The organism is Flavobacterium sp. WC2409 (assembly GCF_041200085.1).
Taxonomy (GTDB): Bacteria; Bacteroidota; Bacteroidia; order Flavobacteriales; family Flavobacteriaceae; genus Flavobacterium.
In genome coordinates this window covers 2,992,198-3,107,540 of sequence record NZ_CP165625.1, presented here as the reverse complement: position 1 = coordinate 3,107,540, position 115,343 = coordinate 2,992,198, and the positions used below count along the sequence as shown (strand labels likewise).

Annotated in this window: 89 protein-coding genes and 1 tRNA gene (2 of these 90 only partly in view); 51 read left to right on the top strand and 39 right to left on the bottom strand. The window is 34.5% G+C overall.

Annotated features, from left to right (window positions below; all coding sequences use genetic code 11):
- From AB3G34_RS13340 to AB3G34_RS13300, 9 genes are all read left to right on the top strand, one after another.
- Window positions 1–2,371 carry the 3' portion of a DUF4982 domain-containing protein gene (locus tag AB3G34_RS13340; RefSeq protein WP_369752710.1) on the top strand. Its footprint begins 71 nt before the window's first position, so only the last 2,371 of its 2,442 coding nucleotides appear in the window; the start codon falls outside the window, past its left edge; the stop codon is at window positions 2,369–2,371.
- 115 nt (window positions 2,372–2,486) lie between these two features.
- On the top strand, window positions 2,487–3,656 hold the full coding sequence (gene galK / locus AB3G34_RS13335; RefSeq protein WP_369752709.1) for a galactokinase: 1,170 nt from the start codon (window positions 2,487–2,489) through the stop codon (window positions 3,654–3,656).
- Window position 3,657: 1 nt separating this feature from the next.
- Entirely contained in the window at window positions 3,658–4,710 is a 1,053-nt protein-coding gene (galT, locus tag AB3G34_RS13330; protein WP_367772432.1) for a galactose-1-phosphate uridylyltransferase, read from the top strand.
- Between the two features lie 160 nt (window positions 4,711–4,870).
- Complete coding sequence (locus AB3G34_RS13325; protein ID WP_367772430.1) at window positions 4,871–7,945, top strand: SusC/RagA family TonB-linked outer membrane protein; 3,075 nt, start codon at window positions 4,871–4,873, stop codon at window positions 7,943–7,945.
- Window positions 7,946–7,955: 10 nt separating this feature from the next.
- The gene (locus tag AB3G34_RS13320; RefSeq protein ID WP_369752708.1) at window positions 7,956–9,473 is read left to right on the top strand and encodes a RagB/SusD family nutrient uptake outer membrane protein; all 1,518 of its coding nucleotides are present in this window, start codon (window positions 7,956–7,958) and stop codon (window positions 9,471–9,473) included.
- 382 nt (window positions 9,474–9,855) lie between these two features.
- Window positions 9,856–12,990 carry a glycoside hydrolase family 2 TIM barrel-domain containing protein gene (locus tag AB3G34_RS13315; protein WP_369752707.1) on the top strand — a complete coding sequence of 1,045 codons (3,135 nt, stop codon included), beginning with the start codon at window positions 9,856–9,858 and terminating at the stop codon, window positions 12,988–12,990.
- A gap of 90 nt (window positions 12,991–13,080) precedes the next feature.
- Window positions 13,081–15,303, top strand: a complete 2,223-nt coding sequence (locus AB3G34_RS13310; RefSeq protein ID WP_367772425.1) for an alpha-galactosidase — start codon at window positions 13,081–13,083, stop codon at window positions 15,301–15,303.
- A gap of 34 nt (window positions 15,304–15,337) precedes the next feature.
- Window positions 15,338–16,357, top strand: coding sequence for a UDP-glucose 4-epimerase GalE (galE, locus tag AB3G34_RS13305; protein WP_369752706.1), 1,020 nt, complete (start codon window positions 15,338–15,340; stop codon window positions 16,355–16,357).
- Between the two features lie 367 nt (window positions 16,358–16,724).
- On the top strand, window positions 16,725–18,410 hold the full coding sequence (locus AB3G34_RS13300) for a sodium/sugar symporter (protein ID WP_367772421.1): 1,686 nt from the start codon (window positions 16,725–16,727) through the stop codon (window positions 18,408–18,410).
- A gap of 57 nt (window positions 18,411–18,467) precedes the next feature.
- On the opposite strand, the gene AB3G34_RS13295 is transcribed toward AB3G34_RS13300, so the two are convergent.
- The 3 genes from AB3G34_RS13295 to AB3G34_RS13285 all read right to left on the bottom strand — a co-directional run bounded on the left by AB3G34_RS13295 (window position 18,468) and on the right by AB3G34_RS13285 (window position 20,996).
- Complete coding sequence (locus AB3G34_RS13295) at window positions 18,468–18,908, bottom strand: LexA family protein (RefSeq protein ID WP_367772419.1); 441 nt, start codon at window positions 18,906–18,908, stop codon at window positions 18,468–18,470.
- Window positions 18,899–20,173, bottom strand: a complete 1,275-nt coding sequence (locus AB3G34_RS13290) for a Y-family DNA polymerase (RefSeq protein ID WP_369752705.1) — start codon at window positions 20,171–20,173, stop codon at window positions 18,899–18,901. The genes AB3G34_RS13295 and AB3G34_RS13290 overlap by 10 nt, the downstream gene beginning before the upstream one ends.
- Window positions 20,174–20,276: 103 nt before the next feature.
- On the bottom strand, window positions 20,277–20,996 hold the full coding sequence (locus AB3G34_RS13285) for an NUDIX domain-containing protein (protein WP_367755736.1): 720 nt from the start codon (window positions 20,994–20,996) through the stop codon (window positions 20,277–20,279).
- A 338-nt stretch (window positions 20,997–21,334) separates the two neighbouring features.
- Here AB3G34_RS13285 and AB3G34_RS13280 point away from each other — a divergent pair, with 338 nt between their 5' ends.
- Both AB3G34_RS13280 and xylA read left to right on the top strand, forming a co-directional pair.
- Entirely contained in the window at window positions 21,335–22,837 is a 1,503-nt protein-coding gene (locus AB3G34_RS13280) for a xylulokinase (protein WP_369752704.1), read from the top strand.
- Window positions 22,837–24,159 carry a xylose isomerase gene (xylA, locus tag AB3G34_RS13275; protein ID WP_369752703.1) on the top strand — a complete coding sequence of 441 codons (1,323 nt, stop codon included), beginning with the start codon at window positions 22,837–22,839 and terminating at the stop codon, window positions 24,157–24,159. Before AB3G34_RS13280 ends, xylA begins: the two co-directional genes overlap by 1 nt.
- 169 nt (window positions 24,160–24,328) lie before the next feature.
- Here the strand turns inward: xylA and AB3G34_RS13270 are convergent, their stop codons facing one another.
- Window positions 24,329–25,201, bottom strand: a complete 873-nt coding sequence (locus AB3G34_RS13270; protein ID WP_367755730.1) for an AraC family transcriptional regulator — start codon at window positions 25,199–25,201, stop codon at window positions 24,329–24,331.
- A 186-nt stretch (window positions 25,202–25,387) separates the two neighbouring features.
- Here AB3G34_RS13270 and AB3G34_RS13265 point away from each other — a divergent pair, with 186 nt between their 5' ends.
- Window positions 25,388–25,984 carry a T9SS type A sorting domain-containing protein gene (locus AB3G34_RS13265; RefSeq protein WP_369752702.1) on the top strand — a complete coding sequence of 199 codons (597 nt, stop codon included), beginning with the start codon at window positions 25,388–25,390 and terminating at the stop codon, window positions 25,982–25,984.
- 49 nt (window positions 25,985–26,033) lie between these two features.
- Here the strand turns inward: AB3G34_RS13265 and AB3G34_RS13260 are convergent, their stop codons facing one another.
- The 3 genes from AB3G34_RS13260 to AB3G34_RS13250 form a co-directional block, all read right to left on the bottom strand.
- Entirely contained in the window at window positions 26,034–27,020 is a 987-nt protein-coding gene (locus AB3G34_RS13260) for a Gfo/Idh/MocA family protein (RefSeq protein WP_369752701.1), read from the bottom strand.
- 35 nt (window positions 27,021–27,055) lie between these two features.
- On the bottom strand, window positions 27,056–27,772 hold the full coding sequence (locus AB3G34_RS13255) for a DsbA family protein (protein ID WP_369752700.1): 717 nt from the start codon (window positions 27,770–27,772) through the stop codon (window positions 27,056–27,058).
- Between the two features lie 267 nt (window positions 27,773–28,039).
- Window positions 28,040–28,627, bottom strand: coding sequence for a riboflavin synthase (locus tag AB3G34_RS13250; protein WP_369752699.1), 588 nt, complete (start codon window positions 28,625–28,627; stop codon window positions 28,040–28,042).
- Between the two features lie 58 nt (window positions 28,628–28,685).
- On the opposite strand from AB3G34_RS13250, the gene pdxA reads away from it, so the two are divergent.
- The 6 genes from pdxA (at window position 28,686) to accC (ending at window position 33,679) form a co-directional block, all read left to right on the top strand.
- Complete coding sequence (gene pdxA / locus AB3G34_RS13245; RefSeq protein ID WP_369752698.1) at window positions 28,686–29,732, top strand: 4-hydroxythreonine-4-phosphate dehydrogenase PdxA; 1,047 nt, start codon at window positions 28,686–28,688, stop codon at window positions 29,730–29,732.
- An 87-nt stretch (window positions 29,733–29,819) separates the two neighbouring features.
- Complete coding sequence (locus tag AB3G34_RS13240; protein ID WP_369752697.1) at window positions 29,820–30,365, top strand: DUF177 domain-containing protein; 546 nt, start codon at window positions 29,820–29,822, stop codon at window positions 30,363–30,365.
- Window positions 30,366–30,374: 9 nt separating this feature from the next.
- The gene (gene rpmF / locus AB3G34_RS13235) at window positions 30,375–30,569 is read left to right on the top strand and encodes a 50S ribosomal protein L32 (protein ID WP_007137315.1); all 195 of its coding nucleotides are present in this window, start codon (window positions 30,375–30,377) and stop codon (window positions 30,567–30,569) included.
- Window positions 30,570–30,743: 174 nt separating this feature from the next.
- Window positions 30,744–31,742 (top strand): beta-ketoacyl-ACP synthase III, encoded by a 999-nt coding sequence (locus tag AB3G34_RS13230; RefSeq protein WP_369754105.1) that lies wholly within the window; start codon window positions 30,744–30,746, stop codon window positions 31,740–31,742.
- Between the two features lie 23 nt (window positions 31,743–31,765).
- Window positions 31,766–32,242: an acetyl-CoA carboxylase biotin carboxyl carrier protein gene (gene accB / locus AB3G34_RS13225; protein WP_367755714.1), complete on the top strand. Its 477-nt coding sequence runs from the start codon at window positions 31,766–31,768 to the stop codon at window positions 32,240–32,242.
- 90 nt (window positions 32,243–32,332) lie between these two features.
- Complete coding sequence (gene accC / locus AB3G34_RS13220; RefSeq protein WP_367755712.1) at window positions 32,333–33,679, top strand: acetyl-CoA carboxylase biotin carboxylase subunit; 1,347 nt, start codon at window positions 32,333–32,335, stop codon at window positions 33,677–33,679.
- Window positions 33,680–33,765: 86 nt separating this feature from the next.
- Here accC and AB3G34_RS13215 read toward each other — a convergent pair whose 3' ends face one another.
- On the bottom strand, window positions 33,766–34,962 hold the full coding sequence (locus tag AB3G34_RS13215) for an aminopeptidase C (RefSeq protein WP_369752696.1): 1,197 nt from the start codon (window positions 34,960–34,962) through the stop codon (window positions 33,766–33,768).
- Between the two features lie 78 nt (window positions 34,963–35,040).
- On the bottom strand, window positions 35,041–36,942 hold the full coding sequence (locus AB3G34_RS13210) for an alpha/beta fold hydrolase (protein ID WP_369752695.1): 1,902 nt from the start codon (window positions 36,940–36,942) through the stop codon (window positions 35,041–35,043).
- A 156-nt stretch (window positions 36,943–37,098) separates the two neighbouring features.
- Between AB3G34_RS13210 and AB3G34_RS13205 the strand changes: the two genes are divergently transcribed.
- From AB3G34_RS13205 to AB3G34_RS13195, 3 genes are read left to right on the top strand one after another with little or no spacing between them, the layout of a single operon-like run.
- A complete protein-coding gene (locus AB3G34_RS13205) occupies window positions 37,099–38,211 on the top strand; it encodes an NAD(P)/FAD-dependent oxidoreductase (protein WP_369752694.1) in 1,113 nt (370 codons plus the stop codon).
- Window positions 38,211–38,954, top strand: a complete 744-nt coding sequence (gene mtgA, locus AB3G34_RS13200) for a monofunctional biosynthetic peptidoglycan transglycosylase (protein ID WP_369752693.1) — start codon at window positions 38,211–38,213, stop codon at window positions 38,952–38,954. The genes AB3G34_RS13205 and mtgA overlap by 1 nt, the downstream gene beginning before the upstream one ends.
- Window positions 38,955–39,890 carry a lipid A deacylase LpxR family protein gene (locus AB3G34_RS13195; protein ID WP_369752692.1) on the top strand — a complete coding sequence of 312 codons (936 nt, stop codon included), beginning with the start codon at window positions 38,955–38,957 and terminating at the stop codon, window positions 39,888–39,890. It begins immediately after the preceding gene.
- A 92-nt stretch (window positions 39,891–39,982) separates the two neighbouring features.
- Here the strand turns inward: AB3G34_RS13195 and AB3G34_RS13190 are convergent, their stop codons facing one another.
- Both AB3G34_RS13190 and AB3G34_RS13185 read right to left on the bottom strand, forming a co-directional pair.
- Window positions 39,983–40,231, bottom strand: a complete 249-nt coding sequence (locus AB3G34_RS13190; protein ID WP_367772392.1) for a GIY-YIG nuclease family protein — start codon at window positions 40,229–40,231, stop codon at window positions 39,983–39,985.
- Between the two features lie 43 nt (window positions 40,232–40,274).
- Window positions 40,275–40,348 (bottom strand) — tRNA-Ala (locus tag AB3G34_RS13185).
- A gap of 124 nt (window positions 40,349–40,472) precedes the next feature.
- On the opposite strand from AB3G34_RS13185, the gene AB3G34_RS13180 reads away from it, so the two are divergent.
- From AB3G34_RS13180 to AB3G34_RS13170, 3 genes are all read left to right on the top strand, one after another.
- Window positions 40,473–41,246: an enoyl-CoA hydratase/isomerase family protein gene (locus AB3G34_RS13180; RefSeq protein ID WP_369752691.1), complete on the top strand. Its 774-nt coding sequence runs from the start codon at window positions 40,473–40,475 to the stop codon at window positions 41,244–41,246.
- Window positions 41,247–41,453: 207 nt separating this feature from the next.
- Window positions 41,454–41,906, top strand: a complete 453-nt coding sequence (locus AB3G34_RS13175) for a 6-pyruvoyl tetrahydropterin synthase family protein (protein ID WP_367755698.1) — start codon at window positions 41,454–41,456, stop codon at window positions 41,904–41,906.
- 23 nt (window positions 41,907–41,929) lie between these two features.
- Complete coding sequence (locus AB3G34_RS13170) at window positions 41,930–42,688, top strand: UDP-2,3-diacylglucosamine diphosphatase (RefSeq protein ID WP_369752690.1); 759 nt, start codon at window positions 41,930–41,932, stop codon at window positions 42,686–42,688.
- Here the strand turns inward: AB3G34_RS13170 and AB3G34_RS13165 are convergent.
- The 6 genes from AB3G34_RS13165 to AB3G34_RS13140 all read right to left on the bottom strand — a co-directional run bounded on the left by AB3G34_RS13165 (window position 42,685) and on the right by AB3G34_RS13140 (window position 48,372).
- On the bottom strand, window positions 42,685–43,041 hold the full coding sequence (locus AB3G34_RS13165) for a hypothetical protein (protein WP_369752689.1): 357 nt from the start codon (window positions 43,039–43,041) through the stop codon (window positions 42,685–42,687). The genes AB3G34_RS13170 and AB3G34_RS13165 overlap by 4 nt on opposite strands.
- Window positions 43,042–43,174: 133 nt before the next feature.
- A complete protein-coding gene (locus AB3G34_RS13160) occupies window positions 43,175–44,449 on the bottom strand; it encodes an MFS transporter (RefSeq protein ID WP_369752688.1) in 1,275 nt (424 codons plus the stop codon).
- Between the two features lie 14 nt (window positions 44,450–44,463).
- Window positions 44,464–46,152: a single-stranded-DNA-specific exonuclease RecJ gene (gene recJ, locus AB3G34_RS13155; RefSeq protein WP_369752687.1), complete on the bottom strand. Its 1,689-nt coding sequence runs from the start codon at window positions 46,150–46,152 to the stop codon at window positions 44,464–44,466.
- A 47-nt stretch (window positions 46,153–46,199) separates the two neighbouring features.
- Window positions 46,200–46,544, bottom strand: a complete 345-nt coding sequence (locus AB3G34_RS13150; protein ID WP_369752686.1) for a HopJ type III effector protein — start codon at window positions 46,542–46,544, stop codon at window positions 46,200–46,202.
- A gap of 10 nt (window positions 46,545–46,554) precedes the next feature.
- The gene (rsmI, locus tag AB3G34_RS13145) at window positions 46,555–47,277 is read right to left on the bottom strand and encodes a 16S rRNA (cytidine(1402)-2'-O)-methyltransferase (protein ID WP_369752685.1); all 723 of its coding nucleotides are present in this window, start codon (window positions 47,275–47,277) and stop codon (window positions 46,555–46,557) included.
- A 6-nt stretch (window positions 47,278–47,283) separates the two neighbouring features.
- Entirely contained in the window at window positions 47,284–48,372 is a 1,089-nt protein-coding gene (locus AB3G34_RS13140; protein ID WP_369752684.1) for a hypothetical protein, read from the bottom strand.
- Window positions 48,373–48,604: 232 nt separating this feature from the next.
- On the opposite strand from AB3G34_RS13140, the gene AB3G34_RS13135 reads away from it, so the two are divergent.
- Window positions 48,605–49,198, top strand: a complete 594-nt coding sequence (locus AB3G34_RS13135; protein ID WP_369752683.1) for a thymidine kinase — start codon at window positions 48,605–48,607, stop codon at window positions 49,196–49,198.
- 164 nt (window positions 49,199–49,362) lie between these two features.
- On the opposite strand, the gene rpoN is transcribed toward AB3G34_RS13135, so the two are convergent.
- On the bottom strand, window positions 49,363–50,829 hold the full coding sequence (gene rpoN / locus AB3G34_RS13130) for an RNA polymerase factor sigma-54 (RefSeq protein ID WP_369752682.1): 1,467 nt from the start codon (window positions 50,827–50,829) through the stop codon (window positions 49,363–49,365).
- 61 nt (window positions 50,830–50,890) lie between these two features.
- Window positions 50,891–52,327 carry an asparagine--tRNA ligase gene (gene asnS / locus AB3G34_RS13125; RefSeq protein WP_369752681.1) on the bottom strand — a complete coding sequence of 479 codons (1,437 nt, stop codon included), beginning with the start codon at window positions 52,325–52,327 and terminating at the stop codon, window positions 50,891–50,893.
- Between the two features lie 245 nt (window positions 52,328–52,572).
- Between asnS and AB3G34_RS13120 the strand changes: the two genes are divergently transcribed.
- Both AB3G34_RS13120 and AB3G34_RS13115 read left to right on the top strand, forming a co-directional pair.
- A complete protein-coding gene (locus AB3G34_RS13120) occupies window positions 52,573–53,031 on the top strand; it encodes an RNA methyltransferase (RefSeq protein WP_369752680.1) in 459 nt (152 codons plus the stop codon).
- Window positions 53,032–53,112: 81 nt separating this feature from the next.
- Window positions 53,113–53,886, top strand: a complete 774-nt coding sequence (locus AB3G34_RS13115; protein ID WP_369752679.1) for a TlpA family protein disulfide reductase — start codon at window positions 53,113–53,115, stop codon at window positions 53,884–53,886.
- A gap of 118 nt (window positions 53,887–54,004) precedes the next feature.
- On the opposite strand, the gene AB3G34_RS13110 is transcribed toward AB3G34_RS13115, so the two are convergent.
- The 3 genes from AB3G34_RS13110 to AB3G34_RS13100 form a co-directional block, all read right to left on the bottom strand.
- Window positions 54,005–56,638: a glucosidase gene (locus tag AB3G34_RS13110; RefSeq protein ID WP_369752678.1), complete on the bottom strand. Its 2,634-nt coding sequence runs from the start codon at window positions 56,636–56,638 to the stop codon at window positions 54,005–54,007.
- A gap of 320 nt (window positions 56,639–56,958) precedes the next feature.
- Entirely contained in the window at window positions 56,959–57,789 is an 831-nt protein-coding gene (locus AB3G34_RS13105) for a mechanosensitive ion channel family protein (protein ID WP_369752677.1), read from the bottom strand.
- A 328-nt stretch (window positions 57,790–58,117) separates the two neighbouring features.
- Window positions 58,118–60,529, bottom strand: a complete 2,412-nt coding sequence (locus AB3G34_RS13100) for an RND family transporter (RefSeq protein WP_367772357.1) — start codon at window positions 60,527–60,529, stop codon at window positions 58,118–58,120.
- A gap of 203 nt (window positions 60,530–60,732) precedes the next feature.
- Between AB3G34_RS13100 and AB3G34_RS13095 the strand changes: the two genes are divergently transcribed.
- Window positions 60,733–63,009 (top strand): cation:proton antiporter, encoded by a 2,277-nt coding sequence (locus tag AB3G34_RS13095; protein ID WP_369752676.1) that lies wholly within the window; start codon window positions 60,733–60,735, stop codon window positions 63,007–63,009.
- 4 nt (window positions 63,010–63,013) lie between these two features.
- Here AB3G34_RS13095 and AB3G34_RS13090 read toward each other — a convergent pair whose 3' ends face one another.
- From AB3G34_RS13090 to AB3G34_RS13075, 4 genes are all read right to left on the bottom strand, one after another.
- Window positions 63,014–65,512 (bottom strand): DUF5686 family protein, encoded by a 2,499-nt coding sequence (locus AB3G34_RS13090; protein WP_369752675.1) that lies wholly within the window; start codon window positions 65,510–65,512, stop codon window positions 63,014–63,016.
- Window positions 65,513–65,628: 116 nt separating this feature from the next.
- A complete protein-coding gene (gene frr / locus AB3G34_RS13085; RefSeq protein WP_367772352.1) occupies window positions 65,629–66,192 on the bottom strand; it encodes a ribosome recycling factor in 564 nt (187 codons plus the stop codon).
- Window positions 66,193–66,260: 68 nt separating this feature from the next.
- Complete coding sequence (pyrH, locus tag AB3G34_RS13080; RefSeq protein ID WP_367772350.1) at window positions 66,261–66,968, bottom strand: UMP kinase; 708 nt, start codon at window positions 66,966–66,968, stop codon at window positions 66,261–66,263.
- Window positions 66,969–67,037: 69 nt separating this feature from the next.
- Complete coding sequence (locus AB3G34_RS13075; RefSeq protein WP_367755650.1) at window positions 67,038–67,817, bottom strand: patatin-like phospholipase family protein; 780 nt, start codon at window positions 67,815–67,817, stop codon at window positions 67,038–67,040.
- A 105-nt stretch (window positions 67,818–67,922) separates the two neighbouring features.
- On the opposite strand from AB3G34_RS13075, the gene AB3G34_RS13070 reads away from it, so the two are divergent.
- Window positions 67,923–68,531 (top strand): thioredoxin family protein, encoded by a 609-nt coding sequence (locus AB3G34_RS13070; protein WP_369752674.1) that lies wholly within the window; start codon window positions 67,923–67,925, stop codon window positions 68,529–68,531.
- A 581-nt stretch (window positions 68,532–69,112) separates the two neighbouring features.
- Here the strand turns inward: AB3G34_RS13070 and truB are convergent.
- Genes truB through AB3G34_RS13050 form a run of 4 tightly spaced genes read right to left on the bottom strand, consistent with a single transcriptional unit; the run spans window position 69,113 to window position 71,732 of the window.
- A complete protein-coding gene (gene truB / locus AB3G34_RS13065) occupies window positions 69,113–69,805 on the bottom strand; it encodes a tRNA pseudouridine(55) synthase TruB (RefSeq protein WP_367772348.1) in 693 nt (230 codons plus the stop codon).
- Entirely contained in the window at window positions 69,805–70,590 is a 786-nt protein-coding gene (locus AB3G34_RS13060; protein ID WP_367755644.1) for an undecaprenyl-diphosphate phosphatase, read from the bottom strand. Before AB3G34_RS13060 ends, truB begins: the two co-directional genes overlap by 1 nt.
- Window positions 70,591–70,833, bottom strand: a complete 243-nt coding sequence (locus AB3G34_RS13055; RefSeq protein ID WP_367772346.1) for a DUF3098 domain-containing protein — start codon at window positions 70,831–70,833, stop codon at window positions 70,591–70,593.
- Window positions 70,834–70,856: 23 nt separating this feature from the next.
- A complete protein-coding gene (locus AB3G34_RS13050) occupies window positions 70,857–71,732 on the bottom strand; it encodes a cell division protein FtsX (RefSeq protein ID WP_367755641.1) in 876 nt (291 codons plus the stop codon).
- A 166-nt stretch (window positions 71,733–71,898) separates the two neighbouring features.
- Between AB3G34_RS13050 and AB3G34_RS13045 the strand changes: the two genes are divergently transcribed.
- Complete coding sequence (locus AB3G34_RS13045; RefSeq protein WP_369752673.1) at window positions 71,899–74,973, top strand: leucine--tRNA ligase; 3,075 nt, start codon at window positions 71,899–71,901, stop codon at window positions 74,971–74,973.
- 165 nt (window positions 74,974–75,138) lie between these two features.
- Window positions 75,139–75,828: a zinc metallopeptidase gene (locus AB3G34_RS13040; RefSeq protein ID WP_369752672.1), complete on the top strand. Its 690-nt coding sequence runs from the start codon at window positions 75,139–75,141 to the stop codon at window positions 75,826–75,828.
- A gap of 66 nt (window positions 75,829–75,894) precedes the next feature.
- Here AB3G34_RS13040 and AB3G34_RS13035 read toward each other — a convergent pair whose 3' ends face one another.
- The 3 genes from AB3G34_RS13035 to AB3G34_RS13025 all read right to left on the bottom strand — a co-directional run bounded on the left by AB3G34_RS13035 (window position 75,895) and on the right by AB3G34_RS13025 (window position 77,962).
- Window positions 75,895–76,365, bottom strand: coding sequence for an Lrp/AsnC family transcriptional regulator (locus AB3G34_RS13035; protein ID WP_367755635.1), 471 nt, complete (start codon window positions 76,363–76,365; stop codon window positions 75,895–75,897).
- Window positions 76,366–76,527: 162 nt separating this feature from the next.
- Window positions 76,528–77,277 (bottom strand): uroporphyrinogen-III synthase, encoded by a 750-nt coding sequence (locus AB3G34_RS13030; RefSeq protein WP_367755633.1) that lies wholly within the window; start codon window positions 77,275–77,277, stop codon window positions 76,528–76,530.
- A 13-nt stretch (window positions 77,278–77,290) separates the two neighbouring features.
- Window positions 77,291–77,962 (bottom strand): DUF4271 domain-containing protein, encoded by a 672-nt coding sequence (locus AB3G34_RS13025; protein ID WP_369752671.1) that lies wholly within the window; start codon window positions 77,960–77,962, stop codon window positions 77,291–77,293.
- A gap of 104 nt (window positions 77,963–78,066) precedes the next feature.
- Between AB3G34_RS13025 and AB3G34_RS13020 the strand changes: the two genes are divergently transcribed.
- The 3 genes from AB3G34_RS13020 to AB3G34_RS13010 are packed head-to-tail and all read left to right on the top strand — an operon-like array spanning window position 78,067 to window position 80,653.
- Complete coding sequence (locus AB3G34_RS13020; RefSeq protein ID WP_367755629.1) at window positions 78,067–78,792, top strand: polyprenol monophosphomannose synthase; 726 nt, start codon at window positions 78,067–78,069, stop codon at window positions 78,790–78,792.
- 12 nt (window positions 78,793–78,804) lie between these two features.
- Window positions 78,805–80,145, top strand: coding sequence for a dihydroorotase (locus AB3G34_RS13015; protein WP_367755627.1), 1,341 nt, complete (start codon window positions 78,805–78,807; stop codon window positions 80,143–80,145).
- A 10-nt stretch (window positions 80,146–80,155) separates the two neighbouring features.
- Window positions 80,156–80,653 (top strand): DUF4296 domain-containing protein, encoded by a 498-nt coding sequence (locus AB3G34_RS13010; protein WP_369752670.1) that lies wholly within the window; start codon window positions 80,156–80,158, stop codon window positions 80,651–80,653.
- Here AB3G34_RS13010 and AB3G34_RS13005 read toward each other — a convergent pair.
- On the bottom strand, window positions 80,645–81,649 hold the full coding sequence (locus AB3G34_RS13005; protein WP_369752669.1) for an NAD-dependent epimerase/dehydratase family protein: 1,005 nt from the start codon (window positions 81,647–81,649) through the stop codon (window positions 80,645–80,647). The two genes, AB3G34_RS13010 and AB3G34_RS13005, sit on opposite strands and share 9 nt — an antisense overlap.
- Before the next feature lie 93 nt (window positions 81,650–81,742).
- Between AB3G34_RS13005 and tyrS the strand changes: the two genes are divergently transcribed.
- Window positions 81,743–83,041: a tyrosine--tRNA ligase gene (gene tyrS / locus AB3G34_RS13000; RefSeq protein WP_367772338.1), complete on the top strand. Its 1,299-nt coding sequence runs from the start codon at window positions 81,743–81,745 to the stop codon at window positions 83,039–83,041.
- 44 nt (window positions 83,042–83,085) lie between these two features.
- On the opposite strand, the gene AB3G34_RS12995 is transcribed toward tyrS, so the two are convergent.
- From AB3G34_RS12995 to AB3G34_RS12980, 4 genes are all read right to left on the bottom strand, one after another.
- Window positions 83,086–84,066, bottom strand: a complete 981-nt coding sequence (locus AB3G34_RS12995; RefSeq protein WP_369752668.1) for an acyl transferase — start codon at window positions 84,064–84,066, stop codon at window positions 83,086–83,088.
- 123 nt (window positions 84,067–84,189) lie between these two features.
- On the bottom strand, window positions 84,190–84,528 hold the full coding sequence (locus tag AB3G34_RS12990) for a T9SS type A sorting domain-containing protein (RefSeq protein ID WP_367772335.1): 339 nt from the start codon (window positions 84,526–84,528) through the stop codon (window positions 84,190–84,192).
- 109 nt (window positions 84,529–84,637) lie between these two features.
- Window positions 84,638–85,852, bottom strand: a complete 1,215-nt coding sequence (locus AB3G34_RS12985) for a hypothetical protein (RefSeq protein WP_369752667.1) — start codon at window positions 85,850–85,852, stop codon at window positions 84,638–84,640.
- Window positions 85,853–86,084: 232 nt separating this feature from the next.
- The gene (locus AB3G34_RS12980; RefSeq protein ID WP_369752666.1) at window positions 86,085–88,832 is read right to left on the bottom strand and encodes a TonB-dependent receptor domain-containing protein; all 2,748 of its coding nucleotides are present in this window, start codon (window positions 88,830–88,832) and stop codon (window positions 86,085–86,087) included.
- A 177-nt stretch (window positions 88,833–89,009) separates the two neighbouring features.
- On the opposite strand from AB3G34_RS12980, the gene AB3G34_RS12975 reads away from it, so the two are divergent.
- The 9 genes from AB3G34_RS12975 to phoU all read left to right on the top strand — a co-directional run bounded on the left by AB3G34_RS12975 (window position 89,010) and on the right by phoU (window position 98,596).
- On the top strand, window positions 89,010–89,693 hold the full coding sequence (locus tag AB3G34_RS12975; RefSeq protein WP_367755611.1) for a response regulator transcription factor: 684 nt from the start codon (window positions 89,010–89,012) through the stop codon (window positions 89,691–89,693).
- Window positions 89,694–89,760: 67 nt separating this feature from the next.
- Window positions 89,761–90,828, top strand: a complete 1,068-nt coding sequence (locus tag AB3G34_RS12970; RefSeq protein ID WP_367772329.1) for a sensor histidine kinase — start codon at window positions 89,761–89,763, stop codon at window positions 90,826–90,828.
- 221 nt (window positions 90,829–91,049) lie between these two features.
- Window positions 91,050–92,060 carry a hypothetical protein gene (locus AB3G34_RS12965; protein ID WP_369752665.1) on the top strand — a complete coding sequence of 337 codons (1,011 nt, stop codon included), beginning with the start codon at window positions 91,050–91,052 and terminating at the stop codon, window positions 92,058–92,060.
- A 556-nt stretch (window positions 92,061–92,616) separates the two neighbouring features.
- Window positions 92,617–93,828 (top strand): porin, encoded by a 1,212-nt coding sequence (locus AB3G34_RS12960; RefSeq protein WP_369752664.1) that lies wholly within the window; start codon window positions 92,617–92,619, stop codon window positions 93,826–93,828.
- A gap of 146 nt (window positions 93,829–93,974) precedes the next feature.
- Window positions 93,975–94,841 carry a PstS family phosphate ABC transporter substrate-binding protein gene (locus tag AB3G34_RS12955; RefSeq protein WP_367755603.1) on the top strand — a complete coding sequence of 289 codons (867 nt, stop codon included), beginning with the start codon at window positions 93,975–93,977 and terminating at the stop codon, window positions 94,839–94,841.
- Between the two features lie 185 nt (window positions 94,842–95,026).
- A complete protein-coding gene (pstC, locus tag AB3G34_RS12950; protein ID WP_367772323.1) occupies window positions 95,027–96,235 on the top strand; it encodes a phosphate ABC transporter permease subunit PstC in 1,209 nt (402 codons plus the stop codon).
- A gap of 1 nt (window position 96,236) precedes the next feature.
- A complete protein-coding gene (pstA, locus tag AB3G34_RS12945) occupies window positions 96,237–97,115 on the top strand; it encodes a phosphate ABC transporter permease PstA (RefSeq protein WP_367772322.1) in 879 nt (292 codons plus the stop codon).
- A 1-nt stretch (window position 97,116) separates the two neighbouring features.
- On the top strand, window positions 97,117–97,869 hold the full coding sequence (gene pstB / locus AB3G34_RS12940; RefSeq protein ID WP_367755597.1) for a phosphate ABC transporter ATP-binding protein PstB: 753 nt from the start codon (window positions 97,117–97,119) through the stop codon (window positions 97,867–97,869).
- Between the two features lie 58 nt (window positions 97,870–97,927).
- Complete coding sequence (gene phoU, locus AB3G34_RS12935; protein WP_367755595.1) at window positions 97,928–98,596, top strand: phosphate signaling complex protein PhoU; 669 nt, start codon at window positions 97,928–97,930, stop codon at window positions 98,594–98,596.
- A gap of 61 nt (window positions 98,597–98,657) precedes the next feature.
- On the opposite strand, the gene AB3G34_RS12930 is transcribed toward phoU, so the two are convergent.
- A complete protein-coding gene (locus AB3G34_RS12930; RefSeq protein WP_369752663.1) occupies window positions 98,658–99,728 on the bottom strand; it encodes a glycosyltransferase in 1,071 nt (356 codons plus the stop codon).
- Window positions 99,729–100,321: 593 nt separating this feature from the next.
- Between AB3G34_RS12930 and AB3G34_RS12925 the strand changes: the two genes are divergently transcribed.
- From AB3G34_RS12925 to AB3G34_RS12895, 7 genes are all read left to right on the top strand, one after another.
- On the top strand, window positions 100,322–107,638 hold the full coding sequence (locus tag AB3G34_RS12925) for a hypothetical protein (RefSeq protein WP_369752662.1): 7,317 nt from the start codon (window positions 100,322–100,324) through the stop codon (window positions 107,636–107,638).
- Complete coding sequence (locus tag AB3G34_RS12920) at window positions 107,595–107,930, top strand: hypothetical protein (protein WP_369752661.1); 336 nt, start codon at window positions 107,595–107,597, stop codon at window positions 107,928–107,930. Before AB3G34_RS12925 ends, AB3G34_RS12920 begins: the two co-directional genes overlap by 44 nt.
- Entirely contained in the window at window positions 107,887–108,513 is a 627-nt protein-coding gene (locus AB3G34_RS12915) for a hypothetical protein (RefSeq protein ID WP_369752660.1), read from the top strand. Before AB3G34_RS12920 ends, AB3G34_RS12915 begins: the two co-directional genes overlap by 44 nt.
- A complete protein-coding gene (locus AB3G34_RS12910; RefSeq protein WP_369752659.1) occupies window positions 108,470–110,725 on the top strand; it encodes a hypothetical protein in 2,256 nt (751 codons plus the stop codon). The genes AB3G34_RS12915 and AB3G34_RS12910 overlap by 44 nt, the downstream gene beginning before the upstream one ends.
- Before the next feature lie 160 nt (window positions 110,726–110,885).
- A complete protein-coding gene (locus AB3G34_RS12905; RefSeq protein ID WP_369752658.1) occupies window positions 110,886–111,020 on the top strand; it encodes a hypothetical protein in 135 nt (44 codons plus the stop codon).
- Between the two features lie 71 nt (window positions 111,021–111,091).
- Window positions 111,092–111,445: a hypothetical protein gene (locus tag AB3G34_RS12900; RefSeq protein WP_369752657.1), complete on the top strand. Its 354-nt coding sequence runs from the start codon at window positions 111,092–111,094 to the stop codon at window positions 111,443–111,445.
- On the top strand, window positions 111,402–115,343 hold the start of the coding sequence (locus AB3G34_RS12895; RefSeq protein ID WP_369752656.1) for a gliding motility-associated C-terminal domain-containing protein. 6,582 nt of this gene lie beyond the right edge of the window; the window shows 3,942 of its 10,524 coding nt (coding positions 1–3,942); it begins with the start codon at window positions 111,402–111,404; the stop codon falls past the right edge of the window. The genes AB3G34_RS12900 and AB3G34_RS12895 overlap by 44 nt, the downstream gene beginning before the upstream one ends.

Genomic DNA, 115,343 nt, shown 5'->3' with positions numbered 1-115,343 from the left:
AGCACAGTCACAATCAAAAATAAAATTAGATACGAATTGGAAATTTCAAAAAGGTGATTTTGAAGAAGCGTATAAAGTAAATTTTAATGATTCGAAATGGGAATCTGTAACTGTTCCACATGACTGGGCAATATACGGGCCATTTGATAAAAATGTAGATAAGCAGAGTGTTGCCATTGTTCAAAACGGAGAAAATGTAGCTACCGAAAAAACTGGGCGCACAGGAGCTTTACCTCACATAGGAACGGCCTGGTATCGCAATAAATTTACATTACCTAAAGATTCAAAAGGGAAGAAAATAATTTTACTTTTTGAAGGGGCAATGAGCGAACCTCAAGTGTATTTGAACGGAAAAAAAGTAGGAGAATGGGCGTATGGTTACAGTTATTTCTATTTTGATGTTTCCCAATTTGTAGAAGAAGGAGAGAACACTTTATCAGTAAAACTAACCAATAAAGAATTTGCTTCACGTTGGTATCCTGGTGCTGGTTTATATCGAAATGTAAGTGTTATTATAAAAAATAACGAAAGTATTGACCAATGGGGACAGTTTGTAACGACACCTTTTATAAATGACGAAGTTGCTAAAGTTAATATTAAGACAAAAACTTCTGGGGAAAACACCCGTTTAGTTACCACTATTTTTGACGCCGAAGGACATAAACTAAACTCTGAGGAGTCGACGATACAATTCGGAAATGAGTTTGATCAAAATATAAAAGTTGAAAATCCAAAATTATGGAGCCCTGAAACCCCTTATTTATATAAAGCGGTTTCCCAATTGTATGTTGGTAAAGAACTGAAAGATGTGATGTCAACTCCTTTTGGAATTCGAGAAATAAAATACGAACCCAATAAAGGATTTAGTCTAAATGGGAAGGTAACTAAATTTAAAGGCGTTTGTCTGCACCACGATCTTGGTCCACTAGGAGTTGCAGTAAATAAAGCTGCTTTGCGCAGACAAATGATGATATTAAAAGATATGGGTTGCAATGCGATCCGTAGTTCACACAATATGCCCTCTTTTGAACAACTGGAATTGGCTGATGAAATGGGTTTTTTGTTTTTGGCAGAGAGTTTTGATGAATGGGCAAAACCGAAAGTAGAGAATGGTTATCATCGTTTTTTTGAGGATTATGCCGAAAAAGACATCGTGAATTTGGTGCGTGCAACAAGAAATCATCCTTCTATTGTAATGTGGAGTGCTGGAAACGAAGTGCCTGATCAATGGGGAGAAGCAGGTGTAAAAAGAGCCAAATGGTTGCAAGAAATATTTCATAGAGAAGACCCAACACGCCCAGTAACTGTGGGTATGGATCAAGTAAAAGCGACTATGGAATCTGGTTTTGGAGCAGTGTTGGATGTTCCAGGTTTAAACTATCGTGTGCATTTATACGATGAAGCCTTTGCGAAATTTCCACAAGGTTTTATTTTAGGTTCAGAAACTGCTTCAACTGTAAGTTCTAGAGGGATTTATAAATTTCCTGTGGTTCAAGAAAAAATGAAGCAATATCCTGACTTTCAGTCTTCATCTTATGATTTAGAAGCGTGTAGCTGGTCTAATGTACCCGATGAAGATTTTGTTCTTCAAGATGATAAACCTTGGGTTATTGGTGAATTTGTTTGGACTGGTTTTGATTATTTGGGTGAACCTACACCTTATGATGAAAGCTGGCCGTCTCGAAGTTCTTATTTTGGAATTAACGATTTAGCGGGTTTACCTAAGGATCGCTATTATTTATACAGAAGCCGTTGGAATACGAAGGAATCAACTCTTCATATTTTGCCGCATTGGAACTGGGAAGGTCGTGAAGGAGAAATTACTCCTGTTTTTGTCTATACGAACTACAACAGCGCTGAACTTTTTATAAATGGCATAAGCATGGGTGTGCAGAAAAAAAACAACAGTACCCCACAAAATCGCTACCGTTTAATGTGGATGGATGTAAAATATGAGCCAGGAACGGTAAAAGTCGTGGCTTATGACGACAATGGTAAAGCGATTGCTGAACAAGAAGTAAAAACTGCTGGCAAGCCATATCAAATAGTTTTAGACGCAGACAGAAAATCAATTACTGCTGATGGCGAAGATATATCTTTTGTCACTGTATCAGTAGTTGATAAAAATGGAATTCCGTGCCCTACGGCAACAAACCAATTAAAATTTAAAGTTAAAGGAGCGGGTACTTTCAGGGCAGCTTGTAATGGGGATGCTACTTCGCTCGAAATGTTTCATAAAGATACTATGAAACTTTTTAGTGGAAAGTTAGTAGTACTTGTAAAATCGACAACAACAGCTGGGGATGTAAAGCTCGAAGTAAATGGAGCAGGGCTTAAGAGTGGTAAATTAAATTTAGTATCTACAAAATAAATAAAAAGTCGAAGCAAGAATTGCAGTGATACCTTATAAAGAGAAGGATTTTAAAAGGGAAAAAGTGGTTCAAGCCTCGAAAACTAATACAGTTAAGAATAATAATTTCAAAATAATGAATGATATTTTAATTAAAAATACTACCAATTTTTTTCAGGAAACCTTTGGTTCAACTGCAGAAAAAATTGTGCTTTCTCCAGGAAGGATTAATATTATTGGAGAACATATTGATTATAATGATGGTTATGTTTTGCCAGCGGCAATTGATAAAATAATTTGTTTTGCTTTCGAGAAAAACAATACAAATCAATCAAGAATAGTTGCAATTGATCTTAATGATGAATTCGAAATTAACCTTGCAGATTCAGTTGAATTGACCGACAATGTTTGGACTAATTATGTGAGAGGGGTTATCAATCAATTGAAAATAAAAGGTTTTGAGTTTGAAGGTTTCAACTGTGTTTTTAGCAGTAATATTCCAGTTGGTTCTGGGTTATCATCCTCTGCAGCTTTAGAGTGTGGTTTTTTATTTGGACTAAATGAACTTTTTAATTTGGATATAAAACCAGTTGATATGGCGCTAATGGGGCAAAGCGCTGAACATTGGGTAGGAATCAATTGTGGAATTATGGATCAATTTTCTAGTGTGATGGGTTTAGAAAATAAGGTAATAAAAATTGATTGCAAAACATTGGAGTATGAATATCATAATGCTGATTTCAATGATTATTCTTTGATTTTATTTGATTCAAATGTGAAGCATTCCTTAATGACATCGGCATATAATGAAAGAAGAGAACAGTGTGAAGAAGGGATTGCAATTGTGAAAAATAATTTTCCTGAGATATCAAGTTTTAGAGATTGTACAGAGCAACATATTTTAGGATTACAAAATGTAATGAGTCCTAATGTTTTTAAAAGAAGTCTTTTCGTAGTAAAAGAAATCAATCGGGTTATCCTGGCATGTGAAGCATTAGACAAAGGAAATATTGAAACTCTTGGGAAGTTAATGTTTGAAACACATGAAGGATTGTCCTCAGATTATGAAGTAAGTTGTGCTGAACTAGACATGATTGTCAATACCCTTAAAAACGAGGAAGCAGTTGTAGGTTCTCGATTAATGGGTGGTGGTTTTGGCGGCTGCACCATTAACTTAATTAAAAAAGGACATGAAGACCGAATCAAAAAGGAGCTTTCGGCACTTTATTTTGAGACTTTTGGAATAGAATTAAAAATTTATGATGTAAAAATCGGAAACGGAACAACACTTTATAAAAACAATTAGAATGAAAAATTTTGATATCAACGAAGATCCGCACAGACGCTATAATCCATTAATCAACGAATGGGTTTTGGTTTCGCCACACCGTGCTAAACGTCCTTGGCAAGGTCAAAATGAAAAAGTTACTTCAGATTCTTTGCCAGAATATGACCCAACTTGTTACTTGTGTCCAGGAAATGTGCGCGCTAATGGAGAAGTAAATCCATCGTATGAAAATGCCTTTGTTTTTGAAAATGATTTTGCCGCTTTAAAGCAAGAAGAGATTGCTTTTGAAGAAAACAAAAACAACACTTTTTTTAAAGCACAACCGGAAAGAGGTATTTCTCGTGTGGTTTGTTTTTCACCAAAACACAATTTGACATTGCCTGAAATGGAAGTGGAAGGTATTGAAAACATTATTCATACTTGGCAAAAAGAATATACGGATTTAGGTGCTGTAGATTACATCAATCACGTTCAAATTTTTGAAAATAAAGGAAGTGTTATGGGATGCAGTAACCCGCATCCGCATGGACAAATATGGGCACAATCTTCTTTACCAACAGAAGTAGAGAAAACGCAAAATAATTTAAAAGGGTATTTAGACAAAAACGGAAGTAATTTATTGCAGGATTATTTGCAAGAAGAGCTAAAACTAAATGAGCGTATTGTAATCGAGAATGATCATTTTGTAGCATTGGTTCCTTTTTGGGCTATTTGGCCTTATGAAACAATGATTATCAGTAAACGTCATTTGACAAAAATTACTGATTTTACAACTGATGAGGTAACTGGTTTTGCATCCATTTTAAAACTATTAACAATTAAATACGACAATCTTTTTGAAACGTCATTCCCTTATTCCTCAGGAATTCATCAAGCTCCAACTGATGGTGAGGAACATCCAGAATGGCAATTTCATATGCATTTTTACCCACCATTATTACGTTCTGCAACCGTAAAAAAATTCATGGTAGGATATGAAATGATGGGAGAATCACAAAGAGATATTACCCCTGAGAAAAGTGCGGAACTTCTGAAAAACCAATCAGAAGTTCATTATAAGACGCGCCTATAGTAAAAAAATCTTTTAAAATATACACTTAAAAATTGAATTAGAGCTCAATTTAAATTTCCTTCTTTTTAAGTAGGGTTGCAAAACTTTTGTGTTTTTTTTTAAGAATGATTAAGCAAAAAAAAAAAATTATTAACCAACCAATTATTAAAAACATGAATTTATGAAAACCATGAAGAACGTAAATCAGATGTTAAGGATTAAAACTTTCTTAACTTCTAAACTCACTTTATCTCTTTTTATTTTGATTTCTTGTATTAGTTTGCAAGCTCAAAATACGATAAAGGGATCTGTTATAGATCAAAAGACATCTCAAACTATTATTGGAGCTTCTGTACTTGTCAAAGGGACTACCAATAGTACCATGACTGATGTTGATGGAAATTATGTATTAAATGTAAGTGATTCTAATGTAACCTTAGTATTCTCTTACATTGGATATGGTAAAGTGGAAGAGGCTGTTAAAGGCAGAAAAATCGTTAATGTAGTATTAAATGAAGAAAATAACACTTTAGATGAAGTTGTTATTATTGGATATGGTACTATCAAGAAAAGTGATATGACTGGAGCTGTTGGAGGCTTAAAAGCATCACAATTAGACGCTCAAAGTAACACGAATTTAGGTAGTGCAATTCAGGGAAAAATTGCTGGTGTAACAGTAGAATCAGGTGGAGGTGCTCCAGGTTCTGGAACTAAAATCCAGATTAGAGGAGCTGGATCATTAAACAATAATAATCCGTTGATTTTAGTTGATGATATTGCAGTAGCATCAATGAATAATTTGAATCCAAATGACATTGAGTCTATTCAAGTATTGAAAGATGCATCTGCTGCCGCCATTTATGGGTCTAGAGCTGCAAATGGGGTTATTTTAATTACAACAAAGAGTGGTAAAAAGGGAGATATGAAAGTATCTTTCAATTCTTCTTTTGGGTCTGCAAGCGTAGCTAAAAAGTTAGATTTGTTAAATCAAGAGGAATGGGCAAAAGTAAGTACTGCGGCCTATACCGCAGCAGGAAAACAGCCGTTGGATATTGCTCTAAACCCAGAAGTTTCGGGTGCAGGTATAAACTGGCAAAATGAAATATTCAGAACGGCTCCAACTAAAAATTACTCATTGGGACTTTCAGGAGGTTCTGATAATGTGAAGTATAGTATGTCATTAAGCTACTTTAATCAAGAAGGAGTTGTTAAAGAGACTAATTATGACCGTGTTAATTTAAGAGTTAAATCGGATTATAAAAAAGGGATCTTTAAAATTGGTGAAACAGTAATGTTGACCAAAGAAAAAAGAAAAGATTTACCAGGTGTTCCTGGACAAGGAAGAAATGTTGTAGGATCAGCAATATCAATGATTCCTGGTTTTGCCATTTATGACGAAAACGCCATCGGAGGTTATGGAGGTGCATCTGGTTCAGTAACGGATATATTTAATCCAGTTGCTGCTTTGAATCTTTTTGATGTAAAGAATGATTATTACCAAGCATTGATAAACACTTATGCTGAAGCAAGTTTTTTTGATGGTTTTAAATATAAGTTAAACGTAGGGGCAACTATTTCTGAGCATAAAGCTTATAATTATACACCTCGTTACGAAGTGGGTGGTTTCTTTAAGAATTTAAAGAATACTTTAGCTGAAGGAAGTGATATGAATCAGTATTATCAAATAGAAAATACGTTGAATTATTCTAAAACTTTTGGAAAACATTCTGTAAATTTATTAGTTGGACATACGGTTTATGAAAATAAATTTCGTTCAATTTCAGGTTCAGTTTCAGGATTACCTGATGGTATTTATGTTCTTGCTGGAGCAGAAGATCCTTCAATTGTTGGTTTAGCAAGTGAAAGTAAATTAATGTCTTTCCTTGGTCGTGCTATTTATTCATATGACAATAAATATATTTTTACTGCAACATTTAGACGTGATGGTTCTTCTCGTTTTAGCCCAGAAAACAAATGGGGGAATTTCCCATCTATTTCTGCAGCTTGGGGAATTGGAAAAGAAGATTTTTTCACCAAGTTAAACTTACCTGTATCTGAGTTAAAATTACGTGCTAGTTATGGTGTATTAGGGAATCAAGAAATTGGAGACTACCAGTATCTTGGTTTGATTTCTCCAGGAATCAGCTATGCAGTGGGCGAGCCAAATTCATTATGGATTGGTAATATTCAACAAGAATATCCTGCAATTGGTTTAAAATGGGAATCAACTGCAACTGCAAATGTAGGGGTTGATTTGTCAATGTGGAATGGTCAATTAGACTTTACTGCTGATTACTTTGAAAAAAATACGACAGATTTACTTTTGCGTGTGCCAATTCCATTGTCAGTAGGTTCTAGCAATGACCCTTATACGAATGCTGGTAAAGTGTCTAACAAAGGTTTTGAATTAGGATTGACTTATAATAAAAAAGTAGGAGAAGTTAATTTCTCTGTTTCTTCTAATATTTCTAGTGTAAAAAATCGTGTAGAAGATTTAAGTACAGGAAGTCAAATTCTAGCAGGTTCTAGTGGATCATTCCACGGAGCAGCAGTAACGTATAGTAAAGTAGGATATCCTATTTATTCTTTTTTTCTTGTTAAAACGGATGGTTTATTCAGATCTCAAGAAGAAATTGATGCTTATACTTTAAATGGAAATCCAATCCAACCAAGAGCACAAGTAGGAGATATAAAATATGTTGACTTTAATGGTGATGGGCAAATTGATGGTGCTGATAGACAGTATAGAGGAAGTGCTTTCCCAGATTTTGAATATGGTTTACGTCTTACAGCTGATTGGAAAGGAATTGACTTTACAATAGCAGCTCAAGGGACGCAAGGAAATATGATTTATAATGGTAATAATACGGATATCGCTACTGTAAGATCAAACATTAATTATTCTAGTGCAACTTTAAACTCTTATACATTTAATCCAAATTCAAATTTCCCAAGATTGGACATTGACGATTTAAATGATAATGGAGCAGACTATTCTGATCGTTTTCTTGAAAACGGTTCTTACTTTAGAATCAAAACGGTCCAAGTTGGGTATACTATCCCGAATAGCTTAAGTCAAAAATTAGCGATTGACAGATGCCGATTATATGTTGCCGGAGACAACTTGCATACTTTTACTAAGTATACAGGATATAATCCAGATGTTTCAAGTGATGGACTTGGAGGTAGAGGGATAGATTATAAATCTTATCCGTTAAGCAAGACAATTACATTTGGAATTCAACTTAACTTTTAAATCGACAAAAATGAAAAAGAAATTAATCATAGTATTTTTTATGGGTGGACTTGTAACGCTAAGTTCTTGTTCAGACAACCTTGAATTTGGGAACCCAAATAAATTAACAACAGAATCTTTCTGGCAAACACCAGCCGATCTGGAGTCTGGATTAGCTACGGTATATAATACATTAGTAGATAATAATAATGCAGGGTATTGGGAAATTCAAGCCATGCAATTAAAAGAGAATAGAACAGAAAACTTTATTGCTAGAAATGACGTTCCTGGACGTTTTGCAGTCGCTACTTATAAAAATAGTCCTAGTACGGCAGAAACTACAGGGATGTTTAAAGCAATGTACATAGGGATATTTCGTGCCAATCAGGTGATAAATTATGCTCCGCAAATCCAAAATATTGATGAAACTAAAAGAGCGCAATTAGTTGCCGAAGCTAGTTTTTTAAGAGGATTGAATTATTTTAATTTAGTAATTGAATTTGGAAGTGTGCCAATATTTACTGATTTAGTAAAAGACCCATCCGATTACTTTAAAGAAAAGTCGACTGAAGATGAAGTTTGGAACCAAATAATTGCTGATTTTCAATTAGCAGCTACTAGTCCGTTACCAGAAATATATCCTGCGGCTTTAAAAGGGAGAGTAACTAAAAATACTGCTATTGCTTATCTTGGAAAAGCGTATTTATATAGAAAAGAGTGGGCAAAAGCCGAAGAGCAATTTGCTAAATTAGTAAATAACGAAGGGACAAATGGATACGGTCTTTTGGATGATTATGCTCAATTATTTGATGGTAAGCATGAGAACAGTAAAGAATCTGTATTTGAAATTCAGTTTAGTAGAGTAGGTGGAGCAACTATTTGGGGAGGAGAACCAGCACAAAGAACTAGAGCTACAACAATGGCTCAAGAATGTGCTCCTGGTGAAGTAGGTGGATGGTTTGAGTTATTGCCTTCAAAAACATTATTGAATGCACTGACCAAAGAGAAAACGGTAGATGGAGGTTTTGATCCAAGAGCGACGGCTACTTTGGCATGGAACTACCCAGGAAGCATGTATTATAATGCTGATTTTGCAACAAAATTTGGAGCAAATGCTATTTGGATTAGAAAAAATCAAAACTGGTGGAATAACGATGAAGGAGATTGGAAATCAGAATTGAATGAATACGCTATGCGTTATGCCGATGTACTTTTAATGCTTGCTGAAGCGCAAACTATGCAAGGAAAAGTGGCAAGTGCAATCCCTTTAGTTAAAAGAATTAGAGACAGAGCGAAGCTAACTAGCATTGTAATGACAGGATGGACTCAAACTCAAATGATGGATGAAATTATGCATCAAAGAAATGTTGAATTTGCTCGTGAAGGACTTCACTGGTATGATTTAAGAAGATGGGGTACATTAGAAAAAGTGATTAAAGAAAGTTTAAGAGAAGGCTACAATAATTACTCAGCCAAATACAATTACTTTCCTATTCCAGAAAGTGAATTAAACAATAATCCTAAGATGACTCAAAATGCCAATTGGTAATAGAGTACAATAATTAGTTCTCGGGTGTTATTATTTTATAAAAAAAACGGCTACAGAAGTTTAATGGTTTAATGATGTAGCAAATTTTGATACTAAATGAAATTTGGGATGTTGTCGAAAAACGTTTTTAATCCATTTATTGGATATAGACATTGGCTTACACTGTTAAAAAACAAAATAGAGCTAAAATTAATGTCAAAATAATCACACCCAATAACTGATAAGAATAAATAGTGACAGATGGTTAATTGCAGTAGTACTGCAATTAATCATTTGTGCTATTTTTAAACAAAACAGGGTTCCTTTACTTTTATAATGCAAGCCAATTCATTGTAAATTAAAGAACTAAATGAGAAAATAGTTACCTAAAAAAATAGTGAACATGAAAAAAAGAACAATTTTAACTAGCATTTTTGCTGTTATATCTTTAATTGTCTTTGCCCAGGAAAAACCAAGTCGCAATGACTGGGAAAATCCTGAAGTATTTCAGATTAATCGTGAGCCAGCTAGAGCTGCATTTTTACCTTTTGCAGATGAAGCATCAGCAATTGCGGATGACTATACTCGTTCACCATGGTATATGAGTTTAGACGGGAAATGGAAGTTTAATTGGTCTCCTACACCGGATGAAAGACCAAAAGATTTCTTTAAACCCGATTTTAATACGACCAACTGGAAAGAGATTGGAGTGCCTTCCAACTGGGAATTAGTGGGATATGGAATTCCTATTTATACTAATATTACGTATCCATTTGTCAAAAATCCACCATTCATTGATCATGCCGATAATCCTGTTGGGTCTTACCGCCGTACTTTCGAGTTGCCAGAAAACTGGGACGGACGTCGTGTTTACCTTCATTTTGAAGCGGGAACATCTGCCATGTATATTTGGATAAATGGAGAAAAAGTGGGCTACAGCCAGAATACTAAAAGCCCAACTGAATTTGATATTACGAAGTATGTAAAAGCAGGCGTAAATCAGGTTGCCGTTGAGGTCTATCGTTGGAGCGATGGGTCTTATCTAGAAGATCAAGATTTTTGGCGCCTATCTGGAATTGACAGGGACGTTTATCTTTATAGTACAGCAAATACGCGTATTGCTGATTTCTTTGCTCGTCCTGATCTTGACGCTACTTATAAAAACGGAAGTTTATCTGTAGATATTAAACTTAAAAATACCAATTCGGTTGCCAAGAACAATCAAACTGTTGTAGCTAAATTAGTTGATGCTACAGGAAAAGAAGTTTTTGTAAAAACAATTAAAATGAATTTAGGTGCCAATGCGGTTTCATCAACCACGTTTGTACAAAATGTTAGTTCCCCTAAATTATGGAATAATGAAACACCTAACCTTTATACTTTAGTACTTACGTTAAAGGATGAAAACGGCAAATTTGTAGAAACGGTTGCCACTTCTATCGGTTTTAGAAAAGTAGAATTGAAGAACGGACAATTATTAGTTAATGGCATCCGAATCATGGTTCACGGGGTGAATATTCATGAGCATAACCCAAAAACGGGTCATTATCAAGATAAAGAAACCATGATGAAGGACATCAAGTTAATGAAACAACTAAACATTAATGCGGTGCGTTGCAGCCATTATCCAAATAATTTATTGTGGGTAAAACTGTGCAATAAATATGGTTTGTTTTTAGTTGACGAGGCGAATATTGAAACGCATGGAATGGGAGCTGAACTTCAAGGTTCATTTGATAAAACAAAGCATCCAGCGTATCTCCCAGAATGGAAAGCAGCTCATATGGATCGTATTTATAGCTTAGTGGAGCGCGATAAAAATCAACCTTCGGTTATTCTATGGTCACTAGGTAATGAATGTGGAAATGGACCTGTGTTTCACGAGGCTTACGAATGGATAAAAAATAGAGATAAAACGAGATTAGTTCAATTTGAGCAAGCTGGGGAACAAGAAAACACTGATGTTGTTTGTCCAATGTATCCAAGTATGGAATATATGAAGGAATATGCTAATCGCAAAGATGTAAAACGTCCTTTCATCATGTGCGAGTATTCACATGCAATGGGTAACAGTAACGGTAACTTTCAAGAGTATTGGGACATTATTCACAGTAGTATTAACATGCAAGGTGGATTCATCTGGGATTGGGTTGATCAAGGCTTTGAACAAACAGATGAAGCTGGTAGAAAATACTGGGCTTATGGTGGTGATATGGGAGGTCAAAACTACACTAACGACGAGAATTTTTGTCATAATGGATTGGTTTGGCCAGATCGCACGCCGCACCCTGGTGCTTTTGAAGTAAAAAAAGTGTATCAAGACATACTTTTCAAGGGGATAAATTTAGAGAAAGGAATTATCGAAGTCGAAAATGGTTTTGGTTATACTAATCTTGATAAATACCTTTTCAAATATGAAGTTTTGAAAAATGGGTTAGTTATAAAATCAGGTGTAATTAATATTAGTCTTGCTCCACAATCTAAAAAACAAGTTCAAATTGAATTGCCAAAACTAAATGCAGAAGATGGAGTTGAGTATCTTTTAAATGTTTTTGCGTATACAAAAGAAGGTACTGAATTATTACCTCAAAATTTTGAAATCGCAAGGGAGCAATTTTCTATAGGAGAAAGCAAGTATTTTGCTAAAGTTGTAAATGCTACTGCAAATGCTATAGTTAAAGATACTAAGGATGCGATTTCTTTAAGTGCAAATGGGGTTGAAGTAACCATAAATAAAAAAACGGGTTTAATGCAGAAATATACATCTGGAGAGGAAAATTATTTTAATCAAATGCCTGTTCCTAATTTCTGGCGAGCACCAACAGATAATGATTTTGGTAACTACATGCAGGTAAGTAGTAATGTATGGAGAACTGTGGGAAGATTTAGTAGTTTGAATAGCATTGAAGTCAAAGAAGTGTCTGGTAAAACAACTGTTGTAGCGCAGCTTTCGTTGAAAGATATTGCTTCGACTTATACGATTACTTACACTATGGATGCCGATGGAAGCTTAACATTACAAAATTCATTCAAAGCCGGAGATAACCCATTATCTGAAATGCCTCGTTTTGGGATGTTATTCTCACTAAAAAAAGAGTTGGATAACTTTAGTTATTATGGAAGAGGTCCTTGGGAAAATTATCAAGATAGGAATACATCTTCTTTGAAAGGAATTTACGAAAGCAAAGTTGCTGATCAATATGTTCCTTATACTCGTCCTCAAGAAAATGGATATAAAACAGATATTCGCTGGATAACGTTGACAAATAACTCTGGAAACGGAATTGAGATTCAAGGCTTGCAACCACTAGGAGTTAGTGCTTTGAATAATTATCCTGAAGATTTTGATGCAGGTTTAACCAAAAAATACCGTCATACAAATGATATTACTCCACGTAATGAAGTGGTAATTTGTGTAGATTTAGCACAACGAGGTCTTGGAGGAGACAATAGCTGGGGTGCTATACCACACGAACAATACCAATTGAGAAACAAAGAATATAGTTACGGTTTCGTTATTAAGCCAATAAAAAAATAAATAGATTAGCAGTCCTATTTTATATGTTGTAAAATAGGACTGCTATATAATCGAAACTGTTGCAAGAGGTTGCTACTTAAAATAATTATTATGAAAGAAAAATTAAAATGCTGTTTCCATTTAAAAGGTGTTTTTACATTGTTTTTTATGTTTGGCGCAATTAGTTTATGGGCCCAGAAAGTGACAATACCTATTGCTACTAATAGCAATATGATGCTGTTGCAAACAGATAATGACAACCGTTTGATGACCGTTTATTTTGGTAAACCACTTGAAAACGAAAATGAATTCGCAGCGGTTTCAGCTGGATATAATTATGATTATTCTAATCAGGGAATTTACAATTCAGCATATACACCATCTGGTACTTGGAATCTTAGTGAACCAGCAATCCAGGTCAAACATGCTGATGGAAACACTTCTTTAGAACTGAAATATGTAAGTCATAAAACGGAAAAAATTGACGCTAATAGCGCTCTTACAAGTATCGTTCTTAAAGATCCCGTTTATCCATTTGAGGTAACTTTGTTTTATAAAGTTTGGCCAAAGGAAAATGTAATCGAACAATGGACTGAAATAAAACACAATGAAAAGAAAGCGGTATTGTTACAAAAATACGCTTCGGCAAATTTATTTTTTGGAGGAAAAAACTTCTATCTCACCAGTTTTCAAGGAGAATATCTAAAAGAAATGCAACCTGCGGAGACTAAGCTTGTACAAGGAATGAGATCTCTGGACAGCAAATTGGGAACTAGAGCGATGCTTACGCAAAGTCCTAATTTTATGGTCTCGTTTGGAAAACCTGCATCAGAAAATGAAGGAACGGTATTGCTAGGACAATTAGCTTGGAGTAGTAATTTTAAATTGGAATTTGAAGTCGACTCTAATAAAAATCTTAGGCTAATTGCAGGAATCAATCCTTTTGCTTCGGAATATTTATTGGCTCCAAATGTAGTTTTTAAAACGCCTTCTTTAATTTATGTGCTTTCAAATCATGGAACAGGAGATGCTAGTAGGAATTTACACGATTGGGCAAGAAAATATAGAGTTTTAGATGGCGAAGGAGAACGACTTACCTTGTTGAACAATTGGGAAGCTACCTACTTTGATTTTGATGAAAATAAAATAAAAGACTTATTTAAAGACGCTAAAGACTTGGGTGTCGATATGTTCTTGTTAGACGACGGTTGGTTTGGAAATAAATATCCAAGAAATGGTGACAATGCTGGGCTTGGTGATTGGCAAGAAAATAAAAAGAAATTACCAAGTGGCTTAGGTTATTTGGTTAAAGAAGCCAAAAAAGAAGGGGTGAAATTCGGTATTTGGATAGAGCCTGAAATGGTAAATCCTAAAAGTGAGTTGTATGAAAAACATTTAGATTGGGTAATTCGTCAACCAGAAAGACCTGAGATTTATTATAGAAACCAACTTGTTTTAGATTTGTCAAATCCCGAAGTACAGGACTTTGTATTTGGTGTTGTAGATGATTTATTTGTAAAAAATCCCGAATTAGCCTTTATAAAATGGGATTGTAATGCGACAATTTATAACGCTTATTCGGCATATCTTAATAAAAAGGGATTGCCACAATCTAATTTGTACGTTGATTATACTAAAGGATTGTATAAAGTACTACAGCGGATTAGAGCTAAATACCCAAAAGTGCCAATGATGTTATGCTCTGGCGGAGGTGGTCGTGGCGATTATGAATTCTTGAAGTATTTTACAGAATTTTGGCCAACGGATGATACGGAACCTTTAGAAAGAATATTTGTTCAATGGGATTATTCCTATTTCTTTCCTTCGATTACAACTTGCAACCACGTAACGGATTGGGGTAAACAACCACTAAAATTTAGAGTTGATGTGGCTAGTATGGGAAAATTAGGTTTTGATATTGTAGCAAGCAAATTAAATCCCGATGATAAAACATTTTGCAAACAAGCTATTTCAAATTACAATTCATTTAAAGATGTTGTTTGGCATGGAGATATGTTTCGTTTGGTTAATCCTCATGAAAATGATATCGCAGCGTTAATGTATGTAAATCCAGAGAAAAGCAAAGCTGTCGTTTTTAATTACTTAGTGAATAATAGGTTTAGTATTACAGCAACTGAGCGACCAGTTGTATTAAACGGTTTGGATCCAAAGAAAAAATATACGGTAAAAGAAATTAACCTGTTTCCAGGAACAACATCCTCAATTGCTTCTGACAAGGTGTATAGTGGTGATTTCTTGATGAAAGCAGGGATCAATCCAAATGTGAATTTGAGAAGAACAAGTGTAGTTCTTGAAATAACAGAAGTGAAATAAAATTTAGAAAAAGCATATTATAAAATTGTAAAATATGAAAATACTAGTTACTGGCGGATTAGGATTTATTGGTTCGCATACTGTTGTTGAATTACAAAATGAAGGTTTTGAAGTTGTCATTATCGATAATCTTTCTAATGCTACTGAGGATGTTTTAAATGGTATAGTTGCTATAACAGGTAAAAAGCCCCTTTTTGAAAAGTTAGATTTAAGAGAAAAAATAGCTGTTCAAGATTTTTTTAAAAGACATTTTGATGTTGTTGGCGTAATTCATTTTGCGGCATCAAAAGCAGTAGGTGAAAGTGTGGGGAATCCTTTATTGTATTATGAAAATAACATAAGTTCGTTAATCTATTTGCTTCAGGAATTGCAACAAAAAGAAGAGTCACATTTTATCTTTAGTTCTTCCTGCACTGTCTATGGTCAAGCAGATGTAATGCCTATTAATGAAAACGCATCAGTTAAGCCCGCCATGTCTCCTTATGGGAACACCAAACAAATTGGGGAAGAAATCATCACTGATGTTACAAAAGTAAGTGGTATAACTGCTATTTTGTTGCGTTATTTTAATCCTATTGGGGCGCACCCATCAATCGAAATTGGTGAATTACCCGTTGGAGTGCCACAAAACTTAGTCCCTTTTATCACACAAACTGGAATGAGTTTGAGAAAAGAACTTTCGGTTTATGGGGATGATTACCCAACTGTTGATGGTACTTGCGTTCGGGATTATATCCACGTTGTTGACCTAGCTAAAGCACATGTTATTGCTTTGCAACGATTAGTAAACAAAAAAAATTCGGCTAAAATAGAAACGTTTAATCTGGGGACAGGAACTGGAAGCTCGGTTTTGGAGGTGATTCAAGCATTCGAAAAAGTAAGCGGTCAAAAATTGCCTTATACCATTGTTGGTAGAAGAGAAGGTGATGTTGTTTCGGCTTATGCCAATACAGATAAAGCAAATACTATTCTTGGATGGAAAACACAAGCTACACTTGAAGAAGGGATAGCAAGTGCTTGGAAATGGGAGCAGAAGATCAGGAATAAAAACTAATAATAGTGATTGTGTCATTTATAACAAGATACAATCAACATAAAAATAAATTATAAAACATTGTATTATAGTTGTTTACGGAATAATAAAATAAAATTTAACAGATTCATCTGTAATAAATGTAAAAAACACATTTATAAACTATGTAAATAAATATTTTTATTTTACTTTTGACTTTCATAATTTCATAAAATATCAATTAAATTAAAACACATATCACATTTTATAACTAATTCTGTAATGGATTTCTATAAATTATTGTAGATATGCAAAATGATTTATAAATAGGAACTATTTATAAAAAAGAAAAATAGCACAGGACAATAACCGTATGCATTTATATTAATTTCTAAAAAACAAATTACCCATGAACCAACACCTTGCTTTTGCGGATTACGCAGTATTTATTATTTATTTTATCGTGGTATCCACTTATGGATATACCGTTTATCGCAAACGCGAAAAAAACGAACACGATGCCAAAGCTTATTTCCTTGCAGAAGGAACATTGACATGGTGGGCTATTGGTGCTTCATTGATTGCTTCAAACATTTCTGCTGAACAGTTTATTGGAATGAGTGGAGAAGGTTTCTTTTTAGGAATTGCTGTTGCCGCTTATGAGTGGATTGCTGCTATTGCTTTAATTATTGTTGCCGTTTGGTTCATTCCTGTTTATTTGAAAAACAAGATTTATACCATGCCTCAGTTTTTAAAAACAAGGTATAACGAATCTACTGCTTTAATTATGGCCGTATTTTGGTTGTTCTTATACGTATTTGTAAACTTAACTTCTATTTTATATTTAGGAGCTGTTGCCATTAATGGATTGGCTGGTGGAGAATATTTGCATATAATTATGATTGGATTGGCTCTTTTTGCTTTATTAATTTCTTTGGGAGGAATGAAAGTAGTGGCTTATACAGATGTAATTCAAGTTGCTGTATTAATTATTGGAGGATTAGTTACTTCATATATTGCTTTAACAACCGTTGGACGCTATTTTGGAGTGGGTGAAAATGCTATTGAAGGTTTCAAAGTATTAATGAGAGAAGCTCCAGAGCATTTCAAAATGATTATTCCAAGACCTACCGCTACATCTACACAATTAGAGATTAATAAATACCTTACTTTTCCAGGTGTAATGTCGTATTTGGCTGGTATTTGGATTATTAATCTTAATTATTGGGGTTGTAACCAATACATTACCCAAAGAGCATTAGGTGCTGATTTACAAACTGCTCGTACGGGTATTTTGTTTGCTGGTATTTTAAAATTATTAATGCCACTTATCGTTATGTTGCCTGGTATTGCAGCTTTTGTTTTATATGAAAACGGACATTTACCTCAATTAGTAGGAGGAAAAGATGGTGCTTATTCTGCAGTGTTGACATTCTTACCAACTGGTTTAAAAGGATTGTCTGTAGCGGCATTAACGGCAGCTATTGTGGCCTCTTTAGCAGGGAAAGTAAATAGTATTTCAACTATTTATACGCTTGATGTTCATAAAAAATACATTCAAAAAGACGCTACTGATAGAGGACAAGTTAATATTGGAAGGATCGCAGTATTTGGTGCCATGCTTCTTGCTGTTATATTTACTTGGAATGATTTACTTGGAATTGGTGGTGTAGGTGGATTTACTTACATTCAAAAATATACAGGTTTTATTAGTCCTGGTGTATTTGCCATGTTCTTCCTTGGGATGTTTTGGAAAAGAACTACAGGTACTGCAGCAATTGTAGGGGTAATTGCAGGTTTCTTATTATCCGTTTTGTTTAATGAATTTGCTCCAGCATTATTTGGAAATGAGACGTTATTATATACTGCTTTTCCTAACGGTAATGGGGGATTTGAAATTCCATTTCACATTTGTATGGGATTGTCTTTTGCATTTACAATGCTTTTAATGATTGCCATAAGTTTTGCTGGACCTAAAGTGAATCCAAAAGCATTTGAATTAGATACTGAAATGTTCAAATTGAAACCGCAAACTACTGTTTTGATTGTAATAACGATATTGACTATTTTTGCTTTGTATGCTAAGTTCTGGTAGAAAGTAATTTTAAGCTCATTATAAATTAAAAAGTGTGAAGCTAACTTAACGTTGGTTTCACACTTTTTTTATTACATAGGTTACAATCCCCCAAATAATTAATTCATTTTCTTCAGTAACTTTTATGGGAGGGTAGTTTTCATTTTCAGGCATGAGATACAAACATTCTTTTTCTAACTGAATGCGTTTTACGGTAAATTCTCCATCGATAAAACAAATTGCAATTTTATGATTTTGTGGCTCTAGACTTCGATCAACAACAAGCACATCTTTATCATTAATCCCAGCATCAATCATAGAATTTCCTTTTACTTTGATATAAAAAGTAGCCAGAGGGTTTTCGCTTAATTCTTTATTGAGGTCAATATTATTTTCCATAAAATCCGCTGCAGGCGATGGAAAACCTGCTGAAACACCTTCGGTCATGAATGGAATTTTTATTTCACTTTCAAAATCGGGTTGGAAAAAAGTAAGTTTTTGTTCTTTTTTTATTGACATTTTATTTCAAGTATATCTTTAAAACTGGTAGTGAATTTGGGTGACAAATGATTCTGATTCATATTCCAAGTCAAACTAAGGTTTTGTGTGGCTAGCTTTACCTGCGTGTAGCCTATTTTTTTGTTGAGGTCGTCCATGACTTTCATAAGTGCTAAATGTTTTGGGTTTTCATCTTCAAACAATTGAAACTGTTTTTTGTTTTCATCGATAAGGCTACTAACAATTACTCCCGCTTTTTTAAATTTCAAACCCTCATTTTCTTTGTGCATTTGTTTCAGCATTGCCACAGCAGCATTAGCAATTGTTAAGCTTGAATTTGTTGCATATGGCAAGTTCATAGCCATATTAAAATAATATTTGGAGGTTTGAACAGTATGTTTGTCAACCACTAATAATACGATAATGGTATGACAACATGATTTTTGTTTTCGCAGTTTCTCGGCACAAACAGAGGCAAACGTAACCATCCGTTCTCGCAATAAATCAAAATCGGATATTTGTTTTGGAAAACTCCGAGTGGTGGAAATGCTTTTCTTTTGGTCTGGAAAGGGGTCCAAGTCCAATATTTGCTTCCCTTCTAATTCATATTTTAAACGCATTCCTATTACACCCATTTCTTTTTTTATCCAAGCTTCATGTTGTGGTTGTATGAAGTCTAATGCGGTGTTGATCTTGCGTAGTTTTGCTTTTTTGGTTGTTCGATGACCTATGCCCCAAACATCTTCAATTTTGGTCCATTTGAGTGCTTTAAAGCGTTTTTCATCCGTATCAATTACATAAACACCACCAGTTCTTTCTTGGAATTTCTTGGCTATTTTATTGGCCACTTTTGACAATGCTTTGGTCTCTGCAAAACCAATACAAACGGGGATTCCAATCCATTTTTGAACTCTTTTTTTCATTTGAATACCATAATCGTGGTAATCTAAAACGTTTAGTCCGTCAAAATTTAAGAACGCTTCATCAATGCTGTAGATTTCTACATTAGGAGTAAATTGTGCCAAAATTGACATTACTCGATTACTCAAATCGCCATATAGTGCATAATTAGAAGAAAATAATTTGACATTCTTTTCTCGTACTAAATCTTTAATTTGAAAAGCAGGAGCACCCATTGGTATTCCAACAGCTTTAGCTTCATTGCTTCGGGAAATTACGCAACCGTCATTATTTGATAATATAGCAACCGGTTTTCCGTTGAATTCTGGTTGGAAAACACGTTCGCAGGAAGCATAGAAATTATTACAGTCGACTAAGGCATACATACTACAAAATTACTCAATATGTACTTATGCTTGTAAATAACAAAAGTTAATTTTAGGGATTGTTGATAAGTAAAAATAGGTTTTTTTTCGAAAACTTTAAGAGCTAAAATTCAAAATTAAATCCTTTTTTAGTTAGTTTTTCATAAATTTTAGAGTCAAACTTATACAATTGTGCTGCTCTGTGAGAAACGTCTTGTTGTTTTTCATCCAAGGCAACCAACAGTTTCATATGAAGAATTTTTCTACGGAAATTGGATTTATCCATCTCAATACCTAGAATTTCTTCATAAAGATGCATAAGTGCCAATAAAGTAAATTTTTCGGGTAAAAGATTAAAACCTATTGGAGCTTGACGCACCCGATTACGCAATTGTTTTAAGCTATAATCTAATATTTCATTATGATCATATATTAAATCTGGAATTTCATTAATCTTATACCATTTTGCATCAGATGCTGTAAAACCTGCGGTTACATTATAATCTTCTCTTTTTATTAAAGCATAATAACCTATTGTAATTACCCGTCTTAATGGAAAACGGTCGGGATCCCCAAAAGCTTTTAATTGTTCTAGGAATATATTATCTAATCCTGTTAGTTCTCCTAACAATCGATGAGCAGCATTATCTATACTTTCTTTTTTCTTTATCCACCCACCGGGAAGCCCCCATTTTCCTTTACTAATACCTTCAGCATGTTGGACTAATAGGACTTCTAATATTCCGTTGTCAAAACCAAAAATTACACAGTCAATTGTAATGGCATTCATGGCTGATTGCTCAACAGTTTTTAAAGAGTCTTCAGTAGTTTTTTTATCAACCATGGTTTGGAAATTTGAATGAAATATATGAAAAATTAAAAAGCGAGGGTATTTAATTTATATGTTTTTTATGAGGCGAATGTTTTTGCAAATATTTAAAAAAAATCATGGAATTAGAAGTATAATTTTTTATTTTTTTTCACCTGCTGTTAGGAGCCTTCATTAGTATAAATGCGTAATAGTATGCTTGATTAATTATCAATTACAAATTTTTAAACACAATTTTTTGTTAATATGAAATAAATGCATTACACTTGTAGTCAAATTAACCATAAGTATATGGTTTTTATGACTAGAAGTTTGTAGAGATGCAAACATAAAAGTAAAAGCAACCTCTTAAAATGAAGAATATGTATTTTTTAGGAATAGATTTAGGAAGCTCTTCAATTAAACTAACAGTATTTGATCCGGAAAAAGGAACTACTGTTGGCGCAGTGACTGTTCCAGAAATGGAGATGGATATTATTGCTCCGAAATTTGGCTGGGCTGAACAAGATCCTAATTCTTGGTGGCAAAATGTTAAAAAGGGCATACAAGTTTTGGGAACAAAACAGGATGTTGACTTAAAAAAAATTGCAGGGATTGGGATAGCCTATCAAATGCATGGTTTAGTCTTAACGGATGAGAAATTAAATCCTGTTCGTTCTTCGATTATTTGGTGTGACAGTAGAGCAGCAACTATAGGGAATGAAACATACGATCGTATGGGACAAGAATATTGCCAGCAACAAATTTTAGGAAGTCCAGGAAATTTTACTGCTTCTAAATTGAAATGGGTTCAAATAAATGAGCCAGAAGTTTTTAATAAAGCGGTCTACATGATGCTTCCTGGTGATTTTATTGCTGCAAAACTTTCAGGGATTCCACAAATTAGTACTTCTGGACTATCAGAAGCTGCATTATGGAACTTTTCAAGAGGGGGTTTAGCTACTGAAGTACTCCAAGAAATGGATCTTCCTGAGGAAATGATCCCAGAAATTGTACCCAACTTTGGCTATCAAGCAACAATTCACCCAGATATCGCTTTAGAGTTAAGCCTTGACAGAAACACTAAAATAACCTATCGTGCCGGTGATCAACCCAATAATGCATTATCTCTAAATGTGTTAAAACCAGGGGAAATAGCTACTACAGCTGGAACTTCGGCCGTAATTTATACAGTAAGTGACAAAGATATCTATGACAAAGAAAATCGAATCAATACGTTTTTACATGTAAATAATACTGAAACAGATAAAAAAAATGGGGTAATGCTTTGCATTAATGGTTCTGGTATTTTGTACCAATGGTTGCGCAAAATCATGTCTGTTGACCAATCAAATTTAATCGCATATGAAACGTTGAATGCCGAAGCTGCTAAAGTAAAAGCAGGAAGTAAAGGACTTCGTTTCTATCCTTTTGGGAATGGAGTAGAGCGTATTTTTAATAATAAAAATGCCAATTCAGGAATTCAGAATCTCAATTTTAACATCCATCAATCTGGGCATCTTATCCGTTCAGCTTGCGAAGGAATCGTGTTTGCCATGAATTATGGGTTTGATGTGATGAAATCCGTGGGAGCTTCTGGCGAAGTAGTGAGAGCTGGAAATGCCAATCTATTCCTGAGTCCCGTTTTTAGAGAAATTTTCACCAATACAACACAAACTACTTTAGAACTCTATAATACTTCTGGGGCCGAAGGTGCAGCGCGAGGTGCAGCCTATGGTTATGGATTTTATGACTCACTTGATGAGGCGTTTAAAGGGTTAAAATGTATAGAACGAATTGAACCCAATCAATCGCTGACTTCACAGTATCAAGATATTTATCAAGAATGGAAAAATCATATTAAAATAGAACAATAATGAATACAACTAAACAAACTTATTTTAAAAACATTGATATCATAAAATTTGAAGGAAGAGAAAGTGTTAACCCACTTGCTTTTAAATGGTATGATGAGAGCCGAGTAGTAGCAGGAAAGACTTTAAAAGAACACCTGCGTTTTTCCATGGCATACTGGCATACGCTATGTAACAAAGGGGGAGATCCTTTTGGTGCTAATACAGAAATTCTTGCTTGGGATAAAAACGAAAATGTAATTCAAAGAGCCAAAGACAAAATGGATGCGGCTTTTGAATTCATGAGCAAATTAGGGATTCCATATTATTGTTTTCATGATTTAGATATCGTAGATGAAGCACCAACTTTATCAGAGTTTGAAAACCGAGTGCAAGAATTAGTTGCTTATGCTAAAATTAAACAAGATGAAACGGGGATTAAACTGTTGTGGGGAACTTCAAACTTGTTTAGTAATCCTCGTTATATGAATGGAGCTTCAACCAATCCTAATTTTGATGTTGTAGCTTATGCAAGTGCTCAAGCCAAAATTGCTATTGATGCTACCATTGCTTTAGGTGGTGAAAATTATGTTTTTTGGGGAGGTCGTGAAGGCTACATGAGTCTTTTAAATACCGATATGAAAAGAGAATTAGATCATATGGGACAATTCTTGACTATTTGTAGAGATTATGCACGCAAACAAGGCTTTAAAGGAACTTTTCTTATTGAACCAAAGCCTATGGAACCCATGAAACATCAGTATGATTTTGATGCGGCAACAACATTAGGGTTTTTACATAAATATGGACTTCAAGATGACTTCAAGTTGAATCTAGAAGTAAATCACGCTACCCTTGCTGGACATACTTTTGAGCATGAGTTACAAGTTGCGGTAGATGCAGGAATGTTAGGAAGCATTGATGCAAATCGGGGAGACTATCAAAACGGTTGGGACACTGATCAGTTTCCAATAAATGTTTATGAAATAACTCAAGCTATGTTAATCATCTTAGAAGGTGGTGGAATTCAAGGTGGCGGAATCAACTTTGATGCAAAAGTACGCAGAAACTCAACTGATTTAGACGATAAATTTATTGCTCACATAGCTGGAATGGATGTTTTTGCACGCGGTCTTATCTATGCGGACCATATTTTACAAAATACAAATTATAAAAATTTACGTGAACAACGTTACGGATCATTTGACAGTGGTAATGGAGCGAAGTATGAAAAAGGAGAGCTCTCTTTGGAAGCACTTAGTGAAATTGCTCGTGCAAATGGAGAACCTCAACAAATAAGTGGAAAACAAGAATTATTTGAACAAATTATTGCCAACGCATATTAGTCTATTAAAACAACCATTAACTAACTAAATTATTGTGAAAAGTAAATGGTGTAAATCAATAATATTTAGTTTTTAACATTGCTTTAATTCAGTATTTTGTGCTGAATTAAAGTTTTGTATAACAGTAATCTCAAATTGTGACTGGATAAATTGTCTCAAATATTGTTTTTTATTCTAAAAAGGTTCTTAATTCTTGACGGTATTGATAGGCACTTTTCCCAGTGAATTCTTTAAACGATTTATTAAAATGTCCTAAATTGTTAAAGCCACTTTCATCACAAACGTCAGTTATACTGATTTGTTTTTCAGCTAATAATTTGGATGCGTGCACCAATCGATAATCATTTACAAATTTAGTAAATGTTTTGTTGGTTATCTTTTTGAAATACCTACAAAAGGATGGGACAGTCATTGCAACAAGATCTGATATTTCTTCTAGGCTTATGCTTTCTTGAAAATGGTCTTTCACAAAATTATATACCACATTCATGCGGTCATTGTCCTGCATTTGCATTTCCATCGAAAATCCTTCGGCATTCAATATGACGCTTTCTTTTGATAACTCTAATTCATTTAAGATAGACAACATGCTTAGTAATCTTTCTAATTGATTTTGTTCATCAAGTGCTTCTATTCGTTCTCCAATTATTTTTTTCGTTTTTCCAACAAACGAGATTCCTTGTTTGGCTTGGCTGAATAAGTTTTTAATATTTGTCATTTCTGAAATTTCAAAAAAACTGTTTCCAAGAAAGTCAGGTTTCATTTGTATTACCGTTTCTTTTTTATTCCCTGTTTCTTCATCTGTAAAACCACAATGAGGTAAATTACTACCTATAAGAATTAGATCACCATCATTATAATACGAGACATGACTGCCTACTTGTCTTTTACCGGAGCCTCCATTTATATAAACTAATTCTATTTCAGGGTGATAATGCCAGTGATTTGTATGTACGTTGTTGTTTTGTTCATGTTTCGCTATAGAAAATGAACTTCCAAAAGAGGGGACTATGATTTCTAAGTTGGGGTGTATAGGTCTCATATTCTTTTTTATTGATTTAGTATGCAAATTTAGTAAACATTGCGGAATTGTTAGCTTTTTTAACCTTTATCGATTTCGTAAAAGGTAAAATAGCGTAGAATCGTGAAAATCCTGCATTATATTCAATGAAATGGTTGCCGTAGATTTGTAATAGTTAAAAGGATTATAAATCTAAAAACTTAAATTATGAAAAAGATTTTAAAATTTAGTTTGGTAGTAGCAGCTGTATTGACTGCTATGAATGTAAGTGCATCAGAAAAAGATTTTTCGTTAGATGTAAAAAAAGGAGAAGGTAAGACGGTAACTTTTGCTCTTAATGAGTCAAATAAAGTAGAATTGTCAATTTATGATTTAGACAATAAATTGATTCACACTGAAAATGTTAACTCTAAAGGAAGTATTAACAGAACGTATGATTTAAAAGCTTTGCCAGAAGGAACATATTTTCTTGTAGCAGAATCAGATACGAAAATCGCGAAATATGAGATTTCTGTGATTGGGAAAACTGCAGTTCTTGCTTCAAGTCCAGTTTCGGAGGTGTACAAGCCAGTGTTTACAAACAAAAATGGTTTAGTTTCTCTAAGCATTTTTAATTTGTACAAAAACCCAGTGAGCATTAAAATTTATAATCAAGCTGACGAGGAAGTGTATACATCTCCAGTTTTAGTAGATCAAAATGTTGAAAAGGTTTTTGATATCAAAAACTTACCGTTTGAAAAATATACATTCGTTATGACGTATGGTGATAAAGTTTTCATCGAGACAGTTTCGGCAAAAAAATAATTAACAACAGAATTTATGAAAACAGCTCTATTTTATAGAGCTGTTTTTTTTATATTATATTTCCGATAATTTTGTCCATTACCCAATTGGTGTGAGTTGCAGTTTTTCCATCAGAAGGATGTGTGCCGTTATGGAGTAAGCTGTCTTTCATTTGTTGAACATGGTACAGTTGAATGTTTTCGGGATGTTCAATATGAAGTTTCGTTTCACCTTGTTCATTTGTTAGAAGTAAAGGATCGTTTTCGAATATAGAAAAGGCAATTTTACCTTTACTCCCATAAATTTCAACGGTATCATCCCTTGTAAAACAACCAAAATTCCAACTTCCCGATCCAGTAATGCCTGATTCATGTACCCAACTTGCTGCTACGGCATCTTTGGCTGAATATAATCCCTGTTGGTTTATACTTATTCCAGATGCTTCTTTTATATTTCCTAGAAGGAAAGTAAATAGGTCCAGTCCATGACTGGCCAAATCGTCAAAATAACCAGCTGTTGCGATTTTGGCATCTGTTCTCCAGTTGTAATTTCCTGATAAATCTTGATCAGTTGTAGGTTTGCTTAAATGCCATCTTATATGTCTTATTTCGCCTATGGTTTTATTGTCTATCCATTTTTTTACTTGCAGAAAACGAGGTAATGTTCGTCTGTAATAAGCAACAAATAAAGGGATGTTTTTTTCTTTGAAGGCTTCATAGATTGCTAAGCTATCTTGGTAATTTGGCGAAAGCGGTTTTTCAATGCAACAACTTTTTCCTGCAATGGCTACTTTTAGTCCATAATATTTATGGGTATCAGGTGGCGTAGCTATGTAAACAGCATCTATTTCAGGGTCATTTATTAAGTCATCAGCATTAGTGTAATATTTGCTTATCCCATGTCTTTTAGCATAATCAGCCGCTTTTTCAGCGTCTCTTCTCATTACGGCTACTATTTCAAATCCGTCTGTTTTTTGATAAGCAGGACCACTTTTTATTTCGGTAACATTACCACATCCTAGTATTCCCCATCGGATTGTTGTTTTGCTGTTTTCCATATTTTGTAATAATTGATTTTAGACCAAGGTATGAATTAATTACATCCGTCTATTCCACAATTTTCTCCTTCGGTTGTATTCAGTACGGTTATTTTAGAATCAAATTGACCCTCATCCCATACCTTTTCTAACGTTTTTACAAAAGTTTCGACATGTTGTGCTCCAGAAACAGCGTACTTATTGTCAAAAACAAAAAACGGAACGCCTTGAACCCCTATTTTTTGAGCCATTTCAATATCCTCCTTTACCGCTTTTGCGTAAGCATCAGAGTGTAAGACAGTATCAATTTCTTTAGTATCTAATCCTGCTTGTTGTCCTAATTGAGTTAGCGTTTCTAAATCATTTACATTTTTACCATCGGTTAAATAGGCTTTAAACAAAAGCTCCTCTAGTTCATTCGATAATTGGTGTTTCTTTGCTAAATGCAATAAACGGTGTGCATTAAATGAATTGGCCATAATTGCTTTTTCAAAATGAAAGTCCAGTCCAGAATTTTTTGCATTCTGGGTCATGCTGTCCATCATTTCTTGTGCCCATTCTTTATCTTTTCTATATTTTTCGGCTAAATGTTCGGCCATATTATCGTCAGCTGAAGCAACAAAAGAGGCATCTAATTGAAAGCTTTTCCATTCGATTTCTACTGATTCTTTATGATTAAATTGTGCCAACGCGCCTTCAATTCTTCTTTTTCCTATATAACAATATGGGCACATAATATCCGACCAGATTTGTACTTTTAATTTATTTTCCATTGTGTTTTAAGTATTGTAGTAAGTTCTTAATTTGTATATACAAATGTAGTGATTTCCTCTTGATCAATAATTCGTTTTAGTTTTTTATTGGGAAATTAGGATGATAAGAAAAAGGTTTTTGTTTAATAAAAAACCCATCAAACGGATATTGATGGGTTAAACGGGGTTATTTTCGAATTAAATAAAATCAATACTAAAAATGACAACTGTATAATCTAAACTAAGTACTGTTTCTGTTTTATACTTTAAAATAAGAGATTTTAATCGCTATCTTGAAGCATATAGTTTAGATACATATTTACCAATTACATCAAATTCAAGATTTATTTTAGTACCAACTTTGAAATTTTTAAAATTAGTATGTTCGTGCGTGTAAGGTATGATAGCAACACTGAATTGATTTTTCTTAGAGTCTACTACTGTCAAACTTACTCCATTAACGGTAATCGAACCTTTTTCAATAGTAAGGTTGTTTAGAGTCTCGTCGTACTCAAATGTGTAAGACCAACTTCCATTAGTTTCTTCCGTTGAAATGCATATACCAGTTTGATCTACGTGACCTTGCACGATATGTCCGTCTAGTCGATCGCCTAATTTCATGGCTCTTTCAAGATTGATGCTATCTCCAACCTTCCAATCTCCTAGATTTGTTTTTTTTATCGTTTCGTCAATTGCCGTTACAGTATAGCTATTGTTGTTAATAGCTACTACGGTTAAACAAATACCATTATGCGCGACACTTTGATCTATTTGGAGCTCCGCTGTTATAGAGGAGTCCACCGTTACGTGAATATTGTCTTTTTCTTTTTTTATTTCTTGGATAGTACCAAGGGTTTCTATGATTCCTGTAAACATTTCTTATTTTATTTTACTAAATTTGCACTTCAAAATTAGCAATAAATAACGTGAGGTCATGATGAAAAAAGCAGAAAATATAATTGTTGGAATTTCAATAGGAGATTTAAACGGTATTGGAAGCGAAGTTGTTCTAAAAACATTCGAGGATACACGTATGTTAGAACTGTGTACGCCAGTTATTTTTGCCAATGTGAAAATAATGTCTTTTATTAAAAAGAATTTAAATGCAACGGTTTCACTTCATGGAATCGATAAACTAGATCAAATTCTTCCAGGGAAAATCAATGTTTTTAATCTTTGGAAAGAAGGTGTGGATTTAAATTTAGGAGTTAATGATGATAAAGTGGGGGAGTATGCTGTAAAGTCATTTGTAGCAGCTACTCAAGCTTTAAAGGATGGAATTGTAGATGTTTTAGTTACAGCCCCAATAAATAAATATAACATTCAATCGGAAGAATTTAAATTCCCTGGACATACTGATTATTTAAACCAAGAATTAGAAGGGAACGCCCTAATGTTGATGGTTCAGGATAATTTGAGAGTTGGTTTATTGACGGATCATATTCCGTTGAGTGAGGTAGCATCTCATCTTACAGAAGATTTGATAAAACAAAAAATAGAAACAGTAAGACAGTCACTTATTCAGGATTTTAGTATAAATAAGCCAAAAATTGCAGTTTTAGGATTAAATCCACATTGTGGAGACGGAGGAGTAATAGGAAACGAAGAAAATGCTATTTTGACTCCAACTTTGAAAAAAATATTTGAAAAAGGAACGATGGTATTTGGACCTTTTGCAGCTGATGGTTTTTTTGGAAGTGGGCAGTATGAGAAATATGATGCTGTAATAGCTACATATCATGACCAAGGCTTAATTCCTTTTAAAACATTGTCATTTGGAAAAGGAGTGAATTATACGGCTGGTTTAAATAAAGTAAGAACATCTCCTGATCATGGCACTGCCTATGATATTGCTGGGAAAGGGGTGGCAGATTATAACTCATTTAAAGAAGCGGTTTATCTTGCTTTAGATATTTATCGCTCTAGAATTCAATACGAAGAAATCAGTCAAAAACCACTGAAGATTAAAGAAAAACAGTAGTAAATAAAAAAAGATAAATAAGATTATTAGTTTTGTAATAATTTTATATCTTTGCACTCCCGAAGTTTGGGGTAAAATTATGTTGAAATGAAGAATACAAAAGAATTTTTAATTCCTTTTGTGGGATTAAAGCTAGGGAAACATCATTTTGAATATCAATTAAGTAATGCGTTCTTTGAAATCTTTGATTATGACGAATTTCAAAATTCAGACATCAAAGTAAATGTAGTTTTAGAGAAAAAAAGCACAATGCTTGAATTGGCTTTTAAGCACAAAGGGACGGTAAATGTACCTTGTGATCTTACAAGTGAAGATTTTGATTTGCCTATTAAAGGTAAAATGAAGTTGATTGTCCGTTTTGGAGAGGAGTATAATAATGACAATGAAGAATTGCTTATACTGCCATTTGGGGAATTTGAAATAGATGTTGCGCAGTATATATATGAAATGATTGTGCTGTCTGTTCCTCTAAGGCGAGTCCATCCAGGAGTCAAAGATGGAAGTTTAAAAACGGAAGCTCTTGATAAACTGAAGGAACTTACATTAAAAGAATCAAAAGAAGAAGAAAAGAATAAAGAAGAGAATATTGACCCGCGTTGGGACAAATTAAAGCAACTATTAACGGATAAATAATATAGTAAAATGGCACATCCTAAGAGAAAAATCTCCAAAACAAGAAGAGATAAAAGAAGAACACATTATAAAGCTACTGTAGCTCAAATCGCTACTTGTCCTATCACAGGAGAAGCGCATTTATACCACAGAGCCTACTGGCATGAAGGGAAAATGTACTACAGAGGGCAAGTTGTTATAGATAAGTCTGTAGCTGTTGCTTAATGCATTTTTTACAAATGATATTTGAACTCTCACATAGTGAGAGTTTTTTTGTTGTTTATAATTTTAATTAAATAAGAAGTTCTAAGACAATGGGTTTAGAATTTTTTTTGTAATTTTCAACTCTTTTAAACGTTTTTTCAAATGGCAACATTTGATGTAAAATATTCGAATACAATGAATACAATTACAGCCGCAATTACCGCTGTTGGAGCTTATGTTCCAGAATTTGTGCTTTCAAACAAGGTTCTAGAAACTATGGTTGACACAAATGATGAGTGGATTACCTCTCGTACAGGAATTAAAGAAAGAAGAATTCTTAAAGATAAGGATAAAGGGACTTCTTTTTTAGCCATCAAAGCTGCTCAAGACTTATTGGCTAAAGCAAAAATCGACCCTTTGGAAATTGATATGGTGATAATGGCAACTGCTACAGCAGATATGCCAGTTGCTTCAACTGGAGTTTATGTAGCCACACAAATAGGTGCAACAAATGCTTTCGCCTACGATTTGCAAGCTGCCTGTTCCAGTTTTTTATATGGAATGTCTACAGCAGCAGCTTATATTCAATCAGGTAGGTATAAAAAAGTACTTCTTATAGGTGCCGATAAAATGTCATCAATAGTAGATTACACGGACCGCTCCACATGTATTATTTTTGGAGATGGTGCTGGTGCTGTCTTATTTGAACCTAATTATGAAGGTCTAGGCTTGAAAGATGAATACTTAAGAAGCGACGGAATTGGTCGTGATTTCTTGAAAATTGATGCTGGTGGATCACTTCACCCTACCTCTTTGGATACCATAAAAGAAAACAGACATAATATTGTTCAAGACGGTAAAACTGTTTTTAAATATGCGGTTACTAATATGGCTGATGCAAGTGAGACAATTCTTAAGAGAAACAATTTAACGAATGAGGATGTAGATTGGTTAGTGCCACATCAGGCAAATAAGCGTATAATTGATGCTACTGCAAGTAGAATGAATTTAGAAGATTCTAAAGTTTTAATGAATATAGAGAAGTATGGTAATACTACTTCGGCAACTTTACCTTTAGTGCTTAACGATTTTGAACATTTGTTTAAAAAAGGAGATACTATTATTTTGGCTGCTTTTGGAGGGGGATTCACTTGGGGATCTATTTATTTAAAATGGGCATACGACAAACAATAAATTTAAACTAAAAACAAATAATTATGGATTTAAAAGAAATTCAGAACCTAATCAAATTTGTAGCAAATTCAGGAGTTGCAGAAGTTAAATTAGAAATGGATGATGTTAAAATCACCATTCGTACAACTTTAGAAGGTAATGTTACAGAGACCACGTATGTACAACAAATGCCTGCTCAAAACACACTACAACAAGCTTTAGCTCCACAGCCAGTTGCTCCAGTTGCAGCGGTTCCAGTACCAGTAGCTGAGGATTCTAAATATGTTACTATAAAATCGCCAATTATTGGTACTTTTTATAGAAAACCATCTCCAGATAAACCAATGTTTGTTGAAGTTGGTACTACTATCGGTAAAGGGGACGTGCTTTGTGTTATTGAAGCAATGAAATTATTTAATGAAATTGAGTCTGAAATTTCTGGTAAAATTGTAAAAATATTAGTTGATGATATGTCACCAGTAGAATTTGACCAACCTTTATTCTTAGTTGATCCATCTTAATTAATTTTAAATTATATATTTCGAGCGAACAAATTTGTTGTTTTGAAATAATTTAAAATTTAAAATTCATAATTTAAAATTTAAAACAAGATGTTTAAAAAAATATTAATTGCAAATAGGGGAGAAATTGCACTTCGTGTAATTAGAACTTGCAAAGAAATGGGCATTAAAACTGTTGCTGTTTATTCTACTGCTGATGCAGAGAGTTTACACGTAAGGTTTGCTGACGAAGCGGTTTGTATTGGACCTCCTCCAAGCAACTTGTCCTATTTGAAAATGTCAAATATTATTGCCGCTGCAGAAATTACAAATGCAGATGCAATACATCCAGGATACGGATTCTTATCTGAAAATTCTAAATTTTCTAAAATCTGTCAAGAGCACGGAATCAAATTCATTGGTGCTGCTCCTGAAATGATTGATAGAATGGGTGATAAAGCTTCTGCTAAATCAACTATGATTGAAGCTGGTGTGCCATGTGTACCTGGTTCAGTTGGAATTTTGGAATCATTCGAACAAACTCAAGAAATTGCAAAATCTTTTGGTTACCCAGTAATGCTTAAAGCAACTGCTGGAGGTGGTGGTAAAGGAATGCGTGCAGTTTGGAAAGAAGAAGACTTATTAAAAGCTTGGGAAGGTGCTCGTCAAGAGTCGGCTGCCGCTTTTGGAAATGACGGAATGTATCTTGAAAAATTAATTGAAGAGCCTCGTCATATTGAAATCCAAGTAATTGGTGATTCTTATGGAAAAGCATGTCATCTTTCTGAAAGAGACTGTTCTGTACAAAGACGTCATCAAAAATTAACTGAAGAAACTCCTTCTCCATTCATGACAGACGAATTGCGTTTGAAAATGGGTGAAGCAGCAGTAAAAGCAGCAGAGTATATTAAATACGAAGGTGCAGGAACGGTAGAATTTTTAGTGGACAAACACCGTAATTTCTATTTCATGGAAATGAATACACGTATTCAGGTGGAACACCCAATTACGGAACAAGTTATTGATTATGATTTAATTCGAGAGCAAATTTTAGTTGCTGCTGGTGTGCCTATTTCTGGTAAAAATTATTTGCCACAATTGCACGCTATTGAATGTCGTATTAATGCCGAAGATCCATACAATGATTTTAGACCTTCACCAGGAAAGATAACAACATTACATATGCCAGGTGGACACGGAGTTCGTTTAGATACTCACGTTTATTCAGGTTATACCATTCCACCAAATTACGATTCAATGATCGCTAAATTGATTACTACTGCCCAATCTCGTGAGGAAGCAATTAGTAAAATGAGAAGAGCATTAGATGAATTCGTTATCGAAGGAATTAAAACTACAATTCCATTTCATAGACAATTAATGGATGATCCTAGATATATTGCTGGTGATTATACTACTGCGTTCATGGATACTTTTAAAATGATTAGTCCTGAATAAAAGGAAAAAGATCAAATAAAAAAAGCATCACTTTTCAGTGATGCTTTTTTATATTAAAATCCCGAAATTTTATTTCGGGATTTTTTTTATGCTCCTAATTTACTTGAAATGGCAGCAGGAACTCCAGCTTTGTTTACCATAAAAGAGGTTGTTTTGTATTTTACGAAATCCTTAGTTACGTATAAATAACCTTTGTAGTCATTTGTAGCTCCCCAAGAATTTTTAACAATATAATATTCTTTACCCAATTGATCCTTAGCAATTCCAACAATATGCATCGCATGATCATCTGTAGTTTGATAATTATCAAATGCTTTTTGACGCATTTCTTCAGTAATTTCTGGTTCTTCTTTTGGACCATTAAACATATTTTCCTTTTCTTCTTTGGTCATGTCATCATAGTTCTTTGTTGGAACATAAGCAACACCATTTTTCCAACTAAAACTTTTTTCGCTTACATCTGTTGCCCAAGCTACAGTGAATCCATTTTTTAATGCGTTATCAATGATGGCAGTCATGTCATTCATTTTTACATTGTAAACCAAATCAAATGACCAGTTATCTGGAACCATCATCATTGTTTTTTTATAATAAGGCTCAGTAGAATAAGAAGCAAATTCAACATATTCATCAGGATTAATCCCTATTAATTCTTTTGCAAATGTTTGGGGAGTGTAATTTTTTCCTTTATAAGCAAAGGTTTTTGGTACTTCACCTAAATAAGAATCAATAACTGCTGCATATGCTTTTTCCCAGTTTGGGGTCAATTCTCCGTTTGGATTTTTTACCACTGCGGCTAATAATGCTTCGGTAATTCCTGACATTTCAGCAAATTTGTTTTTTGTAGTACCGTAATTTAGTCCACTATAAACTTCTTGTGGCACTGCTCCGTATTTTTTGTACATATTAATTACATCGTGTAATTCTCCACCGTCACCTAGGGTAACAGCTCCATGCATACGTACATAATTCTTGCCTTTTTCCACATAAGCATTACGAGCCGAAAATACTTGTGATATTTCGACAGGTTGTTTGCCTAATCGGATCATTTCTGATTCTAAGTAAGAATTGGTAGAATAACTCCAGCAAGTTCCTGATGAACCTTGGTTTTTTATGGAAGTATTTGCAAGATTAATTACGTCAGTAAATTTAAAACTTTCAACACTTTTTTCACTGGCATTAACTTTTAGAGAATTTACTAGCCCATCTTGTGCAGAAGCGACACTCATACCTAATACTAGTGTAGAGGCTATAAACAGATTTTTTACTTGAAATGTATACATTGTTTAATTTTTTGATAGTTACTATTGGTGTGTATTTATAACAATTGTTACAGTATATGCTTGTTTTTTAACATTAATTTACAAAGTTTCTTTTAACCATTTAAAAAACTCTTTTTGCCATACTTGAGCGTTTTGAGGTTTTAGAACCCAATGGTTTTCTTCTGGGAAATAGATAAATCTACTTTTTATTCCGCGTAATTGTGCCGCTTGAAATGCTTCTTGACCTTGTCCTATTGGTACACGGAAATCTTTACCTCCTTGAAAAATTAATATTGGAGTATTCCATTTTTCTACTAAACTGGCAGGATTGAAAGTAGTATATGTTTTTTGGGCAACAGCATTGTCTTTTTCCCAATAAGGACCACCAAAATCCCAATTATTAAAGAAAACCTCTTCAGTAGTTCCAAACATACTTTGAGTATTGAATACGCCATCGTGTGCGATAAAAGTTTTGAAACGATTGTTGTGTATCCCAGCCAAATAAAAGGCCGAATACCCACCGTAACTTGCACCTATACATCCTAAACGACTTTTGTCAACATAACTTTCTTTGGCTACATCATCAATTGCCGATAGGTAATCGTCCATCACTTGTCCACCCCAATCTTTACTAATTTGTTCATTCCATTCTACTCCATGTCCTGGCATTCCGCGACGATTTGGCGCTACAACGATATAACCATTTGCGGCCATTAATTGAAAATTCCAACGGAACGAATAAAATTGAGTCAACGCACTTTGAGGTCCTCCTTGGCAATACAAAAGAGTTGGGTATTTTTTTGAAGCATCAAAATTAGGAGGCAAAATTACCCAAACTAACATTTTTTTACCATCAGTTGTGGTTACATACCTTCTTTCTGTTTTGCTTAGCGCCAAAGAATTATAAGTAGCTGTGTTTACATTTGACAATTGTTTCCATGTTTTCTTTTTTTGATCATAAGAAAATAATTCCGAAGCATGATTCATATCCGCTCTTGTAACAATAACATTGTTTCCAGAGAACCCTACGATTTCGTTTACATCAAAATCACCATTTGTAACTTGGTCTACATGCACGGCGATTTTTGTAAAACCAGGGAAGTTTACTTCAAATAGTTGTTTCGTTCCATCAACGGCAGCAATAAAATAGATTTTTGTTCCATCAGCGCTCCAAGTAAAACTATCTACAGTTCCATCCCAGTTTGCTGTTAAATTCATTTTCATTCCTTTAAAATCAACAATAATGTCATTTTTATCGGCTTCATAACCATCTCGTTTCATTTGTAACCAAGTTAAATTTCCTGAAGGAGAGAATTTTGGAGATACATCATAACCAAGATTATCTTCGGTTCTATTTACCGTTTTTCCAGTTTCTATATTGTATTCAAAAATATTGGTATTGGTCGAAATGGCATATTGTGTGCCTACTTTTTTCTTAGAAACATATAAAATGTGTTTGCTGTCTGGAGACCAAATGTAATCTTCGTCTCCACCAAAAGGTTTTTGCGGACTATCAAATGCTTCTGAACTTAGAATATCTACACCAACAGCTCCTTCGCTAGTTTCTTTATAAAAAACATGATTGAATTTACCTTCATTCCAGGTGTCCCAATGACGATAGTCTAGACCATCATAAATTTGAACATCTGAATTTTCAAGCTCGGGATAAAAATCTTTCCCAAGTACATTGTTGATTTTTACCTCTTCATTGTAGACAATGTATTTCCCATCTGGCGAAATGTTTTTGTCTTTTACCAAAGTTTTATAATCAACTACTTCAGTTGATTTTCCGCCATTAACAGGAACAGTATAGAATTTAGAATCCGATTTATTTTCCTCAACAGAAGGGATAGTTACTTTATAAACTACATTTTTTGCATCGGTAGATATTCCTATAGGAGTTACTCTTCCTAATTTCCAGAGTTTTTCTGGGGTCATTACATTTTGACCAATTGCGCTTAAACTCATCATAGTTAGGGTTGTAAGGAGTATTTTTTTCATATAAAATTAAATTATTTTGGGTTCCTAAAAGTACAATTTTATTCTAAAATGAGAATCAGGATTATGTTAACTCTTTCAAAATGTTATTTTGTTTAAAACAGCGATAAGCATGTGTTTAATTCACTAAAAATATTATTTTTATAGAAAAATTAGAACATGCAACTAAGTTATTGGGAATTAAAAAATTGGTTTACAAATGTAGATTATACTGTTGTAGGAAGCGGAATTGTAGGTTTACACGCTGCGTTGCGCTTGCGCGAAAGGTTCCCTGATAGTAAAATTTTAGTTCTTGAAAAAGGAATGTTGCCGCATGGAGCCAGTACTAAGAATGCTGGTTTTGCTTGTTTTGGGAGCATTTCTGAAATTATAGATGATTTAAAATCCCATTCGGAAGAAGAGGTAGTAGGTCTTATTGAAAAACGGTGGCAAGGGTTGCAATTGTTAAGGAAACGATTAGGAGATACCGCGATTGATTTTAAACCATTTGGGGGATATGAAGTTTTTTTAAATTCTGATGATAGTTGTTATACGGAATGTATTAATAAATTGCCTTTTATAAATGAAATCCTAAAACCATTATTTAAAGCCGACGTTTTTGCCAAGCAAGTAGACCGTTTTAGTTTTAACGGCACAAAAGATTATTTAGTTTACAACCCTTTTGAAGGTCAGATTGATACAGGTAATATGATGCAGGCATTATTGAAAAATGCGTATTCTGAAAATATATTGATTTTGAACCAACAAACAGTCACTTCTTTTTTGGATAAAGGAAATGAAGTTGAGATCAACCTTGGTAATTTTAGTTTTATTACCAAAAAAGTTTTGTTTGCTACCAATGGATTTTCAAATCAATTGACTAATGGTGCTGTAAAGCCAGCGAGAGCCCAAGTTTTAATAACGGAACCAATAAAAGATTTAGATATAAAAGGGACATTTCATTTAGACAGAGGGTATTACTATTTTCGAAATATTGGAGATCGTATATTATTAGGTGGTGGAAGAAATCTTGATTTTGAGGCAGAAAACACAACGGAGTTTGCGCAGACAGAAATTGTACAAAATAAATTGGAACAATTATTAAAAGAAGTAATTTTGCCCAACCGAGATTTTAAAATTGAACACCGTTGGAGCGGTATTATGGGTATTGGTAACAGTAAGAAACCCATAGTTTCACAATTGTCTGAAAACGTTTATTGTGGAGTGCGATTAGGAGGAATGGGAGTAGCAATAGGAAGTTTAATAGGAACAGAATTAGCAGATTTAGTATAATGGGAATAAAAATTACACCTAAGAAAACCGCAAAAAAACCAGTAAAAAAAGAACCAGCCTCTTTTATGAATAAACTAAGAGTTATTTTATTTAAAACATTCTTATGGTTCATCGGACTGTCCGTATTTTTGGTAGTATTTTTTAAATTTGTACCAGTACCTATTACGCCACTTATGGCGATAAGAGTTATCGAGAATAAAGTGGCTGGAAAAGAAATTTATTTTAGTCATGACTGGGAGCCATTAGAGAATATTTCGGTCAATTTGCAAAAGGCAGTTATCGCCAGTGAAGACGGAACTTTTCTTATTCATAATGGATTTGATTTCGTCGCGATGCAAAAAGCGTATAAAAGTAATGAGCGAGGTCGCAGAATAAAAGGAGGAAGTACGATTTCACAACAAACAGCTAAAAATGTATTTCTTTGGCAAGGAAGAAGCTACATTCGTAAGGGACTAGAAGCTTATTTCACTGTCCTTATTGAAGTGATTTGGGGTAAGGAACGTATTATGGAAGTGTACTTAAATAGTATTGAAATGGGTGATGGAGTGTATGGAGCACAAGCGGCTGCAGAACATTGGTACCGAAAAGATGCTGCAAATCTTACACCACTTCAAGCTGCAGGAATTGCCGCAATTTTACCCAATCCAAGAAAATTCACAGCGACTAGTTCTTCTTCTTATATTAATAATAGAAAAACTAAGATTTTGCGAGTGATGCGTACTATTGGAAAAATAGAATATTAAATGTTAATTAATAAAAATGTTTTTTTCTTTTTAATTTTGTTCTCCGTTTTCAATTATGGACAAAGTAGGAAATCTGAAATTGGCATTATAACAGATAATGATCTTTATACATCCTCCAAAAATGACATGTATTATACGAATGGATTAGCAATTTTTTACCGTCATTTAATTAAAAATAGTAAGTTAGATATCTCTAAAAAAAGTGTAGAATTTACAATAGGACAATATATTTATACACCTCGGTTTATAGACTCTCCTGAAAAAGAAATAATGGACCGTCCTTATGCGGGATATCTTTTTGGAGAAATTGGAGAAAATATATTTTATAAAAACGAATCCGTATTTAAAGCAAATTTTCAAATAGGATATGTTGGACCCAATTCCTATGGTAGAGAAATGCAAAAAAGCTTTCATAGTTTAGTGGGGTATAAAGCAGTTCAGGGTTGGGGATATCAAATTCAAAATGCACTGGCCATTCAAACACATTTCTTATTTTCAAAAAAGTTATTTCCTAATTCTGAGAGTAAAAAAATAGATTTTCATTTTCAATCCGAAGCCAACTTAGGAACCATTTTCACGGGTGCATCTACTGGTTTTTTAACTAGAATAGGATTAAAAAAATTAGTCCCATTATTCGATTCTAATCTTCATGGAGGGGCCATAGGGAGTAATGAAAGCGAGTTTTATTTTTATATAGCACCTAGTATTAACTATCAGTTGTATGATGCCACTATTCAAGGCAGTCTTTTTAATAGTAACAGTACTGTAACTTTCGATTTGGTACCTTTTCGTTTTAATGGCGAAGCAGGTTTTAAATACCGCAAAAACAATCTGAATTTATTTTATGTTTTTGTCTACAGAGGAAAGGAATTAAACAGTAGAACGATTTCGGGATATTTTTATGGCTCTATTGGTGTTTCCTATTTGCTAAAGTAGAATACAAATAAAAAAGACCCAAACTTTGTTTGGGTCTTTGTGGAGAATACCGGATTCGAACCGATCACCTTCCCGATTGTCATCGGGACACTCTAGTTCTTATTTTCAATTAGACTTTCAATATATTTTCTGCTTTTCATTTTTTTAATTTTCATTTCTCTTTGGTATGCTTCGCTTCTTGAAGAATAACTCTCAAAATATTTTAGTTCCCAATCTTTAACCTGTTTAGTGTATTTGCTTTTGCCATTCAAATGATCTCGAAGTCGATCTTGGACATCTTGGCAAGAGCCGACATAAAACTTATTGATAGTTTTTGAATAAATGATATAGGTGTAAAACATAAGGATACAAATAAAAAAGACCCAAACTTTGTTTGGGTCTTTGTGGAGAATACCGGATTCGAACCGGTCACCTCTTGCCTGCCAGGCAAGCACTCTAGCCAAATGAGCTAATCCCCCAATAGTGGCGCAAATATAATATTTTAAAGTATTCAAATAGCATTTTTCAAAAAACAACTTCCAAATTTTTTAAAAAAGTATAGTTTCCTATTTATATTTTTAACTTTACATAAAAACTACTGCTATGGCACTACCTGAATCCAATGGTTCATTATCAACAAAAATAGAAAATAAGATTGCAACCGTACAATTTGGTCATCCGGCAAGCAATTCATTTCCACGTCAATTGTTGGATTCTTTGACTCAAGAATTGAATAATTTAAGTGAGAATTCAGCGGTTTCTGTAATTGTTTTAAAGAGTGTTGGTACTGGAGCATTTTGTGCTGGAGCCTCGTTTGATGAGCTTTTGGCAGTGTCGAATCAGGAAGAAGGGGTTCACTTTTTCTCGGGTTTTGCTCATTTGATAAATGCGATGCGTACTTGTTCAAAAATCATTGTGGGGCGCATTCATGGCAAAGCCGTAGGTGGCGGAGTTGGGATTGCGGCTGCTTGTGACTATGCTTTTGCCACTGCTGATGCCAGCATAAAACTCTCTGAATTAGCCATCGGGATTGGTCCTTTTGTGATAGAACCTGCAGTAAGTCGTAAAATTGGTAAAACGGCCATGACCCAAATGACTTTGGCTGCTCACGAATGGAAAACGGCCGATTGGGCGCTAGAAAAAGGGTTGTATGCCAAACTAGCACAAGACCAAGTAGAACTGGATATTGACATCGATCATTTCACATCGAAATTAGCTTCTTATAATCCTGACGCTTTATTCGAAATGAAAAAAATCATTTGGGAAGGAACCCAAGATTGGGATACTCTTTTACTAGAAAGAGCTGCAGTTACAGGTCAATTAGTCCTGTCTAATTATGCCAAAAATGCCTTGGAACAATTCAAAAAAAAGAAATAATTCTCTAAACTAGTTTTGTTTTAGGAGCTATTTCCTGCTATCCGCTATATTCCCGATATAGAAAAGCTACGGCTAAAAAAAGCCTTGTTTTTCTTATCGGGAGATGCCGCTTCTATCAGGGCTAAAAACCCGTAGAGTAGGAAACCCATTATTTCACACCTATTTCTCATGCCAATTTACTAAATTTGCATTCAAAATTATACTTCGATGAGCAATATCAGAATTACAAAACAATTTAATTTCGAAACAGGGCATGCCTTATATGGTTATGATGGTAAATGTAAAAATGTTCACGGACATAGTTATAAATTATCAGTAACCGTAATAGGAAAACCGATTGTAAACCGTAACGATGTAAAATTCGGAATGGTAATCGATTTTTCGGACTTAAAAAAAATTGTAAAAGAGGAAATTGTAGATCAGTTTGATCACGCCACTGTTTTTAATGAAACTACCCCACATATTGAGTTGGCTAACGAATTAATTAACCGCGGACACCACGTCATCTTAGTCGATTATCAGCCAACTAGTGAAAACATGGTAGTTGATTTTTCTCAAAGAATTATTGCTAGATTACCTGATGGAATTAAATTATTTTCTTTGAAATTACAAGAAACCGAATCTTCTTTTGCAGAATGGTTTGCAAGTGATAACCTATAATTCAATTTTGATATCTTAGTTTGATGAAATTACCTAATAATAAAAAAGTATATTTTGCTTCTGATCAACATTTTGGAGCGCCAACACCCGAATTGAGTTTTCCTAGAGAAAAGCGATTTGTGGCTTGGCTCGACGAAGTGAAAAAAGATGCCGAAGCTATTTTTTTAGTAGGTGATTTATTCGATTTTTGGTTCGAATATAAAACCGTAGTCCCTAAAGGTTTTGTACGTGTTTTAGGCAAACTGGCCGAAATTCGCGACAGCGGAATCCCAATCTATTTTTTCGTAGGAAACCACGATTTATGGATGGATGATTATTTTCAAAAAGAATTAAATATTCCAGTCTATCATGACAATCAAGAATATACTTTTGGGGACAAAACCTTCTTAGTAGGTCACGGTGACGGGAAAGGACCTGGTGATCTAGGTTACAAACGCATGAAAAAAGTATTTACCAATCCGTTTTCTAAATGGCTTTTTCGCTGGTTGCATCCTGATATTGGAGTAGGACTGGCGCAATACCTTTCGGTTAAAAACAAACTCATTTCTGGGGATGAAGATGTTACTTTTTTGGGTGAAGACAACGAATGGTTGATTTTGTATTCCAAAAGAAAACTAGAAACCAAACACTACAATTATCTTGTTTTTGGGCACCGCCATTTACCTATGAAAGTAACAGTAGGTAAAAATTCAGAATATGTGAATCTAGGCGACTGGATTACCTATTTTACTTATGGTGTATTTGATGGAGAAACTTTTGAGTTAAAAAAGTACGAGAATTAATTCATTCCCTCCCCGTTCAAATATTCATCCATATTTATTTTAAATAAAGTACCTTCTACTAGGTCTTTGACTGCGATTAATTCTTGCATAGAAACAGCCAAATCAATTTGAGAACAAGGTGTTTTTAGTAAAAATTTGTGACAATTATTTTTCAAGCTACAATCATCACAACAGTTATTTAAAAGATAACTTTCGTCAATACAACATTGAAACTGTTTCAGTTCGTGTCGACTGAAATAAAACCCCGTTTCTCTAAAAATCAATTGCACTTTATCAGTTAATATTTCGTTCTCTTTTCTCCAAAAAAAAGAAGTCCCTGAATCGTTATAATAAATCTGTTTCATTTCTTGCATAATTCATTCATTTGAAACAAATATAATAATTATTTAGATTAATTCTAAATAAAAAAGATTAAAAAAGTCACAAAAAAGTCGGTAACAAATCCTGAGATTAATTACCGACTTTTTAAGTTATATTAAAATGAGTTTAAGACTCCTCCTTTTCATGTTCGTCAATGTCTTTTTGTAAATCTAGTTTTCTGAATGAAGGAGAGAATATTCCCGTTCCAAGAACAATAATTAAAGTCATACTTCCACCAAAAACTACTGAAGTTACTGTTCCCATCAGTTTGGCTGTTAATCCACTTTCAAAAGCCCCCAACTCATTAGAAGAACCTACAAAAATAGAATTCACTGCCGAAACTCGGCCGCGCATGTGATCGGGAGTTTTTAATTGTAAAATGGTTTGTCGTATCACTACCGAAATTCCATCTACAGCACCGCTCAAAAATAATGCAAATACGGATAGAGCAAAAATGGTAGAAAGTCCAAAAGTAATGATGCAAAGTCCAAAGGCAAAAATCGCTGCCAGTAGCTTCAATCCTGCATTTTTATTCATGGGAACATAAGCAGAAATTATTAATGTCAAAAAAGAACCTACAGCTGGTGCTGCTCTCAGCACACCAAAACCTTCGGGACCCACTTTTAATATATCTTGAGCAAAAATAGGCAAAAGTGCAACCGCTCCACCAAATAGAACCGCCACCATATCCAGTGATAATGCGCCCAAAACGGTTTTATTATTGAAAACAAATTTCACACCTTCTTTCAAACTTTCCATAATAGGTTCCCCAATTTTTGGGTTCAAAATTGGCTTGGCACCAATTTGAGTTAAAGCAATCAGTGCAAAAACAGAACAAGCAAAAACAGAACACATCGACCAGTGCACGCCAATCAAAGTAATAGAAAAACCAGCTACAGCTGGTCCTAAAACAGACCCAATTTGCCAAACGGAACTGCTCCAAGTAGCAGCATTAGGATACACTTTTTTAGGAACCAATAAGGATAAAAGGGAGAATATCGTTGGGCCAAGAAAGGAACGTACAATTCCGCCCAAGAAGACCATAAAATAAATACCATACAAAATAGCTCTTGTTGAATAGTCACTTACAATGGTGGGCCAGGTCAATAAAAACAAACCAAAACTAATTACTGAAAAACCAAAAATACATTTAACGAGAAGGCCTTTTTTCTCATTTTGATCCACAATATGTCCTGCAAATAAAGCCATAGCAACCGCAGGTATGATTTCCATTAAGCCTATAATTCCTAGTGAAAGTGGGTCTTTCGTTAAACTATAAACCTGCCATTCGATAACAATAAATTGCATGGACCAGGCAAAAACCATAGCAAATCGCAATAATAAAAAAGTGTTGAATTCCTTATAACGTAAGGCTGCGTAGGGGTCGTGTGTTTTTTTCATTTGGGTAATCTCAATTATTTAATATCTCTTAATCGCAACTGTAAACTTACTTTACCATTCCATTCGTTTTCATCAATGCAGTAAACGGCTTGAAATGGTTTTTGATGTGTTGTTAAATCCATTTTATTTCCTAGTCCAAAACCAATGGCTGGAATTCCTTCGGAATTGTTTTGTTTGATAAACAATTTTATATGTTCGTCTTCTTGTCCCATTGGTTTTCCGTAACCCGTATCTTTTATGTTTTTAGTGAGGAAAATGGGAGTCATATTTTGTGGTCCAAAAGGCTCAAATTGTTTCAAAATCCGAGTTAGTTTTGGGCTAATGTCAGTAAAATTAATTTCGGCATCGATCTCGATTTCGGGTGTTCGCATATCCGGATGAATCGTTTCTTGTACTTGCTGCTCAAATGCTTGTTTAAAAACAGCATAGTTTTCTGCGGCTAATGTCATTCCTGCGGCATACATATGTCCACCAAATTGTTCCAAATGTTCCGAGCAAGCTTCGAGCGCATTGTACACATCAAACCCTTTTACAGAACGGGCCGAAGCTGCATATTTATCACCACTTTTTGTAAATACTAAGGTGGGACGATAATAGGTTTCTATCAGTCTTGAAGCGACAATCCCAATTACACCTTTGTGCCAATCTTCTTGAAAGACTACAGAGGTAAATCGCTCTTTTTCCTGATTTTCTTCTATTTGCGAAAGCGCTTCTTTGGTAATTTGTTTGTCTAAATCCTTACGGTCGGAATTGTATTGTTCAATTTCGGAAGCAAATTGTTGTGCTTGTTCAAAATTGAATTCGGTTAATAATTCCACAGCATGATTTCCGTGTTTAATTCTGCCAGCTGCATTGATTCGAGGCGCTATGATAAACACGACATCGGTGATGTCAAGGGTTTGTTTCTTTATTTGGTGAATTAAAGCCTTAATTCCAGGCCTTGGATTTTCATTAATAACTTGTAAACCAAAATAAGCTAACACTCGATTTTCACCGGTCATAGGTACAATATCGGCGGCGATTGCAGTTGCTACTAAATCTAAATACGGAATAAAATCATCAATGGTTTGCCCTCTATTGCTTCCTAAAGCTTGTATTAATTTGAAACCCACACCACATCCACACAATTCATCGTATGGATACGAACAATCAGATCTTTTTGGGTCAAGGACAGCGACTGCTTCGGGTAAAGAGTCTCCCGGTCTGTGGTGATCACAAATGATGAAATCAATATTTCTTTCTTTTGCGTAAGCGACATGATCAATGGACTTAATACCACAATCCAAAGCGATAATTAATGAAATCCCATTGTCATCGGCATAGTCAATTCCTTTAAAGGAAACGCCATATCCTTCCAAATAACGATCTGGAATATAAGTGGCAATATTAGGGTAATAGGATTTAAGGTAAGAAGAAACTAGGGAAACTGCGGTGGTTCCATCGACATCATAATCACCAAAAACAAGAATATTTTCTTGATTTGCAATGGCACGTTCGATTCTTTCCACAGCTTTATCCATGTCTTTCATTAAGAAGGGATCATGCAAATGGTCTAGCGAAGGGCGAAAAAAAGCTTTGGCATCTTCAAAAGTTTCAATACCGCGTTGCACCAGTAAAGTGGCCACAAAATCTTCTACACCCAAGGTTGTGGCTAAATGCCTAATCTTATCCTCAGTAGGTTTTTGTTTTATAGTCCAACGCATCGTCTTTTATTTAAAGTTTCTTGTGAAAAGCGAAATGTTCGTTTGATTTATTTCAATTCCAATGCTTCCCCTTCGAACTGAATTCCGTCCCAGCCGTTAATCATAAAGTTGCGAATGTTTTGATGATCCGTTCCTTCAGGATTTTTCAAAACATCTTCAAAATAATAGGCTCCAAAACACGATAAGGTTTCTTCAGGAGTTAAGTTTTGTAATTTGGCGAAAGCAAACAATTTACAAGAACCTGAGTTTTCTCCCGCTGCATTATGTTGATTTCCATTTTGAAAAGTAGTGGGAGTAAAGGTATAATTGGCTTCAATTACAGCAATAGTTTCTGGAAATGTTATTTCTTGTGGAGTATTTTTTAATTTAGAGATATAAGATGCTATCGTCATAATATGGTTTTTATTCTTGATCTTCTTCTTTTGAGAATTTATTTTTTTTAACTTCTTTAACGAATGGTTTTCCGCCAACGACAACAACAATTTCACCTCTTGGCGCTATTTTTTCAAAATGGGTTAACACTTCACGAACAGTTCCACGAACATTTTCTTCATGCATTTTGGATAATTCTCTACAAACACAAATAGGTCTATCTTCACCAAAATAAGTAATAAATTCCGTTAATGTTTTTAGTAATTTATGTGGAGAAACATATAAAATCATCGTACGCGTTTCTTCGGCTAAAGCCAAATAACGCGTTTGTTTCCCTTTTTTGTCAGGTAAGAATCCTTCGAAAACAAATTTATCATTGGGCAGACCACTGTTGACAAGGGCAGGAACAAAAGCCGTTGCGCCTGGTAAACATTCTACTTCAACTCCATTCTCAACACAAGCGCGAGTTAATAAAAAACCTGGATCAGATATGGCTGGAGTACCAGCATCCGAAATTAAGGCAATGTTTTCCCCAGCTTTCAATCGGGAGATCAAATTCTCTACGGTTTTGTGCTCATTGTGCATGTGATGACTGTACATATGGGTGCCAATCTCAAAATGCTTTAAGAGTTTGCCACTAGTACGGGTATCTTCGGCCAGAATCAAATCGACTTCTTTTAAAATCCGAATGGCTCTAAAAGTCATGTCTTCAAGATTACCTATGGGCGTGGGAACAATATATAATTTTGACATAGTTTATTAAAGAAATTTTTTCTCGATGATATCCATAAAACGCTCTTCATAATCTTCTTTCCCTTTCCAGTTGTTGTAATCAGGTTTTACCATTTCTTCAATGAAGTTTCGTGTTTCATGAAAATTGTCAAATGTGATTAATTGATTCAATACGCGGTTGTAATCTTCACTGTTATTACCAAAAAGGTGTTTTACAAATGCAATTCGGTCATTTAAATCAATATCAATGCCTTTGGATAATTTGTCATTTAGGGATACAATTTTCGGTTCGGCTTTTTCCTTTTTTTCTTCTATTATCGGTTCTGGAGCTTTTTCAACTATAGTTTCTTTGGCTTCAAAAACAATTTCTGGAGGTAATGCAGGTACATCATCTACTTTGACAAAAAGAGTGTCGTTGTAATTTCCACCTAATAAATCTTCGAAAGAAATTTGTACGGCCTCCGGTTTTTTAGGTGTTTCAATTTCGATTTCTTCTGTTTCTGAATCGTCAGTTAATTCAAAAGCAGCTTTGAATTTATGTTGTGGTTCTTCTTCTTTTTCTTCAGAAGCAACAAGAATCTCTTCTTTAGCTTCATTTTCGCTAATGACGACATCGTCTGTTGGCATTTCCTCAGTTACCGGTTGCTCTTTTATATCAGCTTCAAAATCACCTAATGTATTGTCTTCTGAAACCTCTTCTTCTACTTCTGGAGAGCTTTCCTCAGTTTTAGAATCTTCGATTGTATTTTCTTCTACTAGCACTTCGTCCAAATGTGCTACTATTGTAGGAGATGCAATTTCTTGTTCTGATTTCTCTTCTTTTATAGTTTCAGAAGTTGTTCCTTCTTGGGGAAGTTTACTTTCAGTTATTTCAATGATAGTCTCAGCTGGCAATTCGGCACTTTTGTCATAAAAGGCTTGCACTTCTTTTTCGATCTCAGCATGGCCAATTGTTGGTTTTACATCACCATAATGTTCGTCAATAAATCGTAAAACGGATAGCTTTTCGTATAGTTTTTGAGATTCCAAATACAGTTGATTGATATCAGACTTGTTCTTAAGTTGTAATATTCTATGTGCAATGCTGATTAAATCGGCTTCCAATTTTTTTTTCATAACGTTTAAATTATAGTATATATGGCGTATGTGTTTCTCATTTTATTTTTTACCAAAAGAAATTCAAGGGCTGTAGGGGCAGAAGATTTAATTTTAAATAACTGTTTACAAATCCTCGAATTGATAAAATTTTTCTACTTTTGAGACAACGTAAAAGTATAAAATCTTATGTTGGTTTATTACGGTACAAAGTAATAAAAACTATTCATTTTTTAAGTTAGAAAAATACAAAATGTTTCTCGAAAATACAGTAAATCATAAAGAACAGTTTGGTTGGATCGAAGTCATATGTGGTTCAATGTTTTCGGGTAAAACCGAAGAACTAATTCGTCGTCTCAAGAGAGCACAATTTGCCAAACAAAAAGTAGAAATCTTTAAACCAGAAATTGACACTCGCTACCATGAAGATATGGTAGTGTCGCATGACGCTAATGAAATTCGTTCTACACCAGTTCCAGCTGCTGCAAATATCGCCATTTTGGCGCAAGGGTGTGATGTGGTGGGAATTGATGAAGCGCAGTTTTTTGATGACGAAATAGTAAGGGTTTGCAATGATTTAGCAAACCAAGGTATTCGTGTTATTGTTGCCGGGTTAGATATGGATTTTAAGGGTAATCCTTTTGGACCTATGCCTGCATTAATGGCGACAGCTGAATATGTGACTAAAGTGCATGCTGTATGCACTCGAACAGGTAATCTGGCTAATTATAGTTTTAGAAAAACCGACAGTGATAAATTAGTAATGCTTGGCGAAACCGAAGAATACGAACCCTTGAGTCGTGCAGCTTATTATCAAGCCATGAAAAAAGATCAGGAGAATAAATAAAATCCTGTCCCCAGCCAGTCATTGCGAAGAATGAAGCAAGCCAAAGGAGAGGGAGACAAAACGAAATAGGATTCTGTAAAAGACAAAACCCTTTCTGAGCCATCAGAAAGGGTTTTGTCTTTTTTAATCAAAAATCGTTAATCAGCAATCTGATTTCAACAATCTTATATTTTTTTCCTCATTCTAGCCACAGGAATATCCAGCTGCTCTCTGTATTTAGCGATAGTTCTTCTTGCAATTGGGTATCCTTTTTCTTTCAGCAATTCGGCTAATTGATCATCTGGTAAAGGTTTCTTCTTGTCTTCTTCTTCAATAATATTTTGTAATATTTTTTTGATTTCAAGCGTGGAAACATCTTCCCCTTGATCGTTTTTCATGGCTTCTGAGAAGAATTCTTTAATCAGTTTTGTTCCGTAAGGTGTTTCTACATATTTACTGTTGGCTACACGGGAAACCGTTGAGATGTCAAGTCCTACCATATCCGCAATGTCTTTCAAGATCATTGGTTTTAACTTGGTTTCATCACCCTCTAGGAAATATTCTTCTTGATAGTGCATAATGGCATTCATAGTTACAAATAAGGTTTCTTGACGTTGACGAATCGCATCAATAAACCACTTAGCCGAATCCAGTTTTTGTTTGATAAACTGAACCGCATCTTTTTGTGGCCCTGATTTATCGGTAGAAACTTTATAGGTTTGCATCATTTCCTGATAATCTTTGGAAACGTGCAGGGTAGGAGCATTTCGACCGTTTAAAGTTAATTCCAGTTCGCCATCAACAATTCTAATGGCAAAATCAGGAACTACGTTCTCTGTAATTTTATTATTTCCTGTAAAAGAGCCTCCCGGTTTTGGGTTCAGTCTTTCAATTTCATGAACTGCTTTTTTGAGCTGCTCATTGGAAACATTGTATTTCTGAATTAATTTATCGTAATGTTTTTTGGTAAAAGCATCAAATTGATTTTCGATAATATCTGTTGCTAGTTCCACGTATTCCGTAGGGGTTTTGTGTTTCAACTGCAACAACAAGCATTCTTGTAAGTCGCGCGCACCTACACCAGAGGGTTCTAGTTCATGAATTACATGCAGCATCCGTTCTACCGTAGCTTCATCCGTATATAAGGCTTGGGTAAACGCCATATCATCCACAATATCAGGAATGCTTCTACGGATATAACCCATGTCATCAATACTTCCTACCAGAAATTCAGCAATATCACGTTCTTCATCATCGAGAATAAACGTATTCAATTGATTAATTAAATCTTGGTGAAAACTAATAGGTGCTGCTAATGGTGATTCACGATCGTCATCGTCATCACTGTAGTTATTTGCCTGTGTTTTATAATCGGGGCTGTCGTCGCTATTTAAATATTCGTCGATATTGATGTCTTCGGCGTCATTCCTGTCAGATTCCGCCTCATCATAATCATCGTAGTCTTCGTTTTCAAATTCATCCTTTTCATAATCGTCTTCCTCTTTACCTGCTTCTAAAGCTGGATTTTCATTCATCTCTTCCAGTAAACGTTGTTCAAAGGCTTGCGTAGGCAATTGAATTAACTTCATCAACTGAATTTGTTGAGGAGATAATTTCTGCGATAATTTTAAATTTAAGAATTGCTTTAGCATTTGTTTGTTTAATCGGTTAACTGTTTATTTGTTTAATCGATTAACCGATTAAACTTTTTTTCTAAAATTCAGCATTCATTGGCGTTCTTGGAAAAGGAATTACGTCACGTATGTTTGTCATTCCTGTTACAAACAGCACTAATCTTTCAAAACCAAGACCAAAACCAGAGTGAACTGCTGATCCAAATCGTCTAGTATCAAGATACCACCACAATTCTTCTTCGTCAATTCCTAAGGCTTTCATTTTTTCGACTAAAACATCAAAACGCTCTTCTCTTTGAGATCCTCCTACAATTTCTCCAATTCCTGGGAAAAGAATATCCATGGCGCGAACCGTTTTTCCGTCTTCGTTCAAACGCATGTAAAATGCTTTGATATTGGCAGGATAATCAAATAAGATTACGGGACATTTAAAGTGTTTCTCCACTAAATAACGCTCGTGCTCCGATTGTAAATCAGCTCCCCATTCGTTAATGATATAATTGAATTTTTTCTTTTTATTTGGAGTACAGTCTCTCAAGATATCAATTGCCTCCGTGTACGATACACGTTTGAAATTGTTTTCTAAAACAAAATTCAATTTGTCCAGCAAAGCCATTTCGCTTCTTTCCGCCTGTGGTTTTGATTTTTCTTCGTCCAATAATCGTCCTTCCAAGAATTTTAAATCCTCAGGACATTTGTCAAGCGTATATTTAATTACATACTGAATAAAATCTTCAGCCAAATCCATATTGTCATTCAAATCATTAAAAGCAACCTCCGGCTCAATCATCCAGAACTCCGCAAGGTGACGAGACGTATTTGAATTCTCTGCTCTAAACGTAGGTCCAAAAGTATAAATCTGTCCTAATGCCATAGCAAAAGTCTCTCCTTCTAGTTGTCCAGAAACCGTTAGATTCGTTTCTTTCCCAAAAAAATCTTCTTTATAATCCACTTTTCCTTCTTCGGTTCTAGGCGTTCCGTCAAATGGCAAAGCGGTAACTTTAAACATTTCACCAGCACCTTCAGCATCCGATCCTGTGATGATTGGCGTATTGACATATACAAATCCTTTTTCTTGAAAATAGCTGTGTACTGCGTATGATAATACAGAACGAACACGCATAATAGCACCAAACATATTGGTACGCACTCTTAAATGCGCATTTTCACGCAAGAAATCCAAGCTCGGTTTATTCTTAGGTTGTATTGGGAATTTCTCAGCATCAGAATCTCCTAGGATTTCCAATGTTTTAACTTGAATTTCAAATTGTTGTCCCGCACCTTTACTTTCAACCAAAGTTCCTGTAACAGATATCGCTGCTCCAGTCGTAATTCTTTTCAAAGTTTCGTCAGGAGTATTCTCAAAATCGACTACACATTGTATATTATTGATGGTTGAACCATCATTCAAAGCAATAAATTGATTGTTTCTAAAAGTTCTTACCCATCCTTTTGCATTTACTTCATGTAGTGTCGTTGTACTGTTTAGTAAGTCTTTAACTTTTGTATGTCTCATTTTAGGTGTATAGTTGAATTTAAAATTGTCTCATATTCGAACTGCAAATATAAATCATTTGTTTTAAATGTCATTGCGAGGAATGATGCATTTAGGAGCTATTTCCCGCTATTCGCTATATCTTTTACTTTTTAAAGGAAAAAGTAAAAGGATGTCGCTATTATCGGGGCTAGGGAATAGTGGAATTCGACACTTAAATAAATTAAAAATTTGACAAACGCCCTAACAGTTTGTATTTTTGTCAGATGAATGATAATTTTATAACCGAGTATTTCGGGATAGGCATACAAAACGGAAAAACTCCTGAAAATTTAGGCGTTATGTGGAGATCTGCACAAAACTTAGGTGCAAGCTTTATTTTCACCATTGGGAATCGGTATGCAAAACAAGCTTGCGATACCCATAATGCCGTAAAATCGATACCTTATTTTCATTATGAATCGTTTGAAGACTTCTATAAAAACTTACCCAAAGGGGCTCGTTTAGTAGGAGTGGAGCTAGATGAACAAGCCACCGATTTAGAAACCTTCGAACATCCAAGGCGTTGCGTGTATCTATTAGGTGCTGAAGATCATGGTCTTTCAAAAAAAGCCATTGAAAAATGTCATCATTTAGTAAAATTCAAATCCGAAAAAAGCTTAAACGTATCTGTTGCGGGAAGTATTGTTCTTTATGATAGAGGTCTTAATAAGCCCCGTTCATAAAATAAGTTGTTATTGTTTAGTACCTTTATTAGATTCATAAACAGTAAATTATAACGTTATTTGCACCTTTAATTAGTTGTCATGAAAAAATTGTTTTATACCCTTTTTTTAGTTGTGATCTTCACCTCCTGTTCTGGACAAACTCCTTTTGGGAAACCAGAAGTAAGTCCAGCCAAAATACAAACTCAGTTTATGGATTGGTGGACCTATCAATCTCATAATATAATGCTTTCTAGGGATTTTGTACCATTAGATTCCAATTCAAAAGAAATTACCAAAGATCAATTTTTAAAAGAATTAAGCGAAGGAAGTTACATCCCAATTCGATTAGAATCCGATTCAGCACTATTTTACTACAAGCTTTTTAAGATTGACCCAAAATCAGATACAAGTATAAAAGCAACCATTGTTGAAACCGCTTTCAATGAAATTCAAAATCTAAAGAAAGAAGGGGAGCCATTTCCTGCATTTTCATTCTCAGATTTAAATGGTAATTTGATTACAAATGAAAATCTTAAAGGGAAAATTGTTGTCATAAAATGCTGGTACATTCATTGTGCAGCTTGCATTAAAGAATTTCCACAAGTAAATCAATTAGTGGAGAAATATAAAGATAGAAAAGACATTGTTTTTATAAGTCTGGCTGAGGATACTCCAGAACAGTTAACCGTTTTTTTAGCTAGAAAACCGCTGTCCTATTCCGTTGTTCCTAATATGAAAACGTACATGAATTTAACCTTGCAACTCAATGCGTTTCCTACTCATATTATCATTAATAAAGAAGGGTTTATGGAAAAAGTGGTTTCTAATTATGCTGGTTTAGAAGTTAGTTTAGAGAAAGCTAGTAGAGAATAAATATAAAATTGTACAATTGTAGTGTTTTTTTCCTGCTTCACTGTTATATACTATTGTATATAAAAAATCCCGCCTTTGTAGACGGGAAGTTTAATATAATTTAACTGTAAAGATAATTTTATTTGTTATTCTCCATATCCATTATTAAATTGGCAATTAGAGCGGTCCATCCTGTTTGGTGAGAGGCACCAAGCCCTTTACCACTATCTCCATCAAAAAACTCATAAAACATATGTTCGTTTCTGAAATGTTCGTCCTTAGCAAAATGATTTTCAGAGTCATCAGAATGGTATTGGAATTTACCTTTAGCATCTCGTTCAAAAAGTTTAATTAATCTTTTTGTTAATTCATTCGCAATTTCGTTTAAGTTCAGTTTGTTTTTTGAGCCTGTTGGAAATTCATATACATAAGTAGGTCCATAAAAAGTATAGTATTTACGCAATGATTGGATGATCATATAATTCAAAGGCATCCATATAGGACCACGCCAGTTTGAATTTCCTCCAAACATTCCTGAACGACTTTCGCCAGGCTCATATTGAATTTTATGATGTCCTTTATTTCCAAATTCAAAAGGATGTTCTTCATGGTATTTAGATAGCGAACGAATCCCATAATCAGATAGGAACTCTTTTTCATCCAGTAAGCGCACTAGAAGATGTTCTAATCTAAAACCGCGCATAATGGAGAATAGAAAATTACCATCTTTATTGGCAGTCTCTAAATTTGAAATTAAGGATGCTAAATCTGGTCGTGTTCTTATTATTTCATTTGCTCTTTTTTGAAAGTCTTTTAATCCTTCAAATAATTCTTTATTCATGATTTCGACAGCAAACATTGGAATAACACCCACTAAAGAACGTACTTTTAAACGTTCAGCACTTCCATCGGACATTTCGACAACATCATAATAAAAATTGTCTTGGTCATCCCAAAGTGAAATATCTTTTTTCCCAATATGGTGCATTGCCCAAGCGATGTTTAAAAAATGCCTGAAAAACTTAGCCGATATTTCTTCGTAAATTTTGTTGGTTTTCGCTAATTCCAGTGACATGCGCAACATGTTTAAAGAGAACATTGCCATCCAACTCGTGGCATCTGCCTGTTGCATTTTTTTAATTCCCTCCGGCATGTGGTTACGGTCAAAAACACCAATGTTGTCCAAACCTAAAAACCCTCCTTCAAATAAATCAGTACCAGTAGTGTCTTTTTGGTTCACCCACCACGTAAAATTGATGAGGAGTTTTTGAAATGCTTTTTCCAGAAATTCAGTATCAGCTTTGCCAGTGCGTTTTTTGTCTTTGTCATAAACAGTCCAAACCGCCCAGGAGTGAACCGGCGGATTTACATCACTAAAATTCCATTCATATGCTGGAATTTGACCATTGGGATGCATGTAGCTTTCTTGCAATACTAATAACAATTGTTGTTTAGCAAAATAAGGATCTATTTCTACAAATGCTGCCATGTGAAAAGCAAGGTCCCAAGCTGCATACCAAGGATATTCCCATTTGTCAGGCATGGATATTACATGACGATTAGTAAGATGTTGCCAGTTAAAATTGCGTGAGTCCTTTCTTCTATAGGTTGTTGATGTTTCGTCAACACCACCAAAAAGCCACTTGTGAACATCATAATAATAGAATTGCTTCGTCCATAATAAACCTGAAAAAGCACTCTTAGCAATTGCTTGCTGGGCTTTAGGGATGTCTTTATTTATGATTTCGTTATAGAACGTTTCACATTCCTTTTTTCTTTGCTCAAATTGAGCGTCAAAATCGACCCAAGGATTTTCTAATGCTACATTGCTTAGGCGTATTTTAATGCTTTTTTCTTCGCCAGCTTTTAATTCTAATTGATGCCAAATAGCAGCTTTAGTACCGTGTTTTTTTGGATTGACAGTTGGCTCGCCATTGATGACATAGTTGTTAATACCATCCTTTACATAATCATAATCATTAGGTGAGTTGTAAATGCGCTCGTTATTGGTTTCGTTTTCACAGAATAATTGTTCGCCTTTATTATGATATAAGTAGTAGTCGTCATTTCTAGTACTTTTTGATAAAATGGTACCATCGGATACCGATTCCAACTTAGGTCGTGGATGCCTGTTATTGTGTTTCCAGAAATTACGAAACCATAGATGTGGAAGTACATGAATTTCAGCGGTATCTTTTCCTCGATTGACTACAGTAACTTTCATCAAGATATCATCAATACCGGCTTTTGCATATTCGATATAACAATCAAAATAAGCATTGTCTTTAAAAGCATCAGTATCTAATAGTTCAAATTCTGATTCTTCTCTATTCCTATGACTGTTGATTCTTATTATTTCCTCATACGGAAATTCGTTTTGCGGGTATTTGTAGAGGTATTTGTTGTAAGAGTGTGTAGGAGTGGAAACTTGATGAAAATAAAGTTCTTTAACATCTTCTCCGTGATTTCCTTGATTATTAGTAAGGCCAAATAGGCGTTCTTTTAAAATTGGATCTTTTCCATTCCAAAAAACGGGAGCCAAGCATAAAATCTCACGAGAGTCGCAAAAACCGCCAATACCTTCTTCCCCCCATCGATACGCATTACTACGTGCTTTGTCGTGGTTGATAAATTCCCATGCATCTCCGTTATCGCTATAATCTTCGCGAACGGTTCCCCATTGTCTTTCGGCTAAATAAGGCCCCCATTTTTTCCAGTTTCTATAGTTATCAGAAACGGCTAATTTTTCAGCCTCAGAAATTTTATGAGTCATATATCGTGGTGTAATAGTTAATTTTAGATTTAAACCCAAACAGCTGGATTATTTAAAATATTCTAGTGCTGTTTTTTTCGTTAAAAAAATACTGGTAAAAATAAGATTTATTTTTTATAAGTAGGTGCGCAATTAAGTACTATTGCTTAATTGTAGTTATTGTCAGGATTCTTTTGGTTTCTCGTAAAAAAATATAATATTAATTGACTAACTCACATTGAAATTTATGGCGTAGTTTATAAAAAAAACTTCCATCATGAAAGACGGAAGTTTTGATTGCTTTATAAAGACTAAGGATTGTGTAGTCAATTATAGTCAAATTAATTATTATTGTGAACGTGAACATCCATTTGGGGGAAAGGAATATTAAGTTTATAGTCGGCAAATTTCGTATATACTTTTTCATTCATCCCAAAAAACACATTCCAATAATCAGGGCCATCCACCCATACTCTTACGGTGAAATTAACAGAGCTGTCAGCAAGAGCTGCAAGACCTATAAAAGGAGCAGGATCTTTCAAAATTCTAGTGTCTTCGGTAATAAAATCATTCATTGCTCTCTTGAAATTTTCAATGTCATCTCCATAAGCTATTCCAAAAGTCCAATCCACTCTTCGTAGCGGTTCCGCAGAAAAATTAGTAAGTGGTCCTGTTGAAAGGGGCCCATTAGGGATGATTACTAATTTCTTGTCAGGTGTGTTCAGCATCGTAGCAAAAATGCTAATTTCTTTTACAGTACCTACATAGCCTTGGGCTTCGATAAAATCTCCAATTTTAAAGGGTTTTAAAATCAAAATAATTACTCCTCCTGCAAAATTTTGAAGTGTTCCTGATAGGGCCATTCCAATTGCCAAACCAGCCGCACCAATGATAGCGACAAAGGAAGTCATTTGGATTCCGATCATTCCCATTACTGTAATGGCAACTAATACTTTTAATATGATGTTTGTTAAACTTCTTAAAAAAGGGACGAGAGATTGGTCGATTTTTGATTTCCCTAATGATTTTCCAACACTTTTAGTGATTATTTTGGTAACCCATAGCCCGACTAAAAGGACTAGTATACCACCTATTAACTTGGGTGCATATTCAAAACCAAAATCTGTTATTTTTTCAAGGTAATTGTTTACAACCGTAACTTGTTGTTCCATTTTCATTCTTTTTTATTTTTCTACTCATTAGGCTTTTCGATTTCGCCCCGTTTATTTTAGTGGTTGCCGGGCTCCACTTTTAGGATTGATACTCTTTTGTTGAGTCTACTAAGTTTATTAAAAGTATAGGTAAATCTCATTTTAAATAAAATTTCGAACTCAATCTTTATTGATTGAGACTAGCTCAATTTAAAAAGCATGTATTTTCAAATATACATATTTTAAAATAAATCGTAATAAATACTGGGGTGGAGCAAAAAAAATCCCGTCTTTTAAGACAGGATTTTTTTAAGTGTATAGTTAAAAACAAGGTTATAAAAAGAAGAGTTTATTTGTCTAAATTTTCATCTTCTTCCTCCATGTTACTTAAAACGTCAATTTTTGGTTCGATAAATTCTTGTTTGTTGGCCAATGATTTGTTCAAAGTCAATACCAAACAAGGCAATAACATTAAGTTAGATAACATTCCAAATGCCAATGTAATTGCAACCAAGCCACCTAAAGCGACTGTACCTCCAAAATCAGATAGCATAAATACCGAGAATCCAGCAAATAAAACTACTGATGTATAAAACATACTAATTCCAGCTTCTTTTAGTGTCGCAAAAACCGATTTTTTTATCTTCCAGTTATTTCTAGTTAATTCTTGACGGTATTGAGCTAAGAAATGAATGGTATCATCTACTGAAAGTCCAAAAGCAATACTAAAGACCAGAATCGTTGAAGGTTTTAACGGTATTCCAAAATAACCCATCAACCCAGCTGTAATCATTAATGGTAGTAAATTAGGAATTAATGAAATAACGACCATTTTGAAGGAACGAAACATAAAAATCATTAATAAAGAAATTAACAACACTGCAAATAGTAAGGAGCTCACTAAGTTATCTAAAAGGTATTTTGTTCCTTTTTCAAAAACCAATGCTTTTCCCGTCATCACGACTTTGTAGCGGTCTTTAGGAAATATTTTATTCGCTTTATCCCAAAGTTTAGTTTCGATTTTCGCCATGTTTCCAGTACCAATGTCCCTCATGAATGTGGTAATTCGAGCTACTTGACCCGTGCTGTCTACATAGCTTTTCATCAAGTTGTTTTTTGAGTTTTTTGTTGCATTTTTAGCATAACTCAAGATGAAACTTTGTTCTTGTGAACTTGGCAAGTCATAATATTCAGGATTCCCATTGTAGTAGGCTTGTTTCGAATATTTAACCAAATTAAGAATGGAAATAGGTTTTGAAAGTTCTGGAATTTCCTCAATTGTTTTTTGAAAATCATCCATTTTTCTCAAAGTGGACAGTTTCATAACTCCTTTTTTTCGTTTCGTATCTATGGTTATCTCAAGAGGCATTATTCCTTCGAATTCTTTTTCGAAAAAAAGAATGTCTTTATAGAATCCAGTATTTTTAGGCATGTCTTCAATCAAACTCCCCGACGTTTTTATTTTAAAAGCGCCTATGGTGCTTACTAAAAATAAAAAGATTGCCACAACATAAACGTAACGTCTGTTGTATTTTACTGTTTTTTCGATCCAATTCATAAAAACACGAGTGTAATTTCGACTCAAATGTTCTAAATGTTTAGCTTTTGGAACGGGTTGATAGCTATAATAAATAGGGATTACAATAAGACATAGGAAAAACAAGGAAATAATACTCAAAGAAGAAATGATACCAAATTCTTTTAGTAACTCACTATTTGTTATAACAAACGTAGCAAAACCAGCTGCTGTAGTTAAGTTAGTCATCAAGGTTGCCGTTCCCACTTTGGTAATTACGCGTTGTAATGCTCTTGCTTTATTTCCATGAGAGCTGTATTCCTGTTGGTACTTATTCGTCAAGAAAATACAGTTTGGAATACCAATGACAATAACTAATGATGGAACAAGTGCTGTTAATACGGTAATTTCATAATGAAATAATCCAAGGAGTCCAAAGGTCCACATCACACCAACAATAACAATAACAATTGATATTAATGTTGCTCTGAACGAACGGAAAAAGAAAAAGAAAATTAGTGAGGTAACTAGAAGAGATGCTCCAATAAATAAACTAATTTCGTCCGTTATACTTTTGGCATTCAATGTTCGGATATATGGCATACCAGAAACTCTTAAATCGATGCCGGTTTCCTTTTCAAACGCTTCTATTTTTGGAATAAAATCATTTAAAATATAATCTTTTCTGTGTGGTGTGTTGACTATTTTCTTATCTAAATAAATGGCTGAACGGATAGTTCCGTTTTTTTTATTAAAAAGCAACCCTTCATAAAAAGGCATGTTTTGAAATAAATCTTTCTGAATTGATTTAAGATATTCTGGGCTTGTAATTTTCTTTTGATCTACAAACGGAACTAATTCAAAGGACTGAATAGAGTCGTTTTTTTGAAGCTTTTTTAAGTCACTTACTGAAACAACTAAATCTACTTCTTTATTTGATTTAAAATCTGCCATTAATTTATCCCAAGCCGCAAAGGCTTTTGGAGTAAAAAAGGCATCGTCTTTTACACCGACAACAATTAAATTTCCCTCTTCGCCAAACTTTTCTAAAAACGCATTATATTCTGTATTTATAATGTTGTTGTCGGGAAGTAAGTTCGCTTCTGTAAATGAAAAACGAATATTTTTCCATTGCAAGGCTAAAAAGACGGTCATTAAAAGAATAACACCGAGTATAAAGAGTCTGTTTTTAAGTACGATTCGAGCAATGAATTCCCAAAAACCTACTTTTAATTTCTTTTTCATAAATGTATTAAAAATGGGTGCAAATGTAGTGAAAACCGCAGTAAAAGAATAAGTTTATTTAAATCTTTTTAAATGTAACATCCTATTTTTAAAGTTATTTCTTTCCTTTTTTTTCTTTGCAAAAAATTAATTTTCGTCTTGTAAATCATATGGTAGAATTTTACATCTTTGTGTGATTTTAAGAACGAAAATGGTACTGTAAAATGGATTTAAAAAAATACAAAAACAGCTTATTTTATTTAGGTGTAACTGGAGGGTTTTCAGCTTTGATTTATTGGATAATTAAAAGAGGAAAAGAGCTAGAAAAAATACAAAGTCTAGTTGCTCCAAATGAAAAACACAGTTCTTGGAATGACTTCATTGTTTCTATGAAACATAATTTTCAGGATCCTTTAGCAATTCTTTTGGCCCAGATTGTAATGATCATTCTTGTAGCGCGACTTTTTGGATGGGTTTTTAAAAAAATTGGACAACCTACAGTAATTGGGGAAATTATCGCAGGTATCGTTTTGGGCCCCTCATTAGTAGGAATGTATTTTCCAGAATTTTCTGCAGCACTATTTCCAGAAGCTTCATTAGGGAATTTAAAGTTTTTAAGTCAAATAGGGTTGATACTTTTTATGTTTGTAATTGGTATGGAGCTTGATATTAAAGTGTTAAAAAACAAAGCCAGTGAAGCGGTTGTAATTAGTCATGCCAGTATTGTTATTCCATTTGCTTTAGGAATTGGCTTATCTTATTTTGTATATAATAAATTTGCTCCTCAAGGAGTAGAATTCTTGTCTTTCAGTCTGTTCATGGGAATTGCGATGAGCATTACTGCATTTCCGGTTTTGGCTCGAATTGTTCAAGAAAGAGAAATTCATAAAACAAAACTTGGAGCCATAGTCATAACTTGTGCTGCTGCAGATGATATTACGGCTTGGTGTTTACTTGCAGTAGTTATTGCCATAGTTAAAGCTGGGGACTTTGTAGGTTCATTATATGTAATTTCTCTTGCAGCGGTTTATGTGATTGTTATGATTTTTATTGTAAAACCTTTCTTGAAAAGGATAGGAGATTTATACAGTTCAAAAGATAATATTGGGAAACCTGTAATGGCTATTTTCTTTCTTTTTTTAATTCTGTCGTCGTATGCAACTGAGGTTATTGGAATTCATGCCCTTTTTGGTGCGTTTATGATGGGTTCTATTATGCCTGATGCTGCTAAATTTCGAATGATTTTTATTGATAAAGTAGAGGATGTTGCGGTGATTCTTTTACTGCCTCTGTTTTTTGTTTTCACAGGTCTAAAAACCGAAGTAGGCTTAATCAATGATCCTTATTTATGGAAGGTTACTGGAGCGATTATTCTAGTTGCTGTTGGCGGGAAATTTTTAGGAAGTGCATTAGCTGCAAAATTTGTGGGCCAAAACTGGAAAGACAGTTTGACTATTGGAGCACTGATGAATACAAGAGGGTTGATGGAGTTGATTGTTTTAAATATTGGATTGGAATTAAAAGTGTTAACTCCAGAAGTATTTACAATGATGGTTATCATGGCTTTAGTGACTACTTTTATGACTGGACCAGCATTAGATCTAATTGATTTTCTTTTTAAGAGTAAAAATGTTTCTGAAGAAGAGGAGCTGATTCTTCACACTAAATACCGAATTCTGATTTCTTTTGGGAATAATGAAAAAGGAAAATCACTTTTGCGATTAGCTAACAGTTTAACCAAAAAACAAAAAAACAGTTCTTCAATTACGGCACTACATTTATCGTTAAGCGATGAGTTGCATTCTTTTAACATGGAAGATAAGGAGAGAAATAGTTTTGAACCTATTTTTGAGGAATCAGAGCAATTAAATTTGGAAATTAATACCATATTTAAGGTGACTAATGATATAGAAACTGAAATTGCTGATGTAGCCAATCAAGGAGACTATGATTTATTATTGGTAGGTTTAGGTAAATCTATTTTTGAAGGAACCTTATTAGGAAAAGTAGTTGGGTTTACCTCCAGGATTATAAATCCGGATCGCCTGCTAGATAAATTCACGGGTAAAGAAGGCTTGTTTGAAAACTCTCCTTTTGATGAAAGAACCAGACAGATTGTTTCAAAAACAAGAATGCCTTTGGGGATTCTGATTGATAAAGAGTTTCAGGATATTGATCAAGTTTTTATTCCAATTTTCAGATCCGAAGATTCCTTTTTAATTGATTATGCTCAAAAATTAATAAAGAATAACAATTCAAAAATCACAATTTTAGATGTTAATGGCCATGTACAAAATAATTTTGTACTTCAAAGTGCCGTGCATTCTTTAGAACAAAAACATACAAATAACCTTGAGGTATTAATTGAAAGAACGGTTAGTTTAGCGTTTTTAGCCAAACAGGATTTAATGTTAATTAGTCTAGAAAGTTGGAAAACATTATTAGACTCTGATCATGATTGGTTGATTGGGGTACCTTCGGTATTAATTATTAAACCGTAGTTTTTTAAAGACCTAAATTCAGCACGAAGCTTAGTTTTATGGCAATATTATCTTCAAATTTAGGAAGCTGGTTGGGCCCATAACGATAAAATGCAGTTAAGCCAAGCCCATTAAATATTTGGTTGAGTTCTATGCCTGACTCAAAATATCCTTTGTTTAGTGTTTTATAGTCTAAACCAACATGTTGCTCAGGTTTTTGTAAGTTCCCCCATGCCATTCTAGAAACTAGAACTAATGAGGGTCTGACTTTTTTAAACAATTTCACTCTGTTAAAACCATGTTTGAATTGAAAATAAACAAATTCATTCGAGAAAAACTCATTGAAATACATGGTTTCAAAACTATTTTTACCTGCAAAAGTAATTCGTTGCATAATAGTTTCTTTAGTAATGTTGTTAGGGGATGTGTTGTATAAATGCGTTATAGGTACATCTCCCATGGCATATCCTGCTTCCAGAAGTAAATTTGTTTTTTGACCATTCAGATATTTTTTTTCGAATTCTGTTTTGAAATCAATCTTACTAAATTCAAAATCATTTCCCCATATTTTCGGTAAAGCTTGCGTGTATTGAAAAGTGAATTTAGGAAAACGTTTTTCGATTTCAATTCTACCGGTAGGGGTTTGCATGTAATCACTAAATGGATTCCATTGCAAGGAAACCATAGCTGTAGTCATTACATATTGAGTATATAAATTGCTGTTTAAATTATAAACATAATTGAATTTTGGTTCCACAACCGAATGTGATATTTCCCATATACTTTCGGTTTTAGGAAGGAGGTTTGTTTCTAAAAAAGTTTTCCAGCTCACATAATTGTAAAAAGTACTAATATTAATTGGTCTGGGATCATAGAGTTTAAAAGGTCTTTTCTCAATAGAATAAGAAGTGCTAGCAATTTCTTTTACATCATCAGTATAGGACGCACCAATCCACGAATTCGACGATTTATCAACACGCGTAGCCATTCCTATTTTATATTTAAAATTTCCATCTTTAGTTCCATAAGCAGAGTAACCTTCTATTCTGAATTTTTTAGAAAACTGTTCGTTAGTTATGCCTCCAAACCCCAATCGGAATCCTTCGTAGTTGTTATAGCTAATTATTTTTCGCAAATCCATATCAAAAAAACCAAGTGGCAGGTACCCATTAATGATTTTTCGACCAAAACGGAGGCGACTTTCAATCCGCTTTTTTATTACAATACTATCTAAAGCTAAATATGTTTTTTGGCTTCGAATGTCTAAACTGTCTTTTCTGTAATTTTCCCAAAAAGTTTCAGGTCTATGAATTGCTTCGTCATTGATCTCAACGGCAATAAAAGGCTTCGTAATAGTAATAGGAACATTGTATTTAATGTCAAAATTATTAGTATTTGAAATTAAGTACGTATAGTCTGAAGCTACTTTTTTTCTAGCTTTGGAATCTTTCTCGTCATCACCATTAAATTGAATGGTTCCTCCCAGGATTTTTATATCATCGTCGTTTTTTCCTTTTACAATTTTAAAAGTTTTACGAATGGGAAACCATATATTTTCTTCAGGAATATATTGAAATTCATGGATACCACTAATATCAAGAACTCCTTTTATACGCATAATGGCTTTAGATATGGCAAAACTATTTTGGTCAATGTACAATACGCCTTCAAGTCCAGTAGCTTTACTTCTTTTTTTATTTTTAAAATAAACCACGTAGGATTGTCGACCATTTATAGCTACAGTATCTAATAGTCTATAATTATAATCTAGTAATGCATCAGTTGCTATTGGACTGTTGTATTTAGTTTCAAATAGTTCATAGCTATTGTCGTAGATAGAAAAAGATTGCAGGTTGAAAGCAAGGATTTCATAAATTGGGTGTTTGAAACCAGCCATTTTTGTGCCTAAAACCGTTTCTTTTAATGTATTGTTATTAAATTGTAATTGTGATACTTTTTCGGTTTGAAAAAGGTGTTGTTTATTTATTAGTTCTTTAAATTTATAATTGGATGAATCGATTTTAGTAAATTCTTTCCCAATTGATTTTTGTACAAAAACAGAGTCTAATTTTCCCGAAATGGAATCAGGATTTGCTGTCACAACTAGTTTGTTGTAAGATTTAAATTCAAAGCTGCTTAGTTTTTCTTGGGGATTATTGTTTCTTTTATTGGCAATGACTTTTCTTATAATGGCTAGTGCAGGGTTTTCGTAACCTATAATTACTTCACTGAGGTCATTTGCTTTTTGCAAAAGTGAGATTGCATAGTATTTTTTATCTTTTACAATTGCAACCGAAGTTTTTAAATACCCAATATAAGAAACGGTAAAACTACTAATTTCTTTTTTCGATGAAATGCTAAATTTGCCATCTACATCCGAAATGAAATTGATTCCGTCATTAGTTGTAATAGTAGCAAAAGGCAAAGGTTTGTTTGTTGAAAAGTCTTTTACAATTCCATTTGCTTGAAATTGCGCATGAAGTGATATGCTAATAAAGAAAAAAAGAAAACAAATTTGCCTCATAAAAACGGTTTATTTAAAAACGGATATTATCCTTTTTTATTAGAGCAAAAGTAGTAATAAAAAATCCGTCTTATTTCTAGAAACAAGACGGATTTAATTTTTAATATTAGGTAAGCTTATACCTTCATGATTTCGGCTTCTTTTGTTACAAGAAGTTCGTCTACTTTTCTTATGAAACTATTAGTGATGTTTTGAACCTCTTCTTCAGCACTTTTACAAATGTCTTCAGATGTTCCGTCTTTTTCTAATTTTTTAATATCTGTATTTGCATCTTTACGAGCATTTCTAATACCAATTTTTGCATCTTCAGCCTCTACTTTGGCTTGTTTAGCTAGATCACGTCTTCTATCTTCTGTTAAAGGCGGAACGCTAATAATGATTAAATCACCATTATTCATTGGGTTAAAGCCAATGTTAGCAATCATAATTGCTTTTTCAATGGTGTGCAACATGTTTTTTTCAAAAGGCTGCAGTGTAATTGTTCGTGCATCAGGCACACTGATTTTTGACACTTGAGAAAGTGGCGTTGCTGATCCATAATAATCAACAAAAACACTTCCAAGCATTGCTGGAGATGCTTTTCCAGCACGGATATTCAAAAATTCTTTTTCTAAATGAGCAATAGAACCCGTCATGGATTCTTTGGCACTATCTAATATAAATTCAATTTCTTCAGTCATTTTTTTAGGTTTTGGGATTCAAGTTTTAGCATTTAGATTTTCTAAAAGTAAAATGTTGAACCATTAACTTATATATTTACTTCGGTTCCTATGTTTTCGCCTTCACAGATTTTTTCCAGATTCCCGCTTTTGTTCATGTCAAAAATTACAATTGGTAATTTATTTTCTTGACTTAAAGTGAAAGCTGTCGAATCCATTACATTTAACCCTTTTTTAATTACATCAACAAAAGAGATAGTGTCAAATTTTACTGCTGAAGGGTTTTTTTCAGGATCTGAATCATAAACACCATCCACACGTGTTCCTTTCAGGATTACGTCGGCATGAATTTCTACACCGCGAAGTACAGCAGCGGTATCAGTTGTAAAATAAGGGTTTCCAGTTCCTGCACCAAAAATTACAATTCTACCTTTCTCTAAATGGCGTACTGCTCTTCTTTTGATATAAGGTTCTGCAATAGCTTCAATTTTCAATGCTGTTTGTAAACGAGTAAGCATTCCTTTATCTTCTAATGCGCCTTGTAACGCCATTCCGTTAATTACAGTAGCAAGCATTCCCATATAATCACCTTGAACTCTATCCATTCCGTTACTGGCTCCAGCAACTCCTCTAAAAATATTTCCACCACCAATTACAATGGCAATTTCCACTCCTTTATCGTGAATCTTTTTGATTTCTTCAGCATATTCAGCAAGTCTTACAGGATCAATTCCGTATTGTCTATCTCCCATTAATGCTTCGCCACTTAATTTCAGAAGAATTCTTTTATATTTCATGTGTTTGTTGAGTTATTTGGTGCAAATATAGTCATATACTTTTTTTTTTGAAATACTGTGGCTTAAATTTTATAAATTAAGTTTCTCGTAAGAACTTTTTGCAGCTTCATATCCTATGTTGAAAATAGTATCCATTTTTATTTTATTCATTTCAAATGTACTATGCAGGCTTAATTCCTCGGGCTCTATGACCCAATCACAGTTGTTGAATTTATGAACATTTGAATTTGCCGAAAGGATATCAAAAGCCCTTGTAGTAACAGCTTTTATCGAATGAAGGTCACTAGCTACGATTTTTTGAATAGGACTCACATAAACACCTATGATGGTTTCGCACTGCCCTTGTAAAATGTCTGAAGGAAAATGATTCAATATACCGCCATCGCTATACGGCTCTCCCTTGATGATGTAAGGTGATATTATTCCTGGAAATGCAGATGATGCTAAAATGGCATCAATAATTTTTGTTTCTGGTTCAAAAATTTTCAACCTTCCTTTTACCATATCAGTTGCAGTAATCTGAATTGGAATTTTCATATCTCCAATAGCGGCGTCCTCGAAGATGGTTTGAAAATCAGATTTAAAAGATTCTGAGTCTATGAAACCGGGCTTTGTAAAAGTTAAGTGTCGCCAATGAAATAAGTATATTGATTTGAAAAATTCTAGTATTTCTTCGGGTGTTTTGCCCCAAGCGTATAATGCCCCTACGATAGATCCTGCGCTTGTACCTGCTATGCGATTAGGTCGAATGTTTTTTTCTTCCAAAAATTTAATAACGCCAGCATGTGCTAATCCTTTTGATCCGCCTCCAGAAAGGACAAGACCAAGTGATTGTGTTTTTAAATTCATTCTTTTTTTATTTGATATAAAAATACACTTTTTGCCTTCTAAAAAAGGTTTATTGTATTATTTATAACAAGTAAATTATGGTAACTTTACGTAAACAAAAGAATTATGAAATCCACAATAGCTAAAGCATTATTTAATAGTCATTCTTATTTAGAATATAGAAAATTAGTTACTGATTTATTACGAGAAGAAAAATCTACAGGTAATGAGCAATCCAAAGAATTGACACATTATAGTATTTTGAATGAAACTCGAATGAATCGATTAGAAAAAACATTGAAAATACTAACAGAAGTTTCGATTAAATTAAAAGAATTAAAAGGAGAATACCTTTGGTTGGTTATATCCGAAGGTTGGTGCGGTGATGCAGCACAATTGCTTCCTATTTTTGATAAAATGGCAGTAGCTTCCGAAGGGAACGTTGAGCTAAGAATCGTTTTGCGTGATGAAAATGAAGAGTTAATGAATTTGTTTTTAACTAATAAAGCAAAAGCAATTCCAAAATTAATTTTGATAAATAGAGAAACGGGTTCGGCACTTGCGCATTGGGGGCCAAGGCCTAAGGGTGCCACGGATTTAATCGCTAATTATAAAAAAGAACATGGAGCAATAGATGAAACTGCTAAAGCTGATTTGCAATTGTGGTATTTGCATGATAAAGGATTATCTACTCAATCTGAAATTATTGATATGATGATAGATTTAGATCAATAAGATTTTTGAAAGCAATACTTGCTGTTTTATTTTGGAAAAAAAATTATTAAATGAAAGTTGACGACACTTTTGTGAAGGTATTAAAAGTAAAAACAAAGTTTTGTGGGTTGAAAATAAGCTAAAAATAATGTAGAATAGTATCTTTTTTTTTATTTTTTACAAAGTAATTTTTCTCACAGTACTTGAAAACATTAGCTTGATCAATTTTTTTATTATGAATTAAAGCACAAGAACTTACACATCATTTTAGGGTAATAATTAACTTTATTTTTTTTGTGTTTTAATAAAAAATTCGTATTTTGGCCAGTGCCAACCCAGGTCTATTATTTGATTTACTTTTTTTATTGGTGTTTAAATATTGTATCACAATTTAAAAAACATCCTTATGAAAAAGCTATTTGAAAGGTTTTATGATTATTTGTCAACTTTACTTTTTGGTGGAGAAAATATAACTAATTATTAAACCAATGGTGAAAGCCATTTAGACAAAAAAAGTATGGAATAAAAGTACTTTACTTTTAAGAAAAACACATCGCAAATTCTTTTATGTATTTGTCATGTGTTTTTGCTTTTTATAGCATTTAGGATTCTAAGCTTTCTTCAAATAAAGTGACATCTATAGCATCATCCACATTATAATCACCAATTTTCGTTCTTCTTAAAGCGGTCAAGTGAGAGCCAGATTTCATAGCATAACCAAAATCAAAAGCCAAGGAACGTATGTAAGTTCCTTTACTACATACTACTCTAAAATCAATTTCAGGAAGCGCAATTCGAGTAATTTCAAATTCGTGTATAGTCGTTTTTCTTGAGGCGATTTCAATTGTTTCTCCAGCACGAGCATGTTCATATAAGCGAACTCCGTCTTTTTTTATAGCCGAATAAATGGGTGGTTTTTGGTCAATCTCCCCAAGGAACTGTTTTACAGTTTCGTGAATTAAAGCCTCGTCAATATGTTCTATTGGGAAAGTGGCGTCAACTTCAGTTTCTAAGTCGTAAGATGGAGTAGTAGCTCCTATAAAGAATGTTCCAGTATATTCTTTGGCTTGACCTTGAAGTTCCGTAATTCGTTTGGTGAATTTTCCGGTGCATACTAATAATAATCCAGTTGCTAACGGATCTAAAGTGCCTGCATGACCAATTTTGAATTTTTTTGGAAGACCTAGTTTGTTGATTAGAGCATATTTTAATTTATTCACCGCCTGAAAAGAACTCCATGTCAAGGGTTTGTCAATCAATAAAATTTGTCCGTTTAAGTAGTCTTCTTCAGTCATTAAATAATTGTCAAGGGATGTATGAAATAATGGATAATCAATAAAATAATTCCGGCTGCTATTCTATAGTAGCCAAATATTTTAAATCCTTTTTTGCTTAAAAAATCAATAAAACTTTTTATAGCCAAAAGTGCTACTATAAAAGCAATAACATTCCCAATGATTAGTAGATTAATTTGATCGTGACTTAGTACAAAGCCAGCTTTATAATAATCATAGCATTTTTTTGCAGTAGCTCCTAGCATTGTTGGAACAGCTAAAAAGAACGAAAATTCAGCTGCTGATGTACGAGCAAGTTTTTGTGACATTCCACCTACAATACTTGCTCCAGAGCGTGAAACTCCAGGAACCATCGCTAAGCATTGGAAAAACCCAATTTTTAATGCTCGCATATAAGTGATTTCGGTATCTTCAGAATTGTTGAACCAATCGTCCACTTTTAAAAGAACGATTCCTCCAATCAAAAGGGAGATAGCAACAGTCAGTGGACTTTCTAATAATTCATCTATTTTGTCGCTTAATAGTAGTCCTAAAACTACTGCAGGTATAAAAGCAACTAGAAGTTTAAAATAAAAATCAAAAGTTTGAAAAAAGCGTTTGAAATACAAAACTACTACTGAAAGAATTGCTCCCAACTGGATGACAATAGTAAAAAGTTTAGTAAAGTCATCATGAGCAATCCCGAAAAAGGAAGAAGCGATAATCATGTGTCCTGTAGAAGAAACGGGCAAAAACTCCGTAATTCCCTCAATTATGGCAAGAACAATAGCTTGTAATGTATTCATTTATGCTTTTTTTGGATTTTTTAATATGGCATAAACAGTAATTCCAAAACCAATTAAAACGGTTGTTGGCGCTAGACGGATTCTTCTAAAATCAAAAATTGCTTCGCTGAACACATTTGGATCGTCACTTCCACCACCTGACATTAGTATGAATCCAAGTGTAATTACTCCAATTCCAATTAATAGAATTTTGTAGTTTATATTTTCAAAAAGGAATTCGTGTTTTGGGCTGTTATCTTTCATGCTGTTTTTTTAAATTCTAAAAATTAATAAAGGTCGTCTGTTCTTAAGTTTAAGAAACGTTGTGTTGCAAAATGGGTACTTAGCCAAGTAATTAAAATACCAATTCCTAAAACGCCTAATAAAACAAGTGCGATAAGTACTTTATTATCTAGAATTCCAAGATCTGGAAAACTTGTTTCTACATAAATCAATACACCAATTAATGATAAAATGGCTAGTACTGCACCTATCATACCTAGTTTAATGCTACGCATCACAAATGGTTTTCTAATAAATGATTTTGTAGCTCCTACCATTTGCATGGTTTTGATGATAAAACGATTAGAATGAATCGAAAGGCGTAATGAACTATTGATTAGTAATACAGCAATAAAAGTCAAGAATCCGCTGATTATTAAAATCCACATACTCACTTTTTTAATATTGTCATTAACAAGATTCACTAACTGCTTGTCGTAAACAATATCAGAAATCATAGGATTTTTTCGCAGTTTGGCTTCAATTTTTGCAATGCTATCTTTCTCTACATAATCCGCTTTAAGGTGAATGTCATACGAGTTTTGTAAAGGATTTTCACCTAGGAATGTCATGAAATCTTCTCCAATTATATCCGTATGTTGCTTTGCCGCTTGCTCTTTGGTTACATAAACAGTTGTTTTTGCATAAGGTGCTTTTTTCAGTTCACCTCCAAAAGATTTTAGGATACTGTCATTAGCTTCATTTTTAAAGAAGACCGTCATAGCAATTTTCTCTTTAAAATCATTGGCTAATTTTTGAGAATTTATAATGAACAATCCTAAAATTCCTAGTAGAAATAAAACCAAGAATACACTTAGCACTACCGAAAAATAAGAGGAAATTAACCTGCGTTTTTGAAACTTATCAAATGAAGAACTCATAGTTTACTTTAATTATGGGGTAAAAATAATAAAGAATTTCTTTATTTGAAGTTAATAACGCCCAAAGTTTCAACTTTCGTACAATAAACGTAAATTTGGCACCTGAAAAGATTCATAATAACAAAAAAATAGAACTCAGTTACTTTGTAACTCAGTAATTCCTAGTATGAAATACAATCCGAACGAAATAGAAGCCAAGTGGCAAAAGTATTGGGCAGAAAATCAAACATTTGCCGCTTCAAATAATTCTGTAAAACCAAAGCATTATGTTTTAGACATGTTCCCTTATCCATCTGGTGCAGGATTACACGTAGGGCATCCCTTAGGTTATATTGCCTCTGACGTATATTCAAGATACAAAAGACATCAAGGTTTTAATGTGTTGCACCCAATGGGTTATGATAGTTTTGGATTACCAGCGGAACAATATGCAATTCAAACGGGTCAACGTCCAGAAGATACGACTCGCGTTAATATTGACGGTGGTTTTGATAAAGAAGGAAATCAAATTGCTGGATATAGAAAACAATTGGATAAAATAGGTTTTTCATTCGATTGGAGTAGAGAAGTGCGAACTTCAAATCCTGATTATTACAAACATACCCAGTGGATTTTTATCCAATTATTTAATTCTTGGTACAATAAAAACTCAGATAAAGCGGAAGATATTTCGACTTTGGTTGCTATATTCGAAAAAGAAGGAAATGCAACTGTCAATGCCGTTTGTGATGATAAAATTGTTCCTTTTTCTGCAATTGAATGGAATGCTTTAGCAAAAGAAGAACAAGAAAAAATCCTATTACAATATAGATTAACTTATTTAGCAGAAACCGAAGTAAACTGGTGTCCAGGATTAGGAACAGTTCTAGCTAATGACGAAATTGTAAATGGTGTTTCGGAACGTGGTGGGTTTACTGTGGTGCGAAAGAAAATGACACAATGGAGCATGCGTATTTCAGCTTATGCGGAACGTTTGTTGCAAGGATTAAATGATATTGATTGGAGCGAAAGCATCAAGGAAAGCCAGCGTAACTGGATCGGAAAATCAATAGGTGCGATGGTTACTTTCAAAGTAATTGCAGGAGACAAGAGCCAAGAAGAAAAAGGGATTGAAGTTTTTACAACGCGTCCTGATACTATTTTTGGAGTTACGTTTATGACATTAGCTCCAGAACATCCTTTGGTTCAAGAAATCACCACTCCAGAATATTTGAATAAAGTAAACGATTATATTTTAGCTTCATCAAAGCGTTCTGAAAGAGAGCGTATGGCGGATGTGAAAACCATTTCGGGGGTATTCACTGGTGCCTATGCAGAGCATCCGTTTACCAAAGAACCGGTTCCAGTATGGATTGGGGATTACGTTCTAGCAGGATACGGAACAGGTGCTGTAATGGCGGTTCCTTGTGGAGACGAAAGAGATTATGCTTTTGCTAATTTCTTCAAAGGGCAAAGCGGAATGTTGCCAATCAAAAATATTTTTGCAAATGTTGATATTTCAGAAGTGGCCTATGGATCCAAAGACAATGTGATTATTGCCAATTCTGATTTTTTAGACGGATTGACGTATAAGGAAGGAACAAAAAAAGCAATCGAAGCCTTAGAAAAATTAAATCAAGGATACGGAAAAATAAATTACCGCTTGCGTGATGCCGTTTTCTCTCGTCAGCGTTATTGGGGAGAGCCTTTTCCTGTGTATTATGTAAATGGCTTGCCGCAAATGATTGATGCGCAACATTTGCCTATTGTTTTGCCAGAAGTAGAGAAATATTTGCCAACCGAAGATGGTTTGCCACCTTTAGGAAATGCTTTAGTTTGGGCTTGGGATACAACAACAAATAAAGTAGTTAATACGGATTTAGTAGATCATAAAACGATATTCCCATTAGAATTGAACACCATGCCAGGTTGGGCAGGAAGTTCATTTTACTGGATGCGTTATATGGATGCACACAATGAAAAGGAGTTTGCAAGTAAGGAAGCATTAGCGTATTGGGAAAGCGTAGATTTATACATTGGCGGAAGCGAACATGCAACCGGACATTTATTATATTCTCGTTTTTGGAATAAATTTTTAAAAGACAAAGGTTTTGCCCCTACCGAAGAACCATTCAAAAAACTGATCAATCAGGGAATGATTTTGGGAACAAGTGCTTTTGTTTATAGGATGACATGGTCATTTAAAGAAACAGTTGATATAAAGAATGAGGATGATAATTTTAAATTGTTTACTAATTATAAACCAATTTTTGTATCACAGAATTTAGTAAAAAAATATTTAGTTAATAAATATGTAGAGATAGAAGAGGATGACTTAAATGATAGAATAATAAATATTTTAAAAGACATTTGTTCTGATTATTTAGGTTTTCACTCAGAATATAAAAAAGTTGAATTATCTAATTCTTTTAGATTTGATGGTGTACACGTTGATGTTTCAATGGTAAACGCATCAGATGAATTAGATATCGAAAGATTCAAAAACTGGAGAGAAGATTATAAAGACGCTGAATTCATTTGTGATGATAATGGTAAATACATTGTGGGTCGCGAAGTAGAGAAAATGTCTAAATCGAAATACAATGTTGTAACGCCAGATGATATTTGTAATGAATATGGTGCGGATACGTTGCGTTTGTACGAAATGTTCTTAGGACCATTAGAACAAGCAAAACCTTGGAATACAGCTGGTATTTCGGGAGTTTTTGGTTTCTTGAAAAAACTGTGTCGCTTGTATTTTGATGAACATACTATGATTGTTACGGATGAAGTGCCTACAAAAGACAACTTAAAAACGTTACACAAAACCATTAAGAAAGTAGCAGATGATATTGAGAATTTCTCTTTCAACACCTCGGTTTCTCAATTTATGATTTGTGTGAATGAATTGTCTACTCAAGGATGTCATTCTCGTGTGATTCTAGAACCATTAGCAATTGTAATTTCGCCTTATGCGCCGCATATTGCTGAGGAATTATGGTCGTTATTAGAAAATACAGGTTCTATTGCTACGGTTCCTTTTCCAATATTCGAACCAAAACATTTAGTAGAATCAGAAAAAGAATATCCCGTTTCTTTCAATGGGAAAATGCGTTTCACAATCGTATTACCTTTAGATTTAACTAAGGAGCAAATCGAGGAGATTGTAATGAAAGATGAAAGAACCATCAAACAACTAGACGGTAAAATGCCAAACAAAGTAATTATTGTTCCTGGTAAAATTATTAATTTGGTGGGGTAATTGATCCACAAATCGATAGTAAATTTAAATCCAAATTCCACATCTGATGGAATTTGGATTTTTTTATTTAGATTTTATTTAACGGATGTCAAATTGACATTCTTTAAATTTGGTTCAGATTTTGCTATTTCATTAGTAAATTTATAAAAACTAAAACACTAAAATATGGGAATGGGTTATTTAATTCTTGCGGGAGCTATTATGCTTTTCAGCTGGTTAGTAAGTTCAAGACTAAAGAGTAAATTTGAACAATATTCAAAATTGCATTTGCAAAACGGAATGTCAGGTGCTGAGATTGCTGAGAAAATGCTAGCTGATAACGGAATTCGTGATGTGAGAGTAATATCGGTTTCGGGTCGTTTAACAGATCATTACAACCCGATGGATAAAACAGTGAATCTAAGCGAAGCAGTTTACAATCAACGCAATGCCGCTGCGGCAGCTGTTGCTGCTCACGAATGTGGGCATGCGGTACAACATGCTGTAGGATATCAATGGTTAACCATGCGCTCTAAATTGGTTCCATTTGTAAATGTGGCATCAAGCTATATGCAGTGGATTTTACTAGGAGGGATTTTAATGATGAAAACCTTTCCACAATTATTATTGGTTGGAATCGTATTGTTTGCGGCAACTACTGTATTTTCGATAATTACATTGCCAGTTGAGTATGATGCGAGTAATAGAGCTTTGGCTTGGTTGGAGAACAAACGAATGCTTACACAACAAGAACAAGCAGGGGCAAAAGATGCGTTAAAATGGGCTGCGAGAACGTATGTGGTAGCTGCTTTAGGTTCTATTGCAACTTTATTATATTATATCTCCATTTATATGGGAGGAAGTAGAAGGAATTAATGTCTTTCTCGAAAATAAAAAAAGCGCCTTGTTTATTAAACAAGGCGCTTTTTGCTGTTATTTAATTTAAAGCTGAATCTGTCTGTCGATTTGTTGGTCAAGGGAGATGAAGGTTTCTGTTCTTGAAACCCCTTCGATAGCTTGAATTTTAGTATTTAATAATTGCATTAAGTGTTCGTTATCTCTGCAAATCATTTTTATTAGTATGGACCAGTTTCCTGTCGTGTAATGACATTCTAGTACTTCGGGAATTTTTTTTAAATCTTTTACGGCTTCTGGATTGCGTGCCGCTTTATCAAGGTATATTCCGACAAAGGCCATAGTGTTATATCCTAATATTTTGTGGTTCACTGTAAATTTAGAACCAGATATTACACCAGACTGCTCTAATTTTCGCAATCGTTGATGAATGGCTGCTCCTGAAATCCCAATTTTATTAGCGATTTGAAGAATGGGTTTGCGGGCGTCATTCATTAAATCTCTAAGAATCTCTTTGTCTATACCGTCTATTTCAACTTGAAGGGAATTTATTTTCATAAGTTTAATTTTATAATCAAAAAGTCATTTTTAGTTATAATTGTAAATCAAAATTAAATAAAAAAAGAATATGTTTCGTGTTAGCTCGGTTTTAATTTAAAATTTAAAATGCAAAAAGCCGCAAATATAGCGGCTTTTTGTAGTATGTAAAATAAAAGTATCTTATTTTCCTTTGTTGGCTTCGATGATGTACTTTTCTAAGGCCATTGTCATGGAAGGGGTATCAGGTGTAGGAGCAAGAATATCAATTCTTAATCCGTGATCCAAAGCTTCTTTTTGAGTTGTGCTACCAAAAACAGCAATTCTTGTGTTGTTTTGCTCGAAGCTTGGAAAGTTTTTATATAATGATTTAATTCCTGTTGGACTAAAAAAGGCCAATACATCATAATAAACATCAGCAAGATCAGATAAGTCACTCATTACCGTTTTGTAAAAAACAGCTTGAGTCCAATCCACTTTTAAATTGTTTAAAGTGATAGGCGCGTCAGCATTCAATTGATCAGAAGCAGGTAGTAAAAACTTTTCGTCTTTATATTTTTTAATCAATGGAGATAAATCTGCGAAATCTTTAGGTCCAACATAAATTTTACGTTTTCTATAAACGACATATTTTTGTAGGTAAAAAGCAACGGCTTCTGATTGACAAAAATATTTCAATCCTTCAGGTACCTTGTAACGCATTTCATCAGCAACTCTGAAAAAATGATCAACCGCATTTCTACTAGTTAAAATAATTGCAGTATAATGATTGAGATCGATTTTTTGAAGTCTAATCTCTTTGGCATTAACTCCTTCTATATGGATAAAAGGTCTGAAATCAATTTTAACTTTATGCTTTTGTTGGAGTTCAAAGTAAGGAGAATTCTCTACTTTAGGCTCGGGTTGTGACACCAAAATTGTTTTCACTTTCATATATTAACGTTTTCTAAGCGCCCCCTTTAGTGTACCAATAATACATAAAAAAATAAGGGGCTATTTCGAGAGTGCAAAGATATAAAATAAAATAAAACAACTTACCGAATATTAAATTTTGATAGTTTTTTATTGAAATCAAATAAGCTAATACATTGAAAATCAAGAAAATGAGCATTATTATTAGTAAAATATTTCTAGAGATTGTATCGTAATAAAACAGAATAACACTGATAGGAAGTATAATTAAGCCAATATAGGTCCTATAAGTTACTTTTTGCAAGTTAAATTGTTCGACAAACTCTTCAATATTGAATGCGGTAGCAATGATTTTTTCAATCAAATATTTGGCTAAAATAAAGAAAATTAAAAAAGTAACTATTTGGATGTACAGGAGCCAATCCGTCTTTGAGGCATTGCCTAAAACGCTTAATGAGAGCTGTATGAAAAAAGCAAACGAAATTACTTGTACAAAGAATAATGAAATGGTAAAGCTGCTATTTAAGTTGCTACTATCTCTGTAAACCTTTGAGTATTTATCAGAGAAGATTAAATTCATAAAATCCTCAAAACGGTTTTCATAAACAGATTTGGTAAAGGCAATTATAGCAAAAGCCAAAACAAACAAAGCAGTTGCCCAATCTTTGTTTTCAGTTATCCTTGGATGAAGTAAGTGATCAATCATAATGGTGCAAAATTACTAATTTTTTATATCAATCTTTTTATTATAAATTTATTATGAATCAAATCGCATAAAAAGGTTACTTTTGCGGTGAAATTACGAGATATATGAACGATTGTATTGTTATAATTCCAACCTATAACGAAATTGAAAATATCGAAAGCATTATCAGATCGGTGCTTTCACAGCACAAGCCTTTTCATATTCTTATTGTTGATGATAATTCTCCAGATAGAACTGCAGACAAGGTTGTTTTACTGCAAAAAGAGTTTGATGGTCGATTATTTTTGGAAAACAGAAAAAAGAAATCAGGTTTAGGAACTGCTTATGTTCATGGTTTTAGATGGGCATTGGAGAGAAAATACAACTTTATTTTTGAAATGGATGCTGATTTTTCTCACAACCCTAACGATTTAGAAAAGTTATATAATGCTTGCCATTTTGGCAATGCAGATTTAGCTATAGGATCTAGATATGTTACTGGAGTAAATGTGGTTAACTGGCCTTTAAACCGAGTTTTAATGTCTTATTTTGCCTCTGTTTACGTGCGTATTATCACGGGAATGAAAATTCATGATGCTACTGCGGGTTTTGTCTGTTATAAAAGAGAAGTCCTTGAGGGAATTAACCTCAATAAAATCCGATTTGTTGGTTATGCCTTTCAAATTGAAATGAAATACCGTACTTTTTGTAAAAAATTCAGCATCGTTGAAGTGCCGATAATTTTTACAGATAGAACAAAAGGAGAATCCAAAATGAGTAATTCAATTATTGTTGAAGCTGTGTTTGGAGTGATTTCTCTGCGATTAAAAAAATTAGTTAATAGTTTATAAGAAAAATATACAATGAATAGGGTTTTAATTAAGAATGCCAAAATAGTAAATGAAGGGGTAATTTTTGAAGGCGATGTTTTAATTGAGAATGACTTAATTGTTGAGATTTCAGAAAGCATAAGTGCCAAGTCATCTGATTATGTTATTATCGATGCTGAAGGTAACTATTTGATGCCTGGAGCTATTGATGATCAAGTTCATTTTAGAGAGCCAGGATTGACTCACAAAGGGGATATTGAATCGGAATCCAGAGCAGCTGTTGCGGGAGGAATCACCTCTTACATTGAGCAACCTAATACGGTTCCTAATGCAGTTACTCAAGAAATATTAGAACAAAAATACCAAATTGCTGCTGAAAAGTCCTATGCGAATTATTCGTTTATGATGGGGGCTACCAATGATAATTTGGAAGAAGTTTTAAAAACAAATCCTAAGAATGTTGCTGGAATAAAAATATTTTTGGGTTCTTCAACAGGAAATATGTTGGTGGATAACGAAGCTACTTTAGAAAAGATTTTTTCAAGTACTCCGATGCTTATTGCTGTTCATTGTGAAGATGAGGCGACAATTAAGAATAATTTGGAAAAATATATAGCAGAGTATGGCGACGATGTACCTGTTACGGCACATCACCTTATTCGATCAGAAGAGGCTTGTTATATTTCTTCTTCTAAAGCAGTTGCTTTAGCCAAGAAAACGGGTGCTCGTTTGCATATTTTTCATCTTTCGACTGCAAAAGAAATGGATTTATTTACCAATAAAATTCCATTAGAACAAAAGAAAATTACTGCCGAAGTTTGTGTGCATCATTTGTGGTTTACCAATGATGATTATGCAACCAAAGGAAATCTTATAAAATGGAACCCTGCAGTAAAAACTGCTAATGATAGAAAAGTACTTTGGGAAGCGTTACTCGATGATAGAATTGATGTGATTGCTACGGATCATGCACCACATACATTGGAGGAGAAGAAACAATCGTACTTAAAAGCACCTTCGGGAGGTCCTTTAGTTCAACATGCTGTCGTGGCTATGTTTGAAGCGTTTCATCAAGGAAAAATAAGTGTAGAGAAGATTGTGGAAAAAATGTGCCATAATCCGGCAAAAATTTTCAAAATTGAGAAACGCGGATTTATAAAAGAAGGATATTATGCGGATTTAGTTATTGTAAATGCTGGCCTTCCTTGGAGTGTAAAGAAAGAAAATATTTTGGCTAAATGTGGTTGGTCTCCGTTTATGGGCTTTACTTTTAAGTCAAGAGTTACCCATACTTTTGTAAATGGAAGATTAGTTTATGCCGCTTTTAAAGTGAAAGAGATTCGTGCTGGAAAAAGATTGTTATTTGATCGTTAAAAGAAAATAGATGAAAAAGCTGCTGTCATTTTTATTAATTGTAGTCACATTTCTGAGTTGTAAAGAGGAAGTGATTACTAAACCGGAGGGTCTTATTGAAAAAGGGAAGATGGTGAATATTATGTATGATTTGGCACTTTTAGAAGCGATTAAGTACCAAAACCCGACGTCTTTAAACACTAATAAAATAAACGCTCCAGATTATATTTATAAAAAATATAAAATTGACAGTCTTCAATTTGCGCAAAGTAATGTCTATTATGCCTCAAATTATTTGGAATACAAAGGGATGTTTGATCAAGTAATTAAACGAATTGACAGTAGGAAAGTGATTGTAGATTCACTAGTAAAGGTGGAGAACAAGAATAAAATAAAATTAGATTCCATAAAAGGCATAACGAATCCTTTGTCTAAAAAAGGAGATTCCTTGAAAAAGAAAATCAGTACCGTTAATAAAAACAACACTCGAAGAGATACTGTTTTAACGGATTATCACATTTTAAAATAAAGGAGTAATTTTTTTAATATACTCTTCCACTTCTTGAAAATGATATTCTAAGGCAGTTTTTACCTTTTCATTCGAATATTCATTTATGGAATAAGATGCTTTGGCAGTTGCTTTAGTGATTTTTCTTTTGCTCTGAAAAATACTTGATAAAAACCAATCTGCTCTCCAAGCAAGACTTAATAAAAAAGGATTGGCATGATGTTTAGGTCTGTTTGTATCCAAAGCGTCCGAAATCATATTTAGTAGATCTCTAAAAATTATATTTTGAGAAATTACTGTATACCGTTGGTTTGTAATAGTACTTTTCATCAATTGTGTCATGATTTTAACCACATCACTTACGGCGACAAATCCAGTGGAACCGGTGGTGTAAAATGACAATCCGTTTCTCATTTTTTCAAATAATTGTCCGCTTCCTTGATTTAAAAAACCAGGACCTATAATGACGCCTGGATTGACTATTATAACGTTTAGTCCTTCTTGTTGCCCACGCCAAATTTCCATTTCGGCACCATACTTTGAAATAGCATAATCGCTATGGGGTTTTTCGGGATTCCATTCCGTTTCTTCAGTAATAATTAATTCATTTCCAGTTAAATCACCAAGTGCAGCTGTAGAACTTACATGACATAATTTTTTAATTTTATTGACAAGACATAAGTTAACCACATTTGCAGTCCCCTCGATATTGGTTTTTCGTAAAAGGGCTTCGTCTTTTGGGTCAAATGAAATTACGGCAGCACAATGATATACATATTCAATTTCTTGAAAGGCTTCTTCTAACGAAGGAACGTCTATAATATCAGCTTTTATCCATTCGATAGCATCAAATAAAGGGGCTTTATTGTAACTTTCAAATAAAGATTTTGTTTTTTGGATGCTTTTTAGTTCACGATAAGTGGCGCGTATTTTTTTATTGTCTGTGCTTCCAGATTCTATTAAATGCAGCAGTAAATGCGCTCCTACTAACCCTGTTCCTCCTGTTACTAATACCATTTTGTAAAGATAAATAGATTGTTTGATTTTTAGACCGATTGATTTTCAAATTATGCAATTAAAACTATCTTTGTGAAAATTGATTTTTAGAAAATGAAAAATATTATTTCCGAATTACAATGGCGTGGATTGGTTCACGATATCATGCCTGGAACAGAAGAACAACTTTTGAAAGAAATGACTACGACTTACATCGGATTTGATCCCACATCAGATTCATTGCATATTGGGAGTTTAGTTCCTATAATTCTTTTGGTTCATTTAAAAAACTTTGGACATAAACCTATTGCTTTAGTAGGAGGCGCAACTGGAATGATTGGAGATCCATCAGGAAAATCGGATGAGCGAAACTTATTAGATGAAGCCACATTAAACTATAATGTTGAAGGTATAAAAAGTGTTTTATCACGGTTTTTGGATTTTAATTCGAATGAGATAAATGCTCCAGTTTTAGTAAATAATTACGACTGGATGAAAAATTTATCCTTTATTAATTTTGCTCGTGATGTGGGTAAAAGAATTACGGTAAACTACATGATGGCTAAGGATTCTGTAAAGAAAAGATTAGCTGGTGAAGGAGAAGGGATGTCATTTACGGAGTTTACGTATCAATTGATTCAAGGGTATGATTTTTACCATTTACATAAAGAATACAACTGTTTGTTACAAATGGGAGGTTCTGATCAATGGGGAAATATCACAACTGGAACGGAGCTAGTTCGTCGTATGAATGTAGGGGAGGAAGCTAAAGCATACGCCATGACTTGCCCCTTAATTACTAAAGCAGACGGTTCTAAATTTGGAAAATCCGAAGGTGGAAATGTTTGGTTGACTACTGATAAAACTTCGGTTTATAAATTCTACCAATTTTGGTTGAACACGACTGATGTTGATGCGGAGAAATATATTAAAATCTTCACATTTTTAGATAAAGATTCAATCGATAGCTTAATTGAAGAACATAAAACAGCGCCTCATTTAAGAGTATTACAACGCAAATTAGCTGAAGAGTTAACCGTTTTTGTTCATTCTCAAGAAGACCTAGAGAAAGCGATAAAAGCATCGGCTATTTTATTTGGAAACGCGACTGCTGATGATTTGAAGGAACTAGATGAAGCTACTTTCTTGGAAGTTTTTGACGGGGTTCCTCAAGCTGAAATTGCGAGAAATGAAATGGAAGCTGGAATTGAAATTATCACTGTTTTAAATGATAAAACAGGGTTTTTTAAATCGAATGGGGAAGCCAGACGTGCTTTAACGGCAAATTCAATTTCAGTAAATAAAGAAAAAGTAAAAGAGGACTTTGTTTTGTCTTCAAAAGATTTAATTAACAATCAATTTGTATTGTTGCAAAGTGGGAAGAAAAATTATTTTGTGGTAAGGATTGTTTAACTGTTTATTCGGATAACCGATTAAACAAATAACCGCATCAACTTTTACAAAACCATTAAATTACAACCTCGAATATCCGAATTATCAAAACGTCCCAATACCTCGAAAGAGTTGTTGGGATTTTTTTTGCCTAAATCTTGTGTGGCAATAAAGGAACAGGAATTAATGTTAGCCAAATCAATGACGTTGATTCCGCCAGTTTTTCCGTTTTCAATATAAGTCAAAGCATCTTCGGTATCACGAATGTGGATTTGCATCCAAGAAGGGCATTCAAAGACTCCGTTACCCAACGAATAAGCTTGAGAGAGTAATTCAGTCATACCATATTCAGAATGGATTGCAGGTACTCCAAAACCATTGCACAGTTGTTCATGAAGTTCCTCGCGAATCATTTCTTTGCGTTTCCCTTTCATCCCGCCCGTTTCCATGATAATTGTATTCTGTAATTGAAAGGACTGTTTTTCTATTAAGTCTAATAATGCATAGGTAACACCAATCAAGATGACATTTTGACCTGATTGATCTAATGTGATGAGGTTCTGGATTAATTCATCATGATTATGAAGGTAAAAACCGCTTTCAGGATGTTTTGATAATTGAATTAAATCTTCGACCATATAAATCAATGAAGAGCCTTCTCTTTCTAGGTAAGTAGGTAATAGAGCTAAGACAACATAGTCTTCAATGTTTCCATAAAATTCCGAAAACGCTTTTCGATAACTTTCTTCATATATGGAAGCATCTGTCACTAAATGTTTACTAGTGATCATTCCTGTTGTACCACTACTTGTAAATGTTTCTTCAATAGCATTTGTGTTGGATAGAACTTGGTGGCTTTTGAAAAATTGAATAGGTAAAAATGGAATTTGTTGTATTGATTTTACTTTTGAAACTTCAACATTCAATAAGTTACAAAATTCTTTATAGACCAAGTTATTCTCATATTGAAAACGGAATACTTTTAAAGCTATTTTTTCAAATTGCTTTTGACCAGAAATTGCAAATATAGTGTCAGTTGTAATCAAGTTTTTTTTTACAAAGGTATAAATTTTAAAAACGCTTTAATAGTTCTAAACGAGTAAGGCTATAAAATAAAAAAAGCTTCAATTTCAATTGAAGCTTTTAAATTATGTTTTTTTAAGTAATTTTTATCTTACGATGAGCTTCCTTGTTGCCGAAGCATTGTTTTCATTTATTTTGATAATATAAACACCAGGTGAAATGTTTGGGATGTTTAATTCTCTTGAACTAATCATCGTTTGAAGTACTTTTTTTCCAAGGAGGTCAAAAATGATAACTTCTTTTTCTAGGTCGTTTTTTGTAGAAATGTATACTTTACCATTGCTCACAGGGTTTGGATACAAGTTTAAACCCTCAATAACTGAAGTTTCTTGAGTTTTTGGTTGTTGCTTTACGTCTTGAGCGTTAGTGCTCATGGAAAAGAAAAAAACCAATAAGAGTATAGTATAAAAGTAATTTTTTGCCATCAGCTTAATTTTGTTTAGTAAATATACTAAAAAAATACAAATACTATACCAAAAAAAAACACCTTTCATATTGAAAGGTGTTTTTAATATAAATTTGGTTCTTTTTAGATTAGAAACCTACAGACCATCCAGCAGCCCAAGCTGGCATTCCAACTCCATTTCCAGCTCCAGTTGCAGTTGTAGATTCTGCAGTTACAATTGCAGAAACATCAACACTAACTCCGCTAGTTGCAGGTGCTACAGCATTTAATTTTCCTTTAGTTTTTACAGCAACATCTGCGATGAAGTTAACATTAACTGCTTTTAAAGCAGTAGGAATCCAAGCAATAGTTTCGTCATTTTCAACGTTGAAACCTACAGCCCATCCGCTAAATACTAAGTTTGTAAAAATCCCTTTAGTTCCTCTTCTTAATTTCATTGCATCATTTTCTAACCATGTTCCAGTTGTTGGAGCGCTACCAGGTCCTACAAGAGTTAAGTTAGTGATAGAAGGGTTAGCGATAGGAGTGTTAGAATATCCTAATTCAAAGTTATCTGCTTCGATTCCTCTATTCCCTTTTCCAAAATCTAATTTTCCGTACCAGTTTGTGTTTGTTCCAGACCATCCTTCAGTCCAGTCAAATTGATCATCTTCATTTCCGATAGAAATTAAGTTTGAAGTATTTACTGTTCCTCCAAAAAATTCAACTCCATCATCAGCTCCTTGGAAAAATTCTACATAGTCAATTGTAGTTCCTGAACCAACTCCAAATAATGAAAGTCCGTTAAATTCTTTTTCACTGTTAAAAGCAGCTCCAGCATATTCAATTCTAAGGTATTTGATTGATCCTGAATTGTCATTAGAAACAGTTCCACCGTAACTTAAGTCAGCTACTTCTGATTGAGCAGTACTTGTTCCACCAGTTACACGGTTGATTGGTGCTTTACCACAGATAACTAATCCACCCCAGTCTCCAGCTTTTTTAGTAGTTAATCCACTAGTCATAACAACTGGTTTAGCAGCTGTACCGTTTACATTTAGTTTTCCACCTTGAGCAATTGCTATATATGCAGAAGTTCCACCTGTACCTTCGATAACTGTTCCAGCAGGAATAATTAATGTTGCTCCGCTGTTTACTTGAATTTTACCTGTTAATTTGTATGTTTTTGTCGCGTCTAAAGTTACTTCACCGTCAGATATCGTTCCTTGGAAATTTGTTGCGTCAGCAACAAAAGTTGAAGAAGGAGGTGTAGTAGGTGTAGGAGTGTCATTAGATGAACAGCTAGTCATTAAACCTGCAGTTAATGCTAAAAATCCGAATAATTTTAAAGTTGTTTTTTTCATGATTCTTTAAATAATATTTTAGTTATTTTGTTGGTACAAAGATGCAATAAGAACTTTTTTTGGATGTTATCTAAATGTAATTGTTTGTTTAATAAAAGGATAATTGAACATTAAGCCAATGTTATTTAAGTAACCTTATGGTTTGTTGCTTTTGTGATTTCTTAAAGAATTGAGTAAAAAAAAAGAACAGCAATTAGCTGTTCTTTATAAGTTCCTTATTTTGATTTTTTAATTAAAATTGATAGTTCAGACTTAGACTTAATGTCATCCCTTTTTTATATGAAAGTACATTTACATCACCAGTAGCATTTTCTTGTACTCTATTGATTGACGGGTCTAAAATGTTTTTCACTACTAATCCTAGTCCTAATTGTTCAGTAAGTTTAGATTTTGCGATAAAGTCTAATGAGCCAAATGCTTTGTCTACTAAATCTCCTTTACCATTTGTTCCAATAGCATTTACTCTGTCTGAAAAGTAAGAGTAAGCTAAAGTTGTGTTTAGGTTGCTGTTTTTATTATTCCATTCGTTAAATAAAGTTAAGTCGGCATTTAATAGTAAATCAGATGCTCCTGTAAATTTACTTTTCTTATTTGTAAAGTCAACTTGGTAGTTGGTTTCACTATTTACCTTTCCAGCATTTAGTTCTTGGTTGCTATATAAATAAGAAGCGTTAATACCAGCGGATAGTTTTTTAGAATTTTCAGTGTCAAAATTAAAAAGTTGTTTTCTGTACTCAATTTCTCCACCCGCAACATATCCATAATCTCCTGTATTGATAAATGAGATATCATTTGAAGAGGAAGAAATTGTTACTTCGTTCATTGGGTTCAAAATATATTTTCCAAAAGCAGTAACCGAAATTAGTTCATCACTTTTAGGGAACATTTCCCATTTAAGGTCTAAGTTATAATCATCAGATTCATACAAGAATGGATTTCCTACTTTTACTTGTAATACTTCTTCGTAAACAAATAATGCTCTTTCTTTAAACTGAGGTAAAGTGTACGTTTTACTTGCTCCTAAACGTAAATTTTGTTTATCGTTTAATTCATACTTCATGATTACACTTGGTAAAAACGCTGTTTTTTCCAATTTATCATTACCAATACCACCTAACTGAGTGTACCAATTTACTTTTTGAGTAATTTGTTCTCCTCTTAAGCCTACTATTGCAGTTAACTTATTGAATTTATATTCCGTATTTAAGAAAGCACCATGGATTATCTGGTCGCCACCGTAAGTTTGAGGATCTAATGCATTAAATACTTGTGAATTACCACGAAATGTTGCTATAGAAAAATAGCCATTATTGAAATTATCTTGGTTATAAAATAAATCTAGGTTATTTGGATCTACAACAGTATTGGTGTACCCATTGTTAGCCTTAAAGTTGAATTGAGTTGCTTGAAAACCTCTTGATTTAATTCTTTCATTTGCACCCACTGTAATTTTTCCTAGAAAATCACCTGATGCATTTTTACTGAATTTATAATCATATGAAGCGTTTGCAGCTAGTTCGTCTTCTTTTAATTTTTGAAAATACCTGTGATTGTCTGGAGCTGAAATACTTGATAATTGATATCCAGTAGCTTCTTTTCTGAAAATATTTTGAACTCTGTCTGGCATGCTTCCGTCAATGATGTTGTATGAAACACCCCAATTTAATTTAGAACGATCCCTAATCTTGTGGTCTCCTAATATTTGGTTAATCCATAAACTATTTTTCTCATAATTGAAACGACGAATTAAACCGTTTCCATCGTTAGAGATATCTACAATGTACCCATAATACTCTTCTTTTGACTGCGTAGAAGTATTGATATAAAGTGTATTGAAACTTACTTTGTTATTATTGTTTATTTTGTAACCAATATTAGCCATTCCAGTAGTATTGGTTTCATATTTCATTTCGCTATATTTTTCGAAGTTTTTATTAGCGATTCCGTTACCATTTACACTTGCCTTTGCAGTTCCATTACTTTTAGATGAGAAATCGTTATTGAATGATGCTGTTGCAAAAAAGCTAAGTTTTCCTTCTGAACCTACATCAAATGATTTTCCTCCAGAAATTCCAAATGAACTTGCAATTGGAGTATAGTCTTGCATTTTTAGAGAGCTGTAGTTATATTGTGTTAATGCATTGGTAGGGATTCCTTTTTTTGTAAACCCCGTTCTGCTCATTCCACCTTGAAGTTTAAAATTGTTTTCGGCTAAAGCATTCGTATTTACTTTTGTTCCAATGTCTAATTTTAAAAAACCACTTCCTTTGTAATCTTTTGAAATAATATCTACGTTTCCACCCGCAAAATCTCCGTAGATTTTACCATTGTATACCTTGTCTATTGAAATATACTCAACGATGTCAGTGGAGAAAATTTCAAGATTTAAGTTTTTCTTTTCAGGATCGTTTGATGGTATAGGTAATCCATTCATTGTAGTTGAATTATAACGGTCTCCTAATCCTCTTACAAAAATATTTCCAGATCCTTCTTGTTTAGTTATTCCAGTAGTTTTTGTGACAGCTGTAGCAACATCACTAACGCCTTTTCTAGCTAGTTCTTGAGAGCCAATACTTTGTTTTATCTCAACAGCATTCTTTTGATCTAATAATAGAGCGGTCTCTTTTTGCTTGTTTACATTTGTTGTAATAACAACATCGTCTAATTTGTAACTAGAAGAACCAAGTGCTTGATTAAGTGCAATAGTTTCGCCACTTTTAACGATAACTGGAATTTCTATAGATTCATAGCCAATGAAGCTAAATTGTATTACATAATTTCCTGCTGGTGCATTTACAGTGTATTTTCCATCAATGTCGGTCGTTGCATTTATAGATGTGCCTTTTAATAATACGTTAGCAAAAGGTAATGTTTCGTTGTTTGAATCTTTATCAGTTAGTACTCCAGAAATAGTACCTTTAGTTTGTGCAAAAGTTAGGGTACTGATAAAAAGCGTTAAAATGAATAATTTCAGTTTCATAATTGTGTTTAATTTTTTGCAAAGTAATAGTGTCTTTGTAAAGTTCGTGTTACTGGGTTATTAAGATTTTGTTTCCACAGTATTACTAAATAGTTACCAAATTAAATTACGGTTAATAGTTATTTTTAACAATTCATTTATTGTTATATTTACATTCGTAAGCGTAAATTTGCTCAAATGAAGAAAAAACACACAAAGATTTTATTGGTTGATGACGAACCGGATATTTTAGAAATCGTAGGATATAATCTGAATCAAGAAGGGTATCAAATTTTTACCGCTTCAAATGGTAAAGAAGCAATTGCAAAAGCAAAAAAAGAATTACCAGACTTAATCATAATGGATGTGATGATGCCTGAAATGGATGGAATGGAAGCTTGTGAGAATATTAGAAAGATTCCAGAATTATCTAATGTAATCATTACTTTCTTAACAGCAAGGAGTGAAGATTATTCTCAGGTTGCTGGATTTGACGCAGGAGCTGATGATTATATAACAAAACCCATAAAACCAAAGTTATTGGTTAGTAAAGTGAAAGCTTTATTGCGTCGATTGAAAGAAAAAGAGCAAAATAGCGAAACACTTAATGTAGGTGGAATCGAAATAAATCGAGAAGAATATAAAATAGTTAAAGACAATATTGAAATTGCTTTGCCTAGAAAAGAATTTGAATTATTTTATTTATTAGCTTCTAAACCTGGAAAAGTATTTAAGCGCGACGAAATTCTGGATAAAGTCTGGGGAAATGAAGTTGTAGTAGGTGGTAGAACAATAGATGTACATATTAGAAAACTTAGAGAAAAAATTGGAGAAGATCTTTTTAAAACAATAAAAGGAGTTGGATACAAGTTTGAAGTATAGTTAGAGTGATTATTAATTCGAATAATCTCAATTCTATTCTTAGTTAAAAAAACAATGCAAGTAATAAATGAAATTAAGTTTTAAAAAAACCTATAAGTTTGCCGTAAAATCTGCTTTATATATCAGTCTTTTTTCAACAGGATTTGTAATGCTTTTGGTGACTTCTATATTTAATTATACTATACAAAAGCTGTGGTTGTTTGGTTTTATTTTTACCTTAATCCTTTATGTTTTTTCATTTATTGTTTTGCAATATAGGGTAGAACGTTTTATATATAGACGTGTAAAAAAGATCTATGATGAAGTGTCATTATTAGAGTCCAGCAGCTTTATCAATCAGCCCATCACCACAGATATGGAAACCCTGACTAGGGAAGTACGAAAATTTGCCACCGATAAAAAATTGGAGATAGAATTACTTCAAGTGAGAGAGGAATACCGAAGAGAATTTTTGGGAAATGTATCGCACGAGCTTAAAACACCATTATTTACAGTACAGGGTTATATATCTACATTGCTGGATGGAGCGATGGATGATAAAGCGATTCGAAAAAAATATTTAAAGCGTGCCGAAAAAGGAGTGGAACGTCTTATTTATATTGTAGAAGATTTAGATATGATTACCAAATTGGAAGTTGGGGATCTTAATCTTGAATATTCTGAATTTGATATTGTAGAATTAATTCAAAATGTTTTTGACTTATTAGAAATGAAAGCTGAAAAGAAGAAGATTACTTTGGCTTTCGAAAACTATCATATTTTACCTAACTTAGTTAGAGGAGACAAAGATCGAATTCAACAAATCATTGAAAATTTAATTGTTAATTCAATTAAATACGGAAAAGTAAATGGTACCACCGAAGTTGCAGTAGTGAACTTGACTAAAGAAAAAGTGTTGGTTCGTGTTAGTGATGATGGAGAAGGTATTGAAAAACAAAATATCCCTAGACTTTTTGAACGTTTTTATAGAGTGAATAAAAGTGGATCTCGTTCAGAGGGTGGCTCCGGTTTAGGTTTAGCAATAGTAAAACACATCATAGAAGCACATAAAGAAAAAATTTATGTGGAAAGTGAATTTGGTATTGGATCTGAATTTTCTTTTACCCTTGAAAAAGTAGTAAAACAGGTTAAATAATCCCTTTTCATAATGAAATATTTAGTCACTTAATTAGTATAAACATTGGGTTTTATTATTTGATCTAAATTTTTTAATGTGTGCTAAATTTTTGTACGTAAGTATGTTATAAAAATTTGGTAACAATTTAATAACATTTAGGACGTAATAAAATAACATAAATTTTAAATTAGCTTAACATAAAATAGGATATTTGCACAATAAAATCAAAAAAAATTATTGTGAAAAATATCTCGTTATTTTTATGTGTTTTCTTTATTTCGTCATTGTCATTAATGGCTCAAACTGCTGATAAAGATTTTGTCCCAAGTGGCGCACCTATTTTCAAAGTATTTTGGAATTACAGCCAAGATTTTACTCCTAATGCAGTCAAAAAAAGTGCCTTTGCATTAGACAGAGCCTATTTGGGTTATAAATATGATTTTAGCGATAAAATAGCTGCTAAAGTTATATTTGATGTAGGAAATAATACAGCAGGTAGTGCTTATACTGCGTTTTTGAAAATAGCACAATTAGACTGGAAAGTAGCCACTGGTGTAAAACTGAGTATGGGTATGATTGGTTTGAAACAATTTAATGATCAAGAAGATTTTTGGGGTTACCGTTATATATATAGAGTTTCTGATGATCTAGACGGAATAGGTAGTAGTGCTGATTTAGGTGTTAATGCTGAATTTACTTTAACTAAAAATTTGAAATGGAATGTTCTTGTTGTCAATGGTGAAGGTTTTAGAAACATACAGGATACTAATGGTAATCAAAGAATTGGGAGTAGTTTAGTTTATACTCCGATAAAAGGTTTGATAACAAAAGTATATTTCGATACTCAAAGCGCAACTGGATCTAAAGCAGTTACAACAATGGCGTTATTTGCAGGATATAATACGGGTAAATTTAGATTTGGTGCGGAATACAATCAATTGTTAAACGGTACATCTTTTGCAGTTCCTGCTGTTGACCATGAATTAAGAGTTGTGTCTTTTTATTCAACTTATGTAATAAACAAGAAAATCGAAATATTTGGTCGTTTTGATCACGAGAAATCAAATATGTTATCTGGAGCAACAACTGTTTGGAATGCAGCTAAAGATGGTAATTTAATGATTACGGGTTTTCAATATGCTCCTTCTAAAGGATTGAAATTGGCATTAGATTATCAAGGGTATAATTTTGAGCAATCTGGTGTACCTTCTCAGTCAAAAGTGTTTATAAATGCAGAGTTTAATTTATAAGCCTTTTTTATAAAAATTATATTTTTTAAGGATGCTAAATTAGGGTTGCTTAAATTTAGGTTTAATTAAAAGTCACCAACAGAATTTGTAAAATTCTGTTGGTGACTTTTTTAATTTATTTCTACAATGTGTACATGGATTTAAAATTCTATTTATTTAAAAAGAAAGCGTAGTGTTGTTTAAATTGATCTTTGTGAAATTAATGGAAACAATAAAATAATAAGATTTTTACTACTTAAAAAAAAGTGTGTCGTTGTTTAAAACGACACACTTTTTTTGTTTTTTAGGTTTATTAAAGAAAATACTTATAAATGAAAACTGGTAAATCAAGTGTTTTTTTACCAATGTTAATATAATGTTAACTAAAATATAGGTTGTAAAGCACTGTATTTACTAGATTTTTTTGTTATATGGAGTTGTTTTATTGCTGATTTTCATTGTTTTTTATTACTTATATCACGATTACTTTTCATTATGATAACCTTGTCTTAATATCTGAGGCTTTAATTAACATTAGTTTTGCACCAAAATAATAATAAAATAACAAATTGTTAAAATGAAAAATTTTTTATTAAGTATCATGCTAGTGTTTTCTTTTATTGCATCAGCTCAGGAAGGTACAGTTGAAAAAAAGATAACAGACAAAAAAACAGAGTCTACACAATACCTAAATTCGGGTAAAAAACTAGGGTTTACCGCAAAAGATAGTTTGTTTCAGGTGAATATAGGCTTTAGAATTCAAAGTAGAGCAGGGTTTCATAAAAGTGAAGGAGAAACGGGTGTTGTTGAGGGAGAAATTAGAAGAATGAGATTAAAACTAGATGGTTTTGTGTATAATCCTAAGTTCGGGTATAAGGTGGAACTAGGGTTTTCTGCAAGAGACATGGCATTATCTGGAAATAGTGGAAATGTAATTCTGGACGGGGTGCTTTTTTACAAACCTGCAAAAAATTGGACAATTGGATTTGGACAAACAAAGTTACCAGGAAACAATCAAAGGGTAGTTTCATCAGGATCTTTAGAATTTACAGATCGTACAATTAACAATTCAAAGTTTAACATAGATCGTGATTTTGGTTTGTTTCTTGATTATTCAAAAGAAGATGCAAATCACTTTTCGTATGCATTAAAAGGAGCTATTACAAAAGGGGAAGGTAGAAATTATACTAAAAGTTTAAATGATGGTATTTCCTTAACAGGTAAAGTTGAATTGTTTCCTCTAGGTTCTTTTACAAAAAACGGATCTCATTTTGAAGGGGATTTAATGAGAGAGAAAACGCCAAAATTAATGCTATCAGGGGCTTTTAGTCAAAACAATAATGCAGGTAGATCTCAAGGCCAATTAGGTAATGATCTATTTGAAGCGAGAACATTACAATCAGTATTTTTTGACGCGATGTTTAAATACAATGGATGGACGGCATCAACAGCTTATATGTCTAGAATGACGGATAACGCAATTACGGTGAATCCTTTAGATGTTACTAAAAAACAAGCAGTTTTTGTAGGTCATGGAGTTGATACGCAATTAAGTTATGTGTTTCCTTCTAAATATTCATTAGCAGGTAGGTATTCTACTCAAAAAGTGGGTACAGATATTGAAACAATAAGTCCAAATGTAGATGAATATGCAATCAGTTTGTCTAAATATATTTTAGATCACAAATTAAAAATTCAGACTGAATTTTCATATGAAAATGAAAAGTTTTATACGGGAAATACTTCTGGTAGCTGGTATGCTCGTGTACAAGTGGAGATAGGAATATAGCTATTTTATTTAAAGAACCGTTTTTAAGCGGTTTTTTAGTTTTCAATTGTATTTTTAGGGTAAAAAATATAAAGATTGGATAATACTGACTTAATATTAGCTTAACATAGAGTTAGTACATTTGTCAAAAATTTAAAAAAACCATTATGAAAAATAACACAAAATTATTTTTAATGTTACCTTTAATAGGGATGTTAAGTTGCGGTAAAGCAAAAACTGAAGATAAAGGAACTGAAGCTAAAGCAGCTAGTGTGTCTATTACAATGAAAGGAAGTGATACTGTTTTACCTTTAGCTCAAAAAGAAGTTGAAGATTTGATGAAATCAAATTCGGATGTTAGTGTTACTGTAGTAGGTGGTGGTTCAGGTGTTGGTTTGACAGCTTTGATTGATGGTACTACTGATATTGCAATGGCTTCAAGAGACATGAAAACAGAAGAGAAATTAAAATTCGCTGAATTAAAAAAAGATATTGAAGAAGTGGTTATTGCTTATGATGCTTTAACTGTTATTGTAAATCCAGCTAACAAAGTTTCTCAATTGACACGTGAGCAATTAGAAAAAATCTTTACAGGTGAAATTAAAAACTGGAAAGAAGTAGGTGGTGAAGATGCGAAAATTGTAGCTTATTCAAGAGAATCTTCTTCTGGTACGTATGAGTTCTTTAAGGAGGAAGTAATGGAAAAGAAAAATTACGCAACTAACATTTTAAGTTTACCAGCTACTGGGGCTATCGTTCAAGCGGTTGGTCAAACTAAGGGAGCTATTGGGTATATTGGATTAGCTTATGAGACTAAAGAAGTAAAACAATTGGCTGTTTCTTATGACCAAGGTAAAACTTTTATTGAGCCATCTGTAGCAAGTGCGAAAGATAAATCATATCCAATTTCTAGACCATTGTTTTATATGTTTGATAAAACTAATGCAGCAAAAGTAAAGTCTGTTGTTGATTTTGCACTTTCACCTGAAGGACAAAAAGTGGTTTCAGAAGTAGGTTATGTACCATTGAATTAATAAAGGTTAATTTATAAATGAAGAACGGCCGTCTTAAATAAGACGGCCTTTTTTTATTAAAAAAAAGAGTTGTACTTTTAAAAGCCATTACAATCGCTTAACATTAAGTTAACATAAGGATAATGATGTGAAAACATTAGGGACGTTTACCTAGCGTAGTTTTGCTAAAAATAAAATATACTGATTTGAAAACAAATTTTAAACAGATTAAAGAAAAGGTTATTGAAACAATTTTAATGCTAAGTAGTGCTGCTACTAGTATTACAGTTATTTTGATTGTCTTTTTTCTATTTATTGAAGGAGCTGGAGTTTTTAGTAAAAAACCCATTGATGATGGATTTTTATTAGCAGTGTCAGTTGATAATCCAGTTAAAAAACTAAAACCTTCAGAGATAAAAGATATTTATGATCAAAAAATCACCAATTGGAGTCAGCTTGGAGGCAAGAATGAACCAATTGTTTTATTTAGAGCGGGAGATATAACTGATTATTATACTGATGAAGAATTAGGGAAAAACTTTGAATTCTTTCCTGATAAAATCAATGAACTTATAGCAAAAACACCAGGTATAATTGCATTTTTTTCTGATAAGTATAAAGCAAAAGATTTTAAGGGAAGAGAGTTAGATATTGATAAAATTAAAGTTTCTGAATTTTTATCAGGGGAAGAGTGGTTTCCTACGGCACAGCCTATAGCACAAATGGGAGTAAAGCCATTAATATACGGTACTTTGTGGGTTAGTTTTGGTGCTATTTTATTGGCTTTGCCTATAGGATTAGCGGCAGCTATTTACTTAAGTGAAATTGCTAAGAAAAGAACACGTAGTCTTCTAAAGCCACTTATTGAGTTACTTGCAGGGATTCCATCAGTTGTTTATGGTTTTTTTGGGTTGGTAATCATTGTTCCGTTAATTCAAAGTACTTTTAATTTACCTGTTGGAGAAACAGGACTGGCAGGTAGTGTAGTTCTAGCTATTATGGCTTTGCCAACTATTATTACTATTTCTGAAGATGCTATGCGCAATACGCCTCGTGCTATGAAAGAAGCGAGTTTAGCTTTGGGTGCAAGCAAGTGGCAAACCATTTATAAAATTGTAATTCCAAATTCCGCTTCGGGAATAACTGCGGGCGCAATATTAGGTATTGGTCGTGCCATTGGAGAAACGATGGCTGTTTTGATGGTTACAGGTAACGCAGCTGTAATTCCTCATACGCTTCTTGAACCAGTACGTACTATCCCTGCAACTATTGCTGCTGAATTAGGTGAGGCTCCAAATGGTGGTTTGCATTATGAGGCTTTATTTGCTTTGGGTTGTATTTTATTTATTATCACTTTTATAATAAATATGCTAGTAGAGGTTGTTACAAATAGAAAATCTCATAAAAAACATTAAAATGAGTCAACAAAGTAGTTTAGCAAAGAGGAAAAGAAGAAATCAAAATATTGCTTTTGGTATATTTAGTGTTACTAGTTATGCGATAGTTGCTCTTTTATTCGTAATATTAGCTTTTATTGTGGTAAAAGGCATTGGTGTAATCAGTTGGGAGTTTATTACTGAAATGCCTAAAAATGGAATGACAGAAGGCGGAATTTTTCCAGCAATAGTTGGTACGCTTTGCTTAGTTTTAGTAAGTATGGTATTTGCTTTTCCAGTTGGTGTTTTGGCAGCAATTTATATGAATGAATATGTAAAAGATGGCTGGATAAAGAAAATAATCAAACAAATGACAAACAATCTTGCAGGTGTACCGTCAATCGTTTTTGGACTTTTTGGAATGTCATTATTTGTAAATAAAATGGGTTTTGGGGATTCTATTTTAGCAGGTGGATTAACGTTAGGATTGTTAGTTTTACCAATTGTTATTAGAACTACTGAGGAGTCATTGAAAGCAGTTGAAGATACTTTTAGACAAGCGAGTTATGGAGTAGGGGCAAGTAAATGGGAAACGACAAGTAAGATTGTATTTCCTATAGCATTCCCAAACATTATTACTGGATTAATTTTATCTATAGGAAGAGTTTCTGGAGAAACTGCTCCAATTTTATTTACAGTAGCAGCCTATTTTTTACCAAAATTACCAACGTCAATTTTTGACCAAGCAATGGCTTTGCCTTATCATTTATATGTGATTTCAACTAGTGGAACTAATATAGAAGCTTCAAGAGCTATGGCATATGGTACAGCACTTGTTTTAATTATAATTGTATTAATTTCTAATTTATTAGCGAATGCACTTCGTAAATATTATGGAAAAAAAGTAAAAACGAATTAACATGCATAAAATAGAATCAAAAAACGTAAATTTTAATTACGGGGAATTTCAAGCGTTGCACGACATTACAATTTCAATGAAGGAAAATACCGTTACAGCATTAATCGGTCCTTCAGGTTGTGGGAAATCTACCTATTTACGTCTATTAAATAGAATGAATGACTTGATTGATAATACTCATATGACAGGGAGTATTCTTATTGATGGAGTTGATATTTATGAAAAACAAACAAACGTAGATGATTTGCGTAAAAATGTTGGAATGGTTTTTCAAAAACCAAACCCTTTTCCAAAAACAATTTTTGAAAATGTTGCTTATGGATTACGAGTTAATGGTATTACGGATAAAAAAATAATTGAAGAAAGAGTAATTACATCTATTGAGCAAGTAGCACTTTGGGATGAAGTGAAAGATAAACTTAAAAAGTCTGCTTTTGAACTTTCAGGAGGACAACAACAGCGCCTTTGTATTGCTAGAGCTTTAGCTATTCAACCTTCGGTTTTGTTAATGGATGAACCTACGTCTGCATTAGATCCAATTTCGACTTCAAAAATTGAGGAGCTTATTTATGAATTAAAAAATAAATATACTATAGTTATTGTTACCCATAACATGCAACAAGCAGGTCGTGTTAGTGATAATACTGCTTTTTTCTATATGGGTAAATTGATTGAGTATGATAAAACAAAGACAATCTTCACTAAACCAGCAATTAAGCAAACAGAAGATTATATAACAGGAAGATTTGGATAAGATTGATTTTGATTTGATTTCAGAATCGTTTAACTTTAAATCTTTAAATCTTTAAAAAATGGCATCACACTTAGAAACAGAATTAGGTAAGCTTAAAAGCATCATAATAAAAATTGGAAATTTAGCGGAGTCTCAAGTGAGTGAAGCTGTAAAATCATTACTATCTGAACCAGGTTCTGAAAGTAAAGAAGTAAAAAAAACGGAAAGTAAAATTGATAAACTAGATGTCAAAATTGATGATATTTGTCAAAGTGTTTTTGCGTTACAACAACCAGTTGCTTCTGATTTAAGATTTATTATGTCTGCAATGCAAATGAGCAATCAGATTGAACGAATTGGTGATTTGTCGATGAGTATCATTAAGTTGTCAAAAAGTATAAAGGAAAAGCATGAATTAATATCTAAATTTAATATTGCTGAAATTACTGGTGAAGTTGAAATGATAATACTGAAAACGAATCAATGTTTTGAAGTTTTGGATGAGTCTAAAATTGATGATATATTCTTCTTGAATAATAGTATCAAAGATAAAAGTGGGGAAGCTATTGAAAATATTATTGGTGAAATGAAGAACAATTCTAAAACAGTTGTATCTGGGACCAATCTTATCATGGCTTTAAAACATCTTGAAAGAATTGCAGATCATTGTACTAATATTGCTGAGTCTGTTTACTTTATGATTAATGCTAAAACCATTAAGCATGAAAAATTAAACGACAAAAAATAATTTATTTTTATAATTGAAAGCTGACTTTTGTATCAATCTTAGATGTAAAAGTCAGCTTTTTTTATTGAAAAACTTCAAATAAGTTCTCCCAATCTATTTTATTATTAATAGTTTGAAGTCCGCTATATTTGTTTAATTCGAATAAGTTTTCGATTTTGAATTCGTCTTGATTGGCAAATGGAGCGAGCCCTTCCTCTTTTAATTTTTGTGCTAGATAAACTTGTTCGTATTGTCCTGGTGTTGGAATAAAAAAAGCTTTCTTTCCAAGTTTTACTAAATCCATAATTGTTGTGTAGCCAGAACGACAAAGAATGATCTCACTTTCATTGAAAGCTTGCTCTAATTGGCGACTATTCATGAAATTATAAAAGAGTATGTTTTTAATCTTCTCCTTTGTTTGTTCCTTTTCAATAATTCCCTTAATGAATATAACTTCTCCTTTATATCGTTTAAGTTCGACTTTTATTTTTTCTTCCAATAAACTTCTTTGAGGTTCAGGACCAGAAAGGATCACCATTAAATCATATTTAGTTGGAAGCTCTTTTTTTATCATTCGGCTAAGTGGGCCAATATATTTCAAATTTAGATTTGATTTTTTTAAATGACTTAATTTACTTGCTAAATTTGGTATTTTTTCTACATCTGGAATCCAACATTCTGAATATTTTTTGATTATTTTCTGATGCAGTTTACTAGTTATCCAAGTTGTTTTGCCTGTCAATACATTTATTTGGTGTGTAATGTAAACAGAAGGTATTCTTTTCGAATAACACCCTAATCGATTATCTGATATAATTCCATCAATTTCGTATTGGTCAATCCATTTTGCAACTATTTTTTTTTCTTTCCAAATTGCTACCATCATTTTTGGAGAATTAAGAAAAAGCTTCCATTTAAAATAAGTACTATTCTTAGGGTATTCTATTTGGTAAGAAGGTAATTCAAGCATTTTTAAATAGGGAAATTCTTTACGCAATAAGTGCAATGCTGCCCCATCTGAAGCGATAATTGGGATATAGTTGTTTTCTTGCAGCGCTTTTATAATTGGTATACACCTTGATGCGTGTCCTAAACCCCAATTTAGAGGTGTGATTAATATTGTTTTATGGGAAGCTGAAGAGTAGTCAATCATTTTTTAAAATCATTTTATTTGCTTTTTTAAAGGTACATAAAGTGAATTACTTCTGAATTGATTTAAATATTACCAAATGATTAAGGAAGCAGTCATTTGGGATTAGTGTTTTAGGAAATGAAAGGTAATAGCGACTCGAATTTTTATTTTTGGCTTTTTAATTTAACAGATGATGGTAAGTTAAGATGGAATAATGTAAAATGTAAGGGATTGTAATGAATCCTTAGCTTTTTTTCTTACAAAATTCAGTTTTTTAATATGGATATTTTTATTGTATTTGCATTATAAAGGCATAAATTTTAAGGAATTCTCAGATCGGTTTTTTGTAAGAAAGTTAATAATGAGTTAGTCCCGTATTAATTGCTATTTTGCGTGTAATCAAACACCTGCTTTTATTTACATTTAATCGGGTATATATGTATTTTAAGGAATTTAATTTTTTTTTAATTTATTTTTTTTAGTTTTGCACAATATATTGTTAATAAAATTCCTTCATTTTGTATCGTGCTTTTTGTACGTAAAAAAAAAGCTGTTTTATTTTATTATTTTGCCCCAATTTATCATTAGAATAATTTAAATACCTACTATAAATTATGTACAAAACTACTTTAAAGATAGTGACTTTAAGGAAAATAATATTTTTTCTTATCTGTCTTCTGGTTTCCATAAATTCATATTCGCAATTTTACACTACGCATTATATTGCACCTGCTCCTTGGAATTATTATTCGGATGCAAATGCTCTTGTAATTTCGACACAATCAACTTCTACGGTTAATGTCACTATTAAAAAGAGTGATGGAACTACTGTTGCTACTATAAGTACAATTAGTGGGAGTCCAGCAGTATATAGGTTTGCAGGAAATCCTGTTGGGTTAAATTATTTAAGTCTAAATACAGTTTTAACAAATGCTGGATTAATAATTACAAGTAGTGCTCCAACACTTGTTAATTTGAGAAATATAGCTTCGGATAATATTCCTAATGTTAATGGGAATAATCCCGATAAATACATTAAAGGAAATGCTTCTTTGACAAGTTATGGTAATCCTGGAATTGGTATTAAGTTCAGAGTCGGGTACTATAGAAATGGGACATTAGGTCCGTTTCAATGGGAAACGAGCATACAAAATCAATTGCCTACATACAGTGTGATGGCCATTGAAAACAATACGGTTGTAAAGTTAAATGGTACTATTCTAACAACTTTACAAACTGGTCAAAGTTATTTATTTAAAGCAGCAATAGGGTCTTTGGTTGAAACATCTGCTGGTGTGGTTATGAATACGGGGGCTATACTTGATAACCCTGATACATGTGGTGATGGTACATTATGTCAAATTCCTCCAGTAAGTGTTTTAGGTAAGGAATATTTCCTTGTAAGAACTCAAGGTTCTAATACAACTAATGGGATTCCAGTTACATCAGAGCAATCAACTATTGTAGCGAGTGAAGCTAATACCGTTGTTACAATAAGCAAATATGCTCTTAGTGGAAGTTTTATTAGCTCCAGCAATATAACCTTAGTTAATGCAGGAGATTTTTATACTTTTTATAATGGTGATGGTTCTACTCCCTATTCAGCGAATCGTATCCTTAGTGATAAAAAAGTAGCTGTATTCACTGGATCAGCTCAATCATGTGAAGTTGATATTAGTGCCATTTCTCCAACATCTGCCTGTGGTGGTTCTTATTTTGTTGAAACATCTAAGTTTAAAAAATATGATAATTCCGATTTGCCTTATTTCGGATATGTTTTAATTCAAAGTGCTACAGCTCCTGTTAATTTAAACGGTAGTAATATAGAGACAACTGCAGTTGGTGCTAGAAGACAATTAGGTACTACTGGTTGGTATCTTATTGATTTCACCAGTGCTCAAATTAATACGCCCAATAAAATAACAATATCTTCAACTAGTAGAATTGTTGTTTCGCTAATTCAGCAAGGTGGTGGATTTTCAATGTCCGCATTCTTTTCAAACTTTGTGGAACAACCTAATACGCCAACGGTAACATACAAAACAAAAAATGGTTGTTCAAATGGTGAAGCACTCTTAACTGCTGATGCTGGTTTTGGACCATATCAATGGTATTTGAATGGGGTAGCTATATCTGGAGCAACATCAAATACATACACAGCATCACAAATTGGAGCTTATACTGTTGCAGCCACATTATCTTGTGGAGAAGTTGTTGAATCTCCTCCTGTTAATGTTGACTTATGTACTACTGATATTGCTGTTACAAAAGTAGCAAGTAATGAGACTCCGTATAAAGGAGGTACTATCACTTTTACAATAACTGCACAAAATTTAAGTACAGTTAATAATGCTTCAAATGTAGTTGTTAGTGATGTTATCCCATCTGGTTATACGCTAATTAGTGCAACTCCTTCAGCTGGGACTATTTCGTCGTCATCTACTTGGACTATAGGAACTTTAAACAAAAATAAAACGGAAACGTTAACAATAGTTGCCACTGTTAACCTTACAGGGAATTATGCTAACACAGCAACAATTACGACTGACAATATAGATCCGAATCCATATAATAATACTTCTACATCTACACCTGTACCGATAAATACAACAATCGATGCGATTGATGATGCAGGAGCAAGTGTAAACGGATTTGTGGGAGGGACATCATTTACGAATGTACTTTCTAACGATAAATTAAATGGAGCATTAGTTGATCCAACTAAAGTGAATACGACTTTCGTATCTTCAACTAACGCAGGAATCACTTTATCAGGAACAAATGTATTGGTAGCAGCTGGAACGCCAGCAGGAAACTACAGTTTGGTTTACAAAATTTGTGAGGTATTGAATCCAACAAATTGTGACCCAGCTACAGTAACTGTACCTGTTTCTGCAGCTGTGATTGACGCGATTAATGATACAGGAAGTTCAGTAAACGGATTTGTAGGTGGAACTTCATTCACTAATGTCTTGTCCAATGACACTTTAAATGGAGTAGCGGTTGTTGGTTCTAAAGTGAATACGACTTTCGTATCTTCAACTAACGCAGGAATCACCTTATCAGGAACAAATGTATTGGTAGCAGCTGGAACGCCAGCAGGGAACTACAGTTTGGTTTACAAAATTTGTGAGGTATTGAATCCAACAAATTGTGACCCAGCTACAGTAAGTGTACCTGTTTCTGCAGCTGTGATTGACGCGATTAATGATACAGGAAGTTCAGTAAACGGATTTGTAGGAGGGACATCATTAACGAATGTACTTTCTAACGATACCTTAAACGGATCTTTGGTTGATCCAACTAAAGTGACTACAACATTTGTATCAGCAACCAATACAGGAATCACCTTATCAGGAACTAATGTAGTTGTAGCAGCAGGAACACCAGCAGGAAACTACAGTTTAGTTTACCAAATCTGTGAGAAATTAAATCCAACGAATTGTGATCAAGCTACAGTAACGGTAACAGTAACTAAAGCAGTTATCGATGCAATTGATGATGCAGGAGCAAGTGTAAACGGCTTCATAGGCGGAACATCATTAACGAATGTACTTTCTAACGATACCTTAAACGGATCTTTGGTTGATCCAACTAAAGTGACTACAACATTTGTATCAGCAACCAATACAGGAATCACCTTATCAGGAACTAATGTAGTTGTAGCAGCAGGAACACCAGCAGGGAACTACAGTTTAGTTTACCAAATCTGTGAGAAATTAAACCCAACGAATTGTGATCAAGCTACAGTAACGGTAACAGTAACTAAGGCAGTTATCGATGCAATTGATGATGCAGGAGCAAGTGTAAACGGCTTCATAGGCGGAACATCATTAACAAATGTACTTTCTAACGATACCTTAAACGGATCTTTGGTTGATCCAACTAAAGTGACTACAACATTTGTATCAGCAACCAATACAGGAATCACCTTATCAGGAACTAATGTAGTTGTAGCAGCAGGAACACCAGCAGGGAACTACAGTTTAGTTTACCAAATCTGTGAGAAATTAAACCCAACGAATTGTGATCAAGCTACAGTAACGGTAACAGTAACTAAAGCAGTTATCGATGCAATTGATGATACAGGAGCAAGTGTAAACGGCTTCATAGGCGGAACATCATTAACGAATGTACTTTCTAACGATACCTTAAATGGATCTTTGGTTGATCCAACTAAAGTGACTACAACATTTGTATCAGCAACCAATACAGGAATCACCTTATCAGGAACTAATGTAGTTGTAGCAGCAGGAACACCAGCAGGGAACTACAGTTTAGTTTACCAAATCTGTGAGAAATTAAACCCAACGAATTGTGATCAAGCTACAGTAACGGTAACAGTAACTAAAGCAGTTGTCGATGCAATTGATGATGCAGGAGCAAGTGTAAACGGCTTCATAGGCGGAACATCATTAACGAATGTACTTTCTAACGATACCTTAAACGGATCTTTGGTTGATCCAACTAAAGTGACTACAACATTTGTATCAGCAACCAATACAGGAATCACCTTATCAGGAACTAATGTAGTTGTAGCAGCAGGAACACCAGCAGGGAACTACAGTTTAGTTTACCAAATCTGTGAGAAATTAAATCCAACGAATTGTGATCAAGCTACAGTAACGGTAACAGTAACTAAAGCAGTTATCGATGCAATTGATGATGCAGGAGCAAGTGTAAACGGCTTCATAGGCGGAACATCATTAACGAATGTACTTTCTAACGATACCTTAAACGGATCTTTGGTTGATCCAACTAAAGTGACTACAACATTTGTATCAGCAACCAATACAGGAATCACCTTATCAGGAACTAATGTAGTTGTAGCAGCAGGAACACCAGCAGGGAACTACAGTTTAGTTTACCAAATCTGTGAGAAATTAAACCCAACGAATTGTGATCAAGCTACAGTAACGGTAACAGTAACTAAAGCAGTTATCGATGCAATTGATGATGCAGGAGCAAGTGTAAACGGCTTCATAGGCGGAACATCATTAACGAATGTACTTTCTAACGATACCTTAAACGGATCTTTGGTTGATCCAACTAAAGTGACTACAACATTTGTATCAGCAACCAATACAGGAATCACCTTATCAGGAACTAATGTAGTTGTAGCAGCAGGAACACCAGCAGGGAACTACAGTTTAGTTTACCAAATCTGTGAGAAATTAAACCCAACGAATTGTGATCAAGCTACAGTAACGGTAACAGTAACTAAAGCAGTTATCGATGCAATTGATGATGCAGGAGCAAGTGTAAACGGCTTCATAGGCGGAACATCATTAACGAATGTACTTTCTAACGATACCTTAAACGGATCTTTGGTTGATCCAACTAAAGTGACTACAACATTTGTATCAGCAACCAATACAGGAATCACCTTATCAGGAACTAATGTAGTTGTAGCAGCAGGAACACCAGCAGGGAACTACAGTTTAGTTTACCAAATCTGTGAAAAACTAAACCCAAGCAATTGTGATACCGCTACGGTAACAGTAACCGTTGGAAAAGCGATAATCGATGCAATTGACGATGCAGGAGCAAGTGTAAACGGCTTCATAGGCGGAACATCATTAACGAATGTACTTTCTAACGATACCTTAAATGGATCTTTGGTTGATCCAACTAAAGTGACTACAACATTTGTATCAGCAACCAATACAGGAATCACCTTATCAGGAACTAATGTAGTTGTAGCAGCAGGAACACCAGCAGGGAACTACAGTTTAGTTTACCAAATCTGTGAGAAATTAAATCCAACGAATTGTGATCAAGCTACAGTAACGGTAACAGTAACTAAAGCAGTTATCGATGCAATTGATGATGCAGGAGCAAGTGTAAACGGCTTCATAGGCGGAACATCATTAACAAATGTACTTTCTAACGATACCTTAAACGGATCTTTGGTTGATCCAACTAAAGTGACTACAACATTTGTATCAGCAACCAATACAGGAATCACCTTATCAGGAACTAATGTAGTTGTAGCAGCAGGAACACCAGCAGGGAACTATAGTTTAGTTTACCAAATCTGTGAGAAATTAAACCCAACGAATTGTGATCAAGCTACAGTAACGGTAACAGTAACTAAAGCGATAATCGATGCAATTGATGATGCAGGAGCAAGTGTAAACGGCTTCATAGGCGGAACATCATTAACAAATGTACTTTCTAACGATACCTTAAACGGATCTTTGGTTGATCCAACTAAAGTGACTACAACATTTGTATCAGCAACCAATACAGGAATCACCTTATCAGGAACTAATGTAGTTGTAGCAGCAGGAACACCAGCAGGAAACTACAGTTTAGTTTACCAAATCTGTGAGAAATTAAATCCAACGAATTGTGATCAAGCTACAGTAACGGTAACAGTAACTAAAGCAGTTATCGATGCAATTGATGATGCAGGAGCAAGTGTAAACGGCTTCATAGGCGGAACATCATTAACAAATGTACTTTCTAACGATACCTTAAACGGATCTTTGGTTGATCCAACTAAAGTGACTACAACATTTGTATCAGCAACCAATACAGGAATCACCTTATCAGGAACTAATGTAGTTGTAGCAGCAGGAACACCAGCAGGGAACTATAGTTTAGTTTACCAAATCTGTGAGAAATTAAACCCAACGAATTGTGATCAAGCTACAGTAACGGTAACAGTAACTAAAGCGATAATCGATGCAATTGATGATGCAGGAGCAAGTGTAAACGGCTTCATAGGCGGAACATCATTAACAAATGTACTTTCTAACGATACCTTAAACGGATCTTTGGTTGATCCAACTAAAGTGACTACAACATTTGTATCAGCAACCAATACAGGAATCACCTTATCAGGAACTAATGTAGTTGTAGCAGCAGGAACACCAGCAGGGAACTATAGTTTAGTTTACCAAATCTGTGAGAAATTAAACCCAACGAATTGTGATCAAGCTACAGTAACGGTAACAGTAACTAAAGCGATAATCGATGCAATTGATGATGCAGGAGCAAGTGTAAACGGCTTCATAGGCGGAACATCATTAACAAATGTACTTTCTAACGATACCTTAAACGGATCTTTGGTTGATCCAACTAAAGTGACTACAACATTTGTATCAGCAACCAATACAGGAATTACCTTATCAGGAACTAATGTAGTTGTAGCAGCAGGAACACCAGCAGGAAACTACAGTTTAGTTTACCAAATCTGTGAAAAACTAAACCCAAGCAATTGTGATACCGCTACGGTAACAGTAACCGTTGGAAAAGCGATAATCGATGCAATTGACGATGTGGTTGCCGGTCCAATCAATGGAAAAGACGGAGGAGATGCAGGGATCAATGTATTGGATAATGACACCTTAAATGGAGTAAAAGTAGTTCCAGCAGATGTAGTAATAACATCGACAGCGACTACCGCCTTAAGCGTAAACACCGACGGAAGCGTAAGTGTTGCTGCAGGAACACCAGCAGGAGAGTACACGATACAATACACGATTTGTGAAAAACTAAACCCAAGCAATTGTGATACCGCTACGGTAACAGTAACCGTTGGAAAAGCGATAATCGATGCAATTGACGATGTGGTTGCCGGTCCAATCAATGGAAAAGACGGAGGAGATGCAGGGATCAATGTATTGACTAATGACACCTTAAATGGAGTAAAAGTAGTTCCAGCAGATGTAGTAATAACATCGACAGCGACTACCGCCTTAAGCGTAAACACCGACGGAAGCGTGAGTGTTGCTGCAGGAACACCAGCAGGAGAGTACACGATACAATACACGATTTGTGAAAAACTAAACCCAAGCAATTGTGATACCGCTACGGTAACAGTAACCGTTGGAAAAGCGATAATCGATGCAATTGACGATGTGGTTGCCGGTCCAATCAATGGAAAAGACGGAGGAGACGCAGGGATCAATGTATTGGACTAATGACACCTTAAATGGAGTAAAAGTAGTTCCAGCAGATGTAGTAATAACATCGACAGCGACTACCGCCTTAAGCGTAAACACCGACGGAAGCGTAAGTGTTGCTGCAGGAACACCAGCAGGAGAGTACACGATACAATACACGATTTGTGAAAAACTAAACCCAAGCAATTGTGATACCGCTACGGTAACAGTAACCGTTGGAAAAGCGATAATCGATGCAATTGACGATGTGGTTGCCGGTCCAATCAATGGAAAAGACGGAGGAGATGCAGGGATCAATGTATTGGACTAATGACACCTTAAATGGAGTAAAAGTAGTTCCAGCAGATGTAGTAATAACATCGACAGCGACTACCGCCTTAAGCGTAAACACCGACGGAAGCGTAAGTGTTGCTGCAGGAACACCAGCAGGAGAGTACACGATACAATACACGATTTGTGAAAAACTAAACCCAAGCAATTGTGATACCGCTACGGTAACAGTAACCGTTGGAAAAGCGATAATCGATGCAATTGACGATGTGGTTGCCGGTCCAATCAATGGAAAAGACGGAGGAGATGCAGGAATCAATGTATTGACTAATGACACCTTAAATGGAGTAAAAGTAGTTCCAGCAGATGTAGTAATAACATCGACAGCGACTACCGCCTTAAGCGTAAACACCGACGGAAGCGTGAGTGTTGCTGCAGGAACACCAGCAGGAGAGTACACGATACAATACACGATTTGTGAAAAACTAAACCCAAGCAATTGTGATACCGCTACGGTAACAGTAACCGTTGGAAAAGCGATAATCGATGCAATTGACGATGTGGTTGCCGGTCCAATCAATGGAAAAGACGGAGGAGATGCAGGGATCAATGTATTGGACTAATGACACCTTAAATGGAGTAAAAGTAGTTCCAGCAGATGTAGTAATAACATCGACAGCGACTACCGCCTTAAGCGTAAACACCGACGGAAGCGTAAGTGTTGCTGCAGGAACACCAGCAGGAGAGTACACGATACAATACACGATTTGTGAAAAACTAAACCCAAGCAATTGTGATACCGCTACGGTAACAGTAACCGTTGGAAAAGCGATAATCGATGCAATTGACGATGTGGTTGCCGGTCCAATCAATGGAAAAGACGGAGGAGACGCAGGGATCAATGTATTGGATAATGACACCTTAAATGGAGTAAAAGTAGTTCCAGCAGATGTAGTAATAACATCGACAGCGACTACCGCCTTAAGCGTAAACACCGACGGAAGCGTAAGTGTTGCTGCAGGAACACCAGCAGGAGAGTACACGATACAATACACGATTTGTGAAAAACTAAACCCAAGCAATTGTGATACCGCTACGGTAACAGTAACCGTTGGAAAAGCGATAATCGATGCAATTGACGATGTGGTTGCCGGTCCAATCAATGGAAAAGACGGAGGAGATGCAGGGATCAATGTATTGGATAATGACACCTTAAATGGAGTAAAAGTAGTTCCAGCAGATGTAGTAATAACATCGACAGCGACTACCGCCTTAAGCGTAAACACCGACGGAAGCGTAAGTGTTGCTGCAGGAACACCAGCAGGAGAGTACACGATACAATACACGATTTGTGAAAAACTAAACCCAAGCAATTGTGATACCGCTACGGTAACAGTAACCGTTGGAAAAGCGATAATCGATGCAATTGACGATGTGGTTGCCGGTCCAATCAATGGAAAAGACGGAGGAGACGCAGGGATCAATGTATTGGATAATGACACCTTAAATGGAGTAAAAGTAGTTCCAGCAGATGTAGTAATAACATCGACAGCGACTACCGCCTTAAGCGTAAACACCGACGGAAGCGTAAGTGTTGCTGCAGGAACACCAGCAGGAGAGTACACGATACAATACACGATTTGTGAAAAACTAAACCCAAGCAATTGTGATACCGCTACGGTAACAGTAACCGTTGGAAAAGCGATAATCGATGCAATTGACGATGTGGTTGCCGGTCCAATCAATGGAAAAGACGGAGGAGATGCAGGGATCAATGTATTGGATAATGACACCTTAAATGGAGTAAAAGTAGTTCCAGCAGATGTAGTAATAACATCGACAGCGACTACCGCCTTAAGCGTAAACACCGACGGAAGCGTAAGTGTTGCTGCAGGAACACCAGCAGGAGAGTACACGATACAATACACGATTTGTGAAAAACTAAACCCAAGCAATTGTGATACCGCTACGGTAACAGTAACCGTTGGAAAAGCGATAATCGATGCAATTGACGATGTGGTTGCCGGTCCAATCAATGGAAAAGACGGAGGAGATGCAGGGATCAATGTATTGGATAATGACACCTTAAATGGAGTAAAAGTAGTTCCAGCAGATGTAGTAATAACATCGACAGCGACTACCGCCTTAAGCGTAAACACCGACGGAAGCGTAAGTGTTGCTGCAGGAACACCAGCAGGAGAGTACACGATACAATACACGATTTGTGAAAAACTAAACCCAAGCAATTGTGATACCGCTACGGTAACAGTAACCGTTGGAAAAGCGATAATCGATGCAATTGACGATGTGGTTGCCGGTCCAATCAATGGAAAAGACGGAGGAGATGCAGGGATCAATGTATTGGATAATGACACCTTAAATGGAGTAAAAGTAGTTCCAGCAGATGTAGTAATAACATCGACAGCGACTACCGCCTTAAGCGTAAACACCGACGGAAGCGTAAGTGTTGCTGCAGGAACACCAGCAGGAGAGTACACGATACAATACACGATTTGTGAAAAACTAAACCCAAGCAATTGTGATACCGCTACGGTAACAGTAACCGTTGGAAAAGCGATAATCGATGCAATTGACGATGTGGTTGCCGGTCCAATCAATGGAAAAGACGGAGGAGATGCAGGGATCAATGTATTGGATAATGACACCTTAAATGGAGTAAAAGTAGTTCCAGCAGATGTAGTAATAACATCGACAGCGACTACCGCCTTAAGCGTAAACACCGACGGAAGCGTAAGTGTTGCTGCAGGAACACCAGCAGGAGAGTACACGATACAATACACGATTTGTGAAAAACTAAACCCAACGCAATTGTGATCACCGCTACGGTAACAGTAACCGTTGGAAAAGCGATAATCGATGCAATTGACGATGTAGGTTGCCGGTCCAATCAATGGAAAAGACGGAGGAGATGCAGGAATCGAATGTACTTGGATAATGACACCTTAAATGGAGCTAAAAGTAGTTCCAGCTAGATGTGAGTAATAACATCTGTATCAGCGACTACCGCCTTAAGCGTAAACACCTGATCAGGAAGCGTAATGTAGTTGTAGCTGCAGGAACACCAGCAGGAGAGTACACGATACAATTACCACGATTTGTGAAAAACTAAACCCAAGCAATTGTGATACCGCTACGGTAACAGTAACCGTTGGAAAAGCGATAATCGATGCAATTGACGATGTGGTTGCCGGTCCAATCAATGGAAAAGACGGAGGAGATGCAGGGATCAATGTATTGGATAATGATACCTTAAATGGAGTAAAAGTAGTTCCAGCAGATGTAGTAATAACATCGACAGCGACTACGGCCTTAAGCGTAAACACCGACGGAAGCGTAAGTGTTGCTGCAGGAACACCAGCAGGAGAGTACACGATACAATACACGATTTGTGAAAAACTAAACCCAAGCAATTGTGATACCGCTACGGTAACAGTAACCGTTGGAAAAGCGATAATCGATGCAATTGACGATGTGGTTGCCGGTCCAATCAATGGAAAAGACGGAGGAGACGCAGGAATCAATGTATTGGACTAATGATACCTTAAATGGAGTAAAAGTAGTTCCAGCAGATGTAGTAATAACATCGACAGCGACTACCGCCTTAAGCGTAAACACCGACGGAAGCGTAAGTGTTGCTGCAGGAACACCAGCAGGAGAGTACACGATACAATACACGATTTGTGAAAAACTAAACCCAAGCAATTGTGATACCGCTACGGTAACAGTAACCGTTGGAAAAGCGATAATCGATGCAATTGACGATGTGGTTGCCGGTCCAATCAATGGAAAAGACGGAGGAGATGCAGGGATCAATGTATTGGATAATGACACCTTAAATGGAGTAAAAGTAGTTCCAGCAGATGTAGTAATAACATCGACAGCGACTACCGCCTTAAGCGTAAACACCGACGGAAGCGTAAGTGTTGCTGCAGGAACACCAGCAGGAGAGTACACGATACAATACACGATTTGTGAAAAACTAAACCCAAGCAATTGTGATACCGCTACGGTAACAGTAACCGTTGGAAAAGCGATAATCGATGCAATTGACGATGTGGTTGCCGGTCCAATCAATGGAAAAGACGGAGGAGATGCAGGGATCAATGTATTGGATAATGACACCTTAAATGGAGTAAAAGTAGTTCCAGCAGATGTAGTAATAACATCGACAGCGACTACCGCCTTAAGCGTAAACACCGACGGAAGCGTAAGTGTTGCTGCAGGAACACCAGCAGGAGAGTACACGATACAATACACGATTTGTGAAAAACTAAACCCAAGCAATTGTGATACCGCTACGGTAACAGTAACCGTTGGAAAAGCGATAATCGATGCAATTGACGATGTGGTTGCCGGTCCAATCAATGGAAAAGACGGAGGAGACGCAGGGATCAATGTATTGGATAATGACACCTTAAATGGAGTAAAAGTAGTTCCAGCAGATGTAGTAATAACATCGACAGCGACTACCGCCTTAAGCGTAAACACCGACGGAAGCGTAAGTGTTGCTGCAGGAACACCAGCAGGAGAGTACACGATACAATACACGATTTGTGAAAAACTAAACCCAAGCAATTGTGATACCGCTACGGTAACAGTAACCGTTGGAAAAGCGATAATCGATGCAATTGACGATGTGGTTGCCGGTCCAATCAATGGAAAAGACGGAGGAGATGCAGGGATCAATGTATTGGATAATGACACCTTAAATGGAGTAAAAGTAGTTCCAGCAGATGTAGTAATAACATCGACAGCGACTACCGCCTTAAGCGTAAACACCGACGGAAGCGTAAGTGTTGCTGCAGGAACACCAGCAGGAGAGTACACGATACAATACACGATTTGTGAAAAACTAAACCCAAGCAATTGTGATACCGCTACGGTAACAGTAACCGTTGGAAAAGCGATAATCGATGCAATTGACGATGTGGTTGCCGGTCCAATCAATGGAAAAGACGGAGGAGATGCAGGGATCAATGTATTGGATAATGACACCTTAAATGGAGTAAAAGTAGTTCCAGCAGATGTAGTAATAACATCGACAGCGACTACCGCCTTAAGCGTAAACACCGACGGAAGCGTAAGTGTTGCTGCAGGAACACCAGCAGGAGAGTACACGATACAATACACGATTTGTGAAAAACTAAACCCAAGCAATTGTGATACCGCTACGGTAACAGTAACCGTTGGAAAAGCGATAATCGATGCAATTGACGATGTGGTTGCCGGTCCAATCAATGGAAAAGACGGAGGAGATGCAGGGATCAATGTATTGGATAATGACACCTTAAATGGAGTAAAAGTAGTTCCAGCAGATGTAGTAATAACATCGACAGCGACTACCGCCTTAAGCGTAAACACCGACGGAAGCGTAAGTGTTGCTGCAGGAACACCAGCAGGAGAGTACACGATACAATACACGATTTGTGAAAAACTAAACCCAAGCAATTGTGATACCGCTACGGTAACAGTAACCGTTGGAAAAGCGATAATCGATGCAATTGACGATGTGGTTGCCGGTCCAATCAATGGAAAAGACGGAGGAGACGCAGGGATCAATGTATTGGATAATGACACCTTAAATGGAGTAAAAGTAGTTCCAGCAGATGTAGTAATAACATCGACAGCGACTACCGCCTTAAGCGTAAACACCGACGGAAGCGTAAGTGTTGCTGCAGGAACACCAGCAGGAGAGTACACGATACAATACACGATTTGTGAAAAACTAAACCCAAGCAATTGTGATACCGCTACGGTAACAGTAACCGTTGGAAAAGCGATAATCGATGCAATTGACGATGTGGTTGCCGGTCCAATCAATGGAAAAGACGGAGGAGATGCAGGGATCAATGTATTGGATAATGACACCTTAAATGGAGTAAAAGTAGTTCCAGCAGATGTAGTAATAACATCGACAGCGACTACCGCCTTAAGCGTAAACACCGACGGAAGCGTAAGTGTTGCTGCAGGAACACCAGCAGGAGAGTACACGATACAATACACGATTTGTGAAAAACTAAACCCAAGCAATTGTGATACCGCTACGGTAACAGTAACCGTTGGAAAAGCGATAATCGATGCAATTGACGATGTGGTTGCCGGTCCAATCAATGGAAAAGACGGAGGAGACGCAGGGATCAATGTATTGGATAATGACACCTTAAATGGAGTAAAAGTAGTTCCAGCAGATGTAGTAATAACATCGACAGCGACTACCGCCTTAAGCGTAAACACCGACGGAAGCGTAAGTGTTGCTGCAGGAACACCAGCAGGAGAGTACACGATACAATACACGATTTGTGAAAAACTAAACCCAAGCAATTGTGATACCGCTACGGTAACAGTAACCGTTGGAAAAGCGATAATCGATGCAATTGACGATGTGGTTGCCGGTCCAATCAATGGAAAAGACGGAGGAGACGCAGGGATCAATGTATTGGATAATGACACCTTAAATGGAGTAAAAGTAGTTCCAGCAGATGTAGTAATAACATCGACAGCGACTACCGCCTTAAGCGTAAACACCGACGGAAGCGTAAGTGTTGCTGCAGGAACACCAGCAGGAGAGTACACGATACAATACACGATTTGTGAAAAACTAAACCCAAGCAATTGTGATACCGCTACGGTAACAGTAACCGTTGGAAAAGCGATAATCGATGCAATTGACGATGTGGTTGCCGGTCCAATCAATGGAAAAGACGGAGGAGACGCAGGGATCAATGTATTGGATAATGATACCTTAAATGGAGTAAAAGTAGTTCCAGCAGATGTAGTAATAACATCGACAGCGACTACCGCCTTAAGCGTAAACACCGACGGAAGCGTAAGTGTTGCTGCAGGAACACCAGCAGGAGAGTACACGATACAATACACGATTTGTGAAAAACTAAACCCAAGCAATTGTGATACCGCTACGGTAACAGTAACCGTTGGAAAAGCGATAATCGATGCAATTGACGATGTGGTTGCCGGTCCAATCAATGGAAAAGACGGAGGAGACGCAGGGATCAATGTATTGACTAATGATACCTTAAATGGAGTAAAAGTAGTTCCAGCAGATGTAGTAATAACATCGACAGCGACTACCGCCTTAAGCGTAAACACCGACGGAAGCGTAAGTGTTGCTGCAGGAACACCAGCAGGAGAGTACACGATACAATACACGATTTGTGAAAAACTAAACCCAAGCAATTGTGATACCGCTACGGTAACAGTAACCGTTGGAAAAGCGATAATCGATGCAATTGACGATGTGGTTGCCGGTCCAATCAATGGAAAAGACGGAGGAGACGCAGGGATCAATGTATTGGATAATGATACCTTAAATGGAGTAAAAGTAGTTCCAGCAGATGTAGTAATAACATCGACAGCGACTACCGCCTTAATCGTAAACACCGACGGAAGCGTAAGTGTTGCTGCAGGAACACCA

What these genes read in the sequence shown, in the direction of transcription:
- AB3G34_RS13060 (WP_367755644.1), bottom strand. Translation starts at nt 70,590, where the DNA reads ATGAATACATTACAAGCTATTGTTCTTGCCATAATTGAGGGAATTACG.
- AB3G34_RS13230 (WP_369754105.1), top strand. Translation starts at nt 30,744, where the DNA reads ATGAATACAATTACAGCCGCAATTACCGCTGTTGGAGCTTATGTTCCA.
- AB3G34_RS13055 (WP_367772346.1), bottom strand. Translation starts at nt 70,833, where the DNA reads ATGAAAGATAACAGCCCAAAACACGAATTCCTTTTTGAAAATATAAAC.
- truB (WP_367772348.1), bottom strand. Translation starts at nt 69,805, where the DNA reads ATGACTGAAGAAGACTACTTAAACGGACAAATTTTATTGATTGACAAA.
- rsmI (WP_369752685.1), bottom strand. Translation starts at nt 47,277, where the DNA reads ATGTCAAAATTATATATTGTTCCCACGCCCATAGGTAATCTTGAAGAC.
- AB3G34_RS12990 (WP_367772335.1), bottom strand. Translation starts at nt 84,528, where the DNA reads ATGGCAAAAAATTACTTTTATACTATACTCTTATTGGTTTTTTTCTTT.
- AB3G34_RS13205 (WP_369752694.1), top strand. Translation starts at nt 37,099, where the DNA reads ATGCAACTAAGTTATTGGGAATTAAAAAATTGGTTTACAAATGTAGAT.
- AB3G34_RS13040 (WP_369752672.1), top strand. Translation starts at nt 75,139, where the DNA reads ATGGGAATGGGTTATTTAATTCTTGCGGGAGCTATTATGCTTTTCAGC.
- AB3G34_RS13180 (WP_369752691.1), top strand. Translation starts at nt 40,473, where the DNA reads ATGGCACTACCTGAATCCAATGGTTCATTATCAACAAAAATAGAAAAT.
- AB3G34_RS13030 (WP_367755633.1), bottom strand. Translation starts at nt 77,277, where the DNA reads ATGAAAGTGAAAACAATTTTGGTGTCACAACCCGAGCCTAAAGTAGAG.
- AB3G34_RS13120 (WP_369752680.1), top strand. Translation starts at nt 52,573, where the DNA reads ATGAATGATAATTTTATAACCGAGTATTTCGGGATAGGCATACAAAAC.
- AB3G34_RS13265 (WP_369752702.1), top strand. Translation starts at nt 25,388, where the DNA reads ATGAAAAAGATTTTAAAATTTAGTTTGGTAGTAGCAGCTGTATTGACT.
- AB3G34_RS13320 (WP_369752708.1), top strand. Translation starts at nt 7,956, where the DNA reads ATGAAAAAGAAATTAATCATAGTATTTTTTATGGGTGGACTTGTAACG.
- asnS (WP_369752681.1), bottom strand. Translation starts at nt 52,327, where the DNA reads ATGAGACATACAAAAGTTAAAGACTTACTAAACAGTACAACGACACTA.
- AB3G34_RS12985 (WP_369752667.1), bottom strand. Translation starts at nt 85,852, where the DNA reads ATGAAAAAAACAACTTTAAAATTATTCGGATTTTTAGCATTAACTGCA.
- pstB (WP_367755597.1), top strand. Translation starts at nt 97,117, where the DNA reads ATGCATAAAATAGAATCAAAAAACGTAAATTTTAATTACGGGGAATTT.
- AB3G34_RS13290 (WP_369752705.1), bottom strand. Translation starts at nt 20,173, where the DNA reads ATGTATGCCTTAGTCGACTGTAATAATTTCTATGCTTCCTGCGAACGT.
- AB3G34_RS13295 (WP_367772419.1), bottom strand. Translation starts at nt 18,908, where the DNA reads ATGTCAATAAAAAAAGAACAAAAACTTACTTTTTTCCAACCCGATTTT.
- AB3G34_RS12915 (WP_369752660.1), top strand. Translation starts at nt 107,887, where the DNA reads ATGGAAAAGACGGAGGAGATGCAGGGATCAATGTATTGGACTAATGAC.
- AB3G34_RS12955 (WP_367755603.1), top strand. Translation starts at nt 93,975, where the DNA reads ATGAAAAATAACACAAAATTATTTTTAATGTTACCTTTAATAGGGATG.
- AB3G34_RS12910 (WP_369752659.1), top strand. Translation starts at nt 108,470, where the DNA reads ATGGAAAAGACGGAGGAGATGCAGGGATCAATGTATTGGACTAATGAC.
- AB3G34_RS13175 (WP_367755698.1), top strand. Translation starts at nt 41,454, where the DNA reads ATGAGCAATATCAGAATTACAAAACAATTTAATTTCGAAACAGGGCAT.
- AB3G34_RS12920 (WP_369752661.1), top strand. Translation starts at nt 107,595, where the DNA reads ATGGAAAAGACGGAGGAGACGCAGGGATCAATGTATTGGACTAATGAC.
- AB3G34_RS13010 (WP_369752670.1), top strand. Translation starts at nt 80,156, where the DNA reads ATGAAAAAGCTGCTGTCATTTTTATTAATTGTAGTCACATTTCTGAGT.
- AB3G34_RS13210 (WP_369752695.1), bottom strand. Translation starts at nt 36,942, where the DNA reads ATGAAAAAAATACTCCTTACAACCCTAACTATGATGAGTTTAAGCGCA.
- AB3G34_RS13150 (WP_369752686.1), bottom strand. Translation starts at nt 46,544, where the DNA reads ATGACGATAGCATCTTATATCTCTAAATTAAAAAATACTCCACAAGAA.
- pdxA (WP_369752698.1), top strand. Translation starts at nt 28,686, where the DNA reads ATGATGAAAAAAGCAGAAAATATAATTGTTGGAATTTCAATAGGAGAT.
- AB3G34_RS13190 (WP_367772392.1), bottom strand. Translation starts at nt 40,231, where the DNA reads ATGTTTTACACCTATATCATTTATTCAAAAACTATCAATAAGTTTTAT.
- accB (WP_367755714.1), top strand. Translation starts at nt 31,766, where the DNA reads ATGGATTTAAAAGAAATTCAGAACCTAATCAAATTTGTAGCAAATTCA.
- AB3G34_RS13315 (WP_369752707.1), top strand. Translation starts at nt 9,856, where the DNA reads ATGAAAAAAAGAACAATTTTAACTAGCATTTTTGCTGTTATATCTTTA.
- AB3G34_RS12925 (WP_369752662.1), top strand. Translation starts at nt 100,322, where the DNA reads ATGTACAAAACTACTTTAAAGATAGTGACTTTAAGGAAAATAATATTT.
- galT (WP_367772432.1), top strand. Translation starts at nt 3,658, where the DNA reads ATGAAAAATTTTGATATCAACGAAGATCCGCACAGACGCTATAATCCA.
- AB3G34_RS13075 (WP_367755650.1), bottom strand. Translation starts at nt 67,817, where the DNA reads ATGAATTTAAAAACACAATCACTTGGTCTTGTCCTTTCTGGAGGCGGA.
- pstA (WP_367772322.1), top strand. Translation starts at nt 96,237, where the DNA reads ATGAGTCAACAAAGTAGTTTAGCAAAGAGGAAAAGAAGAAATCAAAAT.
- AB3G34_RS12970 (WP_367772329.1), top strand. Translation starts at nt 89,761, where the DNA reads ATGAAATTAAGTTTTAAAAAAACCTATAAGTTTGCCGTAAAATCTGCT.
- accC (WP_367755712.1), top strand. Translation starts at nt 32,333, where the DNA reads ATGTTTAAAAAAATATTAATTGCAAATAGGGGAGAAATTGCACTTCGT.
- AB3G34_RS13325 (WP_367772430.1), top strand. Translation starts at nt 4,871, where the DNA reads ATGAAAACCATGAAGAACGTAAATCAGATGTTAAGGATTAAAACTTTC.
- AB3G34_RS13095 (WP_369752676.1), top strand. Translation starts at nt 60,733, where the DNA reads ATGGATTTAAAAAAATACAAAAACAGCTTATTTTATTTAGGTGTAACT.
- AB3G34_RS13135 (WP_369752683.1), top strand. Translation starts at nt 48,605, where the DNA reads ATGTTTCTCGAAAATACAGTAAATCATAAAGAACAGTTTGGTTGGATC.
- AB3G34_RS13170 (WP_369752690.1), top strand. Translation starts at nt 41,930, where the DNA reads ATGAAATTACCTAATAATAAAAAAGTATATTTTGCTTCTGATCAACAT.
- tyrS (WP_367772338.1), top strand. Translation starts at nt 81,743, where the DNA reads ATGAAAAATATTATTTCCGAATTACAATGGCGTGGATTGGTTCACGAT.
- AB3G34_RS13270 (WP_367755730.1), bottom strand. Translation starts at nt 25,201, where the DNA reads ATGAGACCTATACACCCCAACTTAGAAATCATAGTCCCCTCTTTTGGA.
- recJ (WP_369752687.1), bottom strand. Translation starts at nt 46,152, where the DNA reads ATGCGTTGGACTATAAAACAAAAACCTACTGAGGATAAGATTAGGCAT.
- AB3G34_RS13215 (WP_369752696.1), bottom strand. Translation starts at nt 34,962, where the DNA reads ATGTATACATTTCAAGTAAAAAATCTGTTTATAGCCTCTACACTAGTA.
- AB3G34_RS13090 (WP_369752675.1), bottom strand. Translation starts at nt 65,512, where the DNA reads ATGAGGCAAATTTGTTTTCTTTTTTTCTTTATTAGCATATCACTTCAT.
- xylA (WP_369752703.1), top strand. Translation starts at nt 22,837, where the DNA reads ATGAATACAACTAAACAAACTTATTTTAAAAACATTGATATCATAAAA.
- AB3G34_RS13240 (WP_369752697.1), top strand. Translation starts at nt 29,820, where the DNA reads ATGAAGAATACAAAAGAATTTTTAATTCCTTTTGTGGGATTAAAGCTA.
- AB3G34_RS13260 (WP_369752701.1), bottom strand. Translation starts at nt 27,020, where the DNA reads ATGGAAAACAGCAAAACAACAATCCGATGGGGAATACTAGGATGTGGT.
- AB3G34_RS12975 (WP_367755611.1), top strand. Translation starts at nt 89,010, where the DNA reads ATGAAGAAAAAACACACAAAGATTTTATTGGTTGATGACGAACCGGAT.
- phoU (WP_367755595.1), top strand. Translation starts at nt 97,928, where the DNA reads ATGGCATCACACTTAGAAACAGAATTAGGTAAGCTTAAAAGCATCATA.
- mtgA (WP_369752693.1), top strand. Translation starts at nt 38,211, where the DNA reads ATGGGAATAAAAATTACACCTAAGAAAACCGCAAAAAAACCAGTAAAA.
- frr (WP_367772352.1), bottom strand. Translation starts at nt 66,192, where the DNA reads ATGACTGAAGAAATTGAATTTATATTAGATAGTGCCAAAGAATCCATG.
- pyrH (WP_367772350.1), bottom strand. Translation starts at nt 66,968, where the DNA reads ATGAAATATAAAAGAATTCTTCTGAAATTAAGTGGCGAAGCATTAATG.
- AB3G34_RS13160 (WP_369752688.1), bottom strand. Translation starts at nt 44,449, where the DNA reads ATGAAAAAAACACACGACCCCTACGCAGCCTTACGTTATAAGGAATTC.
- AB3G34_RS13070 (WP_369752674.1), top strand. Translation starts at nt 67,923, where the DNA reads ATGAAATCCACAATAGCTAAAGCATTATTTAATAGTCATTCTTATTTA.
- AB3G34_RS13195 (WP_369752692.1), top strand. Translation starts at nt 38,955, where the DNA reads ATGTTAATTAATAAAAATGTTTTTTTCTTTTTAATTTTGTTCTCCGTT.
- AB3G34_RS13005 (WP_369752669.1), bottom strand. Translation starts at nt 81,649, where the DNA reads ATGGTATTAGTAACAGGAGGAACAGGGTTAGTAGGAGCGCATTTACTG.
- galK (WP_369752709.1), top strand. Translation starts at nt 2,487, where the DNA reads ATGAATGATATTTTAATTAAAAATACTACCAATTTTTTTCAGGAAACC.
- AB3G34_RS13015 (WP_367755627.1), top strand. Translation starts at nt 78,805, where the DNA reads ATGAATAGGGTTTTAATTAAGAATGCCAAAATAGTAAATGAAGGGGTA.
- AB3G34_RS13165 (WP_369752689.1), bottom strand. Translation starts at nt 43,041, where the DNA reads ATGCAAGAAATGAAACAGATTTATTATAACGATTCAGGGACTTCTTTT.
- AB3G34_RS13105 (WP_369752677.1), bottom strand. Translation starts at nt 57,789, where the DNA reads ATGGAACAACAAGTTACGGTTGTAAACAATTACCTTGAAAAAATAACA.
- AB3G34_RS13025 (WP_369752671.1), bottom strand. Translation starts at nt 77,962, where the DNA reads ATGATTGATCACTTACTTCATCCAAGGATAACTGAAAACAAAGATTGG.
- AB3G34_RS13020 (WP_367755629.1), top strand. Translation starts at nt 78,067, where the DNA reads ATGAACGATTGTATTGTTATAATTCCAACCTATAACGAAATTGAAAAT.
- AB3G34_RS13310 (WP_367772425.1), top strand. Translation starts at nt 13,081, where the DNA reads ATGAAAGAAAAATTAAAATGCTGTTTCCATTTAAAAGGTGTTTTTACA.
- AB3G34_RS13285 (WP_367755736.1), bottom strand. Translation starts at nt 20,996, where the DNA reads ATGGTTGATAAAAAAACTACTGAAGACTCTTTAAAAACTGTTGAGCAA.
- AB3G34_RS13255 (WP_369752700.1), bottom strand. Translation starts at nt 27,772, where the DNA reads ATGGAAAATAAATTAAAAGTACAAATCTGGTCGGATATTATGTGCCCA.
- AB3G34_RS13100 (WP_367772357.1), bottom strand. Translation starts at nt 60,529, where the DNA reads ATGAAAAAGAAATTAAAAGTAGGTTTTTGGGAATTCATTGCTCGAATC.
- AB3G34_RS13140 (WP_369752684.1), bottom strand. Translation starts at nt 48,372, where the DNA reads ATGAAAAAAAAATTGGAAGCCGATTTAATCAGCATTGCACATAGAATA.
- AB3G34_RS13250 (WP_369752699.1), bottom strand. Translation starts at nt 28,627, where the DNA reads ATGTTTACAGGAATCATAGAAACCCTTGGTACTATCCAAGAAATAAAA.
- AB3G34_RS13280 (WP_369752704.1), top strand. Translation starts at nt 21,335, where the DNA reads ATGAAGAATATGTATTTTTTAGGAATAGATTTAGGAAGCTCTTCAATT.
- AB3G34_RS13110 (WP_369752678.1), bottom strand. Translation starts at nt 56,638, where the DNA reads ATGACTCATAAAATTTCTGAGGCTGAAAAATTAGCCGTTTCTGATAAC.
- AB3G34_RS13300 (WP_367772421.1), top strand. Translation starts at nt 16,725, where the DNA reads ATGAACCAACACCTTGCTTTTGCGGATTACGCAGTATTTATTATTTAT.
- AB3G34_RS13035 (WP_367755635.1), bottom strand. Translation starts at nt 76,365, where the DNA reads ATGAAAATAAATTCCCTTCAAGTTGAAATAGACGGTATAGACAAAGAG.
- AB3G34_RS13045 (WP_369752673.1), top strand. Translation starts at nt 71,899, where the DNA reads ATGAAATACAATCCGAACGAAATAGAAGCCAAGTGGCAAAAGTATTGG.
- AB3G34_RS12980 (WP_369752666.1), bottom strand. Translation starts at nt 88,832, where the DNA reads ATGAAACTGAAATTATTCATTTTAACGCTTTTTATCAGTACCCTAACT.
- galE (WP_369752706.1), top strand. Translation starts at nt 15,338, where the DNA reads ATGAAAATACTAGTTACTGGCGGATTAGGATTTATTGGTTCGCATACT.
- rpmF (WP_007137315.1), top strand. Translation starts at nt 30,375, where the DNA reads ATGGCACATCCTAAGAGAAAAATCTCCAAAACAAGAAGAGATAAAAGA.
- AB3G34_RS12930 (WP_369752663.1), bottom strand. Translation starts at nt 99,728, where the DNA reads ATGATTGACTACTCTTCAGCTTCCCATAAAACAATATTAATCACACCT.
- AB3G34_RS13050 (WP_367755641.1), bottom strand. Translation starts at nt 71,732, where the DNA reads ATGAGTTCTTCATTTGATAAGTTTCAAAAACGCAGGTTAATTTCCTCT.
- AB3G34_RS12960 (WP_369752664.1), top strand. Translation starts at nt 92,617, where the DNA reads ATGAAAAATTTTTTATTAAGTATCATGCTAGTGTTTTCTTTTATTGCA.
- rpoN (WP_369752682.1), bottom strand. Translation starts at nt 50,829, where the DNA reads ATGCTAAAGCAATTCTTAAATTTAAAATTATCGCAGAAATTATCTCCT.
- AB3G34_RS13115 (WP_369752679.1), top strand. Translation starts at nt 53,113, where the DNA reads ATGAAAAAATTGTTTTATACCCTTTTTTTAGTTGTGATCTTCACCTCC.